The sequence below is a fragment of the Paraburkholderia sp. SIMBA_054 genome, assembly GCF_046534875.1.
In the GTDB taxonomy this organism is placed as follows: Bacteria; Pseudomonadota; Gammaproteobacteria; order Burkholderiales; family Burkholderiaceae; genus Paraburkholderia; species Paraburkholderia hospita.
Genome location: NZ_JAWRXV010000021.1, coordinates 1 through 114,916 on the forward strand (window position 1 = coordinate 1; position 114,916 = coordinate 114,916).

A 114,916-nucleotide genomic window follows, 5' to 3' on the forward strand; every position below is an offset into this window, starting at 1 on the left:
TTGCGGCGGCAAAGAAAAGTAGGTGCCGCCCCGCACAGGGGCGACGCGTGAAGCACGAAGGCAAAGCGCGGATGCCAGCGAAAGACCAGACCAAGCCAGACCAAACCACCCGCGCCACGAAGGCAAATCGCAGATACCAGCGCAAAGGCAAAAAAACCAAACCGTCCGCCCCGCCCAGGCGCACCGCATGAATCACGAAGGCAAATCGCAGACACCAGCGAACAACAAACGCAAACGCGTAACGAGAGCACGCCCCGCCCAGGGGCAAAAGGCCACCGTCACGCCTCGCCAACCACCTCAACGCCCGCCGCAGGCTTCACCGCAGCGGCATCACCCGCGCCGCTCAGGCGCCCAATCCACACACACGCCAGCACCGCGGCAGCCGCCGCCAGCCATCCAACCGTGCCATAACCCGCTATCTGCCCCTGCGCAGTCGTCGTCAGCAACAAACCGCCGAACCACGCCCCGCAACCCGTGCCCATCGCCTGCACCGCGCTGTTCGCGCTAAGAAACGCACCACGTGTCTGCGGCGCCGGAACAGTCGTGAGCAGCGCCTGCATCGGCACCATACGCGACGACAACGCGACCATGAACACAGGAAAGAACAGCACCAACGCGTAAAACGGCAGGTCGGGCAGATGCGTAATGAACAGCACAGGCAACACCGACAGCAACGCAGCGATGCGGAACACGCGCTTCTTGCCAAAGCGATCGGAGAGCTCTCCAACCCGGCGCGACGTGAAGAAGGTAGCGGCGCCGCCCGCCATATACAGCCACGACAGATTCGCAGGCGCGACACCGTGATTGGCGACAAGCGTCGGCGCGATGAACGGAATCACCAGCATGTGCCCGACCATCACGACAAACGTCAGCGCAAACGCATTCAGATGCCGCGGATTCGCGAACAGCCGCCACAAATCAGGCAACACCTGTGCGAGCGGCACGCGCTGTCTCTGCAGATGCTCGGTCAACGACGGCACCATGCGCCAACCGCCCATCCAGATCACGCAGGACAGCACGACGAGCAGCACGAACGGCGATGCCCAGCCGAAATGCGCGCCAAGCATCACGCCCGCCGGCACGCCCGCAATCGCCGCCAGCGAGAAGGCCGTCATGATCGTGCCCGTCGCCGCGCCACGCCGCGCGACGGGAATCACGTCGCCGACGATCGCCATCACCACCGAAGCAAGCACGCCCCCCGTAATGCCCGCGAACGCGCGCGCCACCAGCAGCAGCGGAAAGTTCGGCGCGAGCGCGCAGCCGAGGTTCGACAGCGCGAACAGCGCGTAGATGGCGAGCAACAGACGCCGCCGGTCGAAGCGGTCGATATACGTGGCGGCCAGCAAGCCCGACAGCCCGGAGCACCACGAGTACGCCGAGACGGCCGTCGCGAACCGGGCAGGCGAGATCTCGAACGCGTGCATGATCTGCGGGCCGAGCGGCATCATCACCATGAAATCCATGATGATCGTGAACTGCGTAAGCGCGAGCAGCCACAGCAGGCGCCGCTCGTGTGATTCGTTCAATGAGAGCAATGCATGGCTCCGTTTGATTGAGGCGTCAGTCGTCGAGATTTTCGTGGACTGCCTGCTCGCCCTGTTTCCAGTATGCCGACGCGCGGATACGCGATTTGTCGATGCCGCGTTCATTGACGAGCAGCGAGCGCACGGCGCGCATCGTTGCCGCTTCGCCCGCTGCCCACACGTAGCCTTCGCCGTCTGGGAGGAACGTTTCGCGCACCGCTTTAAGCAACTCTGCGCCTCGATATGCGCCTTCGCTGCGATAACGCCATTCGATATACAGATCGGTCTGCGTATCGAACTCGATGCGCGCGGAAGGATCGGCGACTTCGATCACGGCCGCGACGCGCGCGCCTTGGGGCAGTTCCGCGAGACGCCGGCCGATGGCGGGCAGGGCGGTATCGTCGCCGATCAGCAGATGCCAGTCAAAGCCCGTCGGCACCACGAACGAGCCACGCGGGCCGCCAATGCCGAGGTACTGCCCGGCTTTCGCCTGCGCCGCCCATTCGGCGGCAGGACCGGCTTCGTGCATCGCGAATTCCAGCTCGAGTTCGCGCGCGTCGCGGTCGAAACGCTTCGGCGTGAAATCACGCGCGACGGGGCGCGGGCGGTCGGCGGGGAACACGGGGCCGTCGGGGCCCGCTGTCGGCAGCGTCGGTTTGTCTTCGCCGGGCGCGGGGAAGAATACTTTCAGATGATCGTCGAAGGATGCCGATACGAAGTCGTGCAGATCGTCGCCCGTCAGCGTCACGCGGATCAGATGCGGCGTGACGGCCTCGACGTTCTTCACTTGCAGGAGACGGAATTTCAGCGGATGACGCACGCGCGTCACGGTCAGATCGGTTCGGGTTGCTTGCATAAGGTGTTCTCTCAATGTCGTGGATCGACTGCGTTAAGCGGGTTCGCCCGACGTTTTGCCGCCGTTTTCGCGCGGCTTGCTTTCGATTTCGGCCGTGGCGCGCGCGAGGATCGCCGCGATGCGCCGCTGTTCGTCCGGCGATGCGTTGTCGCGCAACAGCAGTGCATGTTTCAGCGCGCGCCGCGCCTGCACGAACTCGGGCAGCCAGCCGCCGTATTCGCTCGCGTCGTCGGCTGCTTCACCTTGCTGGCCCTCGCCGGCGAACGCGCGGCGCACCGAGTCCATCTTGCGGGCGATATGCGACAGCTTGGCGAGCATCAGGTCGGCGCGCTCGCGATTGCCGGCGAGGTATTCGCGGCCGGCGTCAGCGAGCGAGTAACGCTTGCGGTTACCTTCGAGCTGCACGGTCACATAGCTGAGTTCTTCCAGATAGGTGAGCGCCGGGTAGACCATGCCGGGACTCGGCGTGTAGAAGCCGTTCGAGCGCGCCTCGAGCGCCTTGATCAGCTCGTAGCCGTGGCGCGGCTGTTCGTCGATCAGCGCGAGCAGCAGCAGTTGCAGATCGTCGGACGTGAACTTGCGGCCGCGCGGGAAGCCGTCGCCTTCGCCGCCGAATCCTCCGCCGAAGCCGCCTCCGAACGGACCGCCGGCACCGCCGCCGAACGGCCCGCCGTGCCGGCCGCCGCCGCGCTGATGGCGGCCGATCGCGTCTCTGAACATCTGGAAGCGTTCGTAAAAGCCAAAGAACGCGGGATCGCGGGCAAAGTCGGCGTCGCGGGTGAAGTCACGGGAAAAACGATGATGGTGATGGCGCATGTCGGCATCTCCGAATGTCTTAAGATGTATCGTAAGATATATATCTAAAGATAGTTCGTCAAGCCCAATCTCAAATTCGTTCGACCGATCGCGGCGTTGCACGGCGATGAAGCATGCAAACCGTCTGCATGCTAGTCTTGATTGGTTTCGGTCCCCAACAGGGCTAAACGGACACGTCCAATGAGTGCTGCTTCTCTCGATCCCGATTCTGTCGCGCGTACGGCTTTCGTGCTGGGCGTGCGCCACGACGCGCTCGATCAGCCGTGGCAGAGCATGCGCCGTGCGCAGTTCGTGCAGGTCGCGGAAGGCGTGCTGGCAGTCCATACGGAAAACGGGCTGTGGGTCGCGCCGTCGCGTCACGCTGTCTGGATGCTGCCGGGCGTGTTGCACAGGATGTCGTCGGCGACACCCGTCGTGCTGCGCATCCTGTACGCCGACGAGGACGCGCTGCCCGTGCCCGCGCGCTGCTGCGTGGTGGCCGTGAACGGTCTGATGAATGAATTGCTTGGCGCGACGTCGGAATTCGACGCGACCGCACCCGCCGATGCCGAACAGCGTCGCCTGCTGGCTGTGATCGCCGACCGCCTGCCGCGGCTGACGGAAGTGGCGCTGTCGCTGGTGTATCCGCGCGATCTGCGTGCGCGGCATATCGCCGATGCGCTCGCCGCCGATCCGGCGCGCGCCGGCGTGCTCGACGATTTCGCCGAGCAGGCGTCGATCACCGCGCGCACGGCGGCGCGCCTCTTCATGAAGGAAACGGGGCTGACGTTCGGCCAGTGGCGTCAGCAACTGCGGCTGTTGACGGCGTTGATGCGGCTTGGCGCGGGCGCGAGCGTCACGCAGGTGGCGCTCGAGGTCGGCTATAGCGACGTGTCGTCGTTTATCGCGGTGTTCAAGGACGCGCTGGGCGAGACGCCCGCGCGCTTTTTCCGCTGAGCTTTAAGCGGCTGTTTCCTGACGGCGAGATCAATGCGCGCCCGACGCATCCGCGCCACCGCCGCCGCGCGAGGGGCGCGTGATCCAGATGAGCGGAATGATCAGCACGAAGATGATCGCCGACGCATAGAAAATATCGTTGAGTCCCATCATCGCGGCCTGCGTGTTCACGGTGAAATCGAACAGCGCATTCGACGTCGAAGGGCTGACGTGCAGCAGCGTCTGCGTGTTGTCCATCTGTTGCGCGAAGACGGGGTTGTTCGCGTTGGCCTGTTCGGTGAGGCGCTCGTGATGCAGGACCGTGCGGCTGTTCCATGCCGTACCCGCGATCGACGTGCCCACCGCGCCGCAAAACACACGCACGAAGTTCGACAGGCCAGCCGCCGCCGGAATCTTCGGGCCGGGCTGCCCCGACAGAATGATGGCGGTCAGCGGCACGAAGAACATCGCCATCGGAATGCCTTGCAGCAATGTGGGCAGTACCAGATGCCACGTGTCGATCTCGACCACGTAGTTCGAGCGCATGAAGAACACGATGGCGAAACCGACGAAGGCGAGCGTCGCGATGATGCGCGCGTCCGAGCGCGGCAGCACACGGCCCATCACGGGCGCGAGGATCACCGCGAAGATGCCGAGCGGCGCGGTCACGAGGCCGGCGTCGACGGAACGGTAGTTCAGATACTCCTGCATCCATTGCGGCAACAGCACGAGGTTGCCGAAGAACACGCCGTACGCGACCGAAATCGCGATCGTCCCGCCGAGGAAGTTGCGCTGCTTGAAGAGCCTCAGATCGACGATCGGGTTCGGTTCCGTCAGCTCCCAGATCAGGAAGAACGCGAAGCTGATAACGGCCGTGACCGCGAGCGCGACGATCACCGGCGAGCCGAACCAGTCGAGATCCTTGCCCTTGTCGAGCATGATTTGCAGCGACGCGACCCACGTGACCAGCAGGCCGAGGCCGACGACGTCGATGGGCAGCTTGCGGGTCGGCGTTTCGCGCGTGCGGTAGATCATCCACGTAGCGCCCGCCGCGAAAATGCCGACGGGAATGTTGATGTAGAAGATCCACGACCACGAATAACTATCCGTGATCCAGCCGCCGAGCGCCGGGCCCGCGATCGGGCCGACGGTCGCCGTCATCGCCCATAGCGCGAGCGCCGTCGACGATTTTGCCTTCGGCCACGAACTGAGCAGAATGGCTTGCGACAGCGGAATCAGCGGACCCGCGACCACGCCCTGCAACACGCGCGCGAACAGCAGAATGGGCAGCGACGGCGCGACGCCGCACAGCCACGATGCAATCACGAAGCCGAGAATCGCGCCGACGAACAGCTTGATCTGCCCGAAGCGCTGCGTGAACCAGCCCGTCAGCGGAATCGATACGGCATTCGATGCCGCGAACACGGTGATGACCCACGTGCCTTCATCGACGGATACACCGAGGTTGCCCGAGATGGTTGGAATCGCAACGTTGGCGATCGAGGTGTCCAGCACGTTCATGAACGTGGCAAGCGCGACGGCGAAGGTCGCGAGCACCAGCTGGCCGCCTTGCAGCGGCGGCGGCGCGGGCGGGCCCGGCGGCCCGGCGGGCTTCGAAGGGGCGGACGACGCGTCGGGTTGTTTCGGTTCGCTCAAGCGGGTCTCCGTCGGTGAAAAGGTGTCGCGCGACATGCGTTGCCGGGAATCGTCGCGCGGCGCAACATGGCGATGATAGTCGCAAGCGCTGAACGGCATCGGCCAGGCGTTCACGTGCAGGCGGAGAGCGAATCAGAAATGCGTTGTCCAGTGCCGTGTCGCGCGTCGATATCAGGTGTTGGGCGCCGCAGACGTTTTGCGTGAAATCCACGCAAAAATACGGGGCGCGTCGTATGCTCCCGCCTGCGCGTGACACGGCAACGGCGCAATGCCCGCGGTGCGCGCCGCGCAATACGAAAGGATGAAGGCGATGGCCTGGGAACAATTCGACAACGGCTGGCGGCTCGCACCCGCCGCGGGACCCGCGACTTCGCTGGTCGTGCTGCTGCATGGCGTCGGCAGCAATGCTCAGGACCTCGTGCCGCTCGCGGACATCTGGCGCGAAGCGCTGCCGCAAACTGCCTTCACGTCGCTCGACGGCAGCGAGCCGTTCGACGGCGGCTTCGGCGGGCGTCAGTGGTTCAGCCTGCGCGATGTCGACGAGCAGAACCGTACGGGACGCGTCGCGGCTGCCTGGCCCGCGCTGCACAAGATGCTCGACGCCGAGCTTGCGCATCAGGGCCTCGGCTATGGGCAACTGGCGCTAGTGGGATTCTCGCAGGGCTCGATGATGTCGCTGCATCACGTGGCGTCGAATCCGCAAGGCGCGGCCGTGGTGGTCGCGTTTTCCGGGCGGCTCGCATCGCCCGTCACCGCGAAGAGCACCACGCCCGTCACGCTGATCCACGGCGAAGACGACGCAGTGATCTCCGTCGACGAAACCGAACGTGCCGCCATCGCGCTGCACGACGCGGGCTTCGACGTCGAAGCGTTCGCACTGCCGGGCGTCGGCCACACGGTTTCCGGTGAAGGCGTCGCGCTGGGCCGCGAGGCCCTCGTGCGCGCGCTTGCGCCGCTCGCCCGCGGCTAAGTCCTTCGCATTCCAATCCTCTTCTTGATACGTCGAAACGGCCGCGTGTAAGCGGCCGTAAGACGTTTTCGAATTCATCCTCCTAAAGTTCGCCGGGCATCTGCCGATATGCGATCAATAGCCGGAAAAAGTTTCCGAGGAACGCACGCGCAGCATCGCTGCGCCGTACGTTTGACGTTTTCGCTGCTTACAACGCAGCTCACTTCTTTCAAAAGAGCCTGAACATGGCCAGATCGAATGCGCAGTCATCGCTTTTTGGACGCCTTTTCCGCTCGTCCGTGGCGGTCGATCTCGGCACTGCCAATACGCTGATCTATACCGATGACGGCGGCATTGTGCTCAACGAGCCGTCCGTGGTGTGCTTCGACAAGCAGGAGTCGGCGGGACGCAAGCGCGTCGCGCTGGTCGGCAGCGAGGCCAAGCAGATGCTCGGCCGCGTGCCCCTCAACCTCGAAGCGGTGCGGCCGATGCGCCACGGCGTGATCGCCAATTTCTCCGCCGCCGAGCACATGATCCGGCAATTCGTCGATATGGCCCGTCCGCGTCCGTTCTTCGCGCGGCGCGCCGCGTTCACGATCTGCGTGCCGGCCGGCGCGACCCAGGTGGAGCGCCGCGCGATCCGCGAGGCGGCGGCTGCGGCGGGTGCGTGGAAGGTGAACCTGATCGATGAATCGCTCGCGTCGGCCGTTGGCGCGGGCTTGCCGGTGTCGTCGGCGACGGGCTCGATGGTCGTCGATATCGGCGGCGGCACGACGGAAATCGGCGTGATCGCGCTGGGCGGCACGGCGTACAACGGCTCGATTCGCGTCGGCGGCGATCAGCTGGATGCCGCCATCATCAAGCACGTGCGCAACAACTTCGGCGTGCTGCTCGGCGAGCAGACGGCCGAGCATGTGAAGAAGACCATCGGCTCGGCGCTTGCCGTCGTGCCGCCGGATACGATGCGCGCGACGGGACGCGGCGTCGACGACGGCCTGCCGCGCACGGTCGAGCTGTCGACGCAGGATGTGGTCGACGCCATCGCCGCGCCGCTGCGCCAGGTGCTGGTCGCCGTGAAGGCCGCGCTGGAAAACGCGCCGCCCGAACTCGTCACCGATATCGCGGACGCAGGCATCGTGCTGACGGGCGGCGGCGCGCTGCTCGGCAATCTTGCGCGCTATTTCAGCAATGAACTGGGTCTGGACGTGCGCGTCGCCGACGAGCCGCTCACGTGTGCCGTGCGCGGTGCCGGTGCGGCGGCGAGCGCAGGCCTGCTCGATATGGGCGCGTACGACTGACGCAATCGTTTGACATTGCTTACAGCGCGCTTTCTGTGGCGCGCGTGAGTTCGGGCGTCATGTGACAATGAGGCTTTTACGGCGCGCATATCATGGATAATGCGCGCCTTTTCATTTGCCTCTTTCAGTGAATCAGACTTCCGCTTCGTCCACGCTTTCCATCGAATTGCCCAACGGCTTGCGCATGCCTTATGTCGAACAGGGCGACGGCGAACTGCTGCTTTTCGTGCATGGTTCGCTGTGCGACTACCGCTATTGGGAGCCGCAACTCGCGGGTCTGTCGAAGCGTTTTCGATGCGTGGCCGTGAGCCTCACGCATTACTGGCCCGCTGTTGAAACGCCCATCGCGATCCCGTTCAGCTGGAGCAATCATGCGGATGAAGTCGCGCAGTTCATCGAGCGCTTCGGCGCGGGGCCGGCGCATGTCGTGGGTCATTCGCGTGGCGGCTGCGTCGCGTATCACTTCGCGCGGCGTCATGCTCAGCATGTGAAGACGCTGACGCTCGCCGATCCCGGCGGGCCGTTGCAGATTGCGGGACGCGCGCCGGCGAGTTTGCCGGAGACGGTCAATGCGCTGCGTGCGCGTGCCGCGCAACTAATCGAAGAAGGACAGGTCGACGCGGGCCTGCAACTGTTCGTCGATTCCGTGAGCCGCCCGGGTTTCTGGGCGAAGAGCACGCCGGGCTTCCGGCGCATGGCGACGGACAACGCGCATACGCTCGCGCGCCAGTTCCGCGATCCGTTGCCGGCTTATACGCCTGACAGCGCGAATGACTTGAAGTGTCCTGTGCTGCTGATCGACGGCGAGAAGAGTCCGCTGATGTTCCGGCGCGCGGCCGAGACGCTCGCGTCATGGCTGCCGGACGCGCGGCGCGAAACGGTGATGGGCGCATCGCATGGCATGAACCTCGCGCATCCTGCCGCCTTCAACCGTTTCGTCGACGCGTTCATTCAAGGCACGCGTTGAGCTTCTTTTAAAGCGTCAGTCTTTGGCGTGCGCGTCGATGTCGAGCGCGCGCTCGGCGCCTTCACCGATCAGGCCGCAGTAGTACAGATGTACGCCGATCGCGAGCGAGTCGTGGCGGATTTCGTTGAACGCCTTCCACGCCTTGGCAGGTTCCTTGAACACGAGATAGTGCGCTTCCTGCGAAACGAGCCGCGCGACCTGATGCAGACCATGTCCATGCAGACGGTCGACCAGTTCGTCGAGGCTGCGATGCGTGCGCGCGTCCGTGCGCGGATACAGCATGTGCAGCACGGCGACCTTTTCCGAGGCGAGTGCGGCTGACATCGCCAACACGATGTCCTGGTGGTTCAGCGCCGTGACAACGGTGTCTTCGGCTTCTTCGGTCGCGGGAAAGAGCGTGTCGAGGTTCATGTTCATTGTGGTTATTCCTGTGTCTGACTCTAAAAAAGACCCGCCGTTTCAACGGCGGGTCCAAGACAGCATTGTGTTTGCAGGGGAAGCTAAACACAGGTTCAGTATCTCAGACGCGATTGCGTTTGGCGTCCTGCGTGAAGCAAAACATTGTTGCTGCGGGTGCGCTTACTTTCATTTGTCTGTCGATGCAAAGCCTTGTCGGCTGGTCGAGTATTGCTTGGTGCGAGATGGATTGTTGCGCACGAGGGATGCAATGAAACGCCGTGCGCGCCTTAAAATGCTGACGGCTGCCGGGTGCGGCAAAACGCGTACTAGCCGGCGCGCACGTTTGTTGTTCGATGTGCGCGTGAGGCGCCGCACATCCGGCCTCGCGTGTTCAGAGCAATGCAATGTCGAAAGGAATCCCTGATGAACGTATCAACGACTAAAGCCACGCTGTCGTTTTCCGATAGCGACGAAAAGATCGAACTGCCGGTTTATAAAGGATCGTTGGGTCCGGATGTGATCGACATTCGCAAGCTGTACGGACAAACGGGCAAATTCACCTACGATCCGGGCTTCATGTCGACGGCTGCGTGCAATTCGGCTATCACGTATATCGATGGCGACAAAGGCGAGCTGCTGTATCGCGGCTATCCGATCGATAACCTCGCGCAAAACGCGGACTTTCTCGAAACGTGCTATCTGCTGCTGAAAGGCGAACTGCCCACGTTGCAGCAGAAGACGGAGTTCGAAGATACCGTCACGAAGCACACGATGGTGCATGAGCAGATGCACTTCTTCTTCCGTGGCTTCCGTCGAGACGCACACCCGATGGCGATTCTCGTCGCCGCAGTCGGTGCACTGTCGGCGTTCTATCACGACTCGCTCGATATCTCCGACCCGACGCACCGCGACGTGTCCGCGATCCGCATGATCGCCAAGCTGCCGACGCTCGTCGCGATGGCGTACAAGTACTCGATCGGCCAGCCGTTCGTGTATCCGCGCAACGATCTGTCGTACAGCGCGAACTTCATGCACATGATGTTCTCGACCCCGGCTGAGGAGTACAAGGTCAACGAGGTGCTGGTGCGCGCGCTGGACCGTATTCTGATCTTGCATGCGGACCACGAGCAGAATGCGTCGACGTCGACGGTTCGTCTGGCCGGTTCGTCGGGCGCGAATCCGTTTGCGTGTATCGCGGCGGGGATCGCGTGTCTGTGGGGCCCGGCGCACGGCGGCGCGAACGAAGCGGCGCTGAACATGCTGGAAGAGATCGGTTCCGTCGACAACATTCCGAAGTTCATCAAGCAGGTGAAGGACAAGAACTCGGGTGTGAAGCTGATGGGTTTCGGTCACCGCGTGTACAAGAACTACGATCCGCGCGCGAAGCTGATGCGCGAGACTTGCCATGAAGTGCTGAACGAACTGGGTCTGCACGACGACCCGCTGTTCAAGCTCGCGATGGCGCTGGAAAAGATCGCGTTGGAAGATGAATACTTCGTTTCGCGCAAGCTGTATCCGAACGTCGACTTTTACTCGGGTATCGTGCAGCGTGCGCTGGGCATTCCGACCGCGATGTTCACCTGCATTTTCTCGCTCGCACGTACCGTGGGCTGGATCGCGCAATGGAATGAAATGATCGCCGATCCTGAGCAGAAGATTGGGCGTCCGCGGCAATTGTTCGTTGGCGAGACGGCGCGGGACGCGAAGCCGATCGCGCAGCGGTGAGGGTTATTCATTTTCATTATTTAGGCTCGCTTTTGGATGCCGCTATCCGCGGTGTTGGGTGAAAGCGCAGGCGCTGCTTCCGCATGAGGGGAGTGGCGCCTTTGTTTCGTCTGCGACGGGTGTTTGATTTGGGTTTGTGCTGGCATGCGCGGCTTGCGTTTGCGCCGGAATGCGCGGCCTGCGTTTGCGCTGGCATCCGCGCTTTGTCTTCGTGCTTCACGCGTTGCCCCTGTGCGGGGCGGCACCTACTTTTCTTTGCCGCCGCAAAGAAAAGTAGGCAAAAGAAAGCGGCTAACACCGCCGATCCTTCTTCGTGCCTGAGGGCCCCCAAAGGGTCTTACGCTTCACACGGCAATCACGTGACCCATGTACGTTGCCAACGCTCCAAGAGGCGCATCACCCGCTTCAAGCCCCCGCGTTGCAGCGTGCCGTGCCGGATATTCCACTGCCGCCCAGGTGGCAAACTGTGTGTAGGCCGTAGCGCCACGCACGCCTCACTTCGGACCCGATAGCGCACGCGTTCCACGTTGTAAGAGCGCTAACGTGTACGCCGCGACAACCTACACACAGTTTGCCACCTGGGCGGCGGATACCATTCGCTGCCGTTAGCCCGTGCACGGGTATTCGAAGCGGGTGAGGCGCTCATTCAGGGCGTTGGCAACGCACGCAGATAAGGATGTTGCCGTGTGAGGCATAGGACCCTTTGGGGGCCCTCAGGCACGAAGAAATGTTGGCGGTGTGAGCCGCTTTCTTTTGCCTACTTTTCTTTGCGGCGGCAAAGAAAAGTAGGTGCCGCCCCGCACAGGGGCGACGCGTGAAGCACGCTAACCAATCGCGGATGCCAGCGAAAGCGCAAACACAAACACCGTCACGCGAATGCCAGCAAAACGACAAATGCGTTGCAGTTCCACAGGATGGCGAAGCAATTTTCTCAATGTTCGAGCCGCCTAAGGCGATACTCCAGCGCAGCACGCACTGGCAAAGCGGAAGCATTCAGAAAACCGACAGCACGACCCGTGCCATGCACCCGCATTGTGACATTTCGAAGAAAAAAATCACAAAGAATCGTGGCACCTGCGGCACTATCCGCTGTCGTAACGGCACGAACCTTCTACAATCACCGAAACGAAGCCACCAGCACCACTAGCACAGGAGCAAGCTGATGCAGGATCCAGAAGCACTCGGCGGGTTGTCCCATCAGGGCGGCGTGGACTATCGCGGCGAGGAGAACGACGGCGCGTTCATCGCACCTGAAAACCTGAATGTCGCGAGCGCGACCCAGCACGTGCTGAAGTCGGGCGGCACGTTTATCGTCAACGATCCCCTCGGCGACGTCACGGGCCACGACGACGGCCTGTTCGTCAACGACACCCGCGTGCTGTCGCAGCTGCGTCTGACCTTTGGCGGACGCGCGCCGTCGCTGCTGTCGGGCAGCGTCAGCAGCGATAACACATCATTCACCGCGCATCTGACCAACCGTCCGCTGCCGCCGCTCGGCGGCAACAGCACGCCGGAGGGCGTGATTCACGTCGAGCGTGTGCGCGTGCTGTCGGGCACGGTGATGAACGAAGCGATCGAACTCACCAATTACGGCACGACGGACGCCGTCGTGCCGCTGTCCATTTCGTTTGCCAGCGACTTCCGCGACATGTTCGAAGTGCGCGGCCTGAAGCGCGCGAAACAGGGCAAAGTCGAAACGCCGCGCGTGCACAAGAACGAAGTGCTGCTCGGCTACATCGGCCTCGACGACGTGGCGCGCCACGTGCGCGTCGCATTCTCGCCGATGCCCGACAAGCTGCTTGCCGACCGCGCCGATTATTCGGTGAACCTGCCGGCGCAGGCTTGCGTGTCGATTTATCTGTCAGTGGCCGTGCAGGTCGCGGCGCACAAGGGCGAGCCTGACGTCCACGTGGCGCAATCGACGCATACCGTCACGGAGCTGCACGTCTCGCAGGTCGACGCGGCGCGGCCGCGCGTGGGCCGCACGGCCGTGCGCGCGGCGCTCGTCGATGCCCACCTGGTGATGCGCGAGCGGCGCCGCGCGTCGGCGCGCGTGCGTTCGAGCAACCCGCTGTTCAATGCGTGGATCGACCGCTCGCAGGCAGACCTGAATCTGCTGACGACGGATCTCGCCAGCGGGCCGTATCCGTATGCAGGCATTCCGTGGTTCTCGACGCCGTTCGGGCGCGACGCAGTCATCACGTCGCTGCAGATGTTGTGGCTCCAACCCGGCCTTGCGCGCGGCGTGCTGCGCTTTCTCGCCGAGCATCAGGCGACGGAAGATTCCGCGTTTCGCGATGCCGCCGTCGGCAAGATCATGCACGAAATGCGCCGCAGCGAAATGGCGGCGACGGGCGAGGTGCCGTTCGCGCTGTATTACGGCGGTGTCGATACGACGCCGCTCTTCATCGTGCTCGCGGGCGCGTACGTGGCGCGCACGGGTGACACGCAACTGGTCGATGAGCTGTGGCCCGCGCTCGAACGCGCGGCGAAGTGGGTGTCAGGCGTGTGCGACCGCAATATCTACGGGCTGCTCGATTATCAGCGCGCATCCGACGGCGGTCTTGCGAACCAGGGCTGGAAGGACAGTCACGACTCCGTCTTCCACGCGGACGGACGCTTCCCCGAAGGGCCGATCGCGCTCGTCGAGGTGCAGGCCTACGCGAGCGCCGCCTTCGACACGATGGCGCAGTTCTCGATGCTGCGCGGCCAGTCCGACGACGCCGTCCGCTACACGCAGCGCGCCACGGCGATTCGCGCGTGCGTCGAAGACAAGTACTGGATGGACGATTCGAGCTTTTACGGCATCGCGCTCGACGGCAAGGGCGATCTGTGCCGCGTGATGGCATCGAACGCGGGCCATTTGCTCGCGTTCGGGCTGCCTTCGCGCGAACGCGGCGTCGCCGTCGCACGCGCGCTCGAATCGACGCTCTTCCACACGGGCTGGGGCGTGCGCACGCTGGCGGCGGGCCAGCCGCGCTTCAATCCAATGGCGTATCACAACGGCTCGGTCTGGCCGCATGACAACGCGCTCTGTGCGCGCGGTCTCGCGCGCTACGGTGCGAAGGCGGCTGCCGTGCGTCTGCTGCAGGCGCTCTTCCAGGCGGCCGTCAACTTCGACATGCGTCTGCCCGAGCTGTTCTGCGGCTTCCCGCGCCGTCGCGGCGAACCGCCCACTGCGTACCCCGTCGCGTGTCTGCCGCAGGCATGGGCGGCCGGCTCGCCGTTCATGATGCTCGAAGCGTGTCTGGGCATGACGATCGACGCGCAAAAGCGCGAAGTGCTGATCGAGCAGCCGATGTTGCCCGAAGGCATCGACTGGATCGAGATCGGCGATCTGCGCGTCGGCGACGCGTCGGTGTCGATCACGTTCCGGCGCGTGGCGGGCAAGGTCGTGGCGTCGGCGGAGCAGGGCGATGTGCGGGTGATCGCGCTGCTGTAAGTCGACGGCTGCAATCGGCCCTGGGCCTTCGACGGAGCACGATATGCCGCAACAGAACGTCTATGTCGTGTTCAAGGGCGCGCTGAAGCTCGGCGTGCCTTTTCTCGACGGCTACAAGGGCGATCCGCACTATGTGATCGTCGTCGATGATCCGGCGGGCGGCGAATTCAGGATCGTCACGAATGTGAAATCGGACAGTTCGCTCACGGGGCCCGCCGGCTATCACGTGCTGTATTCGTGGAGCCAGTACTTCGATCACCCGATGGTGGCCGATCTCGCGAAGCTGCCGCCTGGCCTGACGCAGACCGGGTTTCCGAAGCTCGACTACGTGCATGATCCGCGTCTCGTCGATCTGTCGACCATGCGACCCATCACGCTCGATACGGCGAACGCGCACAACGACATCAACGCGCTCGTCAACGACATGCTGCAACTGGATATGTCGGCGGCGCCCGTCGACTATCTGTATCCGGGCAAGAGCGGTAACGACATGCGGCGCGGCTGGAAGCCGGCGAAGAACGTCACCGTGTATGGCTTCGGCTTCCTGTTCGAGCCCGAGCACGACGGCTTGCACGAAACGCATATGAATCAGGGCAATCCGAAGCCGCAGCCGGGCAGCCGCGTCAGGGATCATTCGTCGGAGAACGGCACGTTCCAGGACGGCGCGGTGATGGTGGAGGTGGACGGGCGCTTTCAGGCGCTGTTCGTCGCGTTTCAGACCCAGCTCGTGCCGACCGACAACCGGGGCTGGCCGATTCCCGGCACGTCGCATCCGATTCTGGGCTAGTGTCCGGGTTTCAGTCGGCCGCCATCAATTCCAGAAGATTGCCGTCCGGGTCCTTGAAGAATATCGAGTGCCCCGGCTTCTCGTCTGCCGTCTTTCGAGGCGTCGGACCTTCGAGAACGGTGATGTTCTTCGATCTCAGCAGATCGAGTGCTTCGCCGATCGTGCCGCTCCATCGAAAGCAGATATCCGCGGCGCCGGGCGTCGGGTGTTCGGCGACGAGCCTCACGTTATTGCCACGCTGATGAATGCTCAGCACGGCGCCGCCCAATGCGGCCTGTCGCACGAGCAGGTTGCCGTCCTCGCTATGTTCGGCGACAACCTCGGCGCCGAACAGGTCGCGATAGAACGCGAAGGTGGACATCAGATCGTCTACGGTGATGGCGACATGATCGATCCCGGTAATGCCTGTCATGGTTGTCTCCTGTGAACCACGCGAATGCTAGACGTAGCGTGTGAGCAGAAAATTATCAGCCGCGTCGCATCCGTCTTCCCGGTTCGCTAATTCCTGTCTCACTCTGCAAAGGCAACATGTTCTCAACAGAGCCCGGATCCGGGACGTCATCTCAGGAGAACGACATGGAAGCCAATGCAGAAACGATCTATCGCCCGTATGTCGATGCATTACTGAGCGAACTGAAAACGCGCGCCTATGAACCCGTCATCCGCTATCAGGGAAAAGACGTCACGAGAGGCGAGTTGCGCAGCGCGATTTACCGCTATGCGCGGGCGCTCGGCGCACTCGGCATAGGCCGGGGCGCGGTGGTCGCGCTCCATGCGCCGAATCGCCCCGATGCGCTCGCTGTTCGCTATGCGGCGAACCTGCTCGGCGCGGCCACCATGTTCCTGCCTGCGCTGGCGAGTGCCGAAAGCCGCGCGATCTTGCTCGCGCGAATCAGGCCGACGCTTCTCGTCGTGTTTCCGGAGACCGCCCATCTGGTTCGCGATGCAGTCGATCAGCGTATCGTTTCCGTCGGCTACGAGAGTCCATGGGTGCATCTCGACAGGTTCGCCAGCGTGCAGTCGGACCAACCGCTCGAAAGCCGGGCCATGCCGCACGAACTCGCGGTGATCGTTTCCTCAGGCGGCACGACGGGCGTGCCGAAAGCGAGTCGCCGCTCGTTTGCCGCGTATTCCGCGATGGTGGTGTCGGCGCGCGACGGCAAGCGGCGTCAACTCATCAATGGTCCGCTCGCGTACCTGTCGCAAGTGCTGCTCGATACGACCTTGATCGGCCGCGGGAGTGTCGTGCTCGAACGGGAGTACAGTGCGCCGGCAACGCTCGCAATGATCGAGTCTGAACGCATCACGGATGTTTTTCTCGTCGAGCCTCAACTCTTCGAGATGATGGATCACCCGGACGTCAGCCGTCGCGATCTGTCGTCGCTGCGCTGTATTGCGCATGTCGGCGGCTCCGCGCCCGCGGCCCTGCGGCAACGCGCGGCCAGGCGTCTCGGCCCGGTGCTCGCGCATATGTATGGCGCAAGCGAAGCGGGACTCGTCAGCGTACTGCCGCCACCCGACTATGCGACGAATCCAGCGCGTCTGGATAGCGCCGGGCGCATCCGGCCTGGCGTCGAGGTGCGTTTGCGCTGCGTCGACGGTACGCTCGCGGCCAACGGGCACCCCGGCAGCATCGAGGTCCGGTCTGCTGCCGTGGCGCACGGATACCGGAATCAGGCCTCCGAAAGCGCGCAGAAGTTCAAGGAGGGCTGGTGCCTGACGGGCGATATCGGCTTGATCGACGATGGCGGTTATCTTCATGTGATTGGCCGTTCATCCGATGTCGCGGAAATCGATCAGCGCACCATCGGTCCCGTGCATATCGAAGATGTTCTGTGTCGGCTGCCCGACGTGCGTTATGCCGTGGCATTCGCGGCGAATACCCAGGATGGCGAGCATGCATGGAATGCAGTGGTCGAGCCTTGGGCCGGACAGCGCGTGGATGTCGCGCGATGCACGCGTGCCCTGAACGCGGCGTTCGGCGATCTGGTGGCGAACGCGGTCAGGTTGTCGGAGGTTGGCGCGATACCGCTCACTGAGCAGGGCAAGGTGGACAGAGTCGCGATCGAAAGGGTGCTGTTCGTTCAGCCGCGTACCACCATTGAAAAGCCGCCGCTCCGTACGCATCGACCGATGAGCGGGCGCCTTGGCGCCCGTTGATGCAATCAGGGCATGCCGTCAGCTTGAGGAGATGGACATGCTCAATCGCGAACACGGGAGACGTGCAATAGCAAAGCAAAAAGGTCTTCGCGATGGACTAATGCAGAGCTAATTCAGCGTCTTTACGATGCACAGTCATACCGCCTGACACATGCCGGTTAATCGCCCCCGTAGTCGCAACGCTTGCGACGATTCTCGTTTTCTCAATTCATGGAGTGTCTTATGAAGCCCTCGAAAATCCTGATGGTCCTGGTCTGTCTGGTTGCCGCTCAAGCGGCTAGCGCGCAGGAAAAGACGGTGTCCCCCGCGAAAATGACCTGCGCCGATTATGTCTCCGTCGATGAGGTGTATCGGCCGGCTCTCGTTTACTGGGTCGCCGGAGTCGACAAGCTCGGTATCAAGGAGACGGACACGATGGTCGTCGATACGGCACATCCCATAGCGGAGACCGTAGCCGAAGCATGCACGAAAGATCCGCAGACTCCATTTGTGTCGAAAGTCAGGTCCATGATCAAGGCGAAAAAGATCTCGCTCTTCCAGCATTCGTAATGACGCTGCCGGCGGCTCTGGCTGAATTGGTTCTGCAGCACGCAACAGGCTCCCGTTGCGCTCACTATCTCCGACATGCAGGCGGTCAAATTGCACTGGGCAACGGAGTAGCTGAACGTGACGGGATTCGATTGTGCGTGGGGGTAGGCGAGGTTGACAATAAATAGATGACCAGTTATCTTGTTATCCATCGACTCAGCGGAGATCACGAAGTTGCCACGTCCTGCCAATCCTCAAGTACGTTCGCGTCTGCTGTCAGTGGGGCGCGATGTGGTTCACGACCGTGGTTTCAATGGCTGCGGCGTGCAGGACATCACGACGGCCGCTGGCGTGCCGAAGGGCTCGTTCTACAACTACTTCGAAAGCAAGGAAATGTTTGCGGCCGAAATTCTCGACGACTACTGGCAGTCAATCGAAGACCGCCATGGTCCGATTCTGTACGACGCGCGAATCAGGCCGCTCGCGCGCATTGCGAAATTCTTCCGCGCATTGACGGACGATCACAGCAAGAGCGACTTCGCGCTAGGTTGTCTGATTGGCAACCTGTCACTGGAACTGTCGAACGCCAGCGACGAGGCGCGCTCGAAACTTCTGGCCTTGCTCGCGCGCTGGCAAGAGGCGCTTGCAGTCTGCTTGCGCGAGGCGCAGGAGCGCAATGAACTGGACCGCAAGCAGAACGCGGACGAGCTCGCGGCGATCGTGATCGAGGCTTACGAAGGCGCGGCCATGCGCGGCAAGATCGAGCAGAGCGGCAACGCTTACGAACGTTTCGAGAAGGTCGTATTGCCTCGGCTGCTTCGTTAAGTTTTTTTTGCAGTTTTTATAAAGCGACCGGTCATCTATGTTTGGCGTGCGTCCATACTTTGCGCGGTTGCGGTTTTCTTATGTAGTGACCTTTATATGGAGGGTTTTATGAGTAACGCGAACCAGGCAGCGCAAGAGAACGCAAACCCATACGCCGATCCTGCCAATCCGGCTTTGCCGCAGACGGGCTTCAAACTGGACCCCGCGAGGGCGGCACTGGTGGTAATCGATCCGCAGAATGATTTCCTGAGTCCGTCAGGGGCCAGCTGGTCGGTATTCGGGCCGAGCATCACCGAGAACAATACGGTCGCAAATCTGGGGCAGCTGTTCAAGACGGCCAAGCAGGTTGGCCTCACCGTGGCGGTTTCGCCGCACTATTACTATCCGTGCGACCACGAGTGGCATTTTGGCGGTCCGCTGGAAAAGGTGATGCACAACATCTGCATGTTCGATCGCAAAGGGCCGAACACGCTTGAGAATTTCGAGGGTTCGGGCGCGGACTTTCTCGAGGAGTACAAGCCGTACATTCTCGACGGCAAAACCATCATCGCGTCGCCGCATAAGGTGTATGGGCCGGAGACGAACGACCTCGCGTTGCAACTTCGCAAGAAGGGCGTCTCGCAGATCATTCTCGCCGGCATGGCGGCGAATCTTTGTATCGAATCGCACTTGCGCGAGTTGATCGAACAAGGGTTCGAAGTTGCCGTGGTGCGTGACGCTACGGCAGGTCCGCGATTGCCGGACGGCGACGGATATCTGGCCGCGATCATCAACTTCCGTTATCTCGCGCATGCGCTTTTGACGACGGAGCAAACGGTTCGGGAACTCACGTCCTGATCGGACCCGGCACGAATCCGATGCGCAGCGTTTGCTGCGCTTTCGCTGCTGGATCGTCGGCGGCGTGTGCTGTATTGACGGAGCACATGAACATCGAGCAAGCGGCAGCCGTGGCGAGGCGCGCAAGTAAGGCGAGTCTGCGCATGAACGCGTTCCTGATTGACGTGAGATTGGGTTGCCGAATATATCGATGCGTCAATCCAGAGGTCAAAGAACGGATCGAGCGATCGTCGTTAAGGGTCACGACGTGATTTGCTTCGGTGCGCATCGAACGAAGACGCGCGCCGTTTCTTCATTGCACTCACGCGAATAACGTAAGCGAAAATTGGTCGTTAACTGAGAAAGAACGCGTCCCTATACTGGCACGCTTATTGGTCGGCGAAACGTCGACCCCCGGCATGCTCATGCCGGTCCGCATGTCCAGAACAAGGAACCACGAATGCCCGCTCAAGACCTCACGGATCGTGCCGCACGTGCACGCCTTCAGACGACGCTCGCCGGCTTGCCCGCGCTCGCGAAAGCCATCGGCGAAGGCGCTGCGTCGCGTGAGGCGCAGCGCGAGTTGCCGTACGACGGCTTCGCGCTATTCCGGCAATCGGGGCTCGGGCGTTTGCGCTTGCCTGTCGAATGGGGCGGCCTTGGCGGCTCGCTCGAAGACGTGTTCGATGTGATCGCCACGCTCGCTGCCGGGGAAAGCAACATAGCGCACGCATTGCGCATTCATTTCGACCAGACCGAGGCGTTGCTGCTACAGCCGCGCACGGCGTTCAACGCGTTGCAGATCGAGCGCGTGGTCGAGGGCGCGATTTTCGGTGGCGCTTCGACGGAGCTGGGCACGTCCCGTCCCGGCGAGATCACGACGCAACTTCGCCGCGACGGCGAGCACTACCGCTTGAGCGGCCGCAAGTATTACGCGACGGGCACAGCGTTCTCCGACTTCGCACGGCTGAACCTGCAGGATGAGAACGGCAATCCCGTGATCGCTATCGTGCCTGTCAAACGCGAAGGCTTTCGCGTGCTCGACGACTGGGACGGCATGGGCCAACGGATGACGGCAAGCGGCAGCCTCGAATTCGACAACCTGCTGGTGCTCGCAGACGAGGTCACGCCGCGCGTGCAGACGACCTTGGCCGGCCGTCACGGCGGCGCGCTGCGGCAGTTGCATCTCGTCGCAGTGGGTGCGGGGATCGTGCGTAATGTCGTCGCCGATGCCAAGGGCTATGTGCTGCGGCATGGCCGTCCTGCGCTGCACAGTCCCGCGCCGTCCGCGCGCGAAGACGCGTTCATCCAGCAGGTGATCGGCGATTTGACGGCACACAGCCATACGATCGACGTGCTGGTGCGCGACAACGCGCGCGCGCTGGAGCGCTCTTCGCAGGTGATCCGCAATGGCGAGCCCGATGCGGAAACGCGCGTCCTTGAAGGCGCGCTTGCGACGGCGCGCACGCAACTGATCGTCAGCAAGCTCGCGCTGTATGCGGCCGAGCGCATGTTCGAAGCGGGCGGCGCGTCGGCGACATCGCGTGCGCATAACTTCGATCGTCACTGGCGCAATCTGCGCACCATCTTCAGCCACAACCCGCTATTGCATAAAGCACGCGTGATCGGCGATTACGAACTGAACGGCGTGACGACGCATCTGACGGAAGGCCGTGTTTTCTAGGGCGATCCGCTCGCGCAAGCGCGCATAGCGTGCAACGGCATATCGATGTGCCGATTTCTTCGTGGCGGCGCGCAAGCGCCGCATTCGACAATATCAACGTTACGTTCCAATCAGGGGCCTCCCGCGATGAGCCGTGATCTTCTTCTGTTGCTCGAACCCGGATTTACCGATCCCCGTTATCCGGGCGAACGTTTCATCTGTCCCGACGGCGCGCCCATCGAAGGGCTGCTCGCCAGCGACCCGGCGCGCGTTGCAGCGCTCGACGTGCGGCGCGTGCCGTTCGAGCGTCCGCGCCAGGCGGTCGTCGAAGCGCTCGACGAAGCGCATCAAGGCTTGCCCGTGCTCGTGCTGGGCGACGAGCAACCCCCGCCCGCCGATGCGCAGACGCTGGGCGAGCGCCGCTTCATCACCGACACGCGCCGCATCCTCGACCTGCTTGCCGAGCGCCACGGCTTTCCGAAAGTGCATTGACGCATAAGTGAAAGCATCATGAGTGCGCGTGCAAGCGCACCCGACACAGCGGAGAATTTCGATGAGCCGTATCACGGCACCGGCCACGCCGCGCCACCTGCATCTGAACGTCAACATCCTGCACTCGGGCTTTGTGCCTTCTGCGTGGCGGCTGGCCGACGCGGACCCGCGCGCATTCGTCGACGTCAATCACTACGTGCGCGTCGCACAGATCGCCGAAGCGGGCAAACTCGATGCCGTTTTTCTCGCGGATAACGCCGCGATCATCGATCAGATCGATTTCCGTCCCATCACCGCGCTGGAGCCGACCGTGCTGCTCGCGAGCATCGCCGCCGCGACGACACACATCGGCGTGATCGGCACTGCATCGACGAGCTATAACGAGCCGTACAACATCGCGCGGCGTTTCGCGACCCTCGACCATGTGAGCAACGGACGCGCGGGATGGAACGTCGTGACGACGGCCGATCTGCCGTCCGCGCGCAACTTCGGCCGCGATGCCGTGCCGGACCATGCGCAGCGGTACGAGCGCGCCGCCGAGTTCACCGAACTCGTGAAAGCGCTGTGGGACAGCTGGGAAGACGATGCGTTCGTCGGCGACAAGGCGGGTGGCCGTTTCATTGATGTTTCGAAAGTGCATCCCGTCGCGCATCGCGGCCGGCACTTCGATGTGCAAGGTCCGCTGAACCTGCCGCGCTCGCCGCAAGGGCATCCCGTGGTGGTGCAGGCGGGCGGTTCGCCCGATGGCCGCGATCTCGCCGCGCGCCACGCGGAAGCGGTGTTTTCGGCGTCCCAGTCGTTCGAGGAATCGGCGGCGTACCGGCGCGACCTCAACACGCGCGCGGCGGCATACGGGCGTCCCGGCGTGAAGGTACTTGCCGGTCTCACGACCATCATCGGCGCGACCGAGGCCGAGGCGCTGCGCCGACGCGACGAACTGGTCGATCAGATTCCCTGGCGCTACAGCCTGAACCGTCTGGCAGGTACGCTGGGCATCGACGCGGAGCGTCTGAAGCTCGATCAGCCGTTGCCAGACGATCTCGCGCTGCCCGGCGGCGGCAACGGCAACCATACCTTCTTTCACGCGACCATCGCGCAGGGCCGCCGTCACGGCTATACGGTGCGCGAACTGATCCGCTCGCTGGCGGGCGGAACGGGGCATCGCGTGATCGTCGGCACGCCCGAGCAGATCGCGGACGATATCGAGCACTGGTTCAACGGCGGCGCAGCCGACGGCTTCAATCTGATGCCCGATGCGTTGCCGAGCGGTCTGCAAGACTTCGTTGACGGCGTCGTGCCGATCCTGCAGAAGCGCGGCATTTTCCGCACCGACTACGAAGGCGCGACGCTGCGCGAGCACCTTGGGCTCGCGCGTCCCGACAATGCGCAGCTATGGCGCAAGAGTGCCTGAGTCCACGCACATCCACTCCTATTCTCTCCAGTCATGAGTTCACGCAAGGGTCATCTGCGCCTCGGCGCTTTTCTCTATCCGACGGGACATCACATTGCCGCATGGCGGCATCCCGACTCGCTGGTCGACGCGGGGCGCAATTTCCGGCACTACGTCCAGCTTGCGCAGGCCGCGGAGGCCGCGAAATTCGATCTGATCTTTCTCGCGGACGGCGCGGGCACGCGCGGCGACAACGTCGATTTTCTGAGCCGCACTGCGCACAGCTATGTCGCGCAGTTCGAGCCACTCACGCTGCTGTCGGCACTCGCCGCTGTCACGGAGCGGATCGGTCTGGTCGGCACGGCATCGACGACGTTCAACGAGCCGTACCACATCGCGCGCAAATTTGCGTCACTCGATCACATCAGTGGCGGGCGCGCGGGGTGGAATCTCGTCACGTCGTCGAGCGCGCACGAGGCGAAGAACTTCAACTTCGACGAGCATCTCGCGCATGCGCGGCGTTATGAGCGCGCGGTTGAATTCGCCGAGGTCGTCGAAGGTCTGTGGGACAGCTGGGACGAAGACGCGTTTGTGCGCGACAAGGCATCAGGGCGCTACTTCGATCCGTCGAAGCGCCATGTGCTCGACCATCGCGGCGAGTTCTTCAATGTGCGCGGGCCGCTGAACGTCGAGCGTTCGCCGCAGGGCAGGCCCGTCGTCGTGCAGGCGGGTTCGTCCGAGGCGGGCAAGGCATTGGCCGCGCGCACGGCGGAAGTGATCTTCACCGCGCAGCAGACGCTCGACGATGCCGTCGCGTTCTATGCGGACGTCAAAGGCCGGATGGCGGCGTATGGCCGCGAGCCGGACGATCTCAAGATCATGCCGGGCGTGATGCCGATTGTCGGCGCGACCGAAAGCGAGGCACGCGAAAAGTTCGACGCGCTTCAGGCGCTGATCGATCCCGCTGTGGGGCTTGCGCTGGTATCGACGGTGACGGGTGGCTTCGACCTGTCCGGTTATCCACTCGACGGTCCGATCCCGGAACTGCCGGAAACCAACGCCAGCAAGAGCCGCCAGTTGCTGGCGCTCGAACTCGCGCGGCGCGAGAACCTGACGATCCGCGAGCTGTATCTGCGCATCGCGGGCGCGCGTGGGCACTGGCAACTGGTCGGCACGCCGGAGCAGATCGTCGATGCGCTCGAAGAGCGCTTCGTCAATCATGGCGCGGACGGCTACAACGTGATGCCGGCGCTGCTGCCCAACAGCCTCGACGATTTCATCCGGCTCGTGCTGCCGGAACTGCGGCGACGTGGGCTGTTCCGCAGCGAGTACGAAGGGCGCACGCTGCGCGAGAACCTTGGTTTGACGCAGCCTGTTTCGCGCTATGCGCGCGAAACGGTGACGCAGTGAGTTGTCGCGAGTACTTGCGTCACCCATAACGGGTGACGCATTCGAACCCATACCAGAACTATTAGAACTTCACGCGCACACCCGAGAACACGGCGACCTGACGATTCGTCGATGAAGCCGTGCCGGCGTCGGCAATAGCGGCGATCTTCTGATAGCCGGTGCCGACGCGCGTCGATGCATCGCCTGCGGCGAGTTGATAAGCCGCCGACAGATAAAGATCGGTGCGCTTGGACAGCGCGTAATCGACGCCAAGCGTGAACTGATGCCAGCGCGGCTTCAGGTTCGCGCCATTGGTGCCGGGCAGATTGCTCGCGCGTCCATCCGTGTACGTGTACACGCCGATCAATGTCAGTGCGGGCGTGAACAGATAGCGCGCGTTCAGATCGTAGTTGTTGAACTTGCGCGACGAGCCATCGCTGTAGTCGAGCTGCGTATGGCTCCATGCGAAGCCGAACGTCGCTGCGCCGAGCGCGTAGCTGGTGCCTGCTGCCGCAATCTGCTGACGCACGACGCCGCCATTCAATCCATAGAAGAACGCGCCGCTGTAGTCGTCGCCGGATGTGGTCGACGCGCCGCCGATCGCACCGCCCGTGTTCGATGCGGCGTTCGGATGATTCAATACGTTATAGCCGCCGCCGATCGAGAACGGACCGTTCGTGTAGTTCGCCGCCACGCCCCATGCGCGGTTGTTGCTGAAGCCCGTGCCGTTGCTGCCGTTCGCCTGGTTGCTGAATGCGTAGAGGCCGTCGACGGTGAAGCCCGCGATCGTGTCGCTGCGGAACTTGACTGCGTTGTTCACGCGGAAGGTCTGGTTCAGATTGTCGTTGTCGCCGATGTGGGTCGACGGCGACCAGAAGCCCGGGCCCGCATACTGCGAGACGAGATCGGTCACAGGCTCGTATTGGCGGCCAACGGTTACCGTGCCGATCCCCGTCTTCTGCACGCCCACGAAAGCCTGGCGGCCGAACAGACGTCCGCCTTGTCCCGCTGTGCCGTCGTTCGGACGGAAGCCGCTTTCCAGCGTGAAGACCGTCTTCAGTCCGTCACCGAGATCTTCGACGCCGCGCAAGCCCCAGCGGCTGCCGTTGAGCTTGCCGCTCGTCTGCTGAATGTTGCTCGCGCCTTTCTGGTTGTTGGTATAGGTGATGCCCGCATCGACGAGTCCATACAACGTGACGGCACTCTGCGCATGCACGAGTGCGGGCGATGCAGCGACAAGACTTGCGGCGCTGGCCAGAACAACACGCTTCATTGGATTCCCTTTTTATTGAAGTCACTGGATTAATAAGGAACCCGATGCTATTGGGGAGAACACTAAACACGAAGCAACTATTTCTACTTTGTTATCCAAATGCAATGCGATTTACAACGGACTTTCGCAGTGAAATGCAGATCAGCCGCGTAGCGGATTACGTTGTGGCATAGTGGCCCTCTCTCCGGACTCGCAACTTCAAGTCGATATTCATCGAGGCTCTATGATCGATTTCTCCGCCGTGGCGACTGTGTTCTCTGTTTATGTCGTCGGTGTCGTGATACCGGGGCCGAACTTCGTCGCTGTCGCGCACAAGTCGGTGTCGGCAACACGTCCCGATGCATTTGCGCTCGTCGCGGGGATCGTATTGGTCAATCTCTTCTGGGCCACCTGTGCGATTCTCGGCGTCGGCGTTGTGTTTGCGATCTTTCCGTGGATAGCCATTGGCGTGAAGCTCGCCGGAGCGGGCTATCTGATCTGGTTTGGCCTGCGCCTCATCATGTCGGCGGGCACGCGTCCGATGGCGGTGCAAAAACCGTCGGCGTCGTCGAGCTTTGGCTCTGCGTTCATGCAAGGTGTCGCGACCAACATTGCCAATCCGAAATCGATCGCTTTCTACGCGGCTGTGTTCTCAACGGCGGCGCCTGCGCATGTGTCCGCACCGACCTTCCTCGCGATGCTCGCTACCGTGGGTGTGGTGGCGTCGTGCTGGTACGGCGGCGTCGCGCTGTTTCTGTCGCATGAGGCCGTTTCAGGCGCGTATCGCCGCGCACAGAAATGGATCGACCGGGCGTGCGGTGCGGTGATCGTCGCGCTTGGCATACGACAGGCGCTGCGCTGACCACGCGGTTTGTTTGTGTTTGCGCAAGGGGTGCCCCCGTAAATTGGCGGGCGCGCAAAAAGGGGTAGACTTTCGGCTACGCACGCTGAACCGGGTGCGACGGGGCGCTCATTCGAGTCGCCCCGTCTGCCATGTGCGCAGGTTGTTTTCAGTGCTACAGCACATACGTATTGAAGACAGGCCGAACAGAATTGAGGTCCACAACCCATGCTCAAACCCGAATTCAATGACGCGGGCAGCGCGCGTCCAGAACTGCTTTGCTACCTCGTGGCCACCGCGGCAGCGTCGTACGCGCTGACGCAGGAGTGGCGCGTCGATCATGTCGTCGAATGCTGCCGCCGCTGGCTCTCGAAGAACGATGTGAAGATGGACTGGCTCGACCGGGTCCGGATCGGCCAGTTCGCGTTGAAGATCGCGAGCAAGGATCTGCTTGACGCGGGCATCGCCGTGCGTCTGTCCAGCGTCAATGCGCTCTTTACGAGCGAGATGGAACTGAACGAAGCGAGCACGATGGTGCAACGGATGATGTCCTTGTGTCAGGAAGCGCTTTGAGCACGTTTTGAGCAAACGTCAAGCCTGAATTGCGGAGCGTGCACCGGGCGAACACTGTGTTGCAACTTCGATAGCTGATCGAAAGACGGGGCCAATTCATACTTCGCGATGGTCGCGCACCGCATCGTGCAGGTGCGAGCGTTCAGCTTAGAGGTTGTCGTGAATACATTTGAAGTCAATCAAGTCCTGTCAGGTCTGACTAATCTGGTCAGGCAACGCGTTGCAGTCGTGGCGCGAAGGCGGCCCGTGGGTGCAGCAATTTTCGCGCTGGTGCCCTTGCTGATGCAGGCGTGCGCGAGTTCCAGCCCCGTCGTCGAGACGGGCGATGCGGGGCGATACACGCTGCACGCATCGGCGGCGGGCGGCAGCGCGGCGTGGGCGAGGTCTCACAAGGCAGTCATGCAGAGCGCAAGCAACTTTTGCGCGCAACGCGGGGAGGTGCCGAGCGTCGTGTCGGAGTCTTCCAGAGGCGTGCGGGCGCTCGAAGCTCACGAGGCCGACCTCACGTTCGAATGTCACCCGCACTTTTGACGGACGCGTCAACCAATACGCCAGACGAAACAGAAAGCAAAAAGTTCAGCGGGCGTAAGCCATCGTTAAGGATGCGCAGCTATAACGTTTGATGCAAATGCGATCTGCGCGGCGCTGCCAGTCAACGATCAAAAAAGGGTGACCCGGACTCGCGGATTCAACCGACGACAGCGTCGATGTCCATTCAGAGGTCGCCCGTCATGCCGATCAACTCTCGCTCCATTGGGCGTGTTTCCGCGCTTGTTCCCAGGCTTATTCCCGCGACATTCGCGTTGCTGCTTGCGACGCCAGTCCACGCCGAGTCCACTTGTCCCGACTTCGTGATATTGCCGTCGGGCAGCGTGTTCAACATCGCCAAGCTGATCGCCGATACCGGCTCACCGGAGGCCGCGCTCAGAAAAGTCAGGGGCGCACTCGATGAGATCGCCGCAAACGGCGGTTGCCCGAAGTCAGTGCGACGCGCCGTGTGTGACGAAACGATGGCGGTCGCGAGGAAAGCCGTCGTCGCGCTTCAATCCTGCGCCGCGCATGGTCCTCAGGCTGACGGCGTGGAGAAGGACGGGCGCAGTGCGTCGAAGTAGGCAGGACACGAAGCGGATCACTAAGCAGGTCACTAAGCAGATCACTAAGCGGCCGCGTCAAGCCGACGCGTTCGTCGTGCGCAGCGCGGCGCCCAGGCTGCGGATCGTTTCTCTCATGCCGGCATCCCGCACGCGCGTATAGACGGCGATTTCGATCGGCGCGAGCGGTGGCAAACCGAGCCGGCTGCCGACATCGACGGCTCGCGGCGGGCATCCCCGTCGTGTCATGGGCGCGACCGCGAGACCTGCCATCACGGCGGCGCCCACCGTGCCGATGCCGCCGCCGACAAATACCTCCGTCCACTTGATGCCGGCTTCATCCAGCGCTTTCAGCGCGTTCGCGCGCACGCCGCAAGGGGCGGACAGCGACGCGATCCGCAACGGCTCGCCGGGACTGTGCGTCCATTGCGGCGAGGCAAACCATCCGCAGTGTTCGACGAACAGTTTTTCCGCGTCCCTTCGCGTGGCGTCGCGTCGCGCGAAGACGGCATCGAGTTCGCCCGCGTCGTAGCCGGCGAGCATTTCGCTCGATGCGCCGATCTTCACTTCGACCCGCAACGTGGGGTCCTGCGCGGAAATGCGCGCAATCAACGGTATCAACCCGTCCGCGGCGGTGTGGTCGATGATGCCCAGCCGCAGGCTGCGTTGCGCCTGCATCGTCGGATTCAGCGCGCGGTCGTGCGCGCTCAGCAACTCCCGGGCGGCCGCAAGGAACGCCGCGCCCTCTGGCAGCAGTTGCACGCGCCGCGGCGTGCGTTCGAGAAGGCGGCGCCCGAGTCGTTCTTCGAGCCGCTTCATCTTCAGGCTGATCGACGATTGCGTGATGTCGAGCACTTCGGCGGCGCGCGTGAAACTGCTGAGGTCGGCGACCAGCACGAATGCCTGAACGTCGTCGAGATCGAGGCGTCGCGTCGTCGATTGATAATCGGTGCTCATGTTAGCGGCTCCAGTCATCGCGTTTCTAAATCATAGACGAGTGCCTGGTTTTTCCCAGTAGCAGCGCGATGCCACCCACACGGCGGGGCGAAGCAAGAAAGTGCGGTTTCAATCATTGGTGAAAATCATCGCAGAAATACTTAGTGATGAATTGTTGTTATCGAAGCGCAACCCTAAGATTCATCTCAAGCAAACGCACTTCAGGAGCTTCAAATGCCAATGACCCATGTCTCGATGCGCAGCGGCAAGCCCGCCGCGTACCGCACCGCTGTTCTCGAAGGTATCCACGAAACGCTGCACGCGTCGCTTGGCGTGCATCCCGAGACGTTCTTCATGACCGTCAGCGAACACGAGGACGCGAACTTTCACGTCAACACGACTTTTCCGTTCGCGCGCTCGTCCGACGTGCTGCTGTTCCAGATCACGCTGACAGCGGGCCGTTCAGCCGACGACAAGCAACGCTTCTATCAAGACCTCGTTGCACGGCTCGAAAAGAACCCGGGCGTCAAACCCGCCGATGTGTTCATCAACCTCATCGAGGTGGCGGGCGAGAACTGGTCGGCAGGAAACGGACTCGCCGGACGAAGCGCAGCTTTGGCAGCGGACGGCTCGACAGCCGCCGGCACTGCCGCCTGAAACATCCATCCGCCTTACGCAAATCTGATTCTGGAGAACATCATGTCGAAGCAATACGCCGTTCCTCTTTCGCCCCGTGGCCTGTCGAGCATCGCGCCGCCGCCGCCGTGGCACTATTCGGGCGACTTTCTGATCGTCGAGTTCTGGGCCGATCCTGCCGCTGTGGCGGCGACGTTGCCGGCGGGTCTGAGCGTCGATCCGTCGTCGCCGGGTCACGCAACGGCGCTGTTCGTCGACTGGCAGTTCACGGGCCAAAACGATGAACTGCTGGACCCGGCGCGCTATCAGTATCGCGAGTTCTTCCTGCTCGTCGATGCGTTGTATGAAGGCCAGCCAGTCGCATATTGCCCGTACATTTTCGTGGACAACGACTCGGCGATGATGCGCGGCCTGATTCAAGGCTTCCCGAAGCGCCTCGGCGCCGTGCACCAGACGCGCACGTTCGCGGCACCCAGCCTCGCTGCTGCGCAGGTAGCGCCGGGCGCGCGATTTGCGGCGACGGCATCGACGGCGGGCCAGCGCATTGCGCGCGCAGAGGTCAAGTTGACGGGCAAGGTGGACGATCCTTCAACGGTCAGTCTCGCCGGACGTCCGATCGTGAATCTGCGTCACTTCCCGAGACTGGCTGCCGGGCAGCATGAGACGCCCGCCGTACACGAACTCGTGATGTCGATCATGGACGACCCGCGCATGGCCGACGTGTGGGCAGGCGAGGGACAACTGAGCTTGCCTGTCGCCGAAGGTGAAGAGATTTCCGACCTCGCGCCCGTGCGCGTCGGCACGGGTTATCGGCTGTCGATGTCGTACACGGTGACGGACCTGAAGACGCTGAGCGACGGCACGCAGGCTGCGTGAGACTGACGATCCGATCGTAGTCGACGCGAAGCCACGCGGCCCGGAAGCAAGACTTCCGGGCCGCGTGGCTTGTTGCGCATTTGATCGCGCGATACGCAAAGGGTGTTATGCCGCGAGCAATTCTTCGTGACGTCCGACGACGGCCGCTTCGTCGCTGAGCGCCTTCTGCGCAGACGGGCGAGCTTCGACGCGCGCCACATAGGCCATCAGGTTCTTCAGATGGTCGAGCTTCACACCCGAACGCTCATGCCACATCGTTGCCCACACGTAGGCGTCGGCGACCGTGAACTGCTCGCCCGTCAGATACGGGCGTCCATCGGCGAGACGCTTGTCGAGCGTGGCGTAGGCCGACAGCAGCTTGTTCGTATGGAATTCGATGCCTTCCGGCGTCATCAGTTTGCGCATCAGCGGAATGTGTTTTTGCGCGATCTCGGTGGCGACGAACGTCAGCAGTTGATCCATGCGCACGCGCTCGATCGTCCCGCGTTGCGGAATCAGATCGGAGCCGGGATGCTGGTCCGCCAGGTACGACGCGATCACGACCGTTTCCGTCAGGACGTCCTGACTTTCGTTGTCGAGTTCGAGCGCGGGCACATACAGCAGCGCATTGACATCGGCGAACGCCGAGCCATTCGACGTGGATTTGCCGAACACGTCGAAGTGCACGAGTTCCGGCGCGAGGCCGAGTTCGTTGGCGACGAGCTGGACGGCGAGCGAGCAGGTTGCTTTGGCGATATAGAGCTTCATGGTCGACATTCCTTGTAGCGCGGACCGGTCAGGGTCGGGTTTCGTTGGGGCGCCGTCGTAGGCACCGTTGCAGCGAAGTATGGGCAATTCCGGTTGCGCGATAAACGGGGGAAGGGGAGTCGCTGAGTCGCTTTGCAAGCGACAATCCGGCAGGGGCATGCGTACGTCACGCGGTTCTGTGCGGGCGCAACGTGTTTCGATTGTCGCGTCGTGGGAGACGCACTGAATACCGCGCGGTTGTTTATCGAGAGAGAATCGGGCCGCATAATCGGGCCCCTGTCTATCAGCCGTGATGCAGCGTTGCATCCCCGGCTCCTCTCCTGTCATTACCTCTCTCCCGATCATGCGCACTCCCTCGTCTCACGGCGCGGAGGGCAACAAGCTGCTGATTCTGGCCGCCGTTTGCCTCGCCGCGTTAGTCTTGCCCCTGTCTTTCTCCGGAGGCGCTGTCGCGACTCCCGCAATCGGTCGCGATCTTGGAGGGACGGCCACGTCGCTGACCTGGATCACGAATGCGTTCATGTTGACGTTCGGCAGCTTGCTGATGGCAGCGGGCGCACTCGCGGACCAGTTCGGTCGAAAGAAGCTGTTTGTTGTCGGACTCGGCGGTTTCGTGCTGACGTCGGCGGCGATGAGCTTCGTGCCGTCGGTGTTATGGCTCGACATCTTGCGCGGCGCACAGGGCGTGGTCGCCGCCGCATCGCTGTCGAGCGGCGCAGCTTCGCTTGCTCAGGAGTTCGATGGACATGCGCGCACGCGCGCGTTCAGCCTGCTTGGCACGAGCTTCGGTATCGGCCTCGCATTCGGGCCGTTGATGGCGGGTGTGCTGATCGAGCACTTCGGCTGGCGTTCGATTTTCATGGTCATCGCAGCGATCGGTACGCTTGCGTTCATGTTCGGCGTGCCGCGCATGCGCGAGACGCGCGATCCGGGCGCGACGGGCCTCGACTATCCCGGCACGATCACCTTCACGGCGACGCTCGTTCTGTTCACGTTCGGTGTCATCCAGGCGCCGGCGAGCGGATGGGACAGCGCGCCCGTGGTCCTGCTGCTGATCGCTTCCGCCGTTTTCCTCGTTGCCTTCATCGTGATCGAGACCAGCGTGAAGCGGCCGATGCTGGAACTGAGTCTGTTTCGCTATCCGCGATTCGTCGGCGTGCAGATCTTGCCGGTGGGGACGTGTTACTGCTATATCGTGCTCGTCGTGATGCTGCCGTTGCGCTTCATCGGCGCGGAAGCACTCAGCGAAATCGACGCGGGCGTGCTAATGATCGCGTTGTCGGCGCCGATGCTGGTGGTGCCGCTTCTCGTTGCATCGTTCACGCGTTGGGTATCGGCCGGTGTGCTGTCCGGTGTCGGCTTTCTGATCGCCGCGGCGGGACTCTACTGGCTGAGCCTCGTCGACTTCAGCGGAGCGAAGGCCGCGCTCGTGATGCCGATGCTGGTGATCGGCATCGGCGCGGGCATGCCGTGGGGGCTGATGGATGGCCTGTCCGTCAGCGTCGTGCCCAAAGAGCGCGCGGGCATGGCAGCAGGCATATTCAGCACGACGCGCGTGGCGGGTGAAGGTATTGCGCTCGCCATCGCGACGGCCATTCTTGCGGCGTTGGCGAACACGAGCCTGATGCACGTGGTGCCGGATACGGACGCTGGAGTCGCCGCGCGAATCGCGGAAGCGGCACAACGCGTCGTTGCCGGCGACATGATCCATGCGGCGGCGATTCTTCCGGAAGCCACCCGTCACGCGCTCTCGATGAGTTACGCCGATGCATTCACGCGCCTTCTGCATGTGCTGATCGTCATCACGCTGCTATCCGCCGTGGCGACGTTCGCATTCCTCAGTCGCACGCCCGGTCAGAATGACGAACCCGACGCGCAGGCGCGAGCGAAGCAGATGAAAGAAACGGTGGACGCATAGCGTGAACCACACGGCTGTCTCACGCGTAATTGCAACGGACCTGATACAGTGGCCGAACCCCTCGATTCCACGCCAATCGATCGTCACATGAACGAACGCGCAGATGCACCGATCAATGAGATCGCGGTCTTCGTTGCGGTCGCGCAGAGCGGCAGCTTCACCCGCGCGGCCGAAGAAATAGGCAGCAGCAAGTCGAATGTCGGGAAGGCGGTACAGCGGCTCGAAGCGCGCCTCGGCACGAAGCTGTTCCAGCGTACGACGCGCGCGGTCCGCCTCACCGAAGATGGCGAGACCTATCTACAGGCCGCCCAACAGGCGCTCGACGGTTTACGCGACGCGGAGCAGCAGCTCGCGTCGAGACGCTCGGAGCCGGCGGGGCGCGTCAAGATCGATCTGCCTGCGGGGTTCGGCCGGCTACTTCTTCCCAGCTTCATTCAACTGCGCGACAAGCATCCAAAGATCACGCTCGAAGTGGCGCTTACCGACCGGATGTCGGACCCCATCGGCGAAGGATGGGACGTCGTCGTGCGTATCGGTGCGTTGCCCGATGATAGCGAGCTGACGGTGCGCAAGCTGTGCGATCTGCGCCTCGGGCTCTACGCGTCGCCGGAGTACCTTCAACGGCGCGGCGATATTCACGATATCGGCGCGCTCGCTGCACACGATGCGATCGTTTTTCGTGGACCTTCAGGACGTTTGCGCGCGTGGACGTTGCAGGATAGTGATGCTGTCAGGGAGTATTCGCCACAGCCCGTGCTGGTGCTCGCCGACGGACAGGCGCTCGTGGAAGCGGCCGTCGCCGGTTTCGGCGTCGCGCAGATTCTCGATCGCGTGGCGCTTCCGTATGTGAAGGCGGGAAGGCTCGTGCATCTGTTGCCGAATGCCGATGTCGATGGACCACCCGTGCACGCGATCATCTCGCTCGGGCAGAAAATGGCGGCGAAGACGCGCGCGGTCGTCAATCATCTCGCGGAGACGTTGCAGCGAGAGGGGCGCTAGGCGCTTGTGTTTCGATTTCTCCGATAAAGGGTTTATTGAGGGTTTCGGGGGGCGTGGCTGCCGGATGTTTGAGTTTTGTTCTGCGCGGACGCCGTTGGTCTTTCGCTTTTGCTTTCGCTTTCGCTTTTGCTGGCATCCGCGTTATGCCTACGTGCTTCAGGCGTTGCCCCTGTGCGGGGCGGCACCTACTTTTCTTTGCCGCCGCAAAGAAAAGTAGGCAAAAGAAAGCGGCTAACACCGCCAATCCTTGTTATTGCCTGCGGGCCCCCAACGGCCGCGTCCCGTTCGCGGCGGCGTTCTTGCTGAGACCCGCTGCCAACGCTCTTGCCAGTCACATCACCTCCTTCAATCACCCGTAGAGAGGCTGGCGGCAGCGAATCGTTGCTGCCGCCCAGGTGGCAAACTGTGTGTAGGTTGTCGCGTCACACAAGTCTGCGCTCTTGCGACACCGACCTTGCTTTCCAGTCCGGAGTGATGCGTACGACGCGAAAGCCTGCTCACAGTTGTCACCATCAAGCCTTACTTCTGTGCGACTGTCGTTTGCGTCGCGGTTGGATGCCCCGCTTCACCCAGCGCGGCCGGCTGCGGAACGACATCACCCCAACCGCCGCCGAGCGCGCGTATCAGATTGACCGTCGACGCTGCCTGCACGCCCTGCAGTTGCACGGCCGCGCGTCTTGCCTGCAAAACAGTCCGCTCGGCGTCGATCACATCGAGATAGTTCACAGCGCCTTCCACATACTGCTTGCGGGAGAGATCGGCGGCGCGCTGCGACGCATTGACGGCCTCGTCCTGAGTGCGCGTCTGGGTTTCGAGGATGCGCATGTCGGAGAGGTTGTCTTCGACTTCCTGAAACGCGACGAGCACCTGCTGGCGATACTTCGCCACATCCTCTTCATAGACGGCGCGCGCATTAGCCAGATTGCCCTTGCGACGGCCGCCGTCGAAGATCGGCACGTTCAGCGCGGTGCCCGCCAGCGGACCCAGCAGAAACGCGCGGCTGCTCCATTTGAAGAGATCGCCGAGCGTTGCCGATTCGAAGCCTCCCGTGCCCGTCAGCGTCAGCGATGGAAAGAAGGCCGCTTTTGCAATGCCGATGCGCGCATTGGCGGCCGCCATGCCGCGCTCGGCGGCAGCGATATCCGGACGGCGCTCCAGTAGCGATGAAGGCAGGCCAGGCGGAATCCGCAAGTTGACGGATTCGAGCGGATTGGCCTCCATCGAAAATTCTGCGGGCGCGTGGCCGAGCAGAACCGCGAGGCTGTGTTCGGAAGCCGCGCGAAGGCGCTGCACCGTCATCGCGTCGGACTTCGCTGATGCAAGCTCGGCCTGGGCCCGTTGCAGATCGAGTTCGGTGATATCGCCTTCCGCAAATCGACGCTGCACGAGTTTCAACGCCTGTTCACGCAGGGACACGGCCTGCACGAAAACTTGCGCTTCGGCATCGAGTTCGCGCAATGCAAAGTAGTTTTGCGCGACATCCGCCTGAAGCGTCAGCAGCACCGAACGATAGAGCGCTTCGCTTTGTTGCGTATCGGCTTTGGCGGCATCGACGCTCGACGCGACGCGGCCAAACAGATCGACCTCGTACGATGCGCTGGCCTGCGCGCGCCAGAAGGTTTGCTGCGGCACATTCGTGCCGTCGGGTTCGAATAGCGATGCCGCCGACACACGTTGCCGCGTCGGGCCGAATCCCGCGTCGAGCGTCGGGAACAGGCCCGCGCGCGCCGCCTGATTCAATGCGCGCGCTTCCTTCACGCGCGCGGCGGCCGCCTTCAGATTCTGATTGGCGTCGAGCGCCTGCTGTTCGAGTTCATCGAGCTTCGGATCAGCGAACACTTTCCACCACTCGCCTCGGGCCACGTCCTCGGAAGGTTGCGCCGTCTTCCACGCGCCCACTGCTTCACCCGCAAGTGGTTGGGGCGGCGCTTCCTTGAATGTGCCGCTGACGCCCGGCGTCGCGGGCACGTCGTAGGTCGGCGCCAGCGAGCAACCGGCGGCGACCAGCAGCGCGCCAAGCAGCAGCGAACCGGTAAAACCCTGTTTCCAGAATGTGCTTCTCATGATGATGCTCCTTAATCCTGCAAGGCCGGTTCGCGGACCTTCGCATCCGCTGCGACGGGTCTGCCGCTCGCACTATGTTCGTTGCCGTCGCGCTCGTCCGGACCATGAACGTGCGGACGGCGGCCGTGCTTGTCCCTGAGCCGCTTGCCACCCGAGAGCTTGCGCAGGATCACGTAGAACACGGGCGTCAGCAGCAGGCCGAAGAACGTGACGCCCAGCATCCCGAAGAACACGGCAATGCCCATCGCGCGACGCATCTCCGAGCCCGCGCCCGTCGAGATGACGAGTGGCACCACGCCCATGATGAAAGCGATCGACGTCATCAGAATCGGACGCAAGCGCAGACGACATGCTTCGATCGCGGCCTGCACGATCGAGCGCCCCTGAATTTCCAGCTCGCGCGCGAACTCGACGATCAGAATCGCGTTTTTCGCCGACAGACCGACCAGCACCATCAAGCCGATCTGCGTGAAGATGTTGTTGTCGCCGCGCGTGAGCCACACGCCGAACAGGGCGGACAGAATGCTCATCGGCACGATCAGCAGAATGGCGAGCGGCAGCGTGAGGCTTTCATACATTGCGGCCAGCACGAGGAACACCAGCAGCACGCTGATGGGAAACACCCAGAACGCGGTATTGCCCGTCAAAATCTGCTGATACGTGAGATCGGTCCACTCGAACCGGATGCCGCGCGGCAAGGTCTGCGCGGCGATGCGTTGGACGGCCGCCATCGCCTGACCCGACGAGTAGCCTGGCGCGGGACCGCCGTTGATGTCTGCGGCGAGATAGCCGTTGTAGCGCACCACCATTTCCGGGCCGTAAGTCGGCGTCACCTTCACGAGCGATGACAGCGGCACCATCTCGCCTTTGTCGTTGCGCGTCTTCAGTTGCAGGATGCTGTCCGCCGTCGCGCGAAACGGCGCGTCGGCCTGCGCCCGAACCTGATACACACGGCCGAACTTGTTGAAGTCGTTCACGTACAGTGAGCCGAGATAGATCTGCATGGTGTCGAAGACGTCCGTCACGGACACGCCGAGTTGCTTCGCCTTCTCGCGGTCCAGTTCGACGTTCAACTGCGGCACGTTGATCTGATAGCTGGAGAAAGACGGGCCGAGTTCGGGCGCTTTCGCCGCCGCGGCGAGGAACGCCTGGGTAGCCTTGTTCAGCGCTTCATAGCCGAGCGCGCCGCGGTCTTCGATCTGCAGCTTGAATCCGCCGATCGTGCCGAGACCCTGAACGGGCGGCGGCGGAAACGTCGCAATGGCCGCGTCCTTGATGCCCGCGTATTTCGTGTTCAATCCGCCGACGATGTCGGCCGCCTTTTCGCCTTTGCCGCGCTCCTTCGACGGGTTGGTCACGGAGAATACCAGGCCGCTGCTCGACGAATTCATCAGGCCCGTCACCGACAGCCCCGGGAATTCCGTCGTGTGCTTGACACCTGGCTGCTGGCGCGCGATGTCGCCCATTTCGTTCACCACCTTCTCGGTGCGATCGAGCGATGCGCCTGCGGGCAGTTGCAGGATGCTCACGAAATAGTCCTTGTCCTGCGCGGGGACGAAGCCGCCGGGCACGATCCTGCCCAGCAGGACGGTGCCGCCCAGCAGCACGGCATACACGGCCATCATCGCGAGCTTGCGGTTGATGATGCCGCCGACACCCTTGCCGTACACGTCGGAGCCGCGATTGAAGAGCTTGTTGAACAGATTGAAGAACGGCCCGAAGACGCGGTCCATAACGCGCGTGAGCCAGTCCTTTGGCGCGTGATGGTCCTTCAGCAGCAGCGCCGAGAGGGCAGGCGACAGCGTGAGCGAGTTGAACGCCGAGATGACGGTCGAAATCGCAATCGTCATTGCGAACTGCTTGTAGAACTGGCCCGTGAGCCCCGACAAGAACGCAAGCGGAACGAACACGGCGACCAGCGTGAGCGCAATCGCGATGATCGGGCCGCTCACTTCCCGCATCGCCTCATACGATGCTTCGAGCGGCGTGAGGCCCGCCGCGATATTGCGCTCGACGTTCTCGACGACGACGATCGCATCGTCGACCACAATGCCGATCGCCAGCACCATGCCGAACAGCGATAAAGCGTTGATCGTGAAGCCGAACGCGAGCATCAACGAGAACGTGCCGACAATCGACACGGGCACCGCCAGCAGCGGAATCAGCGAAGCGCGCCAGGTTTGCAGAAACACGATGACCACGACCACCACGAGGAGAATCGCCTCGAACAGCGTGTGCACCACGGCATCGATACTTTCTCGCACGAACTGCGTCGGGTCGTAGACGATTTCGGCTTTGACGCCTTCGGGCATGTCCTTCTGCATTTCGGCTGTAAGACGGCGGATATCGTCCGAAATCTGCAGCGAGTTCGCATTGGGCTGCTGGAAGAGGATGATCTGAACGGCCTTCTTTCCGTCGATACCAGCGCGTAGCGCGTAGTCGGACGCGCCCATCTCGACGCGCGCGACGTCACCCAGATGCGTGACCGCGCCATCGGACGACGTCTTCAGGATGATCCTGCGGAACTCGTCCTCCGTTTTCAGGCGGCCTTGCGCGTTCACGCTCAGCTGCAGCGGAATGTTGGTCGACATCGGCGCGCCGCCGACGATGCCCGCCGCGACCTGCACGTTCTGCTCTCGAATCGCCTTGACGACGTCGGTAGCCGTCAGGTTCTGGCGCGCCACTTTGGTTGGATCGAGCCACACGCGCATCGAATAGTCGCCCGAACCCCATAGCACGACTTCGCCGACGCCCGGCACCTGCGCGAAGCGGTCCTTGATGTTGATGAGCGCGTAGTTGCGCAGATACGTCAGGTCGTAGCGATCGTTCGGCGAGACGAGATTGACGCCCATCGTGAGCGTCGGCGACGACTTGACGGTCGTCACGCCTAGCCGCTGAACGTCCTCGGGCAAGCGCGGCATCGCCTGCGATACCCGGTTCTGCACGAGTTGCTGCGCCTTGTCCGGGTCGGTGCCGAGCTTGAACGTGACCGTCGTCGTCATGTTGCCGTCGCTGTTGGCCTGCGACTGCATGTACAGCATGTTCTCGACGCCGTTGATCTGTTCCTCGATGGGCGACGCCACGGTCTCCGCGATCACTTTCGGGTTCGCGCCTGGATACTGCGCGCGGACCACGACGGAAGGCGGCACGACTTCGGGATATTCCGCCGTCGGCAATTTCGTCAGCGCGATCACGCCCGCCAGCAGGATCACTACCGACAGCACGGCCGCGAAAATCGGCCTGTCGATGAAAAACTTTGAGATGTTCATGATGAGTCTCTCGTCCCGTTACGCCGGCTGGCGTGCTGCATTGACCATGTCGACGGCGTGAGGCTGCACGGTGTCGTTCGGACGGGCGCGCATCGAGCCGTTGACGACGATGCGTTCGCCTGCCTTGAGACCGGAATCGACGACGCGCAGGTTGTCGTGCAGCGCCCCGAGCTTGACCTCGCGGTAATGGACCTTGTTCGCGCTGTCGACGACGAGGACGTACTTTTTGGCCTGATCGGTGGCGACGGCGGCGTCGTCGATGAGGATCGCGGGGTGCGCTTCGCCGCCGCCCACTTGCACGCGCGCGTAAAGGCCGGGGACGAGCGCGCCGTCGCGGTTATCGATGGTGGCGCGCACGCGAATGGTCGCCGACGATGTGTCGAGCCGGTTGTCCACCGAACTGATCGTGCCTTTGAGCGAATAGCCTTCCTCGTTCGCAAGACCGATCGTGACGGGCACCTTTGCATTGCGGTCGCGGCCGAGGTACTGCAGATAGGTTTGTTCGTCGACTTCGAATGACGCGTAGATGGGGGACACGGAAACGAGGGTCGTCAGCAGCGGAGCGTTGGCGCCCGCCGACACGACGTTGCCGACCGTCAACTCCGCGCGCGACACGCGGCCCGTCACGGGCGCTGTCACGTTCGTGTAGCCGAGATTCACCTGAGCGGATTCGAGCGAGGCTTCAGCCGCCTTGACGGCCGCCGATGCCTCGCGGTCCGCGTTGTGCTTTTCGTCGTAGTCGCGTTTTGCGATCGCGTTGTCGACGAGCAGGCGGTCAGCCCGCGCCGCATCCGTCGACGCATACGCAGCGCGCGCTTTCGCAGCCGCGAGCTGCGCCGCCGCGCGATCGACTTCCGCCTGATAGGGACGCGGGTCGATCGTGAACAACGGGTCGCCTTTTTTCACCAGTGCGCCGTCCTTGAAGTGCACGGCGACGATCGTGCCGGGTACGAGCGGGCGCACGTCGACGCGGTCGATGGCTTCGAGCCGTCCCGAGTAGCTTTGCCAGTCCGTGACGGTCTGAGACAGGACCGTCGCGACATCGACTTCGACGGCGGTTGGCGGCATATCGGCGGCATGGGCGGTGTCGACGGGACCGCTGAGCGGACCGCGAAGATAGCCAAGCCCGGCGACAGCGCCAACGAAGGCGACAGCACCGAGTGCGACGGTCATCCGTTTTCGGTTTGGATACATGAATAGATATCCTTATCAATGTAAATGGATCATTGAAGAAGCGGTCGAATTGATTTCCTGCGCGAGCCCGTTGCATTCGCGGGCTGTCAGCGTTGCCGCGAGTATGGACTGTGCGATCTGGCGGATAAAGCGGGCGGGAGTGGTTTCTTTGTAGCTTGTGGGGCGACAATGTTGCGTGCGTTCGACGCAGTCGTCCGCGAACCGGCTATGAATGCACGAGGTCCGTTTCCTGGGATCGTGCGATGCCTTGATGGTCGTGGCTCATTGCTACGGATAGGCTTTTACGTAGCAGATGACAACCTTCGAACCGCTCGGACACCCACTCGACAAACGCTCTGACCTGTGGCGACAAATGCCGGTTGTGCGGATAAACCGCCCACACAGGCAGGGGCGCGCGGCGCCATTGGCCCAGCACTTCGATCAGCGCACCAGTTTGCAGATGGCGCGAAGCGAAAAATTGAGGCACCTGGATCAGCCCGAGCCCCTGCAGTCCGCATTGAAGGTAGGCGTCTCCATCATTGGCGGCGAGTTTCGAGTGCATGCGGACTTCCACCGGCTCGCCGTCGACGATGAAGTTCATCTCGATGATTCGTCCGTTGCGGCGCGAGAAATAGTTGACTGCGACGTGAGCGTCGAGCTCAGCCAGCGACTTCGGCTCTCCGAATCGCGACAGATAGTCCGGGCTGGCGACAGTGACGAACTCCGATGTGCCGATACGCCGCGCGACCAGCGTCGAGTCGGGCAGATGCCCCATGCGTATCGCGCAATCGACGCCTTCCTGCACGAGGTCGACGGGTTTGTCGTTGACGCCGAGCATCAGATCGATGTCAGGATAGCGCGCGTGGAAGTCGTCGAGCGCGGGCACGACGACGAGCCGGCTTATCGAGCCGGGCATGTCTACTTTTAGTTTTCCGCGTGGCAGGGCCGCAGTCGAAAGCGAGGTTTCGGAGTCTTCGACTTCGGCAAGAATGCGCGCGCATCGCTCGTAGTAGGCCGCGCCGTCGGGCGTCAGGCTGATGCGTCGCGTGGTGCGGTTCAGCAGGCGCACCTTGAGGTATGCCTCCAGATTCTGGACGATCGTCGTCACCGACGAACGTGTCATCTGCAGCGCGTCGGCCGCGCCGGAAAAGCTGTTGCAGTCCACGACCCGCGTAAAGACCTGCATCGCCTGAAGTTTGTCCATGATTGCGTGCTTCGTGTCGAGGCGTCTTTCAATGCTCGCCACGGCAGACTGGGACGGCGCGCGAGTCGTGCGAAGGACGTTCGATTGCGTGGACAATCGCTTCGACATAAGGATCGTTCACGCCGCATTCCGCAAGCGCCGCGTGAAGCTTGAACAGATACTCGGCATTGGTGCCGAACGTGCCCGTCGCGCACCCGATCAGCGGGGCGACGGTAGGCACGGACGAATCGTGCTGGAACTGCTCGCGGGATTCGTCCGCGACGAAAGCAATGGCGTGCGTTTGCCTGCCGTCTTCGAGCGTGATGGGTGCCCAGGTGGGCCGGTACGACCCGAGCACCATCTCCCGTATCCAGATGAGCCGCAGCTCGTCGTTCGATGTCGCGGCGCGTAGTTGAAACGCGATGCCCCGGGTGTGCCCGCCGGGACGAAGCGCGAGCATCCTGCCTGGGTTGTCCGGGCTTGCGCGGCCCGCTGTCATCTGCAGGCAGAAGCTGCGTTGCCAGCCGTGCAGCGTCGCGACCATCCGCTTGTCGAACTCGATCATCGGGTTCCAGATGAGCGAGCCATAGGCGAATACCCATATCGAGCCGGCGTCGGCTGGCTTGTCCCGCAGCGTTGCTTCGAGCGATGCGGCGATCTGTTCGAGCGTCCAGAGGTCCGGCAACGATTCGAAGTGTTGCAGGTATGCGCCTGAGTCAATGATCTGTCTGGTCACCATCTTCGTCGCCCGTGGAGATTGCGTCACATCGGGACGTGACGCGGTGATCGGCGACATCTCCCGAGAATGGGCACGAGTATGACGACGGCAGCGCGTCGGATAAACCGTTGCTGCGGAAACGCTTTGGCGACGCAGGGGCGACAATCGGGCTTTTACTGAAGCTGCGACGTGAGGAAGACTCCACTGTAATACCTGCCGCGACGTCAGGCCTGTTTCATGCTCCGCGCTGTTCATCGATTCGTGGGGAGCGAAAGATGAGCAACGCACCCATGACTCAAGCCGCATTCGACAGCGAAGTGGAAGCTCAGGTCACTTTGCTTACGTTGATAGTCGCGCTGCATCTGCTCGTCTATGCCGAAACACGATGGTGGCTGTCGCCGTTGCAGGCGGTCGACACAATGCGACGTTGGCACATGCCCGATTCGAGCGCGGTCGATGTCACGCGCCGGGTCATGCTGTCGAGCAGGGCACTACCGCTTGCGATGCGTCTCGCCGAGTGCCACTCGTGCCTCGTCGACCCGGCCGGAATGCAGGCTACCTTTACCGATCATATTCACATCGACCGACGCGCGGACCGATACCTGCTTATCCGCGAAGCATGCAAAGCAGCGCTGTTGCGCCAGCGAGATGGAATGTGATGTTCCATGCGGGGTGGGCGCGTGCTTCGCACGATGACGGCCGCGAAGCACGCGTTACGCGCAGCGAATGTGCGCGGTGGGTCGGTGTCAGCCTTGCGGCAGCGGTTGCCCGGCCGTTTGCCAGTGCTCGGTGACGGCCTTGTCGGTGATGCGGACCTTCGCGAGCAGCGGTACATAGCCGCGCAACTTGATCTCGCCGACAGCGAGCATTTCTGAACGGTAGATCTCCGGGGTCACTTTGGTGCCGTCCTTGAATTCGACGGTGTATCCATCGATCGGCCCCCATCGGCCCTTCGGTACGGGTTCGACATAAACGTGCAACATTTGATTTTCTCCAGCGGTATGAAAAAAACACTGGGCGGGTCGCACCGGCTCGCCGATCGGTCGGCTGGTCGTCGTCGAGTATCCACCTCTTGTATAAGAGAGTACCGAATCAGGAGATCGCCGCGAGGTAGGAATGTGGTGCGTCGAACGGATAAAAAACGTTTAAAAATCAAATTGATGCGAATTTAATTTCACAAAGCGAAACGAGTTTTCCCCATGTGCATCGCTTTCACGATGCCATGCAGCATGCGGTTTTGTGACACGGGCAATGATTTTGCAATGTGGGATTTCGAGTGCTGGTCGTAAGCGCACGCATGTCGAGCGGGATTTGAAGGCCATTGCGTTCACGCGAACTACGCATCGTCTTCTTCACGATAGACGCGAGGCATATGCAGGCACGGCGTGGTCAGAAAGACCTGGCCTGTTTTGCTCACGATGATTGATCCTCTCGTGTCGAGAATCGAAACGTTCAGGATGAAAACCAGGTTGGTGATGTTTCGTTTGTTGTCGGGCGTTTGCCACCACCAGAGTTCGGGCATTTTCAGATAGAGCGAGTACATCCCCAAAAGGCTGATTCCCGCCTCCGATGTTGGCCCCTTCTTGGTGTGCATCGGGTCACAAGTCAAAACCTTTATTGTTTCCAGCTCTCCATTGCCCCAGAAAGCGGCCGAGAAATTTCGCGCAATCAGGCCTTCAACAGGTACTCCGTCTGCGCTGCGGACACGGACGAGAGTCGGAACTTTGATTGCCGACTTGTCCGCGGCAGGGTTGAACATCGGACCAGCCGGTGTCGACGTAAAGCCGATTGCTCCGTCGACGAGGATGTCTTCGTGAGCAAAGCGGACGGGGGTATCTACGGGTGCCTTGACGATAGGTCCAGTAACCACGGTTCACTCCTTGTTATGGGCGCAATTGCGACGCGGGATGATTTATCTGCTTTCAAATCGTCGACGAGTGCTACTGCATTACGTTAGGTCAATCAGGGTGATTGCGTGTTTCGAAGTGTTGGCAAGCGAACAAAACATCATGATTCTTCAGCAGGCCCACCACGCCACTCCTCATTGGCCCCCCTCCATACCCGGTGATAACATTTGTTGTCATCCTCATCCCCCGGTACACCGTATGCCCGACACCTTCGACCAGCTCGCCGCCCTGATCCGTGGACGCTTCTCCGAACTCAGTCCGCAGTTCCAGATGGGCGCGGCGTTTCTGCTCGATCATCCCGATGAGGTCGCCGTCTCGTCGATGCGCAAGGTCGCCGAGCGCGCGCAGGTGCAACCCGCGTCGCTCGTGCGGCTGTCGCAGCAACTGGGCTTTCCGGGCTGGAACGAATTGCGCGATCTGTTCGTCGCACGGGTGCGCACCCGGCCCGAGCCGCTGACGAGCCGCGCCCGCTCGCTCGTCAAGGGTCACGCGAAAGACGCGCTCGCGCACGATCTGCTCGTCGCGCAACAGCACAATCTCGAAGTCACGGCCGCGCACAACGCGCGCGTCACCGTCGAAGCGGCCAAGCTGCTGCGGCGCGCGCCGCACGTGCATGTCGCCGGGTTCCGGTCGTGCTTTCCCGTCGCGTTCGGTTTCGTCTATGGATACCGGCTGTTTCGCTCGTCCGTCTCGCTGCTGTCAGGCGAAGCCGGCACGCTCGAAATGCAGTTGCGCGGAATCGAACGCGACAGCGCGACCGTCGTCGTCAGCTTCGCGCCATATTCCGTCGAGGCGGCGCGCGTCGCCGAAGCCGCGCTGGAAAAGGGCAGCAAGCTGATCGCGATCACCGACAGCGCCGTGTCGCCCATCGCGCTGAACGCCGACAAGGTGCTGATCTTCTCGCACGAAAGCCCGTCGTTCTTTCCGTCGCTAGTGGCGGCGACGGCGATTGCGGAATCGCTGGTCGCGCATCTGCTCGCGCTCGAAGGCACAGACGCCGTCCAGCAGCTCGAACTCGCCGAGCAGTCGCTGCACGCGAAGGGCGCCTACGTGCCCTGACCGGCGCCCGCAACGCTCACGGCAAGGTTCATCGCAACAGACGGGCGCATTGCGCCGTCATTGACAACATATGTTGTAATGAACTATAAATGTGCATCGCGTGTTGATTGATGTTCGAGGTGTCGTGTGTCGAAGCAGAGTTGGGAGTTGCATCGGATAGCGGGCGAGCCGTTTGAAATCGGCCGTCAGCTTGGCGAACTGGCGCGGCCGGCGTTCGATCCGTACATGCAGCAGAGCGCGGCGTGGCGCGACGTGCAGGCGTGGCGCGGCCACGCGTTCGTGCAACATCTGCGTGACGCGGCGCGCGCGCACTGTCCGGATCAGCTAGCCGAGTTAGATGGCATCGCGGCGGGTCTCGGCTGGCGGGCGGACGACATTTTCCTGTGGAACTGCCGCGGCGAACTGGTGCACAACACGCCCGACGGCTGCACGACTTTCGCGGCCGTGCGCAGCGGCGACACGCTGATCGCGCACAACGAAGACGGCGATCCGTTCCTGCTTGGCAAGGGTTTGCTCGTCGACATCCAGCCGAAGGGCAAGCCCGGCTTCATCAGCTTCTATTACCCCGGCTCGCTGCCGGGCCACACGTTCGCGGCGAATCGCGCGGGTCTCGCGCAGGCGATCAACAATCTGCGCATCCGTCAGCCCGTGACGGGCGTGCCGCGCATGATCCTGGCGCGTGCGGTGCTCGATCAATCGACGCTCGACCAGGCCGTGCAGTTTCTGCACGACACGCCGCGCGCGAGCGGCTTTCATCACACGCTCGCAGCAGCGGGCGATCGCCGCGTGTTCGGCGTCGAGGCCACGGCAATGCGCTGTTCGGTCGAACCCGTCGAGCGGATTGCGGGCCACGCCAATCACATGATTCATGCTGGCTGCGAAGCCGAGGCGCAGATCGTCACCGATTCGTCATGCGATCGTCAGGCGCGCGTCGGCGTGCTGCTCGAACAGCGCGGCGCGCAGATCGACGGCGACGCGCTCGTCGACATGCTGCATGACAAGGCGGCCACCGGTCTGCCCATCTACCGCGACGACCCACGCGATCCCGACGACGAAAACACGCTCGCGACGGCGCTGTTCCAACTCCACGACGACGGTGTCGCATTGCGTGTTCACGCGCAACGCGCCGTCGTTTTCGAAACCTTCATTGCACGCACGGCGGCCTGAACGTCGCTGGCTTCCGCTCACTCAAGGAAAGCGCATGACTACCGTATTCCACCGCATGCCGAAGCAGACCTTGCCCGTGGCCGTCAAAGGCGAGGGCATCGAGATCGTCGATTCAACGGGCAAGCGTTATATCGATGCATCGGGCGGCGCGGCCGTCTCGTGCCTCGGCCACAGCAACCAGCGCGTGATCGATGCGATCAAGCGTCAGGTGCAGGAACTGCCGTACGCGCACACGTCGTTCTTCACGACGCAGCCCGCCGAGGAACTCGCCAGCTATCTCGTCGAACGCGCGCCGCAAGGTCTCGCCCATGTGTATTTCGTGTCGGGCGGATCGGAGGCGATCGAAGCCGCGTTGAAGCTCGCGCGTCAATATTTCGTCGAAGTGGGGCAGCCGCAGCGGCGGCATATCATCGCGAGGCGTCAGAGCTATCACGGCAACACGCTGGGCGCGCTCGCGATCGGCGGTAATGCGTGGCGGCGCGAGCCTTTCCTGCCGCTGCTGATCGACGCGCATCACGTGAGCCCGTGCTATGCGTATCGCGAGCAGCGCGCGGACGAGACGGAAGAACAGTTCGCGCAGCGCCTCGCCGACGAGTTGGAGCAGAAGGTTCTCGAACTCGGTTCCGACACGGTCGCCGCGTTCGTCGCGGAGACGGTGGTCGGCGCGACAGCGGGTGCGGTGCCGCCCGTGCGCGAGTATTTCCGCAAGATTCGCGCGGTGTGCGACCGCTATGGCGTGTTGCTAATTCTCGATGAAATCATGTCGGGCATGGGCCGCACGGGCCACTTGTTCGCATGCGAAGAGGACGGCATCACGCCTGATCTGCTGACCATCGCAAAGGGCCTCGGCGCGGGTTATCAGCCGATCGGCGCGACGCTCGTGAGCGACAAAATCTACCAGGCGATCACGGGCGGCTCCGGGTTCTTCCAGCACGGCCACACCTATATCGGCCACGCGACGGCCTGCGCCGCCGCGCTCGAAGTGCAGCGCGTGATCGCCGATGAACATCTGCTCGACAACGTGAAAGCGCGTGGCGAGCAACTGCGTTCCCTGCTGCGCGAACACTATGCGCAGCATCCGTACATCGGCGATGTGCGGGGACGCGGCCTCTTCGTCGGCGTGGAACTGGTGCAGGACCACGCGACGAAAACGCCGTTCGATGCGAAACTGAAGCTGCATGCCGCGATCAAGCGTGAGGCGTTCCAGCGTGGTCTGATGGTGTACCCGATGGGCGGCACGGTCGACGGCAAGATCGGCGATCATGTGCTGCTCGCGCCACCGTTCATCTGCACGCCGCGCGATATCGAACAGATCGTCAGCCGCTTGACAGATGCGATCGAAGGCGCGCTCGCAGCATCGGGCGCGGCCTGATCGAACCACAAACCCTGCACGAAGAGCTATTCATGACCAACCGCTTGCCTCCTTTCGACGCCAGCCACGCGACACCCGACCAGAAAGCCGTGCTCGACGAAATCCTGTCGGGACCGCGCGGCAATCTGAACGGGCCGTTTCTCGGCTGGATTCATAGCCCCGAACTCGCGCAGCACGCCCAGCGCCTCGGCGCATTCTGCCGCTACAAGACGGGCTTGCCGCTGCGCCTGTCGGAACTGGCGATTCTCGTCACGGCCTCGCGCTGGCAGGCGCAGGCCGAGTGGTTCATCCACTATCCGATCGCCATCGACGCCGGCGTGCGCGCCGAAGACGCCGAAGCGATCCGCCTGGGCCAGACGCCTTCGTTCGCCGACGCCGACGATGCGCTCATCTACGCATTCGCGACGGAACTGTACGACGCGAAGCGCGTGTCCGACGCGACCTACGCGAAGACGGTCGAACGCTTCAGTCACGAGGTCGCGATCAATCTGGTCGCGCTGCTCGGCTATTACGCGCTGGTCGCGATGACGCTGAACGTGTTCGGTATGCGCGCACAGGGGCAGGACTCGCTGCCGTTCACCGAGTAAGCGGGTTCGGCGCAATCCAGCGCGACAAAAGCAAAGGCCCCGGCTGACTTCATGAGTCAGCCGGGGCCTTCGTTCGTTCGACGGCGGCGCGTGAACCTTGAATCACACGCGCCGCGTCACGTCACGGCAAAAAATACTTAGTTGCCGCGGAACGTCGAGAAGATGCGCTGTTCGACGCTCGGACGCTTGCCCGATTGCGACGAGCCAGCCGAGACGCCGCCGACTTCCGTCGCTCCCGACGTTGCGCCCAATTGCGGCTTGGCGGGCGGATACGCCACGTCGTTCTGGTCCAGCGAGCCGTTTTGCTGCGCGGCGACCAGTTCAGCCTGGACTTGCGCGCGCGTCACGGGGCCATTGGCTTGCTGCGCGAACGCGGCGGCGGGAACGATCAGAGCGGATGCGACGACCACTGCGGAAAGAAGCGATTTCATGATGACCTCCGAGAACATTTGTTGATCGGTTCGGTTTGAACACCGATGTCCGAACCGTTGACCAGAGTGTATTTCCGACAGGGTGATGAAAAAAGCGGCAGATTGGATAAAGATTCTTGCGGTGGATGAAATAATGGTCATGCGCGCTGCTTCACGGCAGTGCCACCGATATCCGCCTATGATGAAGCTTCGGTCCACGCCCACGGCCCACGGGTTTGGCGCAGCACGCGTGACCGATGCCGACGCCGCGTGATTTCGGGCGGGACCGTCGCGGCCGGCATCGTGGTTGGGAACGCGGCAGCGCGAACGCGACACAGGAGCGACTAATGAAGCGCAAAGCATCAGCAATCTGGCAGGGCGGTCTGCAAGACGGCAAGGGCTCGATCTCCACCGATAGCGGCGTGCTCAAGGACACGCAGTATTCGTTCGCGACGCGCTTCGAAAACGGCATCGGCACGAACCCCGAAGAACTGATCGCGGCGGCGCATGCGGGATGCTTTTCGATGGCGTTGTCGGCGGAACTCGGCAAGGCGAACATCAAACCGGAGCGCATCGCGACCACGGCCACGGTCACGCTCGACAAGGACGGCGGCGGCTTCGCGGTGACGGCCTCGCATCTGGACGTCGTGGTGAAGATTCCAGGCGGCGACAAGGCCGCGTTCGACAAGGCCACGGCCGACGCCAAGGCCGGTTGCCCGATCTCGAAGGTGTTGAACGCAACGATCACGATGGACGCGAAGCTCGAAACCTGAGCGAGCGGCGCATATTGCGCATCTTTTGCTTTTGCCCGGTCATGAGACAGGCTGGGCAAAACTTCCCATTCCGCACATCCCGAACATTCCGCATCCACTTGTGCGACCGTTGGAGCCGCCATGACAACAACACAAGCAGACAAGGCGCGGGCGTTTCGCGCGCTTCACGAGGCCAGCGTGCCGTTCATCATTCCCAATCCGTGGGATATCGGCTCCGCGCGCCTGCTCGAAGCGCTCGGCTTCAAGGCGCTGGCGACCACGAGCGCCGGCTACGCTTTCACGCTGGGCTTGCCGGACAACGCCGTCGGCCGCGACCAGATGATCCGGCATCTCGCCGAACTCGCGCCGTCGACGGATCTGCCTGTCAGCGCGGACCTCGAAAACGGCTTCGGCGACGCGCCGGAAGAAGCGGCCGAGACGATTCGCCAGGCGGCTGCGGCGGGTGTCGTCGGCGGCTCGATCGAGGACGCGACGGGCCGCGCCGGCGATCCCATCTACGCACATGAACTCGCCGTCGAGCGCGTGCGCGCCGCCGTGGAAGCGGCCCGTTCGCTGCCGTTTCCGTTTACGCTGACGGCGCGCGCAGAGAACTATCTGAACGGCCGCGCCGATCTCGCGGATACGATCCGCCGTCTCCAGGCTTTCCAGGAAGCGGGCGCCGACGTGCTCTACGCGCCGGGCCTGAAAACGCGCGAGGATATTGCCGCCGTCGTCAGTTCCGTCGACCGGCCCGTCAACGTGCTGATGGGTATGGCGGGCATGCCGTTTTCCGTCGACGATCTCGCGCAGATGGGCGTGAAGCGGATCAGCGTCGGCGGGGCGCTTGCGCGAGCGGCGCTGGGCGCGTTGCTGCGCGCCGCCAATGAGATGCTCGGGCGCGGCACGTTCACGTACACGAACGAAGCGGCGACGATGAAGGAGGTCACCGATCTGTTCGCAGCCGTGCGCAAGCACGATTAACGCAGCGTTGCGCGTGGCGTTATCGATGCGTAACAGGGTTGGACGGCGATTCGCGCGAACAGCATGGACCTGCGTTACGAAGCGTCAGGGCGTTTGGCCGGGTAATGCTGATCGGTGACCGGCTGCCAGGGCGGCTCCAACCTGCCTTCCGAACCCGGGTCCTGGCCGTCGGCGGCGTCCGTGTCATAGATATTCGACGCGGCCGCTTTTTCCGCGCGCCAGCGTTGGCGCGATGCGTACATCGTCTGTAGCGCGAGGCGTGCCATCTTCACCCATCCGGAGGGGCGCGGGTCGGCCAGCATGCTGAGCGCGCGTGCATAGTCGAGCGTGAGTCCGGGCGTCCATGCCATCGTCGCCGAGCGCTTTCTGACCTGTGCCGCGACCCAGAGTTCGGGCGTGGTCGCCACGCGCAGGAACGGCTTCCAGCCGCTGCGCTTTCCCCACGCACGCACCGATGCGCCCTCGATCGCCGCCTCCAGCGCTTTCGCGACCGTGCTAGAACAATTGCGGTACGTGAGGTTGTAGGTCGTATCGCGACGATACTCGGCCCAGAATCGTGCGAGACGCTCCGGATCGTAGTTACGGATGCGGATTTGCCGCGTCGACGGACACCATGCTGCCGATTCCGTCGCGTAGTCCGGCTGGAACAGACCGGGCACGTCGTTGTCGCGTGTCGCGCGCAGGATCCGCGAAAATTCCTCCGGCGACCGCTCGATTTCAACCGCCGGGTACAGGCTGATATAGATGCCTTCGGCCGTTTCGAGCGCGGCGTGCCCCGTCGAGATCGAGCCGTTCCTGTCGACGGCGGCGATGTAGCGGTCGACGATCGGCTGCCGCCGCGCTTCGGCTTTTACTGTTCCAACGGGCGTCCAGACGTGCACGGTCAGCACATGCTCGTGCGGTTCGGGCGGACCGTCGAATGAGTCCGGTAGCGGGCGCTTTTGTCCTGCTGGCGTATCCGTCGTGGCGGTCGTCGCCGCTGCAGTCGCGTGCCCAGCGGGTTGCTCATCGGCGACGGCGGGGTTGATCGCCATTCGCCGTACGCGCATGGCGAGCAGGATCATGTTCCAGCCGCCAAACAGCAAGCCGAATGCCACGCAATACGCAACGGTGCCCGCATAGTGATCGGGGTAGGGCTGATAGAAGAAGATTGCAATCGCAACCTCCAGCCCGCCGCCTGCGGCTGCAATTTTCCACTTCCGGTAGCGGACCACTCTGGCCGCGATCATTTGCAATGCGCCGTCCACGAGAAACAGCGTGCCGAAGATCATCGACAGAATAAAGTTGCCGTGTTCCCCGCCGACCAGCACGAGGGCCGCGGACAGAATGAACGTGATCCCTTTCACGTAGCGCAGGGTGCGCTGGCCGCCCATGCCCGTCCATGCGACGCATGCCGTCGCGACGCCCTCGAGCAGCAGCAGGGCGGCAAACGGCATGATTGGGAACCACAGTGCGCCGTCGAGCGCATCGCAGAAGATCGTCACACCGAGCACGACACTCAGGCAGCCGACCATCAACAGTTCGCGCCAGCGGACGCGGAGATAGTCGACACCAAGAAGAATCATCGCGAGACGGACCATGATTTCATCCTTGCTGCATTTCCCGATTGATGCAGGCCGGGACACCAGTTGGACTGCGCTTGCCGCGGGCGTCTTGGGCTATGCCGCGTGACGGGCAACACAACGCATCATAGTGCGATTCTGTGAGATGTGAGAAACGGTTGGCGGGATGCAGGTTGAGTGCTGCATTGGATGTTTTGTGTGACGATAGGCCGTGAATGTTTGCGCCCCGTCCAGAGCCTTGCTGTTCGGCCATGCACGTCACATTGACGTCTTGTCCGACCCATCATGGAGCGAATCGATGTCCGCGACTCGCCTCCAGAAATCCCTCGGCCTTTGCTTGCGAAAGCCTTCCGTTCAGGCATGGACTAGCCCAACGCGGGCTCACGCGCGCTCGCTAGACAAAATTTCGCGAGTCAGTCACTCGCATCACAATATTTTTCTTCGCGGATCGTCATCACGGGTATGGAACCGCCAAACGCCCCGAGCACGATGACCGAGCAGGACCGCGAAATCGCCGATGCGGTCGCCCGCGAGCGTCCGAGGCTGCGCAATTTCATCCGCCGCCGCGTCATCGATCAGGACGAAGCCGACGACATCCTTCAGGACGTTTTCGAAGAACTCGTCGAGGCCTGGCGGCTGCCGGACCCCGTTGAGCAGGTCGGCGCGTGGCTGTTTCGCGTCGCGAGAAACCGGATCATCGACCGCTTCCGCAAGAAGAAGGAAGCGCCGCTGCCCGATGCCGCCAATGCCGAAGATGCGGACGACGAATACCGCCTGGACCTGACGCTGCCCTCGGCCGACGCCGGACCCGAGGCCGCTTACGCACGCGCGGCGCTGCTCGACACACTGCGCGCCGCACTCGACGAGTTGCCCGCGAACCAGCGTGAGGTGTTCATCGCTCACGAACTGGACGGCCGCAGCTTCAAGGAGATGGCGGCCGCGACGGGCGTCGGCATCAACACGCTGCTCGCGCGCAAGCGCTACGCGGTCCTGCATCTGCGCGAGCGCCTGCGATCGTCCTACGACGGCGTCGAGATATGAACCCAAGGAGAATGGAATGAAGTTCCGCCGCAAAATTTTCGCCAAGGCGCTGTTGCTCGTGCTGATCATTGCGTTGCTGGGCTGGATCGTCATGAGGCTATGGAACTGGATCATCCCGACCCTCGTCATCGATGCGCATGCGATCGACTATCCGCGCGCGATCGGTCTGCTCGTGCTCTGCCGGATTCTTTTCGGTGGATTCCGGGGACATGGCGGCTGCTACAAAGCCCGGCAATGGCGTCACTGGCAACAGATGACGGAGCAAGAGCGTGAGCGGCTGCGCAACGACCCAACGTCGGCTTCGCGCCAGAACGAGGGAGCGGGCACATGACACGCAATGCCACTTCGGCCTGCAAACAGCCGCCCGGCGTGATCGTTCCAAAGGTCGATTTCGCGCGCTGCGAAGGTAAGGCGGATTGCGCGGTTGTTTGCCCTGAAAACGTATTCGACATCCGCCGCATCGATGCAGCCGATTACCAGACACTCCGCCCATTACAACGGTTCAAGCTGCGCGTGCATGGGATGAAGGTCGCCTACGCGCCGCGTGCGGACGCGTGCCGCGCATGCGGGCATTGTGTGTCGGCGTGTCCCGAGCACGCCATCACGCTCGTCAGGATGCGCTGAACAGCCGTTCCACATCAAGGTTGAAATGACCATGCTCAGTCCACATGAACTGGCAACGCTGATGCTCGTGCGCAGCGCACCCGATCAGATCGACACGACGCGTGTCGAACTCGATACCCTGCTGGATTACCGGCTCATCTCTATCGAGCCGCGCGTTGGTGGATGGCGTCGTCCGATGCTGACGCCCGCCGGCGTGCATCTGCTGGAAGCCGCCGCGCGCCTCGAACGAAAACGCTATGGTGACGCGCTGACGAGGGAAGACGACAATCTGCTGTAGCCACAGAGACGAACCGACGACAAACCGCGCCGCGAACGTTCCAATTGACGGGCTGACATAATCCACCTGTCGCCCATCCACCCAGAAATCTCCATGCCCGATACTGCCGCGCGCACGCTACGTGTCGCTCCGCTTTTTGCCCTGCTGCCGTTCCTGCATCCTTATGCGAAGCGCTGGGCGCTCGCGTTCCTGGCGCTCCTGACGTCGGCGGGCGCGACGCTGGCGCTCCCCGTCGCGTTCAAGTATCTGATCGACCGTGGCTTCGCGAGCGGCGACCGCACGCATATCGATCGCTACTTCATCGCGCTCTTCATCGTCTCGCTGATTCTCGCCGCCGCAACGGCGCTGCGCTTCTATTGGGTGTCGTGGCTCGGCGAACGGGTCACGGCCGATTTGCGGCGTGCCGTCTACGACCACGTAATGCGGATGAGCCCGCAGTTCTTCGAGACCACGCAGACGGGCGAGGTGCTGTCGCGGCTCACCACCGACACGACACTGATCCAGACCGTGGTTGGCACGAGCCTGTCGCTTGGACTGCGCAATGTGCTGCTGGCCGTCGGCGGCATTGCGATGCTGATCACGACGAGCCCCGTGCTATCCGGTTACATCATCGCGACGCTGGTCGTAGTGGTCGCGCCCATCGTGATCTTCGGGCGGCGCGTGCGGCGGCTTTCGCGCGCAAGCCAGGACAAGATCGCGAACGCCAGCGCGCTGGCGGGTGAAGTGCTCAATGCAATGCCGACTGTGCAGTCGTACACGCAGGAGACCTACGAGGCGAAGCGCTTCGGTAGCGCTGTCGAACTGGCCTTCGACACAGCGCTCACACGCATTCGCGCGCGTGCGTCGCTGACGGCAGTGGTGATCGTGTTCGTCTTCGCCGCCGTCGTGTTCGTGCTCTGGCTGGGCGCGCAGGCGGTACTCGCCGGACAGATGACAGCGGGCCAGCTGTCGCAGTTCATCCTTTATGCGGTTTTCACGGCGGGTGCGGTGGGAGCCGTCGCCGAAGTGTGGGGCGATCTGCAGCGGGCTGCCGGCGCAACGGAACGGCTACTGCAACTGCTGGCGGCGCGTTCGCCAGTGGAGGAGGCCGGGACGACCGTGCCGCTGCCCGCGCATGGAGACGGTATCCGTTTTCACGACGTCAGCTTCTCCTATCCGTCGCGTCCCGGCATCGCCGCGCTCTCCGGCTTCTCGCTCGATGTGCGTCCGGGTGAGCATGTCGCGCTGGTCGGGCCGTCTGGCGCGGGCAAGACAACACTGTTTCAACTGCTCTTGCGCTTTTACGAGCCGCAGTCCGGCGACATACTGATCAACGGTGTGTCGACGAATCAGGTATCGCTCGCTTCATTGCGCAAGGCGATCGGTGTCGTGTTGCAGGAATCGGTGATCTTTTCGGGCAGCGTGCTCGATAACATCCGCTACGGGATGCCCGACGCAACGCTCGTTCAGGTGCAGCGCGCCGCCGAGATGGCGGCTGCCGCCGGCTTTATCGCGGAACTGCCGCAAGGTTATGACACGTTCCTGGGGGAGCGCGGTGTGCGGCTGTCGGGCGGTCAGCGTCAGCGCCTTGCGATCGCGCGCGCGATTCTCAAGAACCCGCCCATTCTGCTGCTCGACGAAGCGACCAGCGCGCTCGATGCCGCGAGCGAACGGCTCGTGCAAACGGCGCTGGACAACGCCGCGTTGAACCGCACTACGCTTGTCATCGCGCATCGTCTTGCTACTGTGCAGCAAGCGGACCGCATCGTTGTTCTGGACCAGGGCCGCATTGTCGCGCAAGGTCGTCACACAGAGCTTCTGCAGAGTTCGCCGCTTTATGCGCAGCTTGCGGCACTGCAGTTTGGCGAACTGCACGGGAAGAGTGTGGAGCGTGACATCTTGCGCGCTCACGTTGGATTTCAGTGAACCGGTCAGGCGGACTTGTACAGCTGTCGGCTGCACTCGGCCGCGAACCGTTCTCCATCCTGATCGCCGCAAGTACAGCAGCATTGCGGGACGCGTGTGATAGCGATGCTCCCGTCCACTTCATGCAATCGTCCCCGTAGGCGGGGAGCGACAACACTAGTCCGCCCGCACCTTCACATATCGGCCAGGCGCCGGTTCGATCGGCCGGTGTTTCGCATTGCCCAGCCGCGTGCGCGCTTTCACCTGCTCGCCTGCATGCTGCTTCAGCCACACGATCCAATGGTTCCACCAGCTACCCGGCTGTTCTTCGGCGGACTCCAGCCATGCTCCGGCGTTGCTGACAGACTCGTCGCTCGTCCAATAGCTGCGCTTGTTCTTCGAAGCAGGATTGATGACGCCAGCGATATGCCCGCTAGCGCCCAGCACGAATTCGACCTTACCGCCCAACAGTTGTGTAGAGCGCCACGCGGATTGCCAGGGAACGATGTGATCCTCCTGCGTTGCAAGCAGATAGCCCGGCATATCGATGCGCTTGAGATCAACGGGCGTGCCGCACATCGTGAGCTTGCCGGGCACGCGGAGATTGTTCTCAAGATACATGTTACGCAGATACCAGCTATACATCGGCCCGGGAAGATTCGTGGTGTCCGCGTTCCAGTACAGCAGATCGAATGCGGCCGGCGTCTTGCCTTTCAGGTAGTTGTTCACGACGTACGGCCAGATCAGATCGTTCGCGCGGAGCGTCTGAAAGGTGAAGCCGAGTTCACGTCCGGGATACAGCCCACCGCGACCGATCGTCTGCTCGCGCATCGAGACACCCGCTTCGTCGACGAAAACGCCAAGGTCGCCCGGTTCGCTGAAGTCGAGCAACGCTGTCAGCAAGGTCACACTGGATACCGAATCGTCGCCATTGGCACGCATCACCGCGAGTGCGGACGACAGCATCGTGCCGCCGACGCACCAGCCCAATGCATTGACCTTATCGGCGCGACTGATGGCGCGCGTCACTTCGATGGCCTTCATCACACCATGTTCTAGGTAATCGTCCCAACTGGTATGAGCCGTCTGTGCGTCTACATTGCGCCAGGACACCATGAACACGGTGAGACCCTGTTCATTGGCAAAGCGCACGAAGGAGTTTTGAGGCTGCAGGTCCAGAATGTAGAACTTGTTGATGCAAGGCGGGACGATCACGAGCGGGCGCTGCGCGACCGTTGGCGTGAGCGGTGCGTACTGGATCAGCTGGAACAGATCATTCTCGAATACCACCGACCCTTCGGACACCGCGACGCTGTTGCCCACTTCGAACGCGCTCTGATCGGTGATCGAAATGGTGCCTTGCTTCATATCCTCCAGCAGATGCGTGAGGCCCGCCAGCAGACTGCTCCCGCTGGTTTCGAGCGCACGCCGGATCACTTCGGGATTGGTTGCAGCAAAATTCGAAGGACTCGCCAGGTCGATGAACTGCCGCATGAAAAAACGGAGTTTCTGTTTTTCCTTCTCATTCAACGCGCTCGCCTCGGTCACGTCTTCGAGCATCTGGGCGTTGATCAGATAGTTTTCCTTCAGAAAGCCAAACCAGCCATTTCCGGACCATTCTTCGGCATGAAAGCGCCGGTCGCCACGCGTTGGCTCCACTACCGGATTCACGCCCGGCTTTGCGCCGAGCACGCGAATCAAGGTGCTGTTCCAAAGCCCTGCTTGCTGTTGCCAGTATCGGGTGCTGGCACGCATCGTGATGTTTCGCGCGCCGGACGGGACGGGATGGATCTCGTTGCCGTCGGTGTCCAATACAGTCATGTCGTGACCGTCGGTTAGCGGCAGTCCTCGCCAGAAATTGAAGCTGGCATCGAGCCAACCTGTAGCGAACTCATCCGGCATGCTAAATAACATCTTCATATCAAGTCCCGACCATTACCTTTTATTCGCTGAAAGATCCGTGGATGTCTTGCTCAGCTCGTCGCGCGAAGTGGGCATGACGAGCGCGTCGCCTTCTATCACGACCTTGCCGCCGACCGTGCAGATCGTCGACATCACCACGCGGCGTTTCTCCGGAATCAGTTCCTTGATGGTCACTTCTGCGTGCACCGTATCGCCTGGGCGTACGGGGGCTTTGAATCGAAGGTTCTGCCCAAGATAGACGGTGCCCGGACCCGGCAGCCGGCCGGCAATGGTCGCGGAGATGATGCTCGCCGTGAGCATCCCGTGCGCGATGCGCCCCTTGAAGGGCGTCGTCTGCGCAAATTGCTCGTTGATGTGAACCGCGTTCATGTCTCCCGACGCACCAGCGAACAACAGAATGTCGGCCTCCGTGATGGTCTTGGCAAAGCTGGCGCTCATACCAGGCTGCAGGTCTTCGTAGTCGTAACCGTTCAGTTCGTTCATGCGTTTTTCCAGTTGCCGGCGTGCAGTCCCCACTTTCATCGTGTCTCGCACGTCATGGAGCTGCATCGTTCGGTTAGTCCGAGCGGTTTGTCGTGCCTGATATCGTACTGTCAGGGTCCGTCGATGCCCGTGTCCAAACCTGCCGTTGCAGTGACAAAGCAGGCCATGCTGGTCATCACGGCAAAGCGGGATCGTCGCGCACTGGCGTGCGCCAGTGCGTCGAGATCAATGCTCCGTGTGGAAACCGACGCCGGTGATGACCGGCTCGGCGCTATCGTCATTTCAATCGGCTGTTTCGCCAGTCACGCGGCGTCATGCGAAATTGCGACGTGAACCACTTCGTGAACGAGCCCTGTTGCGAGTAGCCCAGCAGTGCTGAGACCCGGCCGATCGGATAGCGTGGATTGCTCATATAGCGCACGGCCAGTTCGCGCCGGACTTCCTCGACCAGCGTCGAGAAGCTGGTCTCCGCCGATTCGAGCTGACGCTGCATGGTGCGTACGCTCAGACCCAGCTGCCGCGAAACCAGCTCGACCGTGGCTTGCTCGAGCGGTAGCAGCAAATAAATCGCCTTGCGCACTTCGAGCGCAGCCGAGTCGGCGCTCGCCGCGTTCATTGGCGTGGCGAGGCTTTCGGCGTATCGCACCAGTTCTGGATCAGCGGCAGGATTCGGGTAGTCGAGATCGGCCGCTGCACAGACGAAGCCGTTGAAGTCGCTTCCGAACTGCAGTGCACAGCCGAAGAACCGTCGATGAAACGTCAGGTCGGCAGGTCCGGCGTGAGTGAAATGGACAGTGCGCGGCTTCCAGTGGTCGCCGAGCAGGGCGCTGGCATGGCGTGCGAGCACGGCGACCGCCAGCTCGATCGCCTGCTTTGTCGGGGTGCCCGGTTCGACGACGAGTTCCTCCCTGATCGTAACCGTGTCGCCCGCGTTCTCGACGTAGACCGCCAGCGCTTCGTTGAGCAGATGCCGGTATTCGGCTGCGGCGAGCAGCACCTCGCGCAATGTGCGTTTGTGGGCGAGCAGGATATTGACCACGCCAGTCCCGAACTTCTGACGGGTTTCCGCCATTTGCAGGGCGAAGGTCGGGCAAGACGCCATATCGGCCGTCAGTTCGATGAGCCGGCAGCATGCGGTGGCCGGCACGCGATCGTCGGGATTGGCGAGCGCTGCCGCATCGATCCCGAACTGCTGCACGAGCTCGAACGGGTTCAGTCCGAGCCGCCGTGTCACATCGAAATAGCCGCCCATCGCTACCGACCGCAGCATCGTTTCCATCGCTACTCCCGCTTGAACGTGTGGGCCGCCAACTCGCGCCTGCTACAGGCTAGGTGTTTTCACGGAGTGGCATGCAACGCTAAAACAATGGCGCCCAATCACAAAAGTGTAGCGCGTGATTCCCGTACTGTGCGGATATCGGTTCTGGTGTTTTCGCTGATGCGACGCGCCACCGGAACATCCTCACCCCACACCGGAGATAAAAGATGCAGTTTCTCGACGATTCGCTCCACCCGGAGAACCAGGACAAGGTTGTCATCACCACCGCGCCGTACGGTCCGGAATGGATGCCGGCTGACTTCCCCGAAGACATTCCGGTGACGATGGACCAGCAGGTCCAGAAGGCCGTCGACTGCTACAACGCTGGCGCCACGGTGCTTCACCTGCACGTGCGCGAACTGGACGGCAAGGGCTCGAAGCGCCTGTCGAAGTTCAACGAACTGATCGCGGGTGTGCGCGCCGCCGTGCCTGACATGATTATCCAGGTGGGCGGTTCGATATCGTTTGCACCGGAAAACGACGGACAGGCCGCGAAGTGGCTCTCCGACGATACGCGTCACATGCTGGCCGATCTCGACCCGAAGCCGGACCAGGTGACGGTCGCGATCAACACGACGCAGATGAACATCATGGAGCTGCTCTATCCGGAATATCTGGCAGGCACGTCACTGTCCAATCCGGCGTTCATGGCGGCGTACAGCGAGATGACCGTGCCGGCGGGCCCGGCATGGGTCGAGGAACATCTGCGCCGCCTGCAGGCATCGGGCATTCAGCCGCATTTCCAGCTCACGGGCATCCACGCTCTTGAAACGCTCGAGCGCCTTGTGCGCAAGGGCGTCTACAAGGGGCCGCTGAACCTGACATGGATTGGCATCGGTGGCGGCTTCGACGGCCCGAACCCGTTCAATTTCTTCAATTTCGTGCATCGCGCGCCGGATGGCTGCACGCTGACTGCCGAGTCGTTGCTCAAGAACGTATTGCCGTTCAACATGATGGCAATGTCGATGGGCCTGCATCCTCGCTGCGGTATCGAAGACACGATCATCGATCAGCACGGCAATCGCTTCACGTCGGTGCAGCAGATCGAGCAGTGCGTGCGCGTCGCACGCGAACTCGGGCGCGAAATTGCCACCGGCAAGGAAGCACGCGAGATCTACCGCATCGGCGTGCAGTACGAGACGGCCGATGAGACGCTCGCGGCCAACGGTATGGCGCCGAACCGCGAGTCGGGCGTCAGGAACCTGCCGCTGCGCGCGGCGTGATGGTGCAGTCCAGGCGGTAGTTGTCGCCGGTTTAAAAGGCGGGACTCCCCGGTTGGCGCCGGGGAGCGAGTTGCGATATTCATAAGCGGTCACTGTGCCCTGCGGGCAAAGACGGCCGCTACAAAGCGGGACGAAGGAGACACATCATGCTCATGCAGCATGCCGAACCCACGGCGGGCAATGTACCCGTCACACAAGCGGACGTGCGCGGCTATGCATGGATCGTATTTGCCCTGACGGTCGGGCTGTTGCTCTCCGACTACATGTCGCGGCAGGTGTTGAACGCCGTGTTTCCGCTGCTCAAGGCCACATGGGGCCTTTCCGATACCCGGCTGGGTTCGCTGAGCAGCGTGGTCGCGCTGATGGTCGGCGTGCTCACCTTTCCGCTGTCGGTGCTTGCCGACCGCTGGGGGCGCGTGAAGAGCATCGTCCTGATGGCGGCGATGTGGAGTCTAGCGACGCTGGGCTGCGCGATCTCGACGAACTATGGCGAGATGCTGCTGGCGCGGGCGTTCGTCGGTATCGGCGAAGCTGCCTACGGCAGTGTCGGGATCGCAGTGGTCCTGAGCATTTTCCCCGCACGGCTGCGCTCCACGCTGACGGGCGCGTTCATGGCGGGCGGGGCGTTCGGCTCAGTGCTGGGCATGGCACTGGGCGGCGCGGTCGCGGCCCAGATGGGCTGGCGTATGGCGTTTGGCGCGATGGCGGCACTGGGGATCGTGCTGGTGATCGTCTACCGGCTCGTCGTTACCGAACAGCGTCTCGCGCTGCTGCAGCCGGCAAGCCTGAACAAGGCGGAAGGGCTCGGTGTGCGGATGAGCCTGCGCGCGCTGATGAAGGGGCTGTTCTCGACGAAGTCCGTCGTGTGCGCCTATGTCGGCAGCGGTATCCATCTGCTGGTTCCCGCCGCTGTGTGGGCGTGGATGCCGAGCTTCCTGAATCGCTACTACGGCATGCCCATCGGCAAGGCCGCGACGAGCGCGGCAGTGTTCGTGCTGGTGACGGGCCTTGGCATGGTGGTGTGCGGCAGTCTCGCCGACCGGCTCAGCAAGAATGGACGCGAACGCAAGTGGAGCGCTGCTATCGCCTTCTGCCTGGCGTCCTTCACGCTGCTCGCGATTGGCTTTCGCATGCCAGCAGGTCCGTTGCAACTGATGGTGATCGGCGTTGGCATGTTCTTCTGCGCAGGGGCGAGCGGCCCGTCGGGTGCGATGGTGGCCAACCTCACGCCGCCGTCGATACATGCATCGGCGTTTGCGACCCTGACGCTCGCGAACAACCTGCTGGGTCTGGCACCCGCTGCCGTGCTCACAGGCGTCATTGCCGACCGGCTCGGACTGCTTGGCGCATTGCAACTCGTGCCGTTTGCGCCGCTCATTGCAGCTATCGCGTTCTTTATCGGCAAGCGCAACTACACGAGCGATCTCGATCGCCTGAATACGCTGCGCGAAGAGGCCGCACACTGAGTGATCCATGGCAACGCGTGCGTTACGCCGCGGGCCAAAACTAATTCGCAGTTGAGTAATGGATAGGAGATTCAACATGGCAAAGGCAGTGCGCTTCCATGAAACGGGTGGTCCCGAAGTCTTGCGCTACGAGGACGTTGAAGTGGGCGATCCCGGCCCAGGGCAGGTCCGCCTGCGTCACGAGGCAGTCGGCCTGAATTTCGCCGACACGTATTTCCGCAGCGGCCTCTACCCGGTCCCACTGCCTGCAGGCATGGGCGTCGAGGCGGCGGGCGTGGTCGAATCGATTGGCCCGGGTGTGACGAACGTCGCGGTGGGCGATCGCGTGACTTACACGGGTTTCGTCAATACGCTTGGCGCCTATAGCACCGAACGCCTGGTTCCTGCGGGTCCGCTCATCAAGCTGCCCGATGCGATCTCCAGCGAAACGGCTGCTGGCATGACCATGCGCGGCCTGACCGCGTCGTATCTGATGCGCCGTATCCATGACTTCAAGGCGGGCGACGTCATTCTGCTGCATGCCGCTGCGGGTGGCGTCGGGCTGATCGTGTCGCAATGGGCGAAGCTGCTGGGTCTGACCGTGATCGGCACGGTTTCGACGGAAGCCAAGGGCGAGATTGCCCGCGCGCATGGCTGCGACCACGTCGTCTACTACGGCCGGGAGAACGTCGCGAAGCGCGTGCGCGAACTGACGGATGGCGTCGGCGTGAACGTGGTATTCGACAGCGTCGGCAAGGATACCTTCGAGGCTTCACTCGATTCGCTCAAGCGTCGCGGTCTGATGGTCTGCGTGGGCACGGCGTCGGGTCCGATCCCGCCGTTCAATCCGCAGATGCTGGCGGTGAAAGGCTCGCTGTATATGACGCGCCCGGCGCTGGCCGACTATATCGCCGACCCCGTCGAAAAGAACGAACTGGCAGGCGAAATCTTCGGGCATATCGCCGCGGGCCGCATCAAGATCGAGCTCAACCAGCGCTACGCGCTCGAGGATGCGGCGCAAGCGCACCGCGACCTGGAAGCGCGCAAGACGACCGGCTCGTCGGTCTTCGTCATCTGAGGAACAAGCCATGCGAGTCGAACCCTTGACGTGTACGATCGGCGCCGAACTGACGGGCGTGCATCTCGCCGATGCGATCCACGATGACGGCCTGTTTGCGGAAATCCGTGCGGCGCTGATGAAACACCGCGTGGTGTTCCTGCGCGACCAGGAGATCACGCGCACCGAGCATGTTGCGTTTGCGCGCCGGTTCGGAGAACTGGAAGATCATCCCGTCGCAGGCAGCGATCCGGACCATCCGGGCCTCGTGCGCATCTACAAGAATCCGGACCAGCCCAACGACCGCTACGAAAACGCTTGGCACGCCGACGCCACCTGGCGGGAAGCGCCGCAGTTCGGCGCGGTGCTGCGTTGCGTGGAGTGTCCGCCCGTGGGCGGCGACACGATGTGGGCGAACATGGTCCTCGCCTACGAGAACCTGCCGGAGCACATCAAGACGCAAATCGCGGACTTGCGTGCCCGCCACAGTATCGAGGCGAGTTTCGGCGCCGCGATGCCCATAGAGAAACGCCTCGCACTGAAGGCGCAATTCCCGGACGCGGAGCACCCGGTGGTGCGCACGCACCCTGAAACAGGCGAGAAGGTGTTGTTCGTGAATGCTTTCACCACGCATTTCACCAACTATCACACGCCGGCACGGGTGCGCTTCGGGCAGGACGCGAATCCGGGTGCGGGCGATCTGCTGCGCTATCTGGTCAGCCAGGCTTACCTACCCGAGTACCAGGTGCGCTGGCGCTGGAAGCCGAACAGCATCGCGATATGGGACAACCGCAGCACGCAACACTATGCGGTGATGGACTACGCGCCGTGCCATCGCAAGATGGAGCGCGCCGGGATTATCGGCGACAAGCCGTATTGATGGGAAAGGCAACGTCGTCATGACTCTCGGTATCACACCCACCATTCTGATCGTGCCGGGCTTGCGCGATCACGTCGCCGGGCATTGGCAAACGCTGCTGGAGCAGACGTTGCCGAACGCGGCTTCCGTGCCGCCGCTCGAATACGACGGGCTCAGTTGCGCGGCGCGTGTCGCGGCACTCGATGCGGCGCTCGCGAAAATCGACGGCCCGGTGATTCTGGTGGCGCATAGCGCGGGCGTGATGATCACGGTGCATTGGGCGAGGCAGCACGACCGCAAGATTCACGGTGCGCTGCTCGCAGCGCCTGCCGACCTCGAAACGCCGCTGCCGGCTGGCTATCCGACTTTCGATGCGCTCGCAGTGAATGGCTGGCATCCCATTCCGCGCGAACGGCTGCCGTTTCCGAGCATCGTGGGCGCGAGCCGCAACGATCCGCTCGGGAAGTTCGAGCGTGTGGAAGCGATGGCGCGTGACTGGGGCAGCCGTCTCGTCGATCTCGGCGAAGTCGGTCACCTCAATCCCGCTGCGGGCTTTGGCGAATGGCCGATGGCGACGACGCTGATCCGCGAGTTGCTCTGATCTGACTGTTACCTCATTTGGCAAGAAAAGGAGCCTGCGATGTCACGTCAGGTAGGGATCGGTGTTGCCGGCGAAATCGAGCCGGGCCAGCGCAAGCGGGTATTCGTCGACGGTCGATGCATCGTGGTTTTCAACGTCGACGGTGCGATTTACGCGATCGACGACTCGTGCCCGCACAACGGCGCGTCGCTCGGGAATGGTCAGCTGGAAGGGCCCGTGCTGCGCTGTCCCGCACACGGTCTGCGCTTCGATCTGCGCACGGGATGCACGCCCGGAACGGTCGGCTTGAGCCTCATCAGGTTCGCCGTCGAGACAGTCGATTCGAAGCTGGTCCTGAATCTCGACGAACAGAACGCAGTGCTGAGGAACGTGACAGGCGGCAATGCAGCAGGACAACCGGAAGCGCGGCACTGCGCGACCAGACAGGAGAAGCAACAATGCAAGGTTTGATGATGCAGCAGCCGCTGCTGGTCTCGTCGCTGCTCACGCATGCGGAACGTCATCACGGTGGGCAGGAAATCGTGTCGCGACGCGTCGAAGGGGATATTCACCGCTATTCGTACCGGGACCTCGCACAACGCGCACGCCGCATGGCCAATGCGCTTACCGCCCTCGGCATCGAGCAAGGCGAGCGGGTCGGGACGCTCGCATGGAATGGCTACCGCCATATGGAGCTTTACTTTGCCGTGTCGGGATCGGGCGCCGTGTTGCATACGCTCAACCCACGGCTGCATGTCGATCAGCTCGCGTACATCATCGAGCACGCGCAGGATCGCATCGTGTTCTTCGACCTCACGTTCCTGCCGTTGATCGAGGGCGTCGCGTCGCGCGTGAAAAGCCCGAAGATCTTCGTTGCGATGACCGATCGGGCGCACATGCCGACAACGCATGGCTTGTCCTCGATGCTGATGTGCTATGAGGATCTCATCGATCTTCACCATGATGTATTCGACTGGCCGCTGCTCGATGAAAACAGCGCCTCGTCGCTGTGCTACACGTCGGGCACCACGGGCAATCCGAAGGGCGTGCTGTACAGCCACCGCTCGACCGTGCTGCATACCTATGCGGCAGCGTTGCCCGATTCGCTCAACTGTTCGGCGCGCGATGCGATTCTCCCCGTCGTGCCGATGTTCCATGTGAACGCGTGGGGATTGCCGTATATCGCGTGCATGGTCGGCGCAAAGCTGGTGTTTCCGGGGCCGGCGCTCGACGGCAAATCCCTCTACGAACTGATCGAAGCCGAGCAGGTCACGCTGTCGGCGGGTGTGCCGACGGTCTGGCAAGGACTTCTCGCACACGTCGACTCGATCAAGGGTGCGTTCTCGCATATGAGGCGCACGATCGTCGGCGGCGCAGCGTGTCCGACTGCGATGACGGCCGCATTCAGGGAGTCTCATCGCGTCGAGGTCCTGCACGCCTGGGGAATGACGGAATTGAGCCCGGTCGGCACGGTCTGTAGTCTCAAGGCACATCAGCTTTCGCTGCCTGTCAGCGAGCGTTACGCGGTCCAGGCGAAGCAGGGGCGCGGGGTGTTCGGCATCGACATGAAGATCGTCGATGCGGATGGCAACGCGTTGCCGTGGGACGGCATCGCGGCGGGCGATCTGCTGGTGCGCGGTCCGTGGGTCGCGCGGGAGTACTTTGGCAGCGAAGGCCAGTCGCCGCTGCGCGACGGCTGGTTTCCGACGGGCGACATCGCAAGGATCGACGCCGATGGTTTCATGCAGATCACCGATCGCAGCAAGGACGTCATCAAGTCGGGCGGAGAATGGATCAGTTCGACCGACATCGAAAACGTTGCGTGCCTGCACCCCGACGTGACGACTGCCGTCTGCATTGCCGCGCGGCATGCGAAGTGGGACGAACGGCCGTTGCTGCTGATCGTGAAGAAGCCGGGAAGCGGGCTGGACGCGAACGGACTGCTGGCTTTCCTTGACGGACGCATTGCCCGATGGTGGAAACCCGACGCCGTGGTGTTCGTCGATAGCGTTCCTATCGGCGCAACCGGCAAGGTGCTCAAGAATCAGTTGAGAGATCAATTCGGCGACTATTACCTGACGGCCTGACACGCGAACCTGAAAGACACGCGTTCATTTGATCAAACAACGACCGGGAACATCCCGGCACTTATAGAACCAGAGGAGACAAAATGAAATTGAAGTTATGCTGCGCTGCTGCGCTGGCGATTTTCGCCACGGCAGCCCATGCGCAATCGTCGGTCACGCTGTATGGCGTCATCGACACCGGGATGCTGTATCAGAGCACGTCGGCGGCAACGTTCCAGCCGCATGCGCCTAACCTCGGCCACGTTTACCAGCTCAAGGACGGCGGTATCTACGCCAGCTTCTGGGGGCTCAAGGGAAGCGAGGATATCGGCGGCGGCTACAAGATCAACTTCAAGCTGCAGGGCGTATTCAACTCCACGAACGGCAAGTTCGGTCTCGCCGATACGCCCGGCACGACCGCGATCTTCAACCAGTTTGCGACGGTCGGGGTATCCGGGCCATTCGGAACATTCGACGCCGGACGGCAGATCATCCCGATGATCTACGCGATGGCCGAAACCGATGTGCGCGGCGCACAGTATTTCGGCAGTATCCTGACTGCATGGCTTGGCATCAATCAGGCGGCCGGCTGGCCCGGCACCAGTACCAACGCCCCGATCGGCGCTCTGTATGACAGCAATGCACTCGTCTACAATTCGCCGAAATTTTATGGTGCTTCGCTTGCGCTCGAGTACGCGCCGGGCGGCGTCGCCGGTCAGTTCCAGGGCGGTACGCGTGAATCCGCCGTGCTCAAATATTCGAACTACGGTCTGAATCTGTCCGCCGTGTACTACAACGGACACGATACGAATCCGTTCCCGCTGACATATCCCGCCGCTCCCGCCGTGCCCGCGACAGGTCTTGCCAACAACCGTTTCTACTATTTTGGCGCGATGTACACGATCAGCGGGTTTTCGATATCCGCGTCTTACGGCATCGGCAAGAATCCGGCAAAAAGCAATACTGCCGATTTCGAAATGATATCGGGCGGCCTTGGCTACCAGTTCAACCCTAGCCTCAAGGTCACGTCCGGCTACTACTACCTGAAGGACCGGAACAATTCAGCGAACCACTCGAGCGAATTCGCAGTGGGCGCGGAATACAACCTGTCCAAACGGACCAAGGCCTACGCGCAGGTCGGCTATGTCGACAACAAGGGGACCATGAACCAGACGATCATCTACGGCGCGCCGGTTGCGCCGGGAGAGTCCACCACTGCGGCAATGGTCGGCATTCGCCATGCGTTCTGAGTTCACCACAAAGATCAACGGGAGTATTCGATGAAAGACAATCACATAGTTGAACTGGCCGTCGCGCTATTGTTCGTCGCAGCGTCCATGAATGCATGGCCCCAGTCGGGTCAGCCAGCAAGTGGGCCTGCCAGTGTACCGGGCGCATCCGCGATGACGGCGTCCGGCGCAGCCGCACCGGCTACCGGAAGGAAAGCAGATAGAGCGCTGCGTCGGAAAGTGTATGCGGCCATTGGAAAGCAAAAGGAGATCAGTGCCGGGGATATCGGCGTCACCGCGAAAGACGGCGCGATAACGTTGTATGGCTCGGTTACCGATGCATCGCAGATCGACAAGGTCGTGGAGCTCGCGAAAGGCGTTCCGGGCGTGACTTCGGTGACTAACAAACTGGCTGTGAAGAAGCCTCTCGGCGGGATGTAGGCGGTCTTGGTCGGTGGCGGTGACGGTGTGTGAGTCGGAGTAGCGGGCCGCAATCGTTACTAAAGTCCTCTTCGCCTCTTGCTTCAAGCCGAGCCGTTTGAAACAGGCGGATAAAAGGCTTTCGCGATCGACGTTTCCGGTTCCGGGCAGAGGCGCAGAAACTACCCTTCATTCAAGGGCGAGGTTGTGTCAGGCACCCAGATCTGAACACAGTTGCGTCCGTGATTCTTGGCTGCGTACAACGCTGCGTCGGCGCGTTCCTGTGTTGCGCTGAGATCGCTTTCTTTCTCATCGTACAGGGCGATGCCGATGCTGAGCGTTTGCGAAACCGTAGCTCCGGATTCGAGCGATATAGGCGTGTCCTGCACGGCGATACGAATGCGTTCGGCGATCGTTCGCGCCTGTTCGAGATCGGTATCCAGCAGGATCGCGGCAAATTCTTCGCCTCCAAGCCTGGCCGCCAGATCGTCTTCGCGAAGTGCATTCTCGAACGATCGGGCGGTCACCTGAAGCACGCGATCGCCGGCCGCATGTCCCCACGTGTCGTTGACGCGTTTGAAGAAATCCAGGTCCAATGCCAGAACGGATAGCGGCCGGTGATGACGTCGTGCGTGTTCGACTGCTTTTTCGGCTGCCTTTGCGAAATACCGGCGATTGGCGAGCCCGGTCAGCGCATCGAAGTCGGCTTCTGTCCGAAGTTGTTTAAGCAATTGATGTTGATGGGTGATATCCACCAGTGTGACGAGCAGTGAATCCGGTTCATCTCCTTTATCACCTGTTCGAAGCCGGGTGCAATGCACGAGCATGTGCCGGATTCCGTCACGCGTGAGAAGAGGAACGGGCTCGTCCGTAACGACTTCACGCACTCGCGTCCAACTGCCGGCGTCGACAAAGAGCCGGGAAAACGGTTGGCCCTTACCGGCTACGGCGCCAAACAGCGCAAGCAGCGCTTCATTGGCCAGCACGATATTCTCCGTTTTGATGTCGACGATCGTGACGGGTGTCGGCATGTTTTGCACGATGGTCAATACCGTGCCCGCAAATCCCTCGATTCGATCGTGCAGGCGGTGCTCACGCTGGATAAGCAGCACGCCGCCCGCCAACATCAGAAGGAGCAGGGTGGCTCCGGCGAGATTGATGTACATGCTGTTCCGCAGACTGTCACGGTAGCCGCTGACGGCGTAACCGACATCCAGTGTCCAGTAACCAGCGGCCGGTCCCAACACTATCCTGCGCGTCGCGACGAGGCGCTCGGTCGGGTCAAAACTCCAGCGCGCATAGTGAGTGCCCGGGATTGGTCCTTGGCGAGCAGCATTGCCTTCAACGAGTTCATGCCCGATTGCCAATCCGGAATAGCGGGGATAGCGCGCGATAACGCGATGCTCGCTGTCGCTCAATATGATCGCGGTGCCATTCACCAGCTTCACGCCTTCGAGCAGGTGCTGTTCGAGGGGAATCAGATAGACCGCGATGGCATCGAATTTCCCCGCCCGGTTGCGATGGCCTTCTGCTACGACCAGCGCGCCGCTTTGCCTCCACACAACAGGTAGCCAGAGATGGGTAGCGGGGGCGGCGCGTACCGTGTCCAGGATGGTAGTGAAGTTCGATATTTCGTTGCGGATGCCGGGGCGAGATCCAGCGACGAGGCGCGCACTCCCGTCAAACACGGCAATCGACGAATCGCCTAGCGACTCCTTTAGCGTGTCAGTTACATCGTGGAGAGATTTATCGGTGAGGTTGTCTGCGTCGATCAGGGTTCGCGTGACAGCCATCATCCCATTGAGATCCCGGAGGCGGTCTTCGACCAGCCGTTGGATAAGAGAAGTCTGTACATCCAGACGCTGTGCGGCCTGTTGATCGGCCGCCCGAAAGTCATGCAAGGACTGGTAGGTATTGACCACGATATTTGAAGCAACCAGCACGGCAAATACGGGCAACGCTTTCCGCAGCCACGACTTTCGCATGACGGGATTAAGCGACCAGCTAACAGTCGTGTTGAATGATCGCCGCATAGTTCGCCAAAGTCAGGGACCCGCATTCACCGCATTTCAACGGTCGTCGCACTGTTTCATCGGCTCAAGCTGCGTTCTGGGTTCGCCGAGCCAGGCGATGAGTTCCTTGCTGCGCATCGCCTTTGCGAACAGCCAGCCCTGTCCGTACTGCACGCCCCTCTCTACCAGATAGTCGACCTGGGCATCATGCTCCACGCCCTCCGCCAGAATTTCCACACCTAGCTCGTGCGCCATCCTGATGATATGAGGCGCGACGATGCTCGATGCCGCATCCTGTGCAATGGTGTCGATAAACGACTTGTCTATTTTGAGGACGTCGATTTTGAAGGTTTGCAGATACGACAGGCTGGAATATCCGGTTCCGAAGTCGTCGATATACACCGGGTGGCCGGCATTTCTGAACGCCGCTATTGTTTGTCGCGTCGTGTCGGCGTCCATGAAGATGCGCTCCGTCAATTCGATTCTGATCTGCGCGGGACGGATATCTGTTCCTCTCAGTCGAGCGGTGAGAACATCCAGGAAGCGACTCGTTTGCAAATCTTCACTGCTCACGTTGATGGAAACGTAGAACGACGGGCGCGAACGCAGGAGTGTCGTTAGTTCGTCAATCGTTTTGTCCAGTACGAGATCCGTCAATGGCTGAATAAGGCCGTTTTGCTCGGCCACTGCAACGAAGATTTCGGGCGAGATGTTACGCCCGTTCAGCTTCCATCGGACCAGCGCTTCTACGCCGACGCATTCGCCGTCCGCGAGCCTGACGATGGGCTGAAAACACACGTCGATCCGCTTGCTAGCAATTGCCCATTCGAGTGTCGACGGGAAGGAGAGTTGTTGTGAGATCTTCCTGAACGAAAGCCAGCCGAACAGGCCACCCACGACAACGCCAATCGAGAGCCACATGCCAAGCAATCCCGTCCAGCTGCCGAGCAGGCTACGACGTGGGGATTTGACTACCACGGCGAGAGGCAGGGTTGCCGAACGGCCAATCGCATAGTGCCACTGGTCGCTGCTGACGTTTCCCGCCTGTTTCCAGGCATTGAGCATATCGGCCGAATCTGCTCCGGTCGACAACGCCAGAAGCGCGTTGATGTCGCTGCTGAACACGGCGATCGGCCTTCGGGCAGGATCGATCAGATCGACGTAAGACTGGCTGTCGATCGAAACGTAATTGCCGTTACGACCCACCTGAATATCCTGGCGCGCGTTGCTGAGCGGGTTTTTATGCCTGTACCAGATCAGAAAGCCATCGTTGCTGCGCCGGTCAGGCTCAGGCATCATCAGATGCCGTGCCCGTACGTCGCCTAAAAGCGGTGAACACAAATATTGGCCGCCGCCGTAAGCGCCCGCGTCCTGCACGTACCGGTAGTTGAAGATCACACGGGCAAGTTGCGCGATGTGGGCGGACGAGCAGGGCGCGCCGGGCGTCGCCTCCATGTCGGCGATGGCGGCCAGTGCCTGATAGGAAACGAGTTCCGCGCGCATGACGGCTTTCGCTGCGAATTCCCGCAGATCATCCTGTTCCCGACGCTCGGCGTCTTCTTCCGCGATATAGATGCTGGTCAGTACCGGCGCAAGGGAAGCAAGGCAGCCAAGCGCAATGGAAGCCGAAACGATCGACAGTCGCTTTCATCTGGCAAGTCCTGTTGTGGACAACCGCGGAGGAGAACGCGCATTACACCCTGCCGTCCGATCGCGGTCGAACGCGCGGCATCATGATGTCAGCGTAAATCATAGTATCTGACGCTATTTTTTCAATGCATCCATATCTGTGCCGTTTCGAAGAAACACGCTCGGTACGCTGAATTCATTGACTGTCGCACCCCGTGGTATTGGAGTGGCTCGCGCTATTTTCGATGCAACTGCATCGTGCATCCGCTACACGGATGGGTTTGCGAAAACCTCCGATCCCCGTCGGCAATCTGCGGGAGAAGACTATGCTTTACTTGCGGGTGAAGCCGTCTGAATGTCGATGTCAAGTCAGTCCAGGGGAACTACGATGACTCTGTGGGGCAAACGGCAATTTCACGCGGTCCTGGGAATTGTCATTCGAACCAGGTCCGGAAAAAGCGGATGTCTAACCGTAAAGTGCGCCCTGCTCATCAGCATCTGCGCGTGCTTGCTGCCGTTGGCGGGATGTCCATATTACGCGGTGCCAGCCGGAGCCGTCGTCACGACACCAGCCAGTTTCGATCGGTCCTTCGCCGCTGCGTCCGGCGCAATGCATGACGAGGGTCTGGTCATCACTGTCCAGGACCCGGCCAGCGGCAACGTTGTCGGCACGTTCGAGGGCAGCACAGTGACGGCGAGCGTACGCCAGCAAGCTGATGGCAGCGTGGTCGTGCAGTTCAACTCGGTAGACGCGCGCGACCCCACACTGCTCAATCGCATCTCGCGCAGCTACGATCGGCGTATGGGGCGTTGAGCGTCTTTCCTCTGCGCGACGGGCCATGGAAATCTATAAATCATTCCTGCAATTTGCGAACTTATTATTCAATGAGAATTTTTCAATAATACAGTTTAGAAACCCTAAATGAGTTCAATCCTGTAAGATTTGACGTGCGCAGCACGATTCGCCGAAAGGAATGTCGGGAATAACTCGCGCGACGGTACACTAACCTCACCATTTGATAAGAAGTTGCAATCTGGTTCGCATTCGCGTTGTGCGAGCCTTGTTAGATAAGTCACATCCGCTTGCGATAGCGCAAGATGTCGCCTATAACAGCCGACAGACCTTTACGTACTCGGTCCGAAGGCATATTTCTATTATCGAACGATTGTGCTTGCATCGCCTCTTTTCCCGCTATGCGTGCGCTTTCGTGCCATTTATTCACGTGCTGCCGCGTACTCTCAATACGCATGACGACAATCGCGTGAATCTGGATACCACAGACCGGAGAGAAGACTATGAAGATCGTCAGACTCATATTGACTGGTGCGATTGTCACGTTCGCCTCGATTGCTACGGCACAAAACGAGGCTGCGTCTTCCCCGGCAGCCGCACCTTCGGCGCAGGGTGGCAGCAACGATGCGATCGTGAAGATGCGTCAGCAGGAAGCTGCCGCGAATCGCGCTTATGAAAAGAGGGTGGCGGCCGCGAAGAAGATCTATGACCACAAAAAGGCGGAGGCCAAGAAAGAGCGTGATGCTGCTATCGCCGCCGCGCGATATGGGACAAACCAATAACCAGCAGGCTTACATTTTTATATTTTGAAGTCCTTCAATATAGTCGTTACATTGTCCGAAAATATCGCGATACAGATTTTCAATCTGTATCGCGCGACCAAGGCGATCGACCCGGTGTATTCGAAGGTAGGCCAGAAAACCGTGTGTGGTACCGTCATTCGCGAGGTGCGGAATCCCGGCGTGCTGCAACGGAAATAACAAGCTGCGAGGCGTAGCAACCCATATCAACGCAGCTTGCGTCGAATGGGGAAGCCGGCGCAAAAGGCCATCGCCGAGGCGCATCCAGACGACCTGGAATGCTGGGTCCCGTGTCGGGGTCGATGCGGCTCAAAGTGCAGGCCGCCATCGAGTTCGCGCGCAATACCGGCAAGGACGTCGTGATCGGCGCGTTGCCGGATATCGTCGCGATCACGGGGCAGGGCTGGTACGCGGATCGGTCTGCACGCGCTCGGGGTCGGTTTCTATCCGCCTGCCTGGCGCAGGGAGAGGCGCACGCATGCGGCAACGGTTGCTTCAATTGCTGCGCGAGCGAGTTGAGCGTGGCGTTGCCGGCGACACGCTACGGCGCGTCGGCACCGCCGGGATTTGACGAGGCAGGCGAAGGATCCGCAGTGTGCGGCACGCTCAATTGTCCTTCGGACGATGTGTCTTGCCCACCGTGTGGCGCCATGGTCCGAAGCAGGATGAAATCCCGTTCAGGATCAGGCATCGCGATGATCGCGTGCAAGGTCACTCTCGTCATCCAGCAAACATCCGATGCCGTTGCCTTCGACGGATTGGACGCGTAGAACGCATATCGCTCCATGTTCATCTCGTCGCCGTGCAGTTCCGCGATGAGCGTGCGGGAGAGTTGCTGATCGGCGGCCGCATACTGTTGTGGCGTTCCCGTTGCAACGGGCGCATTTGATGCCTCGATGACCAGCACCTTGAACAGCAGTGAGAAGTACAGGTCGACGTCGGAATCCGTCATCTCACGCAACGAGATGCGATTCATCACCGCGCGCATGTCGGACAGACCGAAGCAGTTGACGGGAACCAGCTCGTCGAGGAATCGGGTCAGCAATGTCACATACTTGAGCCGGTCCGAAGGCGTGAGATGGGTCAGCCCGTTCGACATGTATTGTTCACGCGCGACCGGATCGAGAAAAATCTGATCGACCCGCCGTGTGTCGCCGTTGGTGCCCGTTGCGATGTCGGGGTCGTGCCGGATCTTCTCGACCCACGCGCGAATGATGTGAGCCTTGTTAGAGTTCGGGTCGATGCCCGCCCTCAGGAGGAGGCTTTCCAGATCGACCTGCTGTGTATCCGTCGGAGCAGCGGAGAAGGTGGGATCGTCGGTCAGCGAGTCAAACCCGGGATCGCGGCGTATCGCGGCGCCAGCCAACGTTGTGGCCGCCAGCGCGACGATCAGCAAGGCGATACAAGAGCCGGAATGTCTCATGTTGCCTCCCCGCATTGAGCCGCTTTACGCGTGTGTTAGCCCTGAAAGTCGGGATGAAAGAAGACGCGGGCTGTTTTGCCGTGAGTGTCCGTTTTTGTCACGGGCTTACGCGGCAGACCAATCTTATAGCCTGAGTCTTTACTTCAAGGCTGCACCTTCGCCCAGCCGGGTCCAGGATCGAACGAGGAAGTCGCCTTCGCCTTCGCCGCGCTATCGGGGCCGAGATCGCGTTCATAGACCTGGCCCGCATGGCTGACCATGAAGCTCTTGATGCCCGTGTCCCCGTAGCGCACAGGCCACGCGAGCACGGCGAAGCCACCGAACAGCTTGCCGTGCGCGACATAGTCGTAGGCACCACCCGGCGCATGCGGACCTTGCGACGTCAGCAGCTTGTAGTGGTAGCCGTGGTATCCGGCGTCCCCGGCATTGCGAGTGGTCGCCTGCACGAAAGCCGGGCCGAGCGGGCTAGGAGGCGCGTCGGGTTCTGTCGGCCAATACAGGCCGTCGTGCTTTCCCGGTGAACTCGACAGTTTCGACGCATACCTGAGCAGGCCGACGCCATCGTGATCGGTGAGGGCATATTCGCGCTGCGCGTCGTAGACCGCGAGCATCGTCTGAATGACAGCGAGTTCGTTTCGGCCGATGCGACGCAGGCGCATTTCCTCAACGCCCGCCTGCATATCGAAGTGCCACCCTTTCGCGCTCTTGATGAGCGGAATGGGAAAAGTCCATCCGTCGTTGCCGACGGTAATACGGGCATGCTTGTCGCCCATCTGCTCGACCTGATGCGCCTTGGCCCATTCGTCGAGGAAGCGGCTGCGGATGTCGGCGCCGACGGGAGGAATCAGGTTGCGAAAGTCGCGTCCGAAGATGGACTGCAGTGTCGCCTCGTTGTTGTTGTTCGTGACGGCTTCGCCGAATGCATTCATCGCGGCATCGGGCGTCCTGAAGTCCTTCTCGGCGTGCGCCGCAGGCAATGCGCCAAAACACAGTACGCATCCCACGGCAAAGATGCGCACGATGCCCGTAAGCCGTCCCGAACCAAATCTTGAGGTGGATGTCATGCTCGTGTCTCCCTAGCGTCTTCCGCCGCCGCGCCCGCCGCCCCCACGCATGCCGCCGCCGCTTGGTCGGCTGAAGCCTGAGCCCTGCATGCTGGAGCGTCCCCGGTCATGGCTGCGTTGCGTGGCGCCGCCGGCGCCTACGCCCTGAAATGCGTTGTCGCGCCCGCCACTGACGCCGCCACCGCCGCCTGCTCGATCGCCGGTACGCGAAAAGTCGCTGGTGCCCGCGCGGTTCGACCCGCCGCCGACATTACCGCCAGCGGATCTGTCAGCGACACCCGCGCCACCCGCCCGATCGCCACCCCGATCGCCCATATTCGACCTGTCCGCGACGGATGCGCGATTGCCTGCGTTCCCCCGGTCGGCTGTATTGGCGCGTCCATCCGCGCCCGCGTCACGCCCGCGGAAATCATTGCGTCCCTCGGCGCCGCCGACGTTGCGCGAATACTTGTCGCGGGTTGCATTGTCGCGGTACGCCACGCCTTGGCGATGGCTGCCGTCGTGCTGCCAGCGTCCACCCTCCACCTTGGTGCGGTCGAAGTTGCGATCGATGTTCGCGGCTTTGTTGACGTTGATGTTGACGTCGCCGCCACCCCAGTTGCAGTTGCTGAAGATCGCACCCGCGGCAGCGAGCCCGATTCCCCACGCGAATCCCGTCATCAGCGCCGCGCCCGGATAGTAGGCTGGATAGGGCGGCCAGTAGGTCGGCGGATAGGCGGGATAACTCCAGGCCCCATAGACCACCGTCGGGTTGTATGCGGGCACATAGATCACTTGCGGATTCGCAGGCTCGATCTTCACAATGGTTTGCCCACCCGCAGGTGCAGGCTCGACGACCACGTTCTGCTGTTCGTTCGACTTGAGATTACCCGAGTCTTTCGCGCGGGCGCGCAGTCGCTGCACAGCGGCGAACACCTCCTTTTGCTGCGAAAGGAAAGCGTCGCCGAGCTTCTGGGTCCAATCGAGTTTGTCATTCATCGGCTCGAGAATTTGTGGGAACGCAACGAGCGATTTCACGCTGACATCCCAGGGCTGGTTTTCGACGGCCTTCACGGCAGCGTCACCCTTGACGTTGGGATTGGCCTTGACCCAGCGTGCCGCGTGCACGATCTCCAGCGGATAGGTCGACGCCATCAAAACCTGCGACAGCACGGAATCGGGATACAGCGCGATCGGCGCGACCAGCGCCTCGATTTCTTCCGGCTTGAATGATTCGGCTGGCGCAGGCTGCGCGACCTGGGCTTCCTGGGCGCGCGCAGAGCCCACGCCGAGCGTCAGCACGACAAGCAGCCAAAGACATGTGGCTTTGGCCCGTCGTAGGTTCCACGAGGACATGGCCGCTCCTTCAGACTGGATGACAGGAACCTCGATGAATCGGTCCTGTTGCGACTGACGGCAGATTGCAGAATGGCTTGCGGGATATTACGGCGTCTTCTCAATATGATGTTAGAACATCTATCGGCGCTTGCGATGCAAATAGCCAGTGCTTTCGGCGCAGGGTAAGTCGGGTGGCGATGATTGATGACGGCTGCTAGAGTGCTTTTACATCTATGCATTGTGACCGGCTCATTCTTCATCGCATTCAATCAGGAGCGGAGTGCAACGGCTCGCCTCTCGTGAACCCAGGTAGCTGCACGTTTTTAGCCTTGTACCGCAATCCGCCTTTCCCAGATCGATGAGTGGCATTAGAAGGCGCGCTGCGTGTGAGTCGTCGTTTGCGGAGGGCGAATATCAACGGCTGGCTTCAATGATGATCTTCGACGGCAGCCGTTCAGCATAGCCGACGCCGGTCCGGGAGTTGACCATGGTACGTCTCGCACAATGCGGCGCGGCAGTCCTGGCGGTCTGCCTCGTGCTCGTAGCGGTTTCAACCAGTGCGTGCGCGGCCGACGGTGACACGCTCGCGCAGGTTCGAGCACGCGGTGTGGTGAGATGCGGTGTCAGCGAGGGCGTCCAGGGGTTTTCCATCAAAGACCGATCCGGGCTCTGGAGCGGAATCGATGTGGACTTCTGTCGCGCGGTGGCCGCCGCAGCGTTGGGCGATCCGTCCAAAGTGGCTTATGTGCCGCTCAGAGCTTCTGCGCGCTTCCCGGCACTCATGGAAGGCATGATCGATCTTCTCGCCCGCAACACCACGTGGACGCTGCGCCGCGAAGCGGCGCTCAAGGTGCAGTTTGCGGGTGTTCTCTTTTATGACACGCAGGGATTTCTCGTGCGCCGCCCGGGCGGCATCCAGACGGCTGCCGAGCTGAAGGGTGCAACAGTGTGCGTGGAAAAAGAGACCTCCACACTGGTGCATTTGCGCGATTACTCCGCCGACAACCGGCTGGAGATCATGCCGTTGGAGATCGACTCCGCCATCGAAGCGCGGCGGGCCTTTTTCGCAGGGCGTTGCAGCGCCTATGCTGCCGATTCGGCACAACTCGCCGCAGTGCGCATCGAGGCGCCCGATGGGCCGCAATCCGTGCAGATCCTGCCGGAGCGGATTGCCAAAGAACCGCTCAGCCCGGCCGTTCGCGGTGGCGATCAAAGCTGGTTGACGCTCGTACGCTGGGTGCTCTTCGCGCTTGTGGCGGCCGAAGAGTTGGGTGTCACGCGCGATAACCTGCAATCACGGCTGAGCGAAGCGGCAATCAGGCGCGCCCTTGCCGATGGCGACGAAAGCGATCGCAGTCTGGGCGTCGAAAGAGGGTGGCGGGTTCGCGCCGTACAAAGTGTCGGCAACTACGGGGAAATGTTCGATCGGAATCTCGGACCTCATACATCGCTGAAACTGGACCGCGGCCTGAACCGGCTGTGGACGCAAGGCGGCTTGATGTACGCGCCGCCTTTCCGTTAACAGATCTGGACGGTGACATGAACCAGGTGCAGATCTATATCACGGTTGCCGTATTCGCGGCCGTCATTCTACTGATCGCCTTCAACGTGATCGACATGGCTGTCGCGGCACTGACGGGCGCATGCATCCTGATCGCGCTCGGCATACTGGAAGAGCGGGACCTCGTGGAAGCGGCCCGCACGGCTGCCGGGCCGCTTGGCTTGCTGTTCGGCGGCATGGTCGTGGCACGCGTCCTCGCAACCACAGGCCTGTTCGACATCATCGGAGACGCCTATCTCCGCGCGACAGGCGGAAGCGGAACACGCTTTCTGCTGATGCTGATTGCGCTCGTCGCGCCAATATGCGCTGTATTGCCCAACGCCACGACGGTCATTCTTCTTGCGCCAATTATTGTTCGCGTGTGCATCGCGCTCGACGCTGACTACGTCAGGCCTATGGTGCTGACAGCGATCATCAGCAACTCGGCTGGATTGCTCACGATAGTGGGCGATCCAGCAACCTTCCTCGTAGGCAGCGCGATCGGAATGACCTTTGGAGAGTACCTGCGCCATGTGTCGCTCGGAGGGCTGATCGCGGTGCTTGTCATCGTGCCGCTTCTGCCCGTTCTGATGCGGGATCTGTGGGACCTGAAGCGCGCCTTGCCGCCGCGCGGCCCGGCGAAACGGATTGAACGGCCGGTGTATGCGACGCTCGCTGGCTCCGTACTCCTTTTCATGATCGTGTTATTCGTATTCGGTGAAAACTTGCCGACGCGTATCGTGCCTCCTGCCGTCGCGCTGATCGCAAGCGCCCTGGCGTTACTGGTGGGCTTTGCCGCCAAAGTCGAACCCACCGATAACGTGTTGCGCGACGTGGACTGGAAAACCCTGGTATTTCTTGCGAGCATTTTCTGTCTGGTACAAGCGATGGCGAAGACAGGACTGCTCCAGATCCTGGCACTCAAGCTCTATCAGGTATTTGGCGGGCAGTTGACGCTCGTTGCTCTGACGCTGCTCGCTGGAATTGGGCTGCTGTCGAGCCTGCTTGCCAATGTACCCGTCGCCGCCGCGTCGATCGTGATGGTCAAGGGTTATCTCGTGATGGCCGAGGTCGTGCCTGAAACCGCGCTTTCGGCGGGCTTTTCCCAATGGCCCCCCGTTTCCGTGCCGGTATTTATCGGCATGATGTTCGGCGCAACCCTCGGTGGCAATGCGACGCTCGTCGGCGCAGCGGCCAACATCGTTGCGGCGGGCATTTGCGCGCGTCAAGGAAGGCCCATCACGTTTGGCACATTCCTTCGGTACGGGTTGCCCATTACGCTGGCGCAGCTTGCCGTGTCCGCTTTGTACGTGCTCGCTTTGACCCGCTTCTTACGTTGAGTCGCTGCCGGAAGGGTCCGTCACGCTACGAACTAGCGCCGGCCGCCGCCGCGTGCGCCGCCTCCGCCGCCTCCGCCGCCGCCACGGGCTGCGCCGCTCCCACGGTTGAAGTTCGAAGACTGTGCGCTCGCTTGTCCGCGATTGAAGTCCCGCTGCGTCGTCGCCGCGCCCCCGCCGACACCCTGGAATGCCGAGTCGCGGCCGCCGCCCGCGTACCCGCCCGCGCCTCCGTGACCGGCTTGTGCGTTTGACGAGCCCACGCGGGTGGGCGTTTGCGCGCGATTGCCCGCGGTCGCACTTCGATTGGACGTCTGTGCGCGATTGCCGGCTGCGGCATTGCGGTTGGGCGACTCTGCGCGATTGTTGACGCCAGCAGTCCGGTTGGACGTCTGTGCCCGGTTGCCGGCTGTCGCACCTCGAGCCGATTTGTCGGACCGATTGTTGGCACCCGCGCTTCGGCCAGCGCGGTCGGCGGTACTCACGTTGTTCTGACGACCTGTTCGATTCCCGGCTTTCGCCCGATTGGCGACCCCCGCGCGCTCTGTGGCGCCGCCGGTGCGGCCGCGATAGTCGCGTCGCCCGTCGGCGCCCTGTGTACCGTTTGCGTACTTGTTGCGAGTCGCATTGTCACGATACGCGACGCCCTGACGATGCCCCGCATCGTGTTTCCATTTGCCACCCTCCACCTTGGTACGGTCGAAATTGCGGTCGATGTTGGTGGCCTTGTTCACGTTGATGTTGACGTCGCCGCCGCCCCAGTTGCAATTGCTGAAGATTGCGCCCGCTGCGGCGATGCCAAGTCCCCACGCGAACCCGGTCGCAAGCGCGGCGCCGGGGTAATAGGCGGGAGGCGGCGGCCAGTAGGTGGGCGGGTAGGCGGGTGCGCTCCAGCCGCCGTAGACGACGGTCGGGTTGTAGGCAGGCACGTAAACGACCTGGGGATTGGACGGCTCGATGCGCACGATGGTTTGCTGCGCGGGAGCGGGCTGGCCACCCGCACTCGGCGCTGGTGCTTCGACAATGACCTTCTGTTGTTCGTTAGACGCCAGATGCCCGGCCTTTTGCGCACGCATCCTCAATCGCTGCACAGCGTCAAGCACGTCCTTTTCATTTGCGAGGAACGCATCGCCAAGGCTTTGGGTCCAGTCGAGCTTGTCATTCATCGGTTCCAGCACCTGCGGAAAAGCCACCAGAGACTTCACGCTGACGTCCCACGGCTGGTCTTGCACTGCTTGCACGGCAGCTTCGCCCTTCAGGTCCTTGTGCGTTTTCACCCAGCGGGCAGCGCGCACGATCTCGAGCGGATACGTCGATGCCATCAGGACTTGCGATAGCAGCGAGTCGGGATAGAGCGCAATCGGTGCGACTAGCGCCTCGATTTCTTCCGGCGGAAATTGCCGGGCCTGAGGCTCGGGCGTCGAGGCCGGGAGTGGGACTGACGCTGGGGCCGCGACAGAGGCTGCGGCTGGCGCGGAAGCCGGCACAGAAGCGGGCGCCGAAGCTGGCTGGGTCTGAGCCTGCTGATCCTGTTGTTTCGATGGGCAGCCCGCCAACAGGACGACGAGGCTGGTGCTCAACAGTCGTGCAATCCTTATGGACATGGCCACCCCTGTTTCTTCGTCAGGCAGCGAAACGTTCCAGGGCGTCGACCGCACAAGGCCGCATGAGCAGGCGGATGAATTCGCTGATTGATAGATTGACGCGACGCTGCACTACGATTCGATGACTTATCACTCACTAGATTAGTACTCGACGCACGATCGGTACAGTTAGATGCAGTGTGATCGAATACTGCAAGTCAGAAAAATGACGGTTCGCACAAAGTACACCATCGGGAAGTTGGCGCGAGAGCGGCATTCAATTAGAGTCATCGAGAGGAGAAAAGCAATGCGGCGCGTCGACGCGACGAGCATAGTGTGCGCTGCCTTCGATCCCACATGAGTTCACGCAACCATCTTTACTGAAACAATCCGGCCAATGGATTCGCTTTTCGCATTGATCGTGATGCCTGTTTCGGGTAGTGAATGCCATGTTCATTTCGTTCGTCCGTGGGAATCCGGAATCTGGCAGCGATGTCCATCGCGCGCACAGGGTTACCACCATGCGGACGGGAATTCGCAGTGGCTCTGCGAAGCGTTTGACAAGACAAAGGCGTCCTCGTCGTAACGGGTTGTTCCGGGCAACGTGGGTTGCAGCGATTTTTTCGGCTATCGTCTTCACGTCGGTTGATGCGCGCGCGGGTGATGAAACCCTCAGTTTCACGGACCCGGATGACGGGCAATTCGACGTAAGCGACTTCCTGCTCAAACACAAAGGCGCGTTACCCGTACCCATCCTGATCACCGAGCCCGCTGTCGGCTACGGCCTTGGACTCGGACTATTGTTCTTTTCCGATCCGGCCTCTGACGCCGGGGCGGGTCCTCCCCGCGATAGCAAGGAGCGCGTGCCGCCGAACGTCACGGCACTGGGCGGCCTGTACACCCAGAACGGTACATGGGCCGCCGCCGCGGGCCACTTCCACACCTGGGACGATGACAGATACCGATATCTTGGTGCGATTGCCAAAGTAGACGCACATCTGGACTACTTTGGCCTTTCCAGTCAGCCGAGATCCTATACGCTCCAGGGTGTTGCATTGATCCAGCAAATGCTGATGCGTATCGGCAACAGCCGCTGGTATGCGGGTTTGCGCTATATCTTTTTCGATTCGTCGTCCACGTTCGGTTCTGGCGAAGCACCGGGAGAACTGGGCAGCGTGCAAAAAGATCAGCGCATCAGCGCCGGCAGTATCGTGGTAATGCCGTTCAGTTAATGTCCTTGTTGAGGTATCGAACGGTGTAACGTTTAGGGCGGGATTTGACGACCCGGTCGCATGCGCGGCCGGGTCGTTTGTCATTGGGAAGAGACTTGAGCCGTTCGCGCAGACGCTGAAGGCATGAGGGCAATTTTGCATAGGCCGGCGTGAGGGCAGCCCACATCATCTCGTGCTGGATCGTATGGAGGGCTCGCACGAAGCTGATATCGGTCGGCGCGAGTTTCGCTTCCCATGCGGCGCAGGCGATCTCGCGGCGAATCAGGTTGTAGGCGATCAACGCGCCCCATATCTCCTGATACACCCCTTCGACGGTGCGGCTGCGCAAGGTCAACTCCGAACCCAGCATCGATTGCTTGAGTTCCCCGTAACTGGTTTCGATCTGCCAGCGGCGCTGGTAGCAGGCAACGATATCGGCAGGTTTGAAGCGTCGGCGATCCCCCAGCGAAGTCAGCAGCACGCGTTCGCGTCCGCGCGCGTCGATGGTCCGGATCGCCCGCGCATTCCAGAATTCGGGCAAAGTCGGACACTTCTTGCGTGCCTGCTGCGAGACGCGCATACGCACCGTCGCATCGTCAGCGGTACCGGAGATCACTTCCCAGCAGGTATTCGCTTTGGCTGGAATCAGGAAGTGGCGATTGCGCGCGTTCATCGTCAGGCCACACAGGATTTCTGCAGCCAGAAAGCCCTTGTCGAACACCGTCAGCGAGTCTTCCGGGATCTGCGGCAGCAGGCTTTTGGCGTACACCATTTCGTTGGTGTCGTAGCGACCGAAATTGATATCGGCGACCAGATGTGTCGGAATCGCGGTGAGCGTCACTGCGCGCACCTGCGGATAACTGGCCACCTTGCCACTGGCATAACCCTGCGCGCCAAAGTGCTCACGGTTGGCCGGGCTGTCGGGCGTGCGCAGCGTGGTGCCGTCCATCGCCCACAGACTCAACCCCTTGAACGCATGGTGAGCCGCGTCCTGAGTCGTCCACGCCCGTGCTGTCTGCTCAAACAGCCACGCCATCGGTGCCTCGCCGATGCGTTGGCGTGCCTGCGCCGCCGCGCTCTTGCTGACAAACGGCGCGGCCTCGTTGGGCAAGGCCAGATCGAGACCGTCGAGCACCTCGCTGATCGACCAGTGACGGTACATTGCCAGTGCGATCACCAGCCAGACCACCTGCTCAGCAGGCAAGCGCCGGCGCCGGATACTCGCTGCGCCCGTGGCCTGCACCGCGCGCTCGATCCACTCGTAGGGCAGATGCTCAGCCAGCCGGCTCAGGTCGGCCGGCTGTCGCGCTTCGAGCAGGAAGGTCAGGTGACTGGAGAGCATCGCGCCGAAAAGTTAACAGCTCGGCGCCGCGTTTACAACACCTTCCCGCATCAAAAGCAAAAATGCCGTTCAGTGCTTAACTGAACGGCATTAGGCAGTATCGTGGTGGACTATGATTCCCGAGACAATATTTTCTACCCGGGCGAAGGCAGTTTCCTCGAGATCGAGGCGCAGGCTGCCAGGACGGCTTTCGGCGGCACGCAAAACTACGATATCTACGCTGCGCGCGGCTACACATGGCAACCGTTGACGCATACGCTGATACTTGGCCTGCGCGTGGACAGCCGATTTTCCAGCGGTGACATTCCGTTTTACGCACAACCGTATGTCGATCTGCGTGGCGTTCAGAAGGGCCGGTACCAGGACAGAAATGCCGTGACGGCCGAAATTGAACTGAGATGGGATCTCGTTCCCCGGTGGTCATTGCTCGGCTTTACAGGCGTGGGGAAGGCATATGGACGATGGCACAGCTTTTCTGAATCGCAGAATGTACAGAGCGTCGGCGCGGGCGTGCGCTATCTGATCGCACGCAAGCTCGGCCTCGCGGTAGGCATCGACGTAGCACATAGCAAGGATCAGAACGCGTTCTACATACAGGTCGGCAGCGCGTGGCGGTGACTGAATCGATGTGCCTGCCCATCACAGGATGAGACGGATGAAGACGATGCGTGGCGAGATTCTCGGTGCGGTCGCTTTATGCGCTGCGATTCGGAGTGTAGAAGCCAGCCCCATTGACTTGTCGAACGCTTTGCCGAATTTTATCGGAGGCGGTATCGGGTCGACGACGGAGTATGCGGGTGGCAAGGACCGGATAGTCGGTGTCGTGCCGGGCATGCGCTATGTGACCAGTGGTGGTCACTTGCTGGAATGGTATGGAACCTACGCACAATATAACTTCGGCGACCTGGCGGGCTTCCAGTGGGGCCCTGCCTTGGCGTTGCGACTGGGCCGGCGAAACGTCGACGACCCCGTGGTCTCGCAGGTTCACAGCGTGGACACGACGCTGGAAGGCGGCGGCTTCGTCGGATACGAATACAGTCACGTTGGCGATATCCCGTATCGCCTGCGTGGAGAGGTCACGGTAGTCACGAATGCAGATGCGGTCTATTCAGGCGCGCGCATCTCGCTGAACACCAGCGCGTGGTTCCCGATCCATCACCGGATGTTCGTCGGAGGCGGACTGGGGGCAACCTGGGTGAGTGCAGGCTTCAACGAAACCTATTACGGCATCACGGCAGAGGACGCCGCCAGAAGCGGACTGCCCATGTATACGCCGGGTGGAGGACTGAATCAGGTGACCGGCTGGCTTGCCGCGATCTATCAGATCAATCCGAGCTGGTATGCAGGCGCGATGATTTACTACCAGCGCATCAGCGGGGACGCAGCCGGTAGCCCGATCGTCACGCAGCGGGGTACGCGGAACCAGCTCACCTATGGAGTCGGCATTGCTTACGCCTTTCGCTAATGTTTTGCCCGCATCGGTTGGCAGCATCCGTTGGCCGGATCCCATGTCGACAGATTGACGAAGCGGATTTGAACAACCACGATATAAAGAATGAGCCGCGGCTTCAGCAACCCGGCATGTTTCCAGAGCCGCGCACGGCCGCCGGGCGATAGCCTGGCCGTGCCGCGTCAACGGGCGGAGACTGGTCGCCACTAAAGGAAAGCAACCTGACGCGTCAATTGACAGGGGGGCTTGATGCGGTTTCGCACCATTGAGTCAGCTTGCAGTCTCGAAGACGATCGCCAAGGCACACTGGAGACGGCCATCTTCCGCCGGCCGCGGCCGCGTTGCACGTTATTCCCGGCGATGTGCGCGGGCCTGATCGTCGCCTTGCTGTCGCTTCCGGCACACGCCCAGCAAACATCGGGTCAACAACTGTCGAACCGCACCGTTATCGGCGGCAATGTGAAACAGCACGCCGATGCGGTGCTCGCTGTGATGAGCTACACGACGGTCCCCGATGTCACGACCAGTTCGCTTTCGATCAACAATGGCACTTCCGGAAATCCTGGCTTCGGTCAGTCGCAACTGGGGGGCGGGTTTACGATCAGCAAGTCCTTCCCGTTGTATGTAGAGGGCACGCTCGCCTATAGCCGCTACGACCCGACGTTCGTCGCCACGGACGGTGCCCAGCAGCGTGCATTGCCAACCCGATGGAACACTTTCAGCAGCACAGTCGGTATCGGCTGGGATTTCCGGATCACCGATGAACTCGTATTCCGTCCGATTCTCAATGGTACGATTGGACGCGTATCGAGCGATCTGAAACTCGGGCAGTCGGTCGTCAACCATGTGACAGACAGCAACCTCCAGTTCCTGGAGAATGGATCGCTGGATGCATATGGCTATGGCGGCTCGCTCGTGCTCGACTACGAACACTACCGCGCAAACTATGAGATCGACGCTGAATTGCGCGCGACCGATATCTACCTGCGCAGCTTCGGTAGCTCGTCGGAGGCCGTTCAGGGTTCGGCCATGGCGCAGCAAGTGAGCCTGTGGACGCGCTGGCGTGCGCCGACAGGCTGGCACGCACTCGACCGGCCCATCCGCTATGTGCTGGAACTGGCCTACTCGCATTACTTCGGCGACAGCGCCGGGGTGCTCGGTTTCAACGATCTCACGTCGTTGGGCGTTGGACTCGAACTCGACAGCAGCAAATATCCGATCGTCATCACCCGCACACGAGCCCTCGTGAGATATGTTTTTGGGCACAACGTGCATGGCGTGTCGTTCGGATTTGCCGTGAGCTTTTAAGTGCATCGGCGCAACCCTCATCTGAGCTTTCAGTGGCGTGCAAACCACGTCACCGGCATCAAGGAATCGGGCGAGGCTGTCAGCGACCGACGCACGGAATGAGACTAAAGTCCAATAACGCCCTTGGGATAGAGCGCCTAGATTGAATAAGTCTCCAGGCCACCATACCCTCAAAAGGAGGACCGTCCGGAAGCGTTCTCGATGAACCCATTCACGCGGCGTCAGTTCATTCGTGTTCAGCACTTCGCCAGCGAACGCACGCGCGTATCGGTTCGCGTAGGCGCGTCAAGCGCTGGCGCGGGGAGGGGTGTGCCATCCTTCCGCACGTGGCCAGCGGTAGCCTGCTTCCTGATCGCGCTTGGCGCTTGCATCATTCCGGCCGATGCCGCGCCTCTGCCCGCCGCGCTGCAAAGTATCGTCAACACCGCGACGGGAGCCGCATCGCCAGTCCCGGCATCGCAACCCGCATCTGCATCTTCCCCTGCCAGCGAGGCTGAGCTTGCGCGCTCGCTGGACACCTTGATCGATACGCTCGACAACGACACACAACGCAATGCGCTCGTTACCCAGCTAAAAGGGCTACGAGACGCCAGCCAGCATGGTGCGCCCGCAGCGCCTGCATCTGCTAAAGGCGATCTGCTCGGCGCGATCGCGTCCGGCCTCGCATCCGTCGAGACGAATCTGAACGAAGGTCGCACACCGCTGCGTTTCTGGGCGACCCGTTTCAGCGGGGCAGCCAGCGAACTACGAACGATTCTCGCAGGTTCACGTGGGGAATCATTCGGCAAACTTCTGATCGGCATGGCTGTGACGCTTGCGGGATGGGGCGGTTGCGCAGGCTTGCTGATCTATTTGCAGCGACGCATCGGTGCGCGTTATGGCTGGCATGTCGCACTCGCGCCGAATCCGACGTCGCTCGACATGCTGGGCTTCGGTTTGCGGCAGACCGGACCCTGGATCGTCGCGTTCGTGGCAGTGCTGCTGTTCGTGCAGGCAATGCCCGATGCGCTCGGCCGAACCCTTGGGCTTGTGATTGCCTATGCGATCGTCGTGGGATCGATCTTCTCGGCGATCTGCATGATCGTGTTCTCCGTGTTCGGTACGGCACATCGGCGCGTCGCCGTCCAGCAGTTGCTTGCGCGGGGTCTTTGGCCGCTCTTTGCAATCGGAGCATGTGGCGCGCTTGGCGACGCAACGGCCAATCCGGAGGTGATACGCCTGCTCGGCGTGAATTTAGCCGGGCTCGTGTCGAGCTTCGCCAATATGGTGGCGGCCATTTTGATCGGTTACTTTGCGCTCGCTTACCGGCGGCCCGTCACGCACCTGATAAGCAACCGCGCCTATTCGCGCAGGCGCGATCACAAGTTCGCCACGGAAGCGCTCGATATTCTCGCGTCACTGTGGCATATCCCGATCCTGCTGATCGCGATCGCATCCGTCGTCGCGATCATTGACGGGCGCGGTGAGGAGGGGAACGTCCTGCAACCGTCTCTTCTCAGCGCACTGTTTCTTGTTCTCACGCTGTTCGTGTCTGCGTTGCTGCTGCATCTGACGCGTCGTAAGGACTCGCGCGTGCAGCGCCGGGCGCCGCACCTGATGCGACTGTTGCGCTTCGCCACCATGTTGTTCCTTCTCGCGATATGGCTCGCGTATATCCGCTTTGAACTGGTGCTGTGGAGTGGTCCGATCGCCCGGTTGATCAGACACAATGCAATGACGCCTGGCTTCAGACATGCGCTAGTCGCCGTTATCGCAACGGTTTTTGGCGCCTGGTTCATGTGGATTCTCATCGATACCGTCATCCTCGAAACATTGGGCCCGAGCAATTCACGCAACAAGACACTCGATCCGGGCGTGCGAGCACGCACGATGTTGCCGTTGGTGCGCAACGCGATTTTCGTGACGGTTGTGAGCCTGGCAGCCATCATCGGCGCCGCGAGTCTTGGGATCAATCTGACACCTCTGCTGGCAGGCGCGGGAGTGATCGGTCTTGCAGTGGGCTTCGGTGCGAAGTCCCTGGTCACGGATCTGATTACGGGACTGTTCATCATTGTCGAGGAGACAATCTCGGTAGGTGACTGGATCGAGGTCGACGGTGGCCACGCCGGCACCGTAATGGATCTGACTATCCGCACGGTGCGGCTGCGCGACGGACAAGGCGCGGTTCACACGATCCCGTTCTCGCAGATCAAGATCGTCAAGAATCTTTCGCGCGACTTCGCCAACGCTGTATTCGAAGTAAGACTGCCATTCTCAGCCGACATAGAAGAAGTCACTCGGATGATCGTGCAAGTCGGGGCCGACCTGACCGAAGATTCTCGCTTTCGCGACGAGATTCTCGCTCCCATCGAAGTGTGGGGGCTCGACCGGTTTGATGCCAACTGGATCGTGGTAAAAGGGCAGATCAAGACGCGGCCGCTACAGCAATGGAGCGTGGCGCGTGCTTTCAATGCACGGCTGAAGCTCGTGATGGACAGGGCCGGTATCGAGATCCCGGTGCCGCAGATGCAGCTGCACGCATCACCGAGGGAGCGCAACCTGTGATCACGCCCGACGACAGCGTTGCATAGCGGAACGTGCGCGAACCGCAGCCGGCATCGAAAGCGGCGGCGTAGGCGTGTATATATACCGCCGCCGCTTTCTGCGAAACGCGCCTACGACGGAATGATCCGTTTCCGCTTCAACCTGTCGAACAATGCAAAGAACGCATCCGGTGTGCTCTGGTAATCGAGGAACCCGGCTTTACGGCTTTTGCTCATGTCCGTCAAAACTTCCATCGGACGTCCGAGGTCGGCGTCCGTATGCCACCACGACACGAGCCTGTCGATGGCTGCTTCCTTCAATTGATAGCGGCTCGCGATTTCCGCCCATTGCCTGCTCGCCTCCTGCATGCGATGTTCGAGCGGACGAGTCTCACCATCGAAAGGTGCAGGCTCGATGCCGAAGTATTGCGCCAACTGCGACCACATCCATTTCCACCGGAACACGTCGCCATTGACGACGTTGAAGTCTTCGTTGCGCGCGCCAGGCGACGTGGATGCCCACTCGAGATGCCGCGCGAGCAGGCGCGCGTCGGTCATATCCGTGAGACTGTTCCATTGCGCGGGCGAACCGGGAAACACGAACGGCTGCCCCGTTTCCTTGCACAACGTCGCGTACACGGCGAGCGTGACGCCCATATTCATCGCGTTGCCGAGCGCGAAGCCGATAATCGTATGCGGCCTATGCACGCTCCAGCCGAAGCCATATTGACGCGCTGCTTCGAACAGCCGGTCTTCCTGCTCGTAGTAGAAATTGTCGACGGGCTGCCGGCCCTGTTCCTCGCGAAACGGCGTGAGCGGGACACTGCCCTGCGCATACGCTTCGAAAGGCCCGAGGTAATGCTTGAGCCCGGTGACCAGCGCGGCATGCTCGAGCTTGCCGGAAGGGCCGAGCGCGTCCAGCACGTGACGGACCATTGCGCCGTTCACCTTGATGTTCTCGCGCTCGGTTGCCTGTCGCGACCACGCGGTAAAGAAGACGTCGGTGAACTGCCGCCCTTGCAGCGCGTCGGCAACGGATCTCGCGGAAGTCAGATCGGCTGTGACGGATTCGATGCCGTCGGGCGCCTTCGTGCGGCCGCGCGAGAGCCCCGTCACGTTCCAGCCTCCGCATGCGAGTAGATGTTGCGCGAGATTGCCGCCGACGATGCCCGTCGCCCCAATGATGAGTGCCCGTTTGTCCATGTAGAGTAAAAGAATCGAAAAGTAGCTGTGGTTGCAGGAAGAATCTGCGGATGCACGCTTCGTTAAAGGAAGCGCCTACACGCTTTCGAACGTCCGCCTGTCAGGCCGTATGCCATCGAAAGCACATGCCAGCAAGCGATGTACCGCTTCATAAGAGAGCGGCCGAGGGTTGTAATAGGGCGCCTGCATTGCGGCCGTGGCCGCCGCGTGAATATCGGATGACCGAAGGCCCAGCGCTTCGAGAGACGCTGGCGCATGAAGCGAGCGGCCAAGGTCGTGCAGCGCGGCCGCGGGTTCTTGCGTGTCCAGCGCCTTGCACAGACGTTCGTGCGCCGCTGGCGCGGCAGGCAGATTGAACGCCATCGAGTAAGGCAGCATCACCGCATGGGTTTCTGCGTGCGGCAGATTGAACATACCGCCGAGCGTGTGGCACAGCTTGTGATGCAATGCCATGCCGACGCTGCCCAGCACAGTCCCGCACAGCCATGCGCCGTACTGGGCGGCTTCGCGCGCCGCGATATCGTCCGGCTTTTCGACGATGCGCGGCAACGCGCGCGCGAGGCTGCGGATGCCTTCTTCCGCAAACAGCGACATCACGGGATTGGCGTCCTGCGCATAGAGGCCTTCGGCGGCATGCGCGATCGCGTTGAGGCCACTCGTCGCCGACAGCGCCGCCGGCAAGGTCAGTGTGAGGCACGCGTCGTAGATCACGGTGCGCGGCAGCACGCGATAGCTCTTGCCCGTCTTTTTCTCGCTGGCCGACGTCATGCCGTAGATAGGCGTGACTTCGGAGCCGGCATACGTGGTCGGAATGGCGAGGATCGGCAACGAGGTTTCGAGCGCGATGGCTTTCGCGAGTCCGAGTGTCGACCCGCCGCCCGCTGCGACCAGTCCATCCGCGCCCGCCGCGAGCGCCGCCGCGACCCCCTCCTGCGCGGTTTCGACAGGCACGTGCATGACGGCCCGATCGAACACGTCCGCGCAGTGCTCGCCCGCGAGCTTGCGCACGCGGTCGGCGAGAAAGCGCTGCTCCGGCGTGCAGAGTACGAGCGCGCGCCGGATGCACAGTTCGTCCAGTTCGTCGGCGAGGCGCTCGATCGCTCCCGAGCCGAACACGATGCGGCCGGGCCGGCCAGTGTAGGTGAAGGCAATCATGAGGGTCGGCTCAGAACGAAGTCGAATACGAGCGTGCTGAATGGCGTCGCCGCCACCGTGCCGTCGGGCGCCGTGCCGCTCTCGTGGCGAATCCACGGCGCGATCAGCGACGAGCGCACACCGAACACGGCATCCGAGTCCAGGTAGCGATCGCCTTCGCGGAAGACATGCGTGACGAGCCGTTCGTAGCCGGGCGCCGTAATCATGAAATGCAGATGCGCAGGCCGCCACGGATGACGTCCCAGCGCTTCGAGCATGCGACCCACGGGACCATCGTGCGGAATGGGATACGGCTCGGCCACGATCGAGCGAAAGTGATAGCGACCATCGGGAAGGCTGTGCAGCACGCCTCTTGCGCGATGCGTGTCGGCGTTGCTGGTCTGGACGTCGTAGAAACCTTCGGCGTCTGCCTGCCAGACTTCGATACGCGCGCCGCTCACCGGCTCGCCGTCCGGGCCGCGCACCACGCCCGACACGAAGCACGGTTCGCCGCGCGCGCCATTGGCGACGTCGTCGCCGTTACGATACTCGGGCGCGTTGTCGACGAAGAAGGGACCGAAGACCGTCGCTTCCGTACATCCGCTGGGCTTGCGATGCGCCATTGCCGTCACGAGCATCGAAAGGCCCAGCGTATCCGACAGCAGAATGAATTCCTGGCGGCGGTCGTCGGTGATATGGCCGACGTCGGTGAGAAAGCGGATACCGGCTGCCCATTCGCGCTCGGTCAGGCCGACTTCGCGCGCAAACGCGTGCAGATGCCGCACGAGACTCGTGACGATCGTCTTGAGCCGCTCATCGGGTGCGCGTTCGTGGCGTGCAAGCACGGCATCCGTGATGGTGTTCTCGTCGAGGTTTCGCATGAATCGATTCCGTTGGTCTGACTAGCGGTTGTCGACGCGCTTGAGGAACGGTCGGATATCGACGGTGCGCCAGATTCCCGCCTTGTTGAACGGGTCGTTGCTGTTGAAGCGCATCACATCGCCGATCTCATCCGCTTCGTAAAGAAAGAAACTGCCGATCATCGTTTCCTGATCGCCTGCCAGCAGCGGGCCCGACATGACCATCTTGACGGGCGAGGTGGCCAGATAAGCCTTGTGTTCTTCGTAATGGGCAAGACGGCGTTCGACCATGTTGTCGTGGTCGAGGCAATAGACGGTGTAGTGCATCGCGACTCCTGAATGAGGTGAGAAAAGAATTCAGCGGGAAAGGCCGGCTTGCGCTTCGACGGCGCGCACGATGGAGAAGAAGTCCAGGTCCGCGCCATCGCCCTGAGCGTAACGCGCGAACTGCTCGCGCACGAGCGTCGCGGCTGTCATCGGTACGCCGGCTTCGACGCCCGCATCGACCACGAGCGACATGTCCTTGAGCATTTGCCGCGACGAGAAGGCAGGGGAGAAGTCCCGCTTCTTCAGCGGATCGAGTTTGTATTTGACAAGGGGCGACGCGGCGACGCTGTCGCCGATAACATCCAGCATCTCGGCCCAGTCGAGGCCGCCCTTCGTGCCGAGCGTCAACGCTTCGGCAAGCAGCACGGCCGTCGAGCCGACGAGGTGATTGATGGCGAGCTTCAGATAGCGTGCCTGCTGATCCTCGCCAACATAGTACTGGCGCGTCGACATGGCCTGGAAGACGGGCAATGCGCGGCCGTACGCGTCTTTCGGGCCTGATGCGAACACGGTCAACTGGGCCTTGTCGGCAAGGACCGTGCTGCCCGAAACGGGTGCGCAGATGTAGCCGGTTCCGCGCTTGCGCGCCGCGTCGCGAACCTCGCCCGACGCCGTGGGCGATACCGTGCTCATGTCGATATAGACGGCACCGTTGTTCGCATTTTCGATCACGCCATGTGTGCCGAGCGCGACCTTACGCAGTACGGCGTCGTCCGGGATGATCGAGAAGACGAGAGGCGCCGAACGCGCGACGCTGTTGACATCTTCAGCGCGGCGCGCGCCGAGTTGAACGGCCTCGTCGACGCGTTCTGCGGCGACGTCATACACGGTTACGTCGAATCCTGCGGCGAGCAGATTGCGCACGATGGGTGTGCCCATCTTGCCGAGCCCGATCCAGCCTATCTGTTGTGCGTGGTGTTTCTCTTGCGTGTGCGGCATGTCGTCACCGTGTCTGGGGATTGATGAGAATCTTCATCTTGTCGCTGCCTTTGTCGCTCAGGATGTCGAAGCCTTTTTCGACGACATCATCGGCATCGATCAGATCGTGGATGAGCTTTTCAACGGGGAATTTGCCGTTCGCGATCATGCCGATGATGCGCGGCCAGATCGTGACGGGGTAACACCACGTTCCTTCTATCCGAATATCCTTCAGCGACCATTTCATCGGATCGACACTCGCTGTGCCGACATGCAGGCCCGCCTGAACGACGGCGCCCGCCGAACGCACGGCATCGACGCAGGCGTTCAGCGCATGCTGGTTGCCCGCACATTCGATCGCCACGTCGACGCCCACGCCTTCCGTCAGATCGCGAATCTTTTGCGGAAGCTCGCCATCGGATGGATCGAAGATGTCGGTCGTGACGCCGAAGCCGGCCATCTTCGCGGCGCGCGCCGCGTTGGGTTCACTGACGAAGATCTTCGTGGCGCCCGCTGCATGACAGGCGAGCGCAGCGAGCACGCCGATCGGGCCTGCGCCAGTAATCAGCACCGTCGAACCGACCGTGACGCCGCCCCGGTCCACTGCATACAGTGCAACGGCAGCGGGTTCGATCAACGCTCCCTGCTTGTCACTGACGCTGTCGGGCAGGCGGTTCGCGTGATAGTCGTTGAGCACCGTGTATTCGGCCATGCCGCCGCCGTCCCAGCTCAGCCCGACGCAGCCCATCTTCGTGCACAGATGGCGCATGCCGCGCGCGCAGTAATAGCACTGACCGCACGACGCGAGCGGCATCACCGAGATGCGGTCGCCGCGTTGCACGTTCTTCACGTCCTTGCCGACTTCGACGACCTCCGCGCTGAATTCATGGCCCAGAACCTGAGGCGCTTTTGCGCCCGTCAATGCATGCGGCTCGGTCGGCACGACGATGGGACCCGCCTGATACTCATGCAGATCGGTGCCGCAGATGCCGCACCACAGCGGCTTGACGATCATCTGGTTCGCGCCCATGCCCGTCGGGTCCGGTACGTTTTCGACCCGGATATCGTGCGCACAATGAAAACGCACTGCTCTCATATTCGACTCCTTGGTTAGTCGGGCCATTTCCAATGGCCTCGTGTGGATCTGGAAATTCAGCGCTGCCGGCGGCTCACGTAGCACGCGGATGCGCCGATGATGATCACGCCCTTGACGATGATCTGCGCCTGCACGGGCATGCCGATCAGCAGCACGATGTTGAAGACGATGACGAGAATTGCTGCGCCCGCAAGTCCGCCCAGCAGCGAGCCGCGGCCGCCGGAGAGCGCGAGGCCGCCCATCACTGCGGCGACGATCGAATCGAGTTCGAAGCCGCGCCCCACCCAGTTGTCGACGATGCCGACATAGCCCGACAGGATCAGTCCCGCCAGCCCGGCAAGCAGCGCGCTGATCACGTAGCAGGCGATGCGCACGGTGTCGGGACTCACGCCGACCAGTCTCGCGGCGACGGCGTTGCCGCCCACCATGTACACGCGTCGCCCGAAGGTGGACAAATGCAGCAGCGTGCCGAATACGATCGCGCACGCGATCAGCAACAGCACGTTGACGGGCACGGCCGCGATCGAGCCTGTTCCCAGCACGTGAAAGAGCGGTGGCACGTTGCCTGACGGCGCGCCTTGCGTGTAGGCGAAGCGCAGACCGTCGAGCATGACGGCTGTGGCGAAGGTCGCGAGAAACGGCGACACCTGACGCTTCGTGACGAGCAGACCATTGAGCAGCCCTGCGCCGATGCACAGCAGGAGCGTGACGCCGAAGATGGCAGGGGCTGAATGGTTCGTGTCGTCGAACGCGGTGGCGATCACGGCCGCCGTCGCCATCACGGAGGCAACCGACAGATCGAGTCCGCCGACGAGAATGACGAACACCTGGCCAATCACGACGATGCCGAGCGGCGCGAACTGCACCAGCATGTTGACGACGTTGTCGGCGCGAAGGAAAGCAGGCGACCATGCGCCCGAAAGCGCAATCAGCGCCACGAGAAACAGATAGATGCCATAGCGTCGCGCGACACCGAGTGACAGCGTGCGCGCCGGTGTGGCGTCGCTGCGCGGAGCAACCGAGTTCATGCGAGCCTCCGTTTCTGCTGGACGTTGACGCAGACGGCCGCGATGATCGCGATACCCTGCACGATGAGCTGATACTGCGACGGCACGCCAGCGAAGTTGATCAGGTTGTTGAGCATGCTGAGCAGATACACGCCGAGCAGCGTGCCGATGACGCCGCCACGCCCTCCGCTCAGAATCGTGCCGCCGACGACAACGGGCGTAATCGACGCAAGCGTGTAGTTGGCGCCGAGATAAGGTTGGCCCGAGCCGAACTGGGCAGCGAGATAGATGCCCGTCAGGCCTGCGCAGAGTGACGAGAACGTGTAGACGAACAGAATGACGCGTTTGCGCGGAATGCCCGATAGCGTCGCCGCGTTGTCGTCGTCGCCGACGAGGTAGACGTATCGGCCGAGGCGCGTATTGCGCATGAAATACGACACGCAGCCATAGAGAAGCAGCACGACGGTGGCGGTGACGGGCACGTTAGCGTATCGGCCGTAGGCCAGCGCGTCGAAGCCGTCCGGCACGCTGCCCACGGGGCCGTTCGCGTAGTACAGGATGCCGCCTTGCAGCACGGCACCCATACCCAGCGTCACGATCAGCGGATGCACGCGCAGCCAGAGCACGAGCAGACCATTGGCCAGTCCCACGAGAACGGACAGCGCAATCGCGACCGAAATCGCCACGCCCCATCCGCCTTGTGTGGCATCCGACAAACCCGAGGTGAGCGTCGCCGCGACGCTGATCAGCGAGCCGACGGACAGATCGATGCCGCCCGTTAGAACGGCGAGTGTCTGCCCGAGCGCGACGAGCGCGAGTCCCGTCGACTGCTGATGGACGTTCAGCAGATTGGACAGGGTCGAGAAGCGGTCGTTGACGCTGGCCCCCGCGATGAACAGCACCGCGATCAGGCCCGCAACGATATATACGGCCGCGTTCGGTGCGACGCGACGCCTAATGAGCGAACGCATGAGCGCCTCCCGTCTGCGCGAATTGCGCGCCACCCGTCGCGAGCGCCATGATGTCGTGCTCGGTCATCTGCTCGCCGCTGACTTCGCCCGCAATTCGCCCCTCGCGCATCACCAGGACGCGGTCGGACATGCCGATCACTTCCTGCAACTCGGAACTGATCATCAGGATGCCGAGTCCGCGATTCGTCAGTTCCCGCATCAGACGATAGATTTCCGCCTTCGCACCGATGTCGACGCCGCGTGTCGGTTCGTCGAGAATCAGTACACTGGTGCACACGCGTACCCATCGGCTGATGAGCACCTTCTGCTGGTTGCCGCCTGACAGCGTCGCGACGCTGCCCGCAGGCCGCGCGCCCGCGATGCCGTATTCGCGGATTGCATCCGCGCCTGCTGTACGTTCTTCCCTTGCTCGCAGCAATCCAAAACGGGACACACGCCGGAGGGTTGTCGCGGTGACGTTCTGCGCGACGTTCAGGTACATCAGCAAGCCTTCGGATTTGCGGTCTTCCGTGACGAAGCCGAGACCGAGGCGGATCGCCGTTGCAGGCGTCATGCGCGCGTGGCGCGCGCCGCGCACTTCGATTGTGCCGCGCGCGGGCAGGGCGCCGAACACGCCCGACGCGAGTTCGGTGCGGCCTGAGCCGACCATGCCGGCGAGTCCGACGATTTCGCCGGCGCGTACGGACAGCGAAGCATCGAATACGCGATTGCCGACCTGCAGACCTCCGACATTCATCAGCACCGTGCCGCCCGGCTCCAGCGTGGGCTTTGGCGGATAGATATCCTTCATTTCGCGGCCGACCATCATCCGCACGAGATCGGCGCGCGTCGTTTCCGACACGGCCTGTGTGCCGATCTTGCGGCCGTCCTTCATGACGGTCACGCGGTCGCACAGTTCGAAGATTTCATCCAGCCGGTGCGAGATATAGACAATCGCGACGCCGCGCTCGCGCAGTACGCGCAGCCGTTCGAACAATAGCTGAACCTCCTTGCCGGCGATGACTGCTGTCGGTTCGTCGAGTATCAGGACGCGTATCTCGCTTGCCATCGCCTTCGCAATCTCGACCATCTGCTGGCTGGCGACAGAGAGCGCGCCGACACGCTCGCGCGGATCGAGTTGCACGCCGAGTTCGTGCAGCAATGTGGCGGCGCGTTCGTTCATCGCGCGATGGTCGATCGTGCCCAGCCGCGTGCGGGGCTCGATTCCGGCGAAGATGTTTTGCGCCACGCTCGATTGCGGAAACAGCACGAGTTCCTGATAGATGATGTGAACGCCGTGCGCCTTTGCGTCGGCGGGAGACTTCCACGTAATAGGCTGACCGTCGAAGCGCAATGCGCCTTCGTCGGGTACGTAGGCGCCCGCGAGCACTTTCATCAGCGTCGATTTGCCCGCGCCGTTTTCGCCGACCAGCGCGTGAATTTCGCCGCCGCGCACGCCGAAGCTCACGGCGTCGAGACTCTTGACGCCAGGGAACTGCTTGGTGATGCCGCTGACTTCGATGACGTCGGACGGCGGCGCGACGCTATCACCTGACAAACCTGATGCATGCGCGTTCATTTCTCACCCGGCAGCTTGATCTTGAACGTCGACGGGTTGTAGTCCGCTCCCATGCCGCCGTCGATGATTTTGTCGGGCGGGCCCTTCGCATCGACCACCTGATCGATGTACTGGTCAGGATGCGGCACCGATGCCGTCTCGTCGCCACGCGTCAGCGCGATCTGTGGGCTGATCTCGTAGATCTTCGGCAACGGTTGACCTTGCAGCACCTTGAGCGCGACATCGAGCGACGTGCCGCCCATCGAAGGCGGATAGCCGATTTCGAGCATCGGAATCTTGTACTTCAACGCGAGTTGCAACGGGCCGTTGAGGTCGGCTGTCGTGTGCGGCGGAATTTCGCCGGGCTTGAAACCGGCTGCAAGGAATGCTTCGATCGAGCCCGCGACGGGCAAGCCGTGCGCGCACCATACGGCGTTGATGGTGTGCCCGTACTTCGCGATCATGGCCTGCATCTGCTGCTTGGCCTTCACGGGGCTCCAGTCGGAGTAGACCGTGTCGAGCACCTTGATGCCGGGGTATTGCGAGAACACTTCATGCGCGGCGGCTTCACGGTCGGCGCTGACGCTGGAGCCTGCCTGGCCTGCCAGCATGATGACGTTGCCCTTGCCGTGCAGCTTCTCGACGATCCATTGCGCCCACACGCGGCCCATCATCGCATCCGAACCCGTCACGAACGAAACAAAGTTGTCCGATGAAATGCGCCGGTCGACCATCACGACGGGGATGCCCTGTTTCATCGCCCGCGTGACGACGGGATCGAGCGCCTTCTGCGTGTTGGCGCTGACGATCAGCAGATCCACACCGCGCGAGATCAGGTCCTGAATGTCGGCGGCCTGTTTCGCGTCGTCCATGTTCCCGTTCGTAATCAGCAACTGCTTGATGAGGTCGGGATGCTCGGACGCGGCCTTCATCAGCGAGTGTTGCATCACGACGCGCCAGCTGTCGCCGAGTCCCGCATTCGAAAAGCCGATCACGTAGGGCGGTTTCTTCTTGAACTTCGTCGTGTCGGAGAACGGAATCTGCACGGCGGGATTGAACAGAAACGTGCGCGGCGCGCCGGTGTAGTCCGCGCGCGCGGCACAGGAAGCCGTCAGGATGAAAGCCGCTGCGGCGAATACGCACGCACGGTGAAAGCGGGTCGAACGACGCATGAGTGTCTCCGTAAATGTTCTGATATCTGTCGGAAGACACGCGCGTTGTCTCGCTACGCTTCAACGCGGCTGGCCGCCACATGCACGGGTAACGGGTTCTATAATCTGGCGTTACCGATGCTGGATACAGCGTGCTTCCCGACGGCGCCAATGTGGCATGGTTGACGGAGCGCATCTAGCAATTGCCATTACTAGTAATGGCAGTAACAGGGAAGGCAGAAGGAGCCGAGACATGGAGAAGCAGCAGCGCCTGAACGAACTGGCCGATTTTCTGAGGACGCGCCGCGCACGTCTTCGACCTGAGGACATCGACTTTCCGAGCGGCAGCCGCCGCAAGACACCAGGCCTGCGCCGCGAAGAAGTGGCCGAGCGTGCTGGCATCAGCGTTACCTGGTATGCGTGGCTCGAACAGGGCAGGGAAGTGAACGTGTCGTTCAAGACGATCGAAAGCCTCGCCAATGCGCTGAAGCTTTCGCCGCACGAGCGCACGCATCTGTTCGAGCTTGCCAATCACTACACGCCGCCTGGCCCGTATCCCATCGCGCAGAACGTGACGGATACCGTTCGGCGCATGCTCGATCAGCTTGGCAACATGCCGGCGTATGTCGTCGACGGCAACTGGAACTATGTGACGTGGAACGAGGCCGCCGTGCGCGTGTTCGCCGACTTCCGCAAGATGCCTGCGGGCCGCTGCAATCTGCTGTGGTTCACGTTTCAGCAAGACGGCGCGCGTGCGCTCTTTCAGGGCTGGGACGCCTATGCAAAATGCGTGCTGGCGCAGTTTCGCGGCGACTACATTCTTCGGCCTTCGGGCGAAGTGTTTTTACGCGATCTCGTCGAAGAGTTGAACGATACGGATGCTGATTTCTGCCGCTGGTGGGCCGAACACGAAGTGCTCAAGCGCAGCGACTGGCGCAAGGTCATCGAGCATCCGGTAGCAGGGGTGCTGGAACTGGATGCGCTGTCGCTGGAAGTGCCCGATGCGCCGGGGATGCGCATCATGGTCTACACGCCGGCGCCGTCGACGGATACTGCGCAGCGCATCGAGGCGCTGATGAAAGCCGATTGCGCGGCGACAACCCAGTTCGAGGCCGCAACAGTGCTCGACACATTCAGAAAAGCGCGGGTGTCGAAGACCGGGCAAAGCCGTTGATGACACAGGGCTCGGTATAAACCCTGGATTGTGCGATGCAAGGTGCCATTGCCCTGTAACGACGCTGTGGCACAACTTCATGCACGAAATGCGTGCACGCTTTTCGGCGTTGGACTTCGAGACGACGTAATTCGGACAGCCAGGACGCGTATTATGAAAATACCCCGTTCGGGCTCGTCTCCGATCGACGTATGACAGTGCGGTTGAGCCTGGTGCTGCATAGCGGCAGTGCTCGCGCTCAACGCTTATCCGACCAGATGCGGCAGCGCCGGCTCGTACGTCAAGGCTCGGCGTGAGCATCGATGTGCGAGAGGGCATCCCATGCTGCAGCCATTTGCGTCATCCGATCCGTTCACGATGGGCGTCGAACTCGAAGTTCAGGTCGTCAATACCCATGACTACAACTTGACGAAGGCGGCGACGGAGTTGCTGAACCGGGTGAGCGAGCAGAGCTTCGCGGGCGCGATCAAGCCGGAGACAACCGAGGGGATGATCGAGCTGGCGACAGGCATATGCCAGAATTTCGACCAGGCGAGGAGCGAATTGCAGGTGCTTCGCGATACCCTGGTCCGGGCAGCCGACTTTCTGAATGTCGGAGTGTGCGGCGGCGGCACAAACTTCTTCCAGAACTGGTACGACCAGCGTTCCGACGGGCGCGAACGCTCCGAATATCTGATGGGGCTATATGGTGCGCTATACCAGCAATTCACGATCTTTGGCCAGCACGTGCATGTAGGCTGCCCGGATCCTGATTCGGCGCTTGTTCTATTGCATTCGCTTTCGCGTTACGTTCCACACTTTATTGCGTTGGCTGCTTCCTCGCCGTATGTGCAGGGGAGCGACACGAAGTTCCAGTGCGCCCGGCTGAATTCGGTTGCGCCATTTCCCTTGTCGGGGCGAGCGCCGTTCGTGACGACGTGGTCGGAGTTCGAAGCATATTTCGAGCGCATGGCGAACACGGGGCTCGTCAAAAGCCTGAAGGATTTCTACTGGGATATACGTCCAAGCCCGGGATACGGCACGATCGAGATACGTGTCATGGACACACCGCTACGCGTCGAATGGGCCGCCGCGATCGCCGCGTATATCCAGGCGGTTGCGCGTTATCTGCTGGTTGATAAGCCATTGCGCCTCAGTGAGCGTGATTACGAAGTGTATCGGACGAACCGGTTCATGGCCTGCCGCTATGGGCTGGATGGTCTATGCGTGAATCCGGAGACCGGGCGTCGCGGTCCGATTCGAGGCGACATTCTTGTCACGCTGGACGCGGTCGCTGAGCATGCGCGCATTCTGGGCGCGGAGGAAGGCCTGGATATCGTCAAGCGTACTCTGACTGAAGGTGTCAGCGACGCAATGTGGTTGCGCCGCATCTACGGCGTACATAGTTCATTGCATGAGGTTGCCCGCCAGCAATGTCAGGTCTGGCGTGGCGCGCAGATGCCGGGATAGACGCGGGATTCTGCGGACCCGTGTTTTTCGGTTCCATGCACGCGATTGAAGAGACAGTCGAAGGCATATTGACAGCGGAAGAGCACGTCCGCTGCACCCGTGGCGGATAGCGGATATCGTAGCCGGCATGCATTGGTTCGCGATTGCTTTCGGAAGCAGCGGTTTCGTCGACAGTCGCGAGCCGATATCCCGTTGTACCTGCACGTTGTCGCGTACGCACGCGAATTGACGGGCTGCTTTGCGCCTGCGAGGGTGCGGAGGTAGCGCCATGGCTGTGCCGACAGATTTCCAGCTGCGAAAAATCCCGCTCAAACACGGGTCTGGTTCCATGCCTGCTATTGGGTTCGGCACGCTGATCCCCGATGCCGCCACGACCAGGACGGCTGTCTACGATGCGCTGACGGAGGGGTATCGACACTTCGACTGTGCAGAGCGATATAGAAACGAGGGCGAGGTGGGAGAGGCCTTGCACAAAGGGCTCGCGGACAATGGGATGGCTCGCGATGAGGTCTTTGTTACGACCAAGCTCTGGAACTCGAACCATCGGCCCGAGCGGGTTCCGCTGGCTTTCGATGCAAGCTGCACGAAGCTTGGAATCGACTATCTGGATCTGTACCTGATACATACGCCATTCGCGTTCCAGCCGGGAGACGACCAGGACCCGCGCGATAAAAATGGCGACGTCATCTACGACGACGGTGTCACGTTGCTCGACACATGGCGTGCGATGGAATCGCTCGTCGACGGTGGGCGATGCCGGGCGATCGGACTGTCCGACATTACGTTGAATGTCCTGCAACCCCTATATGAGGCGGCAAGAATCAAACCGGCGGCGGTGCAGGTCGAAGCCCATCCGTATCTTCCAGAGACGGAGCTGCTCGAGTTCTGCAACGCGAATGGGATCATATTTCTGGCCTTCGCTCCGCTGGGGCATGGAATAAGGCCGGGTCCGCTCGACGATCACGTCGTCGCAACGATCGCTGCGCGTGTGGAGAAAACACCCGCGCAGGTTCTGCTCGCCTGGGCCGTGCAACGTGGCACGGCCATGCTGACCACGCCAAAGACAGCAACTCGCGCGCGGGAAAACTTCAATATCGCAGCGCTCCCTGCAGACGCGTTCGAAGAGATCAATCAGATTCAGACCCGACGACGATATAACGAAGTCGTGAAGACGGGCACGCCAGGATTCATTCCGTCGCGCAAATGAGCGCCGCATTGTTGACGAAGCGCTTGACGCATCAGAGCGTTGGACGCGTCGCGGGAATGACGCGCATTGCCGGGAATCGTATAGAGGTGTGACTGACATGGCACGACTGCTATCGGTGAATGTTGGCCTCCCGCGCGACATCGAATGGAATGGGCGGACCGTGCATACGGGAAGCTGGAAACTTCCGGTGCAAGGGCGGTGTGTCGCTAGGCGCCTGGGCCTTGACGGTGACGGTCAAGGGGATCTTGGCGGACATGGCGGAGAACAACGCGCCGTGCTGGCCTATCAGATCGACTCGTATCGACACTGGCAAGCGTTCCTGCACAGGAACGAATTCGGCTTTGGACAGTTCAGCGAGAACTTTACGATCGATGGGTTGCCGGACCGCGAGGTATGTATCGGAGATGTCTACCAGATAGGTCATGCGATATTTGAAGTCACGCAGCCGCGCGTAACCTGCTATCGCCTTGGCATTCGCATGGACGAGCCGCGCATGGCGGCCTTATTGACCTCCAGCGGACGCCCGGGGTTCTATCTGCGTGTCCTGCAGGAAGGCGACGTGGGCGCTGGCGACGAGATCATCAAGCTGCGTGGGGCAAAGGCGCAGATGACCGTCGAAGAGATCAATGCGCTGCTGTATTCGCCTGCCCATCCACGTGATCGATTGGAGCGTGCATTGTGTATTGATGCTCTGTCACCGGGATGGCGAGCGTCGTTCAACACACTACTCGGCAGCATCGAGGCAGGCGCGACTAGCGGCAACGCGGGGCTTGCGCCCGCCGCGGCGTCGAATGCGGTCGCACCCGGTTTTCGACAACTCGGGGTCGTGGCAATCCAGCGAGAGTCCGCCGACGTTCTCTCGTTCGTATTCGAGGCGCCGGATGGACTGCCACTTCAGCAGGCTCGTCCGGGGCAATATGTCGTGTTGCGTCTGAAACAGGGCGCTGAAGATCCGCCGTTCTTTCGGAGCTATTCGCTCTCAGGTGCGCCGTCGACAGGCCGATATCGCATCAGCGTGAAGGTCGAGCCGAACGGGGCGGCCGGCACCTATCTTGGCGAACGTGTTCGCGTAGGAGATACGCTCGATGTCAGCGCTCCGCGCGGCGACTTCGTCCTAAAGGACGGAATCAATCCCGTTGTATTGCTGAGTGCTGGAATCGGCGTGACGCCTGTTCTCTCGATGCTGGATGCACTGGCGGCGGCGGGGTCCACTCGGCAGGTTCTCTGGATTCATGCGGCCCGCGATGGCAAGCATCATCCTTTCGGTGCCGAATCCAGGCGCCTGCTCAACATGCTCGAGCACGGACGCGGCTACGTTTGCTACAGCGCGCCGGCGGCGAGCGATCGTATCGGTGACGACTTCGACGACACGGGTCGTGTGTCGCAAATGGCGTTGGAAAAGATCGGCCTTCCCGTGGATGCCGATGTCTATCTTTGCGGACCGGCATCGTTCATGCACGACATGAAGCGAACGCTGGAAGGCATGGGCGTTCCGAATTCGCGACTTCACATGGAGCGCTTCGGCGGTGTGGAGTCGCTGAATCCAGGTATTACGGACACGTCGGTACGCGCCCCGCATCTGCCGCTTGCAGAGGTCGCCGAGGGGCCGCTGGTGTCGTTCGCACGCAGTGGCATCGCCGCACATTGGAACACGCTTTCCTACCAAAGTATTCTGGAACTGGCCGAAGCCTGCGACGTACCCGTCCGATGGTCGTGCCGGACGGGAATATGTCACAACTGCGAGAGCGGGCTTGTTTCGGGAGCGGTTGCCTATGCACCGGAGCCGCTGGACCATCCTGCCGATGGCAATGTGCTTATCTGCTGCGCACGACCCGTCGGGGACGTCGTAGTGGATTTGTGACTTTGATCTCGCGGCGGGGTGGACGAAAGAGATGACTGGGTCGGTGCATATGGAAGGCGCGGCGTGAGGCGCGATGTGGGGCGTACGCCTGCCGCGAGCCATCGCCTTTTTCCGCCTTTGTCGGTGACGAATACCCAGACTGATGTGGTAGATCGTTGAGGGCCGCTGCGCTTCCCGACCGACTCCGCGTGGGCATGCAACGCACCGCGGAATCGTTACGGAATCGCTGCTCCCGTTCGTCAGAGATCAGTATGGGTATGTGCCAATTCGAGGAAATACGTTCGGTTCCCGTACTTAATTAATTGATTGTCGCACCCTGTGATGTGGGACCAGGGGCACGTCTGACGTGTCAGACGAAACGTCATGGGTGAACGGACCTGGATTCGGCGCATTGCGATGCAATGCGCCGACATATCCAGCTGTACGCCTGTCGTCAGAAGCATGGCGAGCCGCCCAACGCGGCCCAACCACACGATACCCAGTGCTATAGTTGTTCCATCACTCTTCTGCGATCCCGACTCCCATGTTTTGCGACGCATGCGACGGAATGCTACAGAGCGCTACCCCTGTTCCCCATCCACAGTTGGAGAAATCACCCTGTTCGACGAGGCTGCGTCCACTGGGTCGCCGCCCGCTCGAAGTGTGCAGATATCGCTGTCTTCAGTGCGGGGTGAACTGGATGCTCGAAACTGACATGTCGAATGCAGACGAGCACGAGTGGATCTGTCTCTACCATTCATCGAGCATTCTCGCGCCCGGCAGCGTTTCGGCTCTCACTTCGCGGCTGGAAGCTGATTCTCCGGTCACGCGTGTGAACGCCGCTCATGCGGTGGGCCCGGAACGGCCCTATCAAATGTTGATTCGGCTAGGATCGCTTCCCTTCGTCTGACGAACAAAGAAAGCAAAGCTGAGCGATAGCAGCAGGTGAATTGACTTTGCGAAACTTCTGTTCGCAATGGGTTCGCCGGTCTTTGAAAGCCACCTCCTATTTTGCGACCGTTTAACGACAAATGGCTCAGCGCAACTGACCGTGGATTTTCGCAAGGTCAATCAACGCCGCCCAACCAGTCATTAGACCAAAGTCCAATACAAACTTTTGTTCAACGTGTATAGGCTGAAATTCTCTACCTGCGGGCCACGGGGGAGCTTGTCTTACAATTCATGAATATGGCCTGAAGAGAATCCGGGTGCGAGCCCAATCTACGACCACAAGAAGGCGGAAGCCAGGAAGAAGCGCGATGCTGCGACTAAAACCGCCCATCACGGCATGAGTCAGTAAAAGTGCTTTTCATTCGCAAGGTATCACGCGTTCGCGGCTGAATGTGAATGGAACTGGTGCAGGTTCGCGGCAAGACATGAGACCTTTGCAGACCAGCTTCAACAGTGGCATTACGTCAGTATCAGTGCGTGTTTCACCCTGCCAGGCCGACGGTGCCGATTTGGGCACGCCCTGATTTGTCGCCGGCAAATGCTCAGGGTGACCTGCCGGGAGGATAGTCATGCTGCTCACACCGGATACCCAAGGGGTGCTGTCCCGGCAATTGCTCGATGTACTGATCCGCGCTGGACTTGTCGCCGTTCTGGCCATCTTCTGTTTCCGGATCTTTGCCCCGTTCCTCAACCTCATGGTTTGGGCATTGATCCTTGCAATCACGCTGTATCCGCTACAGGTCAGGCTTCGGCGTTCGCTCGCCGGCAAGGATGGCCTGATTGCCACGGTGATCATCCTCTGCGCGTTTGTGGTAATTCTCGTGCCGACCTATCTGCTGGGCGTCGCGGTCGCCAGTTCGATCGAGCGGGCGATGGCCATTTTCAGGAGCGGCAGCTTCCAGATTCCGCCACCGGATCAATCCGTGGCCGCCTGGCCGTTAATAGGCCGGCGGATTTATGACTTCTGGACGCAGGCTTCGACCGATCTCACTGGGCTTGCGCAGAAGTTCGCACCTCAACTCAAGGAAGCCGGGCTCGCGATCCTCGGCACGGTCACGGGCCTGGGTGCGGGACTGCTGGTCTTTTTCGTTGCGCTTATAGTCGCTGGCATTTTCATGGCGCATGGAGAGAAGGGCTATCAATCTTCAGTGCAGATTGCCTCACGCATCTCGGGTCCCGAGAACGGCCAGCAGATTGCCGATTTATGCACGTCGACCATTCGGGCGGTGGCGCAGGGTGTGGTCGGTATTGCGTTCATCCAGATGCTGCTCATCGGCATCGCGTTCATCGTCATGGGTATTCCCGGCGCGGGCCTGCTCGCGCTCGCCGTGCTGCTGATCGGCATCATGCAGTTACCCGCAACGCTGATTACAGTACCCGTCATCATTTTCGTGATTGTTACGCAGGGGGTAAGCACGGCGACCGTCATATTCTCCGTCTACGTTTTCGTTGCCGGTCTGGCCGATAACGTGCTCAAACCACTGTTGTTGGGCCGTGGCGTCGCGGTGCCGATGCCCGTGGTGCTGATCGGTGCGATCGGGGGCATGGTGACGGGCGGCGTCATTGGGCTCTTCATCGGTCCCGTCATGCTCGCCGTGGGTTACCAGCTGTTCTGGCGATGGGTGAAAGACCAGCCGGCATCCGGGCAGCGCCAGACACTCGAACAACCCTAATACCCGGGGACCACGCCGTGTCGCCTCCAATGCTCCCACGCGGGGTGGCGATGCCGCTTCGGACAGTGTTGCTAATCGGGAGCCTCACGGGCTTCATGAATGGGTGCATGCGCGTGGGCCCGGACTTTCATCCGCAGCATGAGGGGTGGAGCGAGCACTGGAGCAGCGCATCGATCGGGCAGGTCACGCAGCAGGGGGCGCAGCCCGATGCGCGTCAGTGGTGGGAGATTTTCGGCGACGAGAACCTCGAGCGTCTGATCGCGCAAGCCGATGCAAACAACGGCGACCTGAAGATCGCCGGCCTGCGCGTGATCGAGGCCCGCGCGCAGCTCGGCATCGCGCTTGCGGGACGCTACCCCCAGCTGCAGCAGGTCAACGCCGACGTGCTTTACTCGGCGCGCAAGCGCTCGGATGGATTCAACCCGCGCTCGGGTGCCTACTGGCAATACGGCACGGGCTTCAGCATCGGCTGGGAACTCGACTTCTGGGGGCGTTTTAGCCGCGCAATCGAGTCGGCCGACGCCACATTCTTTGCGGCGCAATCGAATCGCGACGCAGCGTTGGTCCTGTTACATGCGCAAGTCGCCGATACCTACTTCACGCTGCGCACGGCCGAGGCGCGCCTGCGCATCGCGCGCGACAACGCCCGGTTGCAGAAGCGCAGCTACGACATCGCGCAAAAGCTCTTCAAGAGCGGCGAGACGGATGAGCTGGACTTCCAGCAGGCCAAAACGCAGTATCTGGGTACGCTGAGCAGCATCCCCGAACTCGAGAGCCAGATCGTGCTCGCGCGTCACGCGCTGTCCGTGCTGACGGGGCGACCACCCGGTCCGCTGCCGGAACTCGACGTGCAGTCCGGCAAGGAGGGCGTGATCCCGCTCGTCGATCATGCCGTGCTGCAGGACGTGCCGGCCGATCTGCTATTGCGCCGCCCCGACGTTCGCGCTGCCGAGTATCAGATGGCCGCGCAGTCGGCATTGATCGGCGTGGCGAAAGCCGATCTTTATCCGTCGGTGTCGCTGGTGGGCTCGCTCGTCTGGAGCGCGAGTTCGCTCACCGGTTCACCGAACACGCTGGCCGTGGTAGCCGGCCCGAGCGTCACGTGGAACGTGTTCGATCATGGCCGGATCACCAACAACGTGCGCGTACAGGACGCCCGGCTGCAACAGTTGACGATCGCCTATCAGAACACCGTGCGCGAAGCCGCACGGGAAGCTGATGATGCCGCGACCGCACTGATCGCCGCATTGCAGCGGGACACCATTCTGAACGACGCTCAAGGGGCCGCGCGGCGCTCCCTCACGCTTGCCAATACGATCTACCGCGAAGGGTATTCAGACTTCCAGCGCGTGCTCGATGCCCAGCGCGCGCTGTTCGCGCAGCAGGATGCGTACATCGTCAACCGCAGCAATGCCGTGGGCAGTCTGATCGCGCTGTACAAGGCGCTCGGCGGAGGCTGGTACGCGGAGCAGCCGATCGTCGATCCGGCGACCCGCGCGCAGATGCAGGAACGCACCGACTGGGGTGATCTGCTGACCGAGCCGGGCGCGCCGTCGGCTGCCGCCATTCCGTCCTCAGGTCCGTCCCAATGAGCGACACGCCCGGGACCTCCCATGCTGCGCCGACGCCGGCGCCGTCGCCCGACGCCGATCCATCGGGCAGGGCGGTGAAGTGGATTGTCGGCCTGATCGTCGTGAGCCTGATCTGGTATCTGCTCGCCGACCGCTTTACGCCTTACACGCAACAGGCACGTGTACAGGCCTATGTCGTGCCCGTCGCCGCGGAAGTATCGGGACAGGTGACGCGCGTTCTCGTGCACAACAACCAGGAAGTCAACGCGGGTGACGTGCTGTTCGAAATCGATAGCGGGCAATACCGCATTGCCGCCGATCGCGCACGGGCCGACCTCGACTCCACGCGCCGTCAGGTCGGCGCCAGCACGGCCGGCATCGATTCGGCGCTCGCATCGCTGCGGGCGGCTATCGCAAACGAGACCAAGGCGCGGCAGGACAGCGAGCGCCTCGAACGGCTGTATCGAGAAGACGAAGGCACGGTCTCGCTACGGCGCCTCGAGGTGGCGCGCGCGACGCACGAGCAGGCTCAAAGCCAGGTTGCCGCAGCGCGTGCCGAAGTGGAGCGCGCACGCGAGCAGCAGGGCGGTCACGACGCAGAAAACGCGCAGTTGCGCAGTGCGGCGGCTGCCGTCCAGAAGGCTGAACTCGATCTGGCCAACACGCGGATCACGGCCCGCACAGGTGGCGTCATCACCGATCTGCGCGCCGAGGTCGGCCAGTTCGCGGCGGCGGGCAATCCGGTGATGACACTGATCGCGATTCGTAGCGTGTGGGTCAGCGCCGATATGACTGAGAACAACCTGGGCCACCTCCAGCCCGGCACGCCCGTGGCGATCGCACTGGACGCACTGCCGGGCGAAGTCTTCGAAGGGCGGGTCCGCAGTATCGGTTATGGCGTGAGCGTGGGGCAGAGCGCGCCACCTGGCAGTCTGCCCACCGTGCAGAACAGCCGCGACTGGCTGCGTCCCGCCCAGCGTTTTCCGGTGATCGTCGAATTCGACCCGAATGAGCGCGCACGTCTGCACAACATCCGCGTTGGCGGGCAGGCCGAGGTGATGGCGTTTCCGAGTCAGGGCAATCCGCTCAATCCGCTGGGTCGCGTGTTTCTGCGCGTGATGAGCTGGGTCTCCTATCTTTACTGACGTCGATGGCAAACACACTCCAGCTCCCCGGTCGCCGTGCGCTGCGCGTTGCCACAGGGACGGCACTCTGCCTCGCGGTCAGTTTCGCGCTGGACCTGCCGATTCCCGTGGTCGGGCCGGTGTTCGCCGTCTTTCTGCTGGCGACGCAAAACCGGCCACTGTCGTTCAAGGCAGGCATCGCATTCGCGCTGGTCGTCGCATTGACCACGGGCAGCGGCTTGCTCCTTGTTCCGCTGCTTCGTCATTACGCGTTCGCTGGCGTGATGATCACGGGTCTCATGCTCTTTCTTGCCTTTCGCTACGGATTGCGCGGCGGGAACAATCTGGTCGCGACCTTTCTGGTGGCGGGACTGACGATGATCTCCGCAGCGGGTACAGCTGACTTCCAGTTAGCCGTGACGGTCGTTGGCGCGCTGGTGCAGGGGCTCGTGCTTGCCGTGGTGGTGTCGGCCGTGGTTCACCGGCTGTTTCCCGAACCCATGAGCGCGCGGCGGCAGCCTGCCGCGCCCGTCATGCCGAACGATCTGGCCGTACGCGTTGCGCTGCGCGCCGCGCTCGTGGTCATGCCGGTCTACCTGCTCGCGATGGCCGATCCGGCGAGTTACATGCCGATCATCATGAAGTCCGTCAGCCTCGGCAGGCAGAGCTGCACCACGACGGCCCGCAGTGCGGCGCGCGATCTCATCGGCTCTACGTTGCTAGGCGGCCTGCTAGCGGTCGCGTTCTGGTTTGCCCTCAGGCTCTTCGTGGACCTGTGGATGTTCTTCCTGTGGATGCTGCTGTTCGGTCTGCTGGTGGGACGCAAGCTTTATCGCATCAGCCCGACGCGTTACTCGCCGGGTTTCTGGCTGAACAGCCTCGTCACGATGATCATCCTGCTCGGCCAGTCGGTGCAGGATAGCGTGGCAGGCAAGGACGTCTACAGTGCATTCGCGGTACGTATGGGACTCTTTCTGGCTGTGACGGTCTACGCATGTCTGACGCTTCAGCTCTTTGACCGCTACGGCCGGGCACACTGACACGCTGATTTCTGATTAGACCAAGGTCCAATACCGCCGGTGCTATACAGTGAATAGACTTAAAGAGGAGCGCGTGATGCCTTTTGACGATTCCGCGATTGATCATGTTCGCTGGCAGAGGCGGACGACTCTCCGAGACGGGAGAGGCAGAAGCCAGACGGTTACCGCAAACCGAATCGCCCCATTAAATACGTTCCGGAGAAAGGTCTAGCCGCGATCGGGTGAAGCCAAGGCGCCGCGTTCTGTTTCACGTCTTCCGAAGAAGGCACGCCGCAGCGAGATAGCTTGCCACCCCAGCCCTGATCAATCGCGCAGACCGTCTCCCCTGGTCGGCGACGAGGTTCCGCGGCCAGTCCACAATGCGTTGCTTCGAGCTCTGTCGAAGGTCTGTTCAGGAGAACACCAGATGACAAAGTTGCTGGTCGACGTGGTCATCTTTCTTGCGTCGGCGCTGATCGCCGTGCCGCTGGCGGTCCGCCTCGGCTTTGGGGCCGTACTTGGCTACCTGGTGGCGGGCATCATGATCGGCCCGTGGGCACTGAAGCTGGTGACCGACATCGACGCGATCCTCCATTTTTCCGAGTTGGGCATCGTGCTGATGATGTTCGTGATCGGACTTGAAATGAGGGTCGACGCCCTATGGGCGATGCGCCGCACCATCTTTGGCTACGGCACAATGCAGATGACCGTCTGTGCCGCGGCGTTGTCGGGGATTTTCCTGATGTTAGGGTTGCCCTGGCGTATTGCGTTGGCGGGCGGGCTTGCGCTCTCGCTGTCATCGACCGCAATGGTGATGTCCGAACTTCAGGAGCGTAAGTTAATGGATATGCCAACGGGCCGTGCCGGGTTCGGCATTCTCCTGTTTCAGGACATGGCAGCTATCCCGCTGATTGCTCTCCTGCCGTTGCTTGGACCGGCGGTGCCCACCCCCGCAGCGGAACCGGGTTGGCTCGTAGCTTTGAAAGCACTGGCCATGCTTGGTGCGATAACGCTCGTCGGCCGCTACCTGTTGCACATCGTGCTGCGTTTGATCACCAGCATTGGCGTTCCAGAAATTTTCACCGCGTTTGCACTGCTGTGGATAGTGGGCATCTCATTGCTCATGGAGAGCGTTCATCTGTCAATGTCTTTGGGCGCCTTTGTCGCAGGGGTACTGCTCGCGGATTCGGACTATCGCCACCAGGTCGAAGTCGACATGGCGCCCTTCAAGGGCCTGTTGCTCGGTTTGTTTTTCATTGCAGTGGGAACGTCAATCGATTTTGGTGTGTTGATGCGCGAGCCGGTACGTGTCGCGATACTCGTCGTGGCACTGGTCGGTATCAAGGCGATCGCGCAGTGGTTTCTTGCGAATAGATTCGGCGTGCCGCCATCGCAACGCGGCTACTTCGCGATTCTGCTGTCACAAGGCGGCGAGTTCGCGTTTGTGGTGATGGCCGCTTCACTGGCTGCGGGGGTTATCGATCAGCGACAGTCGTCCCTTGTCACGCTGGTCGTTGCGCTATCGATGGTCTCGACGCCTTTACTGTTGCTCGTGCACCGCCGGCTGTTGCAGCCATTCGCCAGTCGTGAGGTCGGAGAAGGGTAGTCGAGAGGATCCATTGCGTAGCCGGATCGTGGATTACTCGGGGGCCGTTGATTGCGACGAATCCCTTCTTGCCTGATGTAATCAGGCAAGAACCACAAGGAGTCCAGCTGAAATGTCAAACGAACGCGAACCCTTGCTTGACCCAATCGACAGAGTGAGCGAGATCGTCTTTGGTGTGCTGATGGCACTGTCGTTCACGGGTGCCCTCAGCGTTGCGACCGCCGGCCACCAGGAAGTCCGGACGATGATGCTCACCGCGCTCGGCTGCAACCTCGCCTGGGGGCTGGTGGATGCCGTCATGTGTCTCATACGCACAGCAACTGAGCGACGCAGGAAGGTTACATTGCTGGCGCGGCTTCGGGCGACACAAGACAAGGCCGAATCGCACCACTTGATTAAAGATGCGCTCCCGCAACTTCTCGCATCCATCGTCCAGCCTGCGGCGCTCGACTCACTGCACCAGGGGCTCCTTACCGTACGCGAGCCGGCTGTCCGGCTTGACGGGAGAGACTATGCCGCCGCATTCGGCGTATTCGCGCTCGTCGTCCTGGCGACTTTCCCGGTCGTGATTCCATTCATGTTCATTTCAAAAGTCGTGCTGGCATTGCGCGTCTCAAACGCACTGGCGGTTGTCACGCTCTTCATCTGCGGTTTTGCGCTCGGTCGGCA

102 protein-coding genes and 1 pseudogene (1 of these 103 cut by a window edge) are annotated in these 114,916 nt (G+C 61.8%); 64 read left to right on the forward strand and 39 right to left on the reverse strand.

What is annotated here, in order from left to right:
• Positions 1 to 191, forward strand: a 191-nt coding sequence (locus tag SB822_RS24675) for a hypothetical protein (protein WP_410855825.1), incomplete at its 5' end; no start/stop codon positions are given.
• A gap of 87 nt (positions 192 to 278) precedes the next feature.
• Here SB822_RS24675 and SB822_RS24680 read toward each other — a convergent pair.
• From SB822_RS24680 to SB822_RS24690, 3 genes are read right to left on the reverse strand one after another with little or no spacing between them, the layout of a single operon-like run.
• The gene (locus SB822_RS24680) at positions 279 to 1,535 is read right to left on the reverse strand and encodes an MFS transporter (protein WP_410855826.1); all 1,257 of its coding nucleotides are present in this window, start codon (positions 1,533 to 1,535) and stop codon (positions 279 to 281) included.
• A 25-nt stretch (positions 1,536 to 1,560) separates the two neighbouring features.
• The gene (locus tag SB822_RS24685) at positions 1,561 to 2,379 is read right to left on the reverse strand and encodes a siderophore-interacting protein (protein WP_094297769.1); all 819 of its coding nucleotides are present in this window, start codon (positions 2,377 to 2,379) and stop codon (positions 1,561 to 1,563) included.
• 33 nt (positions 2,380 to 2,412) lie between these two features.
• Complete coding sequence (locus SB822_RS24690) at positions 2,413 to 3,195, reverse strand: PadR family transcriptional regulator (protein ID WP_114222496.1); 783 nt, start codon at positions 3,193 to 3,195, stop codon at positions 2,413 to 2,415.
• A 180-nt stretch (positions 3,196 to 3,375) separates the two neighbouring features.
• Here SB822_RS24690 and SB822_RS24695 point away from each other — a divergent pair, with 180 nt between their 5' ends.
• A complete protein-coding gene (locus SB822_RS24695; protein ID WP_410855827.1) occupies positions 3,376 to 4,131 on the forward strand; it encodes an AraC family transcriptional regulator in 756 nt (251 codons plus the stop codon).
• A 30-nt stretch (positions 4,132 to 4,161) separates the two neighbouring features.
• Here SB822_RS24695 and SB822_RS24700 read toward each other — a convergent pair whose 3' ends face one another.
• Entirely contained in the window at positions 4,162 to 5,766 is a 1,605-nt protein-coding gene (locus tag SB822_RS24700; RefSeq protein WP_079501967.1) for a DHA2 family efflux MFS transporter permease subunit, read from the reverse strand.
• A gap of 310 nt (positions 5,767 to 6,076) precedes the next feature.
• On the opposite strand from SB822_RS24700, the gene SB822_RS24705 reads away from it, so the two are divergent.
• The 3 genes from SB822_RS24705 to SB822_RS24715 all read left to right on the forward strand — a co-directional run bounded on the left by SB822_RS24705 (position 6,077) and on the right by SB822_RS24715 (position 8,980).
• Positions 6,077 to 6,736 (forward strand): alpha/beta hydrolase, encoded by a 660-nt coding sequence (locus SB822_RS24705; RefSeq protein ID WP_410855828.1) that lies wholly within the window; start codon positions 6,077 to 6,079, stop codon positions 6,734 to 6,736.
• Positions 6,737 to 6,960: 224 nt separating this feature from the next.
• The gene (locus SB822_RS24710) at positions 6,961 to 8,013 is read left to right on the forward strand and encodes a rod shape-determining protein (protein ID WP_007735257.1); all 1,053 of its coding nucleotides are present in this window, start codon (positions 6,961 to 6,963) and stop codon (positions 8,011 to 8,013) included.
• 184 nt (positions 8,014 to 8,197) lie between these two features.
• Complete coding sequence (locus tag SB822_RS24715; protein WP_009769930.1) at positions 8,198 to 8,980, forward strand: alpha/beta fold hydrolase; 783 nt, start codon at positions 8,198 to 8,200, stop codon at positions 8,978 to 8,980.
• A gap of 15 nt (positions 8,981 to 8,995) precedes the next feature.
• On the opposite strand, the gene SB822_RS24720 is transcribed toward SB822_RS24715, so the two are convergent.
• On the reverse strand, positions 8,996 to 9,397 hold the full coding sequence (locus tag SB822_RS24720) for a hypothetical protein (RefSeq protein WP_007735261.1): 402 nt from the start codon (positions 9,395 to 9,397) through the stop codon (positions 8,996 to 8,998).
• A 405-nt stretch (positions 9,398 to 9,802) separates the two neighbouring features.
• On the opposite strand from SB822_RS24720, the gene gltA reads away from it, so the two are divergent.
• The 3 genes from gltA (at position 9,803) to SB822_RS24735 (ending at position 15,333) form a co-directional block, all read left to right on the forward strand.
• Complete coding sequence (gene gltA / locus SB822_RS24725) at positions 9,803 to 11,104, forward strand: citrate synthase (RefSeq protein ID WP_410855829.1); 1,302 nt, start codon at positions 9,803 to 9,805, stop codon at positions 11,102 to 11,104.
• A gap of 1,162 nt (positions 11,105 to 12,266) precedes the next feature.
• On the forward strand, positions 12,267 to 14,546 hold the full coding sequence (locus SB822_RS24730; RefSeq protein ID WP_079488252.1) for an amylo-alpha-1,6-glucosidase: 2,280 nt from the start codon (positions 12,267 to 12,269) through the stop codon (positions 14,544 to 14,546).
• Positions 14,547 to 14,589: 43 nt separating this feature from the next.
• Positions 14,590 to 15,333 (forward strand): DUF2278 family protein, encoded by a 744-nt coding sequence (locus SB822_RS24735; protein WP_091784880.1) that lies wholly within the window; start codon positions 14,590 to 14,592, stop codon positions 15,331 to 15,333.
• Positions 15,334 to 15,343: 10 nt separating this feature from the next.
• On the opposite strand, the gene SB822_RS24740 is transcribed toward SB822_RS24735, so the two are convergent.
• A complete protein-coding gene (locus tag SB822_RS24740) occupies positions 15,344 to 15,745 on the reverse strand; it encodes a VOC family protein (protein ID WP_410855830.1) in 402 nt (133 codons plus the stop codon).
• A 164-nt stretch (positions 15,746 to 15,909) separates the two neighbouring features.
• Here SB822_RS24740 and SB822_RS24745 point away from each other — a divergent pair, with 164 nt between their 5' ends.
• The 4 genes from SB822_RS24745 to SB822_RS24760 all read left to right on the forward strand — a co-directional run bounded on the left by SB822_RS24745 (position 15,910) and on the right by SB822_RS24760 (position 19,683).
• A complete protein-coding gene (locus tag SB822_RS24745) occupies positions 15,910 to 17,493 on the forward strand; it encodes a class I adenylate-forming enzyme family protein (RefSeq protein ID WP_410855831.1) in 1,584 nt (527 codons plus the stop codon).
• A gap of 222 nt (positions 17,494 to 17,715) precedes the next feature.
• On the forward strand, positions 17,716 to 18,042 hold the full coding sequence (locus SB822_RS24750) for an HdeA/HdeB family chaperone (protein ID WP_007746420.1): 327 nt from the start codon (positions 17,716 to 17,718) through the stop codon (positions 18,040 to 18,042).
• 213 nt (positions 18,043 to 18,255) lie between these two features.
• On the forward strand, positions 18,256 to 18,846 hold the full coding sequence (locus tag SB822_RS24755) for a TetR/AcrR family transcriptional regulator (protein ID WP_009770646.1): 591 nt from the start codon (positions 18,256 to 18,258) through the stop codon (positions 18,844 to 18,846).
• 108 nt (positions 18,847 to 18,954) lie between these two features.
• Complete coding sequence (locus SB822_RS24760) at positions 18,955 to 19,683, forward strand: cysteine hydrolase family protein (RefSeq protein WP_079488261.1); 729 nt, start codon at positions 18,955 to 18,957, stop codon at positions 19,681 to 19,683.
• On the opposite strand, the gene SB822_RS24765 is transcribed toward SB822_RS24760, so the two are convergent.
• On the reverse strand, positions 19,673 to 19,828 hold the full coding sequence (locus SB822_RS24765) for a hypothetical protein (protein ID WP_410855832.1): 156 nt from the start codon (positions 19,826 to 19,828) through the stop codon (positions 19,673 to 19,675). The genes SB822_RS24760 and SB822_RS24765 overlap by 11 nt on opposite strands.
• A gap of 294 nt (positions 19,829 to 20,122) precedes the next feature.
• Between SB822_RS24765 and SB822_RS24770 the strand changes: the two genes are divergently transcribed.
• The 4 genes from SB822_RS24770 to SB822_RS24785 all read left to right on the forward strand — a co-directional run bounded on the left by SB822_RS24770 (position 20,123) and on the right by SB822_RS24785 (position 24,617).
• On the forward strand, positions 20,123 to 21,346 hold the full coding sequence (locus tag SB822_RS24770; protein ID WP_410855833.1) for an acyl-CoA dehydrogenase family protein: 1,224 nt from the start codon (positions 20,123 to 20,125) through the stop codon (positions 21,344 to 21,346).
• Positions 21,347 to 21,472: 126 nt separating this feature from the next.
• A complete protein-coding gene (locus SB822_RS24775) occupies positions 21,473 to 21,817 on the forward strand; it encodes a DUF3088 domain-containing protein (protein WP_410855834.1) in 345 nt (114 codons plus the stop codon).
• Between the two features lie 61 nt (positions 21,818 to 21,878).
• Positions 21,879 to 23,228, forward strand: coding sequence for an LLM class flavin-dependent oxidoreductase (locus tag SB822_RS24780; protein WP_410855835.1), 1,350 nt, complete (start codon positions 21,879 to 21,881; stop codon positions 23,226 to 23,228).
• A gap of 33 nt (positions 23,229 to 23,261) precedes the next feature.
• Positions 23,262 to 24,617, forward strand: a complete 1,356-nt coding sequence (locus SB822_RS24785; protein WP_079501580.1) for an LLM class flavin-dependent oxidoreductase — start codon at positions 23,262 to 23,264, stop codon at positions 24,615 to 24,617.
• A 61-nt stretch (positions 24,618 to 24,678) separates the two neighbouring features.
• On the opposite strand, the gene SB822_RS24790 is transcribed toward SB822_RS24785, so the two are convergent.
• On the reverse strand, positions 24,679 to 25,869 hold the full coding sequence (locus SB822_RS24790) for a porin (protein WP_086917951.1): 1,191 nt from the start codon (positions 25,867 to 25,869) through the stop codon (positions 24,679 to 24,681).
• A gap of 223 nt (positions 25,870 to 26,092) precedes the next feature.
• On the opposite strand from SB822_RS24790, the gene SB822_RS24795 reads away from it, so the two are divergent.
• The 4 genes from SB822_RS24795 (at position 26,093) to SB822_RS24810 (ending at position 28,374) form a co-directional block, all read left to right on the forward strand.
• Positions 26,093 to 26,710: a LysE family translocator gene (locus SB822_RS24795; protein WP_410855836.1), complete on the forward strand. Its 618-nt coding sequence runs from the start codon at positions 26,093 to 26,095 to the stop codon at positions 26,708 to 26,710.
• Between the two features lie 207 nt (positions 26,711 to 26,917).
• The gene (locus SB822_RS24800; RefSeq protein ID WP_007746400.1) at positions 26,918 to 27,262 is read left to right on the forward strand and encodes a hypothetical protein; all 345 of its coding nucleotides are present in this window, start codon (positions 26,918 to 26,920) and stop codon (positions 27,260 to 27,262) included.
• A gap of 246 nt (positions 27,263 to 27,508) precedes the next feature.
• Positions 27,509 to 27,793, forward strand: a complete 285-nt coding sequence (locus SB822_RS24805; protein WP_236674172.1) for a hypothetical protein — start codon at positions 27,509 to 27,511, stop codon at positions 27,791 to 27,793.
• A 200-nt stretch (positions 27,794 to 27,993) separates the two neighbouring features.
• The gene (locus SB822_RS24810; protein WP_410855837.1) at positions 27,994 to 28,374 is read left to right on the forward strand and encodes a hypothetical protein; all 381 of its coding nucleotides are present in this window, start codon (positions 27,994 to 27,996) and stop codon (positions 28,372 to 28,374) included.
• 57 nt (positions 28,375 to 28,431) lie between these two features.
• Here SB822_RS24810 and SB822_RS24815 read toward each other — a convergent pair whose 3' ends face one another.
• On the reverse strand, positions 28,432 to 29,310 hold the full coding sequence (locus SB822_RS24815) for a LysR family transcriptional regulator (protein WP_410855838.1): 879 nt from the start codon (positions 29,308 to 29,310) through the stop codon (positions 28,432 to 28,434).
• Positions 29,311 to 29,523: 213 nt separating this feature from the next.
• On the opposite strand from SB822_RS24815, the gene SB822_RS24820 reads away from it, so the two are divergent.
• Both SB822_RS24820 and SB822_RS24825 read left to right on the forward strand, forming a co-directional pair.
• On the forward strand, positions 29,524 to 29,946 hold the full coding sequence (locus SB822_RS24820; protein ID WP_410855839.1) for a tautomerase family protein: 423 nt from the start codon (positions 29,524 to 29,526) through the stop codon (positions 29,944 to 29,946).
• 42 nt (positions 29,947 to 29,988) lie between these two features.
• A complete protein-coding gene (locus tag SB822_RS24825) occupies positions 29,989 to 30,801 on the forward strand; it encodes an acetoacetate decarboxylase family protein (RefSeq protein ID WP_079501575.1) in 813 nt (270 codons plus the stop codon).
• Between the two features lie 105 nt (positions 30,802 to 30,906).
• On the opposite strand, the gene SB822_RS24830 is transcribed toward SB822_RS24825, so the two are convergent.
• Positions 30,907 to 31,548, reverse strand: coding sequence for a glutathione S-transferase family protein (locus SB822_RS24830; RefSeq protein WP_410855840.1), 642 nt, complete (start codon positions 31,546 to 31,548; stop codon positions 30,907 to 30,909).
• A 343-nt stretch (positions 31,549 to 31,891) separates the two neighbouring features.
• Here SB822_RS24830 and SB822_RS24835 point away from each other — a divergent pair, with 343 nt between their 5' ends.
• Together SB822_RS24835 and SB822_RS24840 are read left to right on the forward strand one after the other, a co-directional pair.
• Positions 31,892 to 33,466, forward strand: coding sequence for an MFS transporter (locus SB822_RS24835; protein ID WP_410855841.1), 1,575 nt, complete (start codon positions 31,892 to 31,894; stop codon positions 33,464 to 33,466).
• A gap of 87 nt (positions 33,467 to 33,553) precedes the next feature.
• Positions 33,554 to 34,465 carry a LysR family transcriptional regulator gene (locus tag SB822_RS24840; RefSeq protein WP_410855842.1) on the forward strand — a complete coding sequence of 304 codons (912 nt, stop codon included), beginning with the start codon at positions 33,554 to 33,556 and terminating at the stop codon, positions 34,463 to 34,465.
• Positions 34,466 to 34,984: 519 nt separating this feature from the next.
• Here the strand turns inward: SB822_RS24840 and SB822_RS24845 are convergent.
• The 5 genes from SB822_RS24845 to SB822_RS24865 form a co-directional block, all read right to left on the reverse strand.
• A complete protein-coding gene (locus tag SB822_RS24845) occupies positions 34,985 to 36,529 on the reverse strand; it encodes an efflux transporter outer membrane subunit (RefSeq protein ID WP_079501572.1) in 1,545 nt (514 codons plus the stop codon).
• Positions 36,530 to 36,540: 11 nt separating this feature from the next.
• Entirely contained in the window at positions 36,541 to 39,798 is a 3,258-nt protein-coding gene (locus SB822_RS24850; RefSeq protein WP_410855843.1) for an efflux RND transporter permease subunit, read from the reverse strand.
• Positions 39,799 to 39,816: 18 nt separating this feature from the next.
• Positions 39,817 to 40,992: an efflux RND transporter periplasmic adaptor subunit gene (locus tag SB822_RS24855; RefSeq protein ID WP_410855844.1), complete on the reverse strand. Its 1,176-nt coding sequence runs from the start codon at positions 40,990 to 40,992 to the stop codon at positions 39,817 to 39,819.
• Between the two features lie 205 nt (positions 40,993 to 41,197).
• Positions 41,198 to 42,175, reverse strand: coding sequence for a LysR family transcriptional regulator (locus tag SB822_RS24860; protein ID WP_410855845.1), 978 nt, complete (start codon positions 42,173 to 42,175; stop codon positions 41,198 to 41,200).
• Positions 42,176 to 42,203: 28 nt separating this feature from the next.
• Complete coding sequence (locus SB822_RS24865) at positions 42,204 to 42,950, reverse strand: gamma-glutamylcyclotransferase (protein WP_007747497.1); 747 nt, start codon at positions 42,948 to 42,950, stop codon at positions 42,204 to 42,206.
• A 197-nt stretch (positions 42,951 to 43,147) separates the two neighbouring features.
• Here SB822_RS24865 and SB822_RS24870 point away from each other — a divergent pair, with 197 nt between their 5' ends.
• Entirely contained in the window at positions 43,148 to 43,531 is a 384-nt protein-coding gene (locus SB822_RS24870; RefSeq protein WP_410855846.1) for a hypothetical protein, read from the forward strand.
• Positions 43,532 to 43,618: 87 nt separating this feature from the next.
• On the opposite strand, the gene SB822_RS24875 is transcribed toward SB822_RS24870, so the two are convergent.
• Both SB822_RS24875 and SB822_RS24880 read right to left on the reverse strand, forming a co-directional pair.
• Complete coding sequence (locus SB822_RS24875) at positions 43,619 to 43,855, reverse strand: hypothetical protein (RefSeq protein ID WP_007747492.1); 237 nt, start codon at positions 43,853 to 43,855, stop codon at positions 43,619 to 43,621.
• 353 nt (positions 43,856 to 44,208) lie between these two features.
• A complete protein-coding gene (locus SB822_RS24880) occupies positions 44,209 to 44,742 on the reverse strand; it encodes a hypothetical protein (protein WP_094297589.1) in 534 nt (177 codons plus the stop codon).
• A 235-nt stretch (positions 44,743 to 44,977) separates the two neighbouring features.
• Here SB822_RS24880 and SB822_RS24885 point away from each other — a divergent pair, with 235 nt between their 5' ends.
• From SB822_RS24885 to SB822_RS24900, 4 genes are all read left to right on the forward strand, one after another.
• On the forward strand, positions 44,978 to 45,838 hold the full coding sequence (locus tag SB822_RS24885; protein ID WP_009770670.1) for a MurR/RpiR family transcriptional regulator: 861 nt from the start codon (positions 44,978 to 44,980) through the stop codon (positions 45,836 to 45,838).
• A 126-nt stretch (positions 45,839 to 45,964) separates the two neighbouring features.
• Positions 45,965 to 47,005, forward strand: a complete 1,041-nt coding sequence (locus tag SB822_RS24890) for a C45 family autoproteolytic acyltransferase/hydolase (protein ID WP_410855847.1) — start codon at positions 45,965 to 45,967, stop codon at positions 47,003 to 47,005.
• Positions 47,006 to 47,039: 34 nt separating this feature from the next.
• Entirely contained in the window at positions 47,040 to 48,377 is a 1,338-nt protein-coding gene (locus tag SB822_RS24895) for an aspartate aminotransferase family protein (RefSeq protein WP_094297588.1), read from the forward strand.
• Positions 48,378 to 48,409: 32 nt separating this feature from the next.
• A complete protein-coding gene (locus SB822_RS24900; protein WP_009770673.1) occupies positions 48,410 to 48,964 on the forward strand; it encodes a carboxymuconolactone decarboxylase family protein in 555 nt (184 codons plus the stop codon).
• 137 nt (positions 48,965 to 49,101) lie between these two features.
• Here SB822_RS24900 and SB822_RS24905 read toward each other — a convergent pair whose 3' ends face one another.
• A complete protein-coding gene (locus SB822_RS24905) occupies positions 49,102 to 49,395 on the reverse strand; it encodes a DUF4148 domain-containing protein (RefSeq protein WP_039902427.1) in 294 nt (97 codons plus the stop codon).
• Positions 49,396 to 49,721: 326 nt separating this feature from the next.
• Between SB822_RS24905 and SB822_RS24910 the strand changes: the two genes are divergently transcribed.
• Positions 49,722 to 50,147, forward strand: a complete 426-nt coding sequence (locus SB822_RS24910) for an OsmC family protein (protein WP_007747477.1) — start codon at positions 49,722 to 49,724, stop codon at positions 50,145 to 50,147.
• Between the two features lie 120 nt (positions 50,148 to 50,267).
• A complete protein-coding gene (locus SB822_RS24915) occupies positions 50,268 to 51,107 on the forward strand; it encodes an oxaloacetate decarboxylase (protein ID WP_410855848.1) in 840 nt (279 codons plus the stop codon).
• A gap of 74 nt (positions 51,108 to 51,181) precedes the next feature.
• Here SB822_RS24915 and SB822_RS24920 read toward each other — a convergent pair whose 3' ends face one another.
• Positions 51,182 to 52,687 carry an HdeD family acid-resistance protein gene (locus SB822_RS24920; RefSeq protein WP_094297585.1) on the reverse strand — a complete coding sequence of 502 codons (1,506 nt, stop codon included), beginning with the start codon at positions 52,685 to 52,687 and terminating at the stop codon, positions 51,182 to 51,184.
• Positions 52,688 to 53,131: 444 nt separating this feature from the next.
• Here SB822_RS24920 and SB822_RS24925 point away from each other — a divergent pair, with 444 nt between their 5' ends.
• From SB822_RS24925 to SB822_RS24945, 5 genes are all read left to right on the forward strand, one after another.
• Positions 53,132 to 53,710 carry a sigma-70 family RNA polymerase sigma factor gene (locus SB822_RS24925; protein ID WP_094297584.1) on the forward strand — a complete coding sequence of 193 codons (579 nt, stop codon included), beginning with the start codon at positions 53,132 to 53,134 and terminating at the stop codon, positions 53,708 to 53,710.
• Positions 53,711 to 53,726: 16 nt separating this feature from the next.
• The gene (locus tag SB822_RS24930; protein ID WP_094297583.1) at positions 53,727 to 54,041 is read left to right on the forward strand and encodes a hypothetical protein; all 315 of its coding nucleotides are present in this window, start codon (positions 53,727 to 53,729) and stop codon (positions 54,039 to 54,041) included.
• Positions 54,038 to 54,334, forward strand: a complete 297-nt coding sequence (locus SB822_RS24935; protein WP_094297582.1) for a 4Fe-4S dicluster domain-containing protein — start codon at positions 54,038 to 54,040, stop codon at positions 54,332 to 54,334. Before SB822_RS24930 ends, SB822_RS24935 begins: the two co-directional genes overlap by 4 nt.
• Before the next feature lie 31 nt (positions 54,335 to 54,365).
• Positions 54,366 to 54,611: a hypothetical protein gene (locus tag SB822_RS24940; RefSeq protein WP_165904531.1), complete on the forward strand. Its 246-nt coding sequence runs from the start codon at positions 54,366 to 54,368 to the stop codon at positions 54,609 to 54,611.
• 93 nt (positions 54,612 to 54,704) lie between these two features.
• Positions 54,705 to 56,516 carry an ABC transporter transmembrane domain-containing protein gene (locus SB822_RS24945; protein WP_410855849.1) on the forward strand — a complete coding sequence of 604 codons (1,812 nt, stop codon included), beginning with the start codon at positions 54,705 to 54,707 and terminating at the stop codon, positions 56,514 to 56,516.
• Between the two features lie 156 nt (positions 56,517 to 56,672).
• Here SB822_RS24945 and phaC read toward each other — a convergent pair whose 3' ends face one another.
• The 3 genes from phaC to SB822_RS24960 all read right to left on the reverse strand — a co-directional run bounded on the left by phaC (position 56,673) and on the right by SB822_RS24960 (position 60,180).
• Complete coding sequence (gene phaC, locus SB822_RS24950; protein ID WP_114222528.1) at positions 56,673 to 58,415, reverse strand: class I poly(R)-hydroxyalkanoic acid synthase; 1,743 nt, start codon at positions 58,413 to 58,415, stop codon at positions 56,673 to 56,675.
• Positions 58,416 to 58,430: 15 nt separating this feature from the next.
• Positions 58,431 to 58,901, reverse strand: a complete 471-nt coding sequence (locus tag SB822_RS24955) for a MaoC family dehydratase (protein ID WP_035537291.1) — start codon at positions 58,899 to 58,901, stop codon at positions 58,431 to 58,433.
• 277 nt (positions 58,902 to 59,178) lie between these two features.
• Entirely contained in the window at positions 59,179 to 60,180 is a 1,002-nt protein-coding gene (locus SB822_RS24960; protein WP_007747448.1) for an AraC family transcriptional regulator, read from the reverse strand.
• 206 nt (positions 60,181 to 60,386) lie between these two features.
• Between SB822_RS24960 and SB822_RS24965 the strand changes: the two genes are divergently transcribed.
• From SB822_RS24965 to SB822_RS25005, 9 genes are all read left to right on the forward strand, one after another.
• Positions 60,387 to 61,442: a 3-keto-5-aminohexanoate cleavage protein gene (locus SB822_RS24965; protein WP_079501558.1), complete on the forward strand. Its 1,056-nt coding sequence runs from the start codon at positions 60,387 to 60,389 to the stop codon at positions 61,440 to 61,442.
• Positions 61,443 to 61,588: 146 nt separating this feature from the next.
• Complete coding sequence (locus SB822_RS24970) at positions 61,589 to 62,908, forward strand: MFS transporter (RefSeq protein WP_086917867.1); 1,320 nt, start codon at positions 61,589 to 61,591, stop codon at positions 62,906 to 62,908.
• Positions 62,909 to 62,984: 76 nt separating this feature from the next.
• Positions 62,985 to 63,965 carry a quinone oxidoreductase family protein gene (locus SB822_RS24975; RefSeq protein WP_007747443.1) on the forward strand — a complete coding sequence of 327 codons (981 nt, stop codon included), beginning with the start codon at positions 62,985 to 62,987 and terminating at the stop codon, positions 63,963 to 63,965.
• 10 nt (positions 63,966 to 63,975) lie between these two features.
• Positions 63,976 to 64,824 carry a TauD/TfdA dioxygenase family protein gene (locus SB822_RS24980; RefSeq protein WP_079501555.1) on the forward strand — a complete coding sequence of 283 codons (849 nt, stop codon included), beginning with the start codon at positions 63,976 to 63,978 and terminating at the stop codon, positions 64,822 to 64,824.
• A gap of 19 nt (positions 64,825 to 64,843) precedes the next feature.
• Entirely contained in the window at positions 64,844 to 65,404 is a 561-nt protein-coding gene (locus SB822_RS24985) for an RBBP9/YdeN family alpha/beta hydrolase (RefSeq protein WP_086917865.1), read from the forward strand.
• A gap of 39 nt (positions 65,405 to 65,443) precedes the next feature.
• Positions 65,444 to 65,854: a Rieske (2Fe-2S) protein gene (locus SB822_RS24990; RefSeq protein WP_410855850.1), complete on the forward strand. Its 411-nt coding sequence runs from the start codon at positions 65,444 to 65,446 to the stop codon at positions 65,852 to 65,854.
• Positions 65,842 to 67,470 carry a 3-(methylthio)propionyl-CoA ligase gene (locus tag SB822_RS24995; RefSeq protein WP_410855851.1) on the forward strand — a complete coding sequence of 543 codons (1,629 nt, stop codon included), beginning with the start codon at positions 65,842 to 65,844 and terminating at the stop codon, positions 67,468 to 67,470. The genes SB822_RS24990 and SB822_RS24995 overlap by 13 nt, the downstream gene beginning before the upstream one ends.
• A gap of 83 nt (positions 67,471 to 67,553) precedes the next feature.
• On the forward strand, positions 67,554 to 68,699 hold the full coding sequence (locus SB822_RS25000; protein ID WP_410855852.1) for a porin: 1,146 nt from the start codon (positions 67,554 to 67,556) through the stop codon (positions 68,697 to 68,699).
• Between the two features lie 30 nt (positions 68,700 to 68,729).
• Positions 68,730 to 69,119, forward strand: coding sequence for a BON domain-containing protein (locus SB822_RS25005; RefSeq protein WP_007747426.1), 390 nt, complete (start codon positions 68,730 to 68,732; stop codon positions 69,117 to 69,119).
• A 161-nt stretch (positions 69,120 to 69,280) separates the two neighbouring features.
• Here the strand turns inward: SB822_RS25005 and SB822_RS25010 are convergent, their stop codons facing one another.
• Together SB822_RS25010 and SB822_RS25015 are read right to left on the reverse strand one after the other, a co-directional pair.
• The gene (locus SB822_RS25010) at positions 69,281 to 71,083 is read right to left on the reverse strand and encodes a diguanylate cyclase (RefSeq protein WP_410855853.1); all 1,803 of its coding nucleotides are present in this window, start codon (positions 71,081 to 71,083) and stop codon (positions 69,281 to 69,283) included.
• An 84-nt stretch (positions 71,084 to 71,167) separates the two neighbouring features.
• Positions 71,168 to 72,751 (reverse strand): EAL domain-containing protein, encoded by a 1,584-nt coding sequence (locus tag SB822_RS25015; RefSeq protein WP_410855895.1) that lies wholly within the window; start codon positions 72,749 to 72,751, stop codon positions 71,168 to 71,170.
• 598 nt (positions 72,752 to 73,349) lie between these two features.
• On the opposite strand from SB822_RS25015, the gene SB822_RS25020 reads away from it, so the two are divergent.
• Positions 73,350 to 73,553 (forward strand): hypothetical protein, encoded by a 204-nt coding sequence (locus SB822_RS25020; protein WP_009770690.1) that lies wholly within the window; start codon positions 73,350 to 73,352, stop codon positions 73,551 to 73,553.
• Positions 73,554 to 74,035: 482 nt separating this feature from the next.
• Positions 74,036 to 74,314, forward strand: coding sequence for a hypothetical protein (locus SB822_RS25025; protein WP_410855854.1), 279 nt, complete (start codon positions 74,036 to 74,038; stop codon positions 74,312 to 74,314).
• A gap of 559 nt (positions 74,315 to 74,873) precedes the next feature.
• Here SB822_RS25025 and SB822_RS25030 read toward each other — a convergent pair.
• The 3 genes from SB822_RS25030 to SB822_RS25040 form a co-directional block, all read right to left on the reverse strand.
• Positions 74,874 to 75,755, reverse strand: a complete 882-nt coding sequence (locus SB822_RS25030) for a hypothetical protein (protein ID WP_086917858.1) — start codon at positions 75,753 to 75,755, stop codon at positions 74,874 to 74,876.
• Positions 75,756 to 75,898: 143 nt separating this feature from the next.
• The gene (locus tag SB822_RS25035) at positions 75,899 to 76,819 is read right to left on the reverse strand and encodes a DUF2950 domain-containing protein (RefSeq protein WP_410855855.1); all 921 of its coding nucleotides are present in this window, start codon (positions 76,817 to 76,819) and stop codon (positions 75,899 to 75,901) included.
• Positions 76,820 to 76,831: 12 nt separating this feature from the next.
• Positions 76,832 to 78,154 (reverse strand): DUF3300 domain-containing protein, encoded by a 1,323-nt coding sequence (locus tag SB822_RS25040; protein WP_410855856.1) that lies wholly within the window; start codon positions 78,152 to 78,154, stop codon positions 76,832 to 76,834.
• A 469-nt stretch (positions 78,155 to 78,623) separates the two neighbouring features.
• Between SB822_RS25040 and SB822_RS25045 the strand changes: the two genes are divergently transcribed.
• On the forward strand, positions 78,624 to 79,658 hold the full coding sequence (locus SB822_RS25045; protein WP_410855857.1) for an amino acid ABC transporter substrate-binding protein: 1,035 nt from the start codon (positions 78,624 to 78,626) through the stop codon (positions 79,656 to 79,658).
• Between the two features lie 17 nt (positions 79,659 to 79,675).
• Entirely contained in the window at positions 79,676 to 81,016 is a 1,341-nt protein-coding gene (locus SB822_RS25050; RefSeq protein ID WP_410855858.1) for an SLC13 family permease, read from the forward strand.
• 32 nt (positions 81,017 to 81,048) lie between these two features.
• Here the strand turns inward: SB822_RS25050 and SB822_RS25055 are convergent, their stop codons facing one another.
• Complete coding sequence (locus SB822_RS25055; protein ID WP_410855859.1) at positions 81,049 to 82,617, reverse strand: DUF3300 domain-containing protein; 1,569 nt, start codon at positions 82,615 to 82,617, stop codon at positions 81,049 to 81,051.
• A gap of 428 nt (positions 82,618 to 83,045) precedes the next feature.
• On the opposite strand from SB822_RS25055, the gene SB822_RS25060 reads away from it, so the two are divergent.
• Positions 83,046 to 83,828: a hypothetical protein gene (locus SB822_RS25060; protein ID WP_410855860.1), complete on the forward strand. Its 783-nt coding sequence runs from the start codon at positions 83,046 to 83,048 to the stop codon at positions 83,826 to 83,828.
• Here SB822_RS25060 and SB822_RS25065 read toward each other — a convergent pair.
• Positions 83,821 to 85,149 (reverse strand): IS4 family transposase, encoded by a 1,329-nt coding sequence (locus SB822_RS25065; RefSeq protein ID WP_410855861.1) that lies wholly within the window; start codon positions 85,147 to 85,149, stop codon positions 83,821 to 83,823. The two genes, SB822_RS25060 and SB822_RS25065, sit on opposite strands and share 8 nt — an antisense overlap.
• Before the next feature lie 93 nt (positions 85,150 to 85,242).
• Here SB822_RS25065 and SB822_RS25070 point away from each other — a divergent pair.
• From SB822_RS25070 to SB822_RS25085, 4 genes and pseudogenes are all read left to right on the forward strand, one after another.
• Positions 85,243 to 85,767 (forward strand): annotated as a pseudogene (locus tag SB822_RS25070) (BamA/TamA family outer membrane protein); the annotation flags it as partial.
• 37 nt (positions 85,768 to 85,804) lie between these two features.
• Complete coding sequence (locus tag SB822_RS25075) at positions 85,805 to 86,614, forward strand: MipA/OmpV family protein (protein ID WP_410855862.1); 810 nt, start codon at positions 85,805 to 85,807, stop codon at positions 86,612 to 86,614.
• Between the two features lie 345 nt (positions 86,615 to 86,959).
• Positions 86,960 to 87,907 (forward strand): hypothetical protein, encoded by a 948-nt coding sequence (locus SB822_RS25080; protein ID WP_009770698.1) that lies wholly within the window; start codon positions 86,960 to 86,962, stop codon positions 87,905 to 87,907.
• A gap of 201 nt (positions 87,908 to 88,108) precedes the next feature.
• Positions 88,109 to 90,451, forward strand: a complete 2,343-nt coding sequence (locus SB822_RS25085) for a mechanosensitive ion channel domain-containing protein (RefSeq protein WP_410855863.1) — start codon at positions 88,109 to 88,111, stop codon at positions 90,449 to 90,451.
• A gap of 110 nt (positions 90,452 to 90,561) precedes the next feature.
• Here the strand turns inward: SB822_RS25085 and SB822_RS25090 are convergent, their stop codons facing one another.
• The 10 genes from SB822_RS25090 to SB822_RS25135 all read right to left on the reverse strand — a co-directional run bounded on the left by SB822_RS25090 (position 90,562) and on the right by SB822_RS25135 (position 100,654).
• Entirely contained in the window at positions 90,562 to 91,632 is a 1,071-nt protein-coding gene (locus SB822_RS25090) for an SDR family oxidoreductase (RefSeq protein WP_410855864.1), read from the reverse strand.
• A gap of 75 nt (positions 91,633 to 91,707) precedes the next feature.
• Positions 91,708 to 92,787, reverse strand: a complete 1,080-nt coding sequence (locus tag SB822_RS25095; protein WP_410855865.1) for a maleylacetate reductase — start codon at positions 92,785 to 92,787, stop codon at positions 91,708 to 91,710.
• The gene (locus tag SB822_RS25100; protein ID WP_410855866.1) at positions 92,784 to 93,647 is read right to left on the reverse strand and encodes an intradiol ring-cleavage dioxygenase; all 864 of its coding nucleotides are present in this window, start codon (positions 93,645 to 93,647) and stop codon (positions 92,784 to 92,786) included. Before SB822_RS25100 ends, SB822_RS25095 begins: the two co-directional genes overlap by 4 nt.
• A 21-nt stretch (positions 93,648 to 93,668) precedes the next feature.
• The gene (locus SB822_RS25105; RefSeq protein ID WP_007730169.1) at positions 93,669 to 93,953 is read right to left on the reverse strand and encodes a YciI family protein; all 285 of its coding nucleotides are present in this window, start codon (positions 93,951 to 93,953) and stop codon (positions 93,669 to 93,671) included.
• Between the two features lie 30 nt (positions 93,954 to 93,983).
• Positions 93,984 to 94,892, reverse strand: coding sequence for an NAD(P)-dependent oxidoreductase (locus SB822_RS25110; RefSeq protein ID WP_410855867.1), 909 nt, complete (start codon positions 94,890 to 94,892; stop codon positions 93,984 to 93,986).
• Between the two features lie 4 nt (positions 94,893 to 94,896).
• On the reverse strand, positions 94,897 to 95,967 hold the full coding sequence (locus tag SB822_RS25115; RefSeq protein WP_079488303.1) for a 2,3-butanediol dehydrogenase: 1,071 nt from the start codon (positions 95,965 to 95,967) through the stop codon (positions 94,897 to 94,899).
• Positions 95,968 to 96,023: 56 nt separating this feature from the next.
• Positions 96,024 to 96,995: an ABC transporter permease gene (locus SB822_RS25120; protein WP_410855868.1), complete on the reverse strand. Its 972-nt coding sequence runs from the start codon at positions 96,993 to 96,995 to the stop codon at positions 96,024 to 96,026.
• Positions 96,992 to 97,945: an ABC transporter permease gene (locus SB822_RS25125; protein ID WP_410855869.1), complete on the reverse strand. Its 954-nt coding sequence runs from the start codon at positions 97,943 to 97,945 to the stop codon at positions 96,992 to 96,994. Before SB822_RS25125 ends, SB822_RS25120 begins: the two co-directional genes overlap by 4 nt.
• Positions 97,929 to 99,503: a sugar ABC transporter ATP-binding protein gene (locus SB822_RS25130; protein ID WP_410855870.1), complete on the reverse strand. Its 1,575-nt coding sequence runs from the start codon at positions 99,501 to 99,503 to the stop codon at positions 97,929 to 97,931. Before SB822_RS25130 ends, SB822_RS25125 begins: the two co-directional genes overlap by 17 nt.
• Positions 99,500 to 100,654 (reverse strand): ABC transporter substrate-binding protein, encoded by a 1,155-nt coding sequence (locus tag SB822_RS25135; protein ID WP_094297556.1) that lies wholly within the window; start codon positions 100,652 to 100,654, stop codon positions 99,500 to 99,502. The genes SB822_RS25130 and SB822_RS25135 overlap by 4 nt, the downstream gene beginning before the upstream one ends.
• Positions 100,655 to 100,886: 232 nt before the next feature.
• Between SB822_RS25135 and SB822_RS25140 the strand changes: the two genes are divergently transcribed.
• From SB822_RS25140 to SB822_RS25185, 10 genes are all read left to right on the forward strand, one after another.
• Positions 100,887 to 101,807 (forward strand): helix-turn-helix transcriptional regulator, encoded by a 921-nt coding sequence (locus SB822_RS25140; protein ID WP_009770709.1) that lies wholly within the window; start codon positions 100,887 to 100,889, stop codon positions 101,805 to 101,807.
• Between the two features lie 321 nt (positions 101,808 to 102,128).
• Positions 102,129 to 103,256, forward strand: a complete 1,128-nt coding sequence (locus SB822_RS25145) for a YbdK family carboxylate-amine ligase (protein WP_007735414.1) — start codon at positions 102,129 to 102,131, stop codon at positions 103,254 to 103,256.
• 268 nt (positions 103,257 to 103,524) lie between these two features.
• Entirely contained in the window at positions 103,525 to 104,463 is a 939-nt protein-coding gene (locus tag SB822_RS25150; RefSeq protein WP_410855871.1) for an aldo/keto reductase, read from the forward strand.
• Between the two features lie 274 nt (positions 104,464 to 104,737).
• The gene (locus SB822_RS25155) at positions 104,738 to 106,324 is read left to right on the forward strand and encodes an MOSC domain-containing protein (protein ID WP_410855872.1); all 1,587 of its coding nucleotides are present in this window, start codon (positions 104,738 to 104,740) and stop codon (positions 106,322 to 106,324) included.
• Between the two features lie 1,499 nt (positions 106,325 to 107,823).
• The gene (locus SB822_RS25160; RefSeq protein ID WP_007733220.1) at positions 107,824 to 108,927 is read left to right on the forward strand and encodes an AI-2E family transporter; all 1,104 of its coding nucleotides are present in this window, start codon (positions 107,824 to 107,826) and stop codon (positions 108,925 to 108,927) included.
• 29 nt (positions 108,928 to 108,956) lie between these two features.
• Positions 108,957 to 110,519, forward strand: coding sequence for a TolC family protein (locus SB822_RS25165; RefSeq protein WP_410855896.1), 1,563 nt, complete (start codon positions 108,957 to 108,959; stop codon positions 110,517 to 110,519).
• Positions 110,516 to 111,643: an HlyD family secretion protein gene (locus tag SB822_RS25170; RefSeq protein ID WP_410855873.1), complete on the forward strand. Its 1,128-nt coding sequence runs from the start codon at positions 110,516 to 110,518 to the stop codon at positions 111,641 to 111,643. Before SB822_RS25165 ends, SB822_RS25170 begins: the two co-directional genes overlap by 4 nt.
• 5 nt (positions 111,644 to 111,648) lie before the next feature.
• On the forward strand, positions 111,649 to 112,662 hold the full coding sequence (locus SB822_RS25175) for a DUF2955 domain-containing protein (protein WP_009770717.1): 1,014 nt from the start codon (positions 111,649 to 111,651) through the stop codon (positions 112,660 to 112,662).
• Between the two features lie 406 nt (positions 112,663 to 113,068).
• Positions 113,069 to 114,247 carry a monovalent cation:proton antiporter-2 (CPA2) family protein gene (locus SB822_RS25180; RefSeq protein ID WP_009770718.1) on the forward strand — a complete coding sequence of 393 codons (1,179 nt, stop codon included), beginning with the start codon at positions 113,069 to 113,071 and terminating at the stop codon, positions 114,245 to 114,247.
• Positions 114,248 to 114,359: 112 nt separating this feature from the next.
• On the forward strand, positions 114,360 to 114,916 hold the 5' portion of the coding sequence (locus SB822_RS25185; RefSeq protein WP_009770719.1) for a VIT1/CCC1 transporter family protein. 88 nt of this gene lie beyond the right edge of the window; the window shows 557 of its 645 coding nt (coding positions 1–557); the start codon lies at positions 114,360 to 114,362; the stop codon falls past the right edge of the window.

Bases quoted from the DNA above. Each gene is read 5' to 3' on its own strand.
- SB822_RS24685 (WP_094297769.1), bottom strand. From the start codon at position 2,379: ATGCAAGCAACCCGAACCGATCTGACCGTGACGCGCGTGCGTCATCCG.
- SB822_RS24690 (WP_114222496.1), bottom strand. From the start codon at position 3,195: ATGCGCCATCACCATCATCGTTTTTCCCGTGACTTCACCCGCGACGCC.
- SB822_RS24695 (WP_410855827.1), top strand. From the start codon at position 3,376: ATGAGTGCTGCTTCTCTCGATCCCGATTCTGTCGCGCGTACGGCTTTC.
- SB822_RS24705 (WP_410855828.1), top strand. From the start codon at position 6,077: ATGGCCTGGGAACAATTCGACAACGGCTGGCGGCTCGCACCCGCCGCG.
- SB822_RS24710 (WP_007735257.1), top strand. From the start codon at position 6,961: ATGGCCAGATCGAATGCGCAGTCATCGCTTTTTGGACGCCTTTTCCGC.
- SB822_RS24715 (WP_009769930.1), top strand. From the start codon at position 8,198: ATGCCTTATGTCGAACAGGGCGACGGCGAACTGCTGCTTTTCGTGCAT.
- SB822_RS24720 (WP_007735261.1), bottom strand. From the start codon at position 9,397: ATGAACATGAACCTCGACACGCTCTTTCCCGCGACCGAAGAAGCCGAA.
- gltA (WP_410855829.1), top strand. From the start codon at position 9,803: ATGAACGTATCAACGACTAAAGCCACGCTGTCGTTTTCCGATAGCGAC.
- SB822_RS24730 (WP_079488252.1), top strand. From the start codon at position 12,267: ATGCAGGATCCAGAAGCACTCGGCGGGTTGTCCCATCAGGGCGGCGTG.
- SB822_RS24735 (WP_091784880.1), top strand. From the start codon at position 14,590: ATGCCGCAACAGAACGTCTATGTCGTGTTCAAGGGCGCGCTGAAGCTC.
- SB822_RS24740 (WP_410855830.1), bottom strand. From the start codon at position 15,745: ATGACAGGCATTACCGGGATCGATCATGTCGCCATCACCGTAGACGAT.
- SB822_RS24745 (WP_410855831.1), top strand. From the start codon at position 15,910: ATGGAAGCCAATGCAGAAACGATCTATCGCCCGTATGTCGATGCATTA.
- SB822_RS24750 (WP_007746420.1), top strand. From the start codon at position 17,716: ATGAAGCCCTCGAAAATCCTGATGGTCCTGGTCTGTCTGGTTGCCGCT.
- SB822_RS24760 (WP_079488261.1), top strand. From the start codon at position 18,955: ATGAGTAACGCGAACCAGGCAGCGCAAGAGAACGCAAACCCATACGCC.
- SB822_RS24765 (WP_410855832.1), bottom strand. From the start codon at position 19,828: ATGCGCAGACTCGCCTTACTTGCGCGCCTCGCCACGGCTGCCGCTTGC.
- SB822_RS24770 (WP_410855833.1), top strand. From the start codon at position 20,123: ATGCCCGCTCAAGACCTCACGGATCGTGCCGCACGTGCACGCCTTCAG.
- SB822_RS24775 (WP_410855834.1), top strand. From the start codon at position 21,473: ATGAGCCGTGATCTTCTTCTGTTGCTCGAACCCGGATTTACCGATCCC.
- SB822_RS24780 (WP_410855835.1), top strand. From the start codon at position 21,879: ATGAGCCGTATCACGGCACCGGCCACGCCGCGCCACCTGCATCTGAAC.
- SB822_RS24785 (WP_079501580.1), top strand. From the start codon at position 23,262: ATGAGTTCACGCAAGGGTCATCTGCGCCTCGGCGCTTTTCTCTATCCG.
- SB822_RS24790 (WP_086917951.1), bottom strand. From the start codon at position 25,869: ATGAAGCGTGTTGTTCTGGCCAGCGCCGCAAGTCTTGTCGCTGCATCG.
- SB822_RS24795 (WP_410855836.1), top strand. From the start codon at position 26,093: ATGATCGATTTCTCCGCCGTGGCGACTGTGTTCTCTGTTTATGTCGTC.
- SB822_RS24800 (WP_007746400.1), top strand. From the start codon at position 26,918: ATGCTCAAACCCGAATTCAATGACGCGGGCAGCGCGCGTCCAGAACTG.
- SB822_RS24810 (WP_410855837.1), top strand. From the start codon at position 27,994: ATGCCGATCAACTCTCGCTCCATTGGGCGTGTTTCCGCGCTTGTTCCC.
- SB822_RS24815 (WP_410855838.1), bottom strand. From the start codon at position 29,310: ATGAGCACCGATTATCAATCGACGACGCGACGCCTCGATCTCGACGAC.
- SB822_RS24820 (WP_410855839.1), top strand. From the start codon at position 29,524: ATGCCAATGACCCATGTCTCGATGCGCAGCGGCAAGCCCGCCGCGTAC.
- SB822_RS24825 (WP_079501575.1), top strand. From the start codon at position 29,989: ATGTCGAAGCAATACGCCGTTCCTCTTTCGCCCCGTGGCCTGTCGAGC.
- SB822_RS24830 (WP_410855840.1), bottom strand. From the start codon at position 31,548: ATGAAGCTCTATATCGCCAAAGCAACCTGCTCGCTCGCCGTCCAGCTC.
- SB822_RS24835 (WP_410855841.1), top strand. From the start codon at position 31,892: ATGCGCACTCCCTCGTCTCACGGCGCGGAGGGCAACAAGCTGCTGATT.
- SB822_RS24840 (WP_410855842.1), top strand. From the start codon at position 33,554: ATGAACGAACGCGCAGATGCACCGATCAATGAGATCGCGGTCTTCGTT.
- SB822_RS24845 (WP_079501572.1), bottom strand. From the start codon at position 36,529: ATGAGAAGCACATTCTGGAAACAGGGTTTTACCGGTTCGCTGCTGCTT.
- SB822_RS24850 (WP_410855843.1), bottom strand. From the start codon at position 39,798: ATGAACATCTCAAAGTTTTTCATCGACAGGCCGATTTTCGCGGCCGTG.
- SB822_RS24855 (WP_410855844.1), bottom strand. From the start codon at position 40,992: ATGTATCCAAACCGAAAACGGATGACCGTCGCACTCGGTGCTGTCGCC.
- SB822_RS24860 (WP_410855845.1), bottom strand. From the start codon at position 42,175: ATGGACAAACTTCAGGCGATGCAGGTCTTTACGCGGGTCGTGGACTGC.
- SB822_RS24865 (WP_007747497.1), bottom strand. From the start codon at position 42,950: ATGTCGCCGATCACCGCGTCACGTCCCGATGTGACGCAATCTCCACGG.
- SB822_RS24870 (WP_410855846.1), top strand. From the start codon at position 43,148: ATGAGCAACGCACCCATGACTCAAGCCGCATTCGACAGCGAAGTGGAA.
- SB822_RS24875 (WP_007747492.1), bottom strand. From the start codon at position 43,855: ATGTTGCACGTTTATGTCGAACCCGTACCGAAGGGCCGATGGGGGCCG.
- SB822_RS24885 (WP_009770670.1), top strand. From the start codon at position 44,978: ATGCCCGACACCTTCGACCAGCTCGCCGCCCTGATCCGTGGACGCTTC.
- SB822_RS24895 (WP_094297588.1), top strand. From the start codon at position 47,040: ATGACTACCGTATTCCACCGCATGCCGAAGCAGACCTTGCCCGTGGCC.
- SB822_RS24900 (WP_009770673.1), top strand. From the start codon at position 48,410: ATGACCAACCGCTTGCCTCCTTTCGACGCCAGCCACGCGACACCCGAC.
- SB822_RS24905 (WP_039902427.1), bottom strand. From the start codon at position 49,395: ATGAAATCGCTTCTTTCCGCAGTGGTCGTCGCATCCGCTCTGATCGTT.
- SB822_RS24910 (WP_007747477.1), top strand. From the start codon at position 49,722: ATGAAGCGCAAAGCATCAGCAATCTGGCAGGGCGGTCTGCAAGACGGC.
- SB822_RS24915 (WP_410855848.1), top strand. From the start codon at position 50,268: ATGACAACAACACAAGCAGACAAGGCGCGGGCGTTTCGCGCGCTTCAC.
- SB822_RS24920 (WP_094297585.1), bottom strand. From the start codon at position 52,687: ATGGTCCGTCTCGCGATGATTCTTCTTGGTGTCGACTATCTCCGCGTC.
- SB822_RS24925 (WP_094297584.1), top strand. From the start codon at position 53,132: ATGGAACCGCCAAACGCCCCGAGCACGATGACCGAGCAGGACCGCGAA.
- SB822_RS24930 (WP_094297583.1), top strand. From the start codon at position 53,727: ATGAAGTTCCGCCGCAAAATTTTCGCCAAGGCGCTGTTGCTCGTGCTG.
- SB822_RS24935 (WP_094297582.1), top strand. From the start codon at position 54,038: ATGACACGCAATGCCACTTCGGCCTGCAAACAGCCGCCCGGCGTGATC.
- SB822_RS24940 (WP_165904531.1), top strand. From the start codon at position 54,366: ATGCTCAGTCCACATGAACTGGCAACGCTGATGCTCGTGCGCAGCGCA.
- SB822_RS24945 (WP_410855849.1), top strand. From the start codon at position 54,705: ATGCCCGATACTGCCGCGCGCACGCTACGTGTCGCTCCGCTTTTTGCC.
- phaC (WP_114222528.1), bottom strand. From the start codon at position 58,415: ATGAAGATGTTATTTAGCATGCCGGATGAGTTCGCTACAGGTTGGCTC.
- SB822_RS24955 (WP_035537291.1), bottom strand. From the start codon at position 58,901: ATGAACGAACTGAACGGTTACGACTACGAAGACCTGCAGCCTGGTATG.
- SB822_RS24960 (WP_007747448.1), bottom strand. From the start codon at position 60,180: ATGGAAACGATGCTGCGGTCGGTAGCGATGGGCGGCTATTTCGATGTG.
- SB822_RS24965 (WP_079501558.1), top strand. From the start codon at position 60,387: ATGCAGTTTCTCGACGATTCGCTCCACCCGGAGAACCAGGACAAGGTT.
- SB822_RS24970 (WP_086917867.1), top strand. From the start codon at position 61,589: ATGCTCATGCAGCATGCCGAACCCACGGCGGGCAATGTACCCGTCACA.
- SB822_RS24975 (WP_007747443.1), top strand. From the start codon at position 62,985: ATGGCAAAGGCAGTGCGCTTCCATGAAACGGGTGGTCCCGAAGTCTTG.
- SB822_RS24980 (WP_079501555.1), top strand. From the start codon at position 63,976: ATGCGAGTCGAACCCTTGACGTGTACGATCGGCGCCGAACTGACGGGC.
- SB822_RS24985 (WP_086917865.1), top strand. From the start codon at position 64,844: ATGACTCTCGGTATCACACCCACCATTCTGATCGTGCCGGGCTTGCGC.
- SB822_RS24990 (WP_410855850.1), top strand. From the start codon at position 65,444: ATGTCACGTCAGGTAGGGATCGGTGTTGCCGGCGAAATCGAGCCGGGC.
- SB822_RS24995 (WP_410855851.1), top strand. From the start codon at position 65,842: ATGCAAGGTTTGATGATGCAGCAGCCGCTGCTGGTCTCGTCGCTGCTC.
- SB822_RS25000 (WP_410855852.1), top strand. From the start codon at position 67,554: ATGAAATTGAAGTTATGCTGCGCTGCTGCGCTGGCGATTTTCGCCACG.
- SB822_RS25005 (WP_007747426.1), top strand. From the start codon at position 68,730: ATGAAAGACAATCACATAGTTGAACTGGCCGTCGCGCTATTGTTCGTC.
- SB822_RS25010 (WP_410855853.1), bottom strand. From the start codon at position 71,083: ATGCGAAAGTCGTGGCTGCGGAAAGCGTTGCCCGTATTTGCCGTGCTG.
- SB822_RS25020 (WP_009770690.1), top strand. From the start codon at position 73,350: ATGCATGACGAGGGTCTGGTCATCACTGTCCAGGACCCGGCCAGCGGC.
- SB822_RS25025 (WP_410855854.1), top strand. From the start codon at position 74,036: ATGAAGATCGTCAGACTCATATTGACTGGTGCGATTGTCACGTTCGCC.
- SB822_RS25030 (WP_086917858.1), bottom strand. From the start codon at position 75,755: ATGAGACATTCCGGCTCTTGTATCGCCTTGCTGATCGTCGCGCTGGCG.
- SB822_RS25035 (WP_410855855.1), bottom strand. From the start codon at position 76,819: ATGACATCCACCTCAAGATTTGGTTCGGGACGGCTTACGGGCATCGTG.
- SB822_RS25040 (WP_410855856.1), bottom strand. From the start codon at position 78,154: ATGTCCTCGTGGAACCTACGACGGGCCAAAGCCACATGTCTTTGGCTG.
- SB822_RS25045 (WP_410855857.1), top strand. From the start codon at position 78,624: ATGGTACGTCTCGCACAATGCGGCGCGGCAGTCCTGGCGGTCTGCCTC.
- SB822_RS25050 (WP_410855858.1), top strand. From the start codon at position 79,676: ATGAACCAGGTGCAGATCTATATCACGGTTGCCGTATTCGCGGCCGTC.
- SB822_RS25055 (WP_410855859.1), bottom strand. From the start codon at position 82,617: ATGTCCATAAGGATTGCACGACTGTTGAGCACCAGCCTCGTCGTCCTG.
- SB822_RS25060 (WP_410855860.1), top strand. From the start codon at position 83,046: ATGTTCATTTCGTTCGTCCGTGGGAATCCGGAATCTGGCAGCGATGTC.
- SB822_RS25065 (WP_410855861.1), bottom strand. From the start codon at position 85,149: ATGCTCTCCAGTCACCTGACCTTCCTGCTCGAAGCGCGACAGCCGGCC.
- SB822_RS25075 (WP_410855862.1), top strand. From the start codon at position 85,805: ATGAAGACGATGCGTGGCGAGATTCTCGGTGCGGTCGCTTTATGCGCT.
- SB822_RS25080 (WP_009770698.1), top strand. From the start codon at position 86,960: ATGTGCGCGGGCCTGATCGTCGCCTTGCTGTCGCTTCCGGCACACGCC.
- SB822_RS25085 (WP_410855863.1), top strand. From the start codon at position 88,109: ATGAACCCATTCACGCGGCGTCAGTTCATTCGTGTTCAGCACTTCGCC.
- SB822_RS25090 (WP_410855864.1), bottom strand. From the start codon at position 91,632: ATGGACAAACGGGCACTCATCATTGGGGCGACGGGCATCGTCGGCGGC.
- SB822_RS25095 (WP_410855865.1), bottom strand. From the start codon at position 92,787: ATGATTGCCTTCACCTACACTGGCCGGCCCGGCCGCATCGTGTTCGGC.
- SB822_RS25100 (WP_410855866.1), bottom strand. From the start codon at position 93,647: ATGCGAAACCTCGACGAGAACACCATCACGGATGCCGTGCTTGCACGC.
- SB822_RS25105 (WP_007730169.1), bottom strand. From the start codon at position 93,953: ATGCACTACACCGTCTATTGCCTCGACCACGACAACATGGTCGAACGC.
- SB822_RS25110 (WP_410855867.1), bottom strand. From the start codon at position 94,892: ATGCCGCACACGCAAGAGAAACACCACGCACAACAGATAGGCTGGATC.
- SB822_RS25115 (WP_079488303.1), bottom strand. From the start codon at position 95,967: ATGAGAGCAGTGCGTTTTCATTGTGCGCACGATATCCGGGTCGAAAAC.
- SB822_RS25120 (WP_410855868.1), bottom strand. From the start codon at position 96,995: ATGAACTCGGTTGCTCCGCGCAGCGACGCCACACCGGCGCGCACGCTG.
- SB822_RS25125 (WP_410855869.1), bottom strand. From the start codon at position 97,945: ATGCGTTCGCTCATTAGGCGTCGCGTCGCACCGAACGCGGCCGTATAT.
- SB822_RS25130 (WP_410855870.1), bottom strand. From the start codon at position 99,503: ATGAACGCGCATGCATCAGGTTTGTCAGGTGATAGCGTCGCGCCGCCG.
- SB822_RS25135 (WP_094297556.1), bottom strand. From the start codon at position 100,654: ATGCGTCGTTCGACCCGCTTTCACCGTGCGTGCGTATTCGCCGCAGCG.
- SB822_RS25140 (WP_009770709.1), top strand. From the start codon at position 100,887: ATGGAGAAGCAGCAGCGCCTGAACGAACTGGCCGATTTTCTGAGGACG.
- SB822_RS25145 (WP_007735414.1), top strand. From the start codon at position 102,129: ATGCTGCAGCCATTTGCGTCATCCGATCCGTTCACGATGGGCGTCGAA.
- SB822_RS25150 (WP_410855871.1), top strand. From the start codon at position 103,525: ATGGCTGTGCCGACAGATTTCCAGCTGCGAAAAATCCCGCTCAAACAC.
- SB822_RS25160 (WP_007733220.1), top strand. From the start codon at position 107,824: ATGCTGCTCACACCGGATACCCAAGGGGTGCTGTCCCGGCAATTGCTC.
- SB822_RS25165 (WP_410855896.1), top strand. From the start codon at position 108,957: ATGCTCCCACGCGGGGTGGCGATGCCGCTTCGGACAGTGTTGCTAATC.
- SB822_RS25170 (WP_410855873.1), top strand. From the start codon at position 110,516: ATGAGCGACACGCCCGGGACCTCCCATGCTGCGCCGACGCCGGCGCCG.
- SB822_RS25175 (WP_009770717.1), top strand. From the start codon at position 111,649: ATGGCAAACACACTCCAGCTCCCCGGTCGCCGTGCGCTGCGCGTTGCC.
- SB822_RS25180 (WP_009770718.1), top strand. From the start codon at position 113,069: ATGACAAAGTTGCTGGTCGACGTGGTCATCTTTCTTGCGTCGGCGCTG.